The organism is Kitasatospora sp. CM 4170, assembly GCF_032110285.1.
Lineage (GTDB): Bacteria > Actinomycetota > Actinomycetes > Streptomycetales > Streptomycetaceae > Kitasatospora > Kitasatospora aburaviensis.
In genome coordinates this window covers 8416666-8530074 of sequence record NZ_CP134877.1, presented here as the reverse complement: position 1 = coordinate 8530074, position 113409 = coordinate 8416666, and the positions used below count along the sequence as shown (strand labels likewise).

Here is a 113409-nt window from a genome sequence, read left to right as displayed (position 1 = left end):
CTACATCTACAACAGCAGCGGCAAGTGCCTCGAAATCGAGAACTCCTCCACCAAGAACGGCGCCCCCGCCCAGCAGTGGACCTGCAACCGGCAGGCCGGCTCGAAGTGGTACCCCCATGCCCTGGGCGACGGCTGGTACAACTTCAAGAACGCCAGCGGCAAGTGCCTGGAGATCACCAACTCCTCGACCGGCAACGGCGCCAACGCCCAACAGTGGACCTGCAACCAGCAGGACGGCGCGAGGTGGCGGGTCGAGCGCGCGGCCGACGGCCACATCGTCATCAGGAACCACAGCGGCAAGGTCCTGGAGATCACCAACTCCTCGACCGGCAACGGCGCCAACGCCCAACAGTGGTCCTACAACGGCCAGTCCGGCGCCTGGTGGCACTGATCGACCGGGTACCGCCCGCCAAGGGGGCGGGCGGTACCGCACACCGCTGACCGGTCGGCCCCGGACGGATCGTCCGGGGCCGACCGGTCAGGAGTTCACCCGGCGCCGCTGCACCACGTCCTACCGCTCGGTTTCAAACTCGAACCTTCGCAAACCACCCTCCACGACGCCGACCGCTGCCACCTGTCGCCTTACCCTCCGCCAGCCCTGACGGGGTGCCTGCCAGCCGGCGTAGAGTCGCTTCGCTATCAGGTGATCTTCATCGAGGCGGAGCCGGGCGTCGCCGGAGAGCAGGACGCCGTCGGCCCCGGCCCGGCGCGCGGCCTCCCGGTCAGCCACCCTGACGCTCACACGGCGCGCGCCCGCAGCCGGAGATCGCCGGTAACCTACGGCGGGGGTCAGGACGCCCGGCGGCGTACCCACCAGACCGCCGCGGCGCAGGCGGCGATTCCCACCGCTGCCATCCAGCCCGACTCGGCAATCTGGAACGGCCAGTAGCGCTCGCCCGGCTGGTACACCTGGTGCACCGAGTAGCCGCCGTCCCGGACCAGCCGTTCCAACCCCCCGAAATCCTGCCCGAGCCGATAGAAGTCCCCATCCGGGAGCCGTCGGCCGGCCGGATCGGCGAACCACATACTGCCGACCCAACGCTGGTCCGCTGCCGGCTCCAGCAAGGAGTGCACGACCCCCTCCAGGGGAGGCAGGTAATGGAACCGCAGCGCCTCCCCGGCAAAGGAGCCCGCCACCGAGACGACCAGGCCGACCCCGACCGACACCACCGTCCGGCGCAGCACGGCGCCCGCCAGTGCCGCGACGCCGAACGCAAACAGCGCCCGGCCGACCAGCGAGGGCGCACTCTGCGCGAACACGGCCGGGCTGAACCGGCCCCACTGCCGCGCGGCCGGCTCGCTCCACCAGGCCAGCAGCAGCCCGAGCAACGCCGACCCGACGCCCAGCACCGCACCGGCCAGGGCCAGACCGGCCGCCGTCCAGCGGGCCCGGCCCGCTCCCTGGGTCCAGGCGAAGCGGAAGGTACCGTGCTCGAACTCCCTCGCCACCAGCGGGCCACCGGTGAAGGCGCCGAGCGCGCCGCCGAGGAACGGCAGCAGCGCCTCCCCCACCCGGATCGGCGTGCCGTACTCGTGCAGGAAGGCCTTCCAGACCCGGGCGCAGGCCTCGGCACCCGGATCGCAGCGCGCGGCGCCCGAGTCCTCGAAGCCCGCGTGGATGTACAGGCCTGTGGCCGCCAGCAACACGGCCGCGCCGGCGAGCACCCCCAACAGGGTCAGCAGGGCGGAGCGGTGGCGCAGCCAGGACGCCTGAAGGACGCCCGCCCGGCGCGCGGCGGAGGAAGCGGCGGCAACGGCGCTCACGACTGCAGCACCCTCTCGGCTCGACGTACGGCCCCGCTCGGGCCGGGGAGTGCGGATGCGGCGGGTTCGCGCAGGTAGGAGAGCACCAGCTCCTCCAAGCCGATGCGCTGCTGGCGCCAGCTGCCGCCGACCGGGGCGTCCGCGCCTCCGGTGCGCACCAACAGGTGCGACTGGACGCCGGCCCGGCGGTCGCGGACCACCGGGAGTCCGGCGGCGACCGCATCGGCCTCGGAAGTGGGGCCGGTGAGCATCCGGTGGCCGGCCAGCAGGTCGTCCACCTCGCCGCTGACCTGGACCCGGCCGCCGACCAGCACCACCAGGTAGTCGCAGGTCTGCTCCAGCTCGCCGACGGCGTGCGAGGAGAACAGCACCGACAGGCCGTCCTCGGCGACGGCGGTCAGCAGCACGGCCATGAAGTCGTGCCGGGCCAGCGGGTCGAGTGCGGCCAACGGCTCGTCCAGCAGAAGGAGTTCTGGGCGCTTGGCCAGGGCGAGGGCGAGTGAGACCTGCGCCTGCTGACCGCCGGAGAGGCGGCCGTAGCGACTGTCCAGCGGTATGCCGAGGCCGTCCAGATGGGTACGGGCCCGGGCCTCGTCCCAGCGCCGGTTCAGGCCGCGGCCGATCCGGAGCAACTCGGCGGCGGTGAGGCCGGGGTACAGCGCCGCGTTCTGCGCGACGAAACCGATCCGGTCCAGCGCCCGCGGAGATCCGGGGAGTTCACCGCCGAGCACACTCAGCATTCCCTCGGACGGGGCGGTCAGCCCGGCGGCCAGGTTGAGCAGGGTCGACTTGCCGGCGCCGTTCGGGCCCACCAGCGCCACCACGCGCCCGGCCGGGACGGCCAGATGGCAGTCCCGCAGCGCCCATGAGCGGCGGTAGCGCTTGCCCAACCCGCCGCAGTCGATCACCGTGTCCGGTGCCCTCACGCCACCACCCCGTCGTCCCCGCTCCGCAGGTCGCGCAGTGCGTCCTCGAACACCGCGACCATCCCCTCCTCGTCCAGCCCGACCGCCCGCGCGCTGCGCATCCAGTCGATCAACCCGCCTCGCAGCGCGGCCCGTTCGCGCAGCGGCACGACGCCCGCGGGCAGACCGCGGACGAACGTGCCCTGGCCGCGCCGGCCGACGGCGATCCCCCGGTGTTCCAGCTCGCGGTACGCCTTGAGCACGGTGTTGGGGTTGATCGCCAGCCCCGCGACCACCTCCCGCACCCGGGGCAGCTGGTCCCCTTCCTTCAACCACGCGAGCCGGAGCGCCTGCTCGACCTGATGCACCAGCTGAAGGTAGGTCGGGACACCGGAGGCCGGGTCCAGGCGGAACTCGATAGGGCAGGACGCCCGCTCTACTTTATCCACTTCCATAGTTAATGAGTTAAGTAGGATCGTGACCGATCGTCAACCCAAGAAGGGGCAAAGGGTCGCCTGGCCGCTCCACGGCGGAACGGGTTCAGGGGTTGTCCGAGCTCTTGGGAGGGTGGCCTGCACCACTGCTGAAGAACTGCCAGATCGTCAGCATGGCGACGACCTGCGCCACCAGGTAGGCGACCTGGACCGAGAACGCGCGCATCTGGTAGACCGAGAACAGCAGACCCACACGCGTCGGCCAGTACTGCCGCTCGCCGTGGAACGTGTCGATGTCCATCTGCAGGCTGGTCAGCGTCAGCACGAAGAGCATCAGCGATGCCGCCACGGCGGTGTTCCCGAGCGGCTGGTCGAGCAGGTGTCGGACCAGGATGTCGATCGCGACGGGCAGCGCGAACGCGATTCCCAGGGAGAGCGCCCGGGCCGGTCCACGACGTCCGGGCAGGAGCCGCCAGAGAACGCCCAGGGTGAACCCTGCTCCGGCCCACGTCACTTCCCATGCAAGAAACGACGTGACGACGCTCGGCAGGCCGAGATAGGTGTAGAGGGTCGTCACCCACGCGTCCCCCTTGATGAAGTCCTCCCACAGCATGACGCCGCTGGCAGGGATTCCGACGATGCCGGCCAGGGATGCGGCACGCCTACCGTTCTCCCACCAGGAGTCGTGCGGGCCGAAGCTCAGGGCAACGTCGACGGGCGTCACCTGCGGAGGGAAGGAGACGCTCCCGGCCTGGCCGGGATGCAACCACTGCAGCTCCTGGAGCTCACCTTCAAGATCATTCCTACTCTCTCCGGGCTCTCCCGAACCACCCCGATCCGCATGGTGCAACCGCGAATGAAGTTCTCGATATCGCCGCGCGAGGCCCATGACGCCGTCTCGGTCACTCTTTCGAAGCCTCGAACCGAGCCGGTCATCGCCCCCCGCCTCTTGGTTGAGCACCGCGTATCGCCGGCCGACCGCCAGGAGAAGTTGGATGACGACGATGTTGAGCACCAGCCACACGGATACGAGAACATCGCTTTCCGCATACCACCCCAGCCCGAGCGCAACGACCGTGGAGAAGAACAGCGCAATCGGAATCCTCTCCCGCCGCCCCGGCTCCAGCCAGGAGGGGGAGTCGCTCGGGCGGAACTTCAGGACGACTGCAATAGCGAGCCCGGTAAGCACCCACGCCCAATTGAAGTAGGCCCATGCCGGGACCAGTCGGGGCAGCCAGTCGAGGCCCCTCCCCAATGCCTGGAGGTGATCCGGACCATAGGACGGACTGAGCTTCTCATGGAGCCAGGACGCGCGCTGCCAATCGTGCTCCGTCGCCCACACGTAGCAACCGACGACAAGTACGGACACGGCAAGCAGCCTCAGCATCCAACGAGCCGGCGGGACGCCACCCGACGGGTTGGAGCGGCCTCTCAATGTCCGCGACACCCAGGCCGCAATGCCCACGAGCCACATCCAGAGTGCGACCGTCCCGACGAGGGTGATGGCCAGGAGCGCGGGTCCGTCGATCACGGCCGATCCGGAGAAGAGCTCCGCCGGCAGACCGAACAGCTCTGGTACGCCGACCACCAGAAGAGCCCCGGCGCCGGCCAATGAGATCGCCAGCCCTGTTCGAACCCCCGGCCTGGCCAGGAGCACCAGCACCCACCCCGTTCCGAGACACAGGAGGGAATCGCCCCTGCCATCTGCCAAGTCGCGCAGGCTGAGCCCCGACACCAGGAAGAGCAGGACGGCAACAGCCGCGCTGATACCACCCCAGTGCAGCAGCGTGCGGCCGGCCGAACTACCCGTCGGCGAGGTGGACTCAAGAACTGCTCGTCTTGCCGCGATCATTGCGAGCAGTGAAACGCCCAGCCACCATGCCAGACCTCCGACACTGCTGAGCTGCCGCCACGGTGGATCGGCGGCACTCGCCGCCACCTTCTGCTGCCATGGCGGCAACAGATACAACTCGACCGCGGGAGCCTGTGATCCGGCCGGAGTGAGCCACGCGAGGGTTTCGGAATCACTCTCGGACGGGGCGACACGCAGCCGCGTCACATCGATCCCATTGGGGTCCACCTCGACGCGTTTCCACCACGCCGACCGGAGGGCGCTGGGCCGCTCAAGGGTCACTCCCCAGTGCGCCCCGAGTGTCTCGATTCTCCAAGGCCCGACATAGTAGTAATCGCCTCTGTCGAGCCATGAATACGCCTCGTAGTAGACGGTGGTCGTACTTCCGGATGCCGTGACCTTCGGATGGCGCGGAATCCACTCGTCGTAGCGCGTCGTCTCGAACTCCCCCTCCTGTCGAATGAGGCACCGCATGGCCCGGCGGTATTCGTCCGATGCCACGCTCAACTTCAGATCGGCGGCGTACTTCCACGCCTGGGGGACCTCGATCGTCATCGCCGAGCGGGCCCGTACGTAGGTGAGATCCCGGTGGTCCAGCGCGATCGAGGTGGTGACCTGGGCCGTTGCCAGCTGCTGGACCTCGCACCGGTCCTCGTCGGCCGCCGCGGCCGGGCGCGCGAAACCGACGGACAGGAGTGCGACGAGAATCGCCAGGCATCCACACGCCTGCACGGAGAGGTACTTCACGAACCTGGGTATGACTCGCCCCCCAGTTCAGATCTTGCACGAACCAGACAGGATTCGGAGCGAAGTCTGCACCGGGCAGGACGAGGGTTGCCACCTCAACCGGAGGGTCGGGGCGCAAAGATCACCCACAAGGCCGCGTCCGGCCGAACCGTTCGTACCTCCGGGTCGGCAGCGCGGGGTGCACGCCTCACGTCGGCGCCATCATGTCGTCCGACGGCTGCAGCCCCGGCAGCAGCCAGTCCTGGAAGGGCGCGAGCACCGCGAGGGCCAGGAACACCACGCCCATGACGCGGGCGAGCTGCGGGCCCCGGTACCAGAGCTTCTCCAGGAAGATCAGCACCGCGAGCCCGGCCATCGCCGCGATGTTCATGGCGCCCAGCGGAATCAGGACCACCATCAGCGCCCAGCAGCAGCCCAGGCAGTACCCGCCGTGGTGCAGGCCCACCCGGAGGTCGCGGGCCGGCGGCCGGTAGGCCGCGTAGCGCATCAGCTGCGCCATCGGACTGCGGCAGTGCCGTAGGCAGATGTTCTTCAGCGGGCCCAGTTGGTACAGCCCGGCCAGCGCGAAGGCGGCCACGGCGATCCACGTCCCGACCTGCGGATCGCGCTCCACCGCACGTCCGGTGAGGGCCAGGCCACCGTACGCGAGCAGGCCGAAGGCCGCCCACACGAGCAGGTAGCCGGCGAGGAACTCGGTGGTGCGCAGCGCGCGCGTGGAGCCGCTGGACTGCCTGGCGATGCCCTTCGCCCAGGTCACCGCGACGGGGGCGACCGACGGCAGCATCATCGCCGCCATCATGGCGACCCAGAGCAGCAGGAACGCGGGCAGCGCCATCCCCATGGTGCCGGGCCCGATCCCCATGTCCAGGGCCTGGCCCACGGTGAGCACCCAGGCCAGCGCGGCGATCAGGACGATCAGCGACCAGGCGACGGCGAGGTCCCGGGCCGGTAGCAGGACGCCCTGCCGCAGCGGGCGGTCGTTGGCGATGGGGCCTTGAACGGTGTGCATGGTGCCCTCCTGCCGACCCCCTTCCAGCAGAGCACGGAACCGGTCCCGGCAACACCCCGCCCGCTGCCCGTGCGCGACCGTTCGCCGCCGGGGCCGGTGACCGGGAGCCCTTGGTGCTCCTGCGCCGGGAGCGCAGGATGGAAGGGAGAGGCGATGACCCGCCCCACCGGGTGCCGGGCACGGCCGGACGAGCGCGGCTCGTCGGGCCGGGGCCGCGGAGGCCCCGCTCCCCGGTTCGCCGGAGCGGGTCGGTGAGGAGTGCGCGCGATGACCGAGGCGGCGACGACCGTCCCTGCGTGGCGTGTCGCAGGCGACTGGTTCGATGTGTGCAAGTGCAACATTCCGTGCCCGTGCTCGTTCGCTCAGCCACCGACCTACGGTGACTGCGAAGGAGTCCTGGTCTGGCACATCCGCGAGGGCCACTACGGCGAGGTCCGGCTGGACGGCCTCAACGTGCTGATGCTGGGCTCCTTCGTCGGCAACGTGTGGGCCGAGCACTCGGACGCGTACGCCGCCGTGTTCCTCGACGAGCGTGCGGACGAGGGGCAGCTGGGCGCCCTCCAGATGATCTTCGGCGGGCAGGCCGGCAGCTGGCCCGCGCAGCTGGTCACCATGCTCGGGCCGGAGATGCGGGGCATGGACATCGCCCCGATCGAGGTCGAGTTCGCCGACGACCTCGCCACCTGGCGGGCCGCCGTCCCCGGCCGGGTCGAGGCCCGCGCCGAGGCGCTGACCGGCCCGACCACCCCGGACGGGGCGCGGGTGCAGTCCACCGGACTGCCCGGCTGTGAGACGGGCCCCGGCCAGCTCGCCACCTGGGGCCGGGCCACGACGGACCGGGCCGACGCCTTCGGCTTCACCTGGAACCGGGCGGGGCGCTCCAGCAAGACCATCACCTTCGACTGGTCCGGCCCCGACTGACGGGTCTCGGCCGATCCCGGGAGGTCCTGTCCCGCCCCGAACGGCCGGGGACGGGCCGGCGGTCGCCGCCGGCGGCCCGTCCCCGGCCGATCCACCGCCGCCCTCCTACCCCACGTGGACGCGGGGGCGGCGCGAGCGGTCGGGCTCGGCCTCGCGCAGCACCTCGCGGGTGACCGGTGCGACCTCGCCCTGCCCGAGCAGGAAGAACCGGAAGAACTGGGCGAACGGGCTGCCCTCGGTCCACTCGAAGTAGATGTGCGGCTGCTCCCCGGTGCGGTCGCGGATCGACAGCAGCAGCGCGGCGAGGGCGTTGGGGACGCTGGAGCTCTCCAGGGACAGCACGCGGTAGCGGCCGTGCAGCACCTCGCCGCGCACCGTCAGTGCCGCCTCGAACTCGGACGGGTCGCGGACGGTCACCTCGACGAAGACCAGGTCGTCCTCGGCCGGGATGTCGTTGTCCGCGCGGATCTGGCGCTTCTTCTCCTGGTACTCCGCGAGGTCGCGGCTGCTCGGCTCGTTGGCGATCAGGCGCAGCGGGCGGTGGGTGTAGTCGCGGATGAAACGCTCGGCGGCCTCGTCGAAGGTGACGTCGGTGACGCGCAGTTCGAAGGCCCGCCGCAGGCGGGAGAGCAGCGAGACGAGGATGATGCCGGCGATGAAGCAGGCCCCGATCTTCACGCCGTCGGGGCGTTCGGCGATGTTGATCGCGGTGGTGTAGAGGAAGACCGCGGCGATCACGGCGAAGCCGACGGTCCAGTTGCGCTCGCGGGCCTTGTGGGCGGCGATGGTCACCGCGATCGCGGCGGAGCTGATCAGCACCAGCACGCCGGTGGCGTACGCGCCGCCCTGGGCGTCCACGTCGGCGTCGAAGATCCAGGTGACCAGGAAGCCGATCAGGGTCAGCACGATCACCATCGGCCGCACGGCCCGGGCCCAGTGCGGGGCCATGCCGTAGCGGGGGAGGTAGCGGGGCAGCAGGTTGAGCATGCCCGCCATCGCGGAGGCGCCGGCGAACCAGAGGATCAGGATGGTGGAGAGGTCGTAGACGCTGCCGAAGGCGCTGCCGAGGTTCTCGTGGGCCAGGTACGCGAGCGCCCGGCCGTTGGCCTCGCCGCCGGGCCGGAACGCCTCCTCGGGGATCAGCAGGGTGGTGATGAAGCTGGTGGTGATCAGGAACGCGCTCATGATCAGCGCGGCCGTGGTGAGCAGCTTGCGCGTCCCGCGGATGCGTCCGGTGGGCTTCTCCTCGGTGTCGTCCGGGTCGCCCTCGACGTGCGGCATCACGGCGACGCCGGTCTCGAAGCCGGAGAGGCCGAGGGCCAGCTTGGGGAACACCACCAGGGCGACGCCGATCATCACGAACACGTTGCCGTGCTCGGCGGTCAGCGCGTCGGACCAGTCGGTCACCACGTGCGGGGCCTGGAGGACGTGCCAGAGGCCGTTCACCACGACGACGACGTTCAGTGCGAGATAGACGCCGACGAGCGCCACCGCCAGGCCCATCGCCTCGCTGAAGCCCTTCAGGAACACACCGCCGAGCAGGGCGACCAGCAGCAGCGTGATCAGCACCTGCTTGCCCGACAATGCGCTGCTCAGGTGCGGGTTCTCCACCAGGTGCGCGGTGGCGTCGGCCGCCGAGAGGGTGATGGTGATCATGAAGTCGGTCGCCGCGAAGCCCAGCAGGGCGAGGACGAACAGCTTGCCCTTCCAGAACGAGAGCAGCCGCTCCAGCATGGCGATCGAGCCTTCGCCGTGCGGGCTCTCCTTGGCCACCCGCCGGTAGACCGGCAGCGCGCCCGCCAGCGTGACGATCACCAGCACGATGGTCGCCACCGGGGAGAGCAGACCGGCCGCCAGGGCGGCGATGCCGGGCTGGTAGCCGAGGGTGGAGAAGTAGTCCAGACCGGTCAGGCACATCACCCGCCACCAGCGGGCGCCCTTGTGCTCGACCGGCGTCTGGGCGTGCGGGCCCGGGTGCTGCTTCGCCATGTCGGACAAGCCCTCCAGCAGCCACGCGCGGAATCTCCCGCCGCGCGCCGAAGGTATCGCCCCCGTGTCAGCCGAACTCACCCTGTGCTCCTGTCCGAAATCGTTCCCCGTGCGCCACCAGGCCCGATGGCAAGGCGACAGGGTACGCGAGCACCTGTTCGGCCCCACCGCCGGCACCGACCCGGCCGTCGGGCGGCCCGCGCGCCCGCCCGACGGCCCGCCCGCGCCGCAGGCGTCCCGGTCCGCGACGGCCGGAGCCGCCCTCGTCCGGAGCCACCCCCGTCGGGAGCCACCCCCGTCCGCCGCCGCCCTCGCCCGGCACCGTCTCGACCGGTGCCCGAGCCACCCGGCCGCCGCGGGCGACGGCGGCGTTTTGATCAATCGCGGTCGAGCCGGTTTGATGTGCCCGTGTTGAAGGATGCAGTAGTACTGATGACCGATCAGGGCGAGACCGAGGGGAGCCGGGCGGCGCTGGCGAAGGCCGTGCACCGCCTGACCGGGTCTGAGCCGATATGCCTGGACGCGCGGGACTTCACCCCGTCCGGTCCCGGCCGGGCGGAGATCGTGGCGGACCGGCTGGTCCTCGAAGCCGACGGCGTGCGGGTGGTGAACCCGGCCGCCGTCGTCGTCTACGAGATACCGCCGGCGGGCCGGCCGGCACTGGAGCCGCTCCAGGACGTGCTGGCCCGCTCCGGGGTGCCGTGCCTCGGCACCGGCGCCGGTGCCTGGCGTACCGCAAGCGACAAGGAGGCGATGGTGAAGGCGTTCGCGGCGGCCGGCGTCGCGCAGATGCCCTCGCTCTGCCTTCCGCCCGACGCCGGGGAGGCGGCGGCGCTGGACGCCTTCACCGAGCTGGGCGGCGACGTGTGGGCGCGCCCCGTGTCGGGGATGGGCGGCCAGGACGTCTTCCACGTCACCGACGAGGCCCTGCTCCGGCAGGCGGCCCGGCGCTACGCCGCCGAGGGGCAGCGCTGGCTGCTGACCAGCGACGCCCGCAACTTCAACCCGGACGGCCTGCGCCACCAGTACCGGGTGGTGGTGCTGCAGGGCCGGGTGATCTGGGTGGCCGAGCACATCCAGCCGGACTCCGACGCGCCCTGCAACGTCGCCCAGGGTGCCACCTCCACCCCGCTGGCCCCCGACGCCCTCCCCGGCCACCTCCACGAGCTGGCCGCCGCTGCCGCGGAGGCCGTCGGCCTGCCGTACGCCGGGCTCGACCTGGCCGCCGAGAGCGGCGGGGTCGTCTTCGAGATCAACGTCCACCCCGCCTTCGGCGCGCCCGGTGCGCTGGAGGGGCTGGCCGTCCCCTACGTCCAGGCCCACCTCGACCAAACCGCCGCGGCGTCCGCCGCCTGACCCCTCGCCCGCCGACCACGCCGGCCGGCACCGCCCGGCCGGCACCTGCAGCGAGCTGCGGATATCTGACGTCAAGTCAATTGGCGTCTGGCGGTGCAGCATTCGGGGCGACGCCGGGCGGGCGTCGCGATCCTCCCGAAGTTCCGCCCGCAATCTTGACGGTGCATGGACACGGCTCTACAACGTAGTCAGCTCCCCGATCCCCCCACCTCCGGGAGCAGCGAACGGTCGTCTTCTCGTCCCCCTCACCGAGGAAGAGGCTTCCCCCATGCGCTTTCGCCGCCACCTTGCCCTCACCGCCGCGGTCGCCGCACTCGCCCTGGGCGCGGTCCCCGCGTCCGCGACGGCCGGCCCCGCTGCCGCCACCCCGGTACTGACCACCGGGAGCGCGGGCGGAGCCGCGGTCGCCGCCGGCGACTCGCTCGCCGCGCCGCTCGCCGCAGGTACCCGCGCCACCTTCTACTCGACCGCGACCAGCACGACCGGCGTCACCTGCGCCGTATCCCAGCTCTCGGCCAAGGCGGTGAGCAACCCGGCGGCGCCCGGCGTCGCCACCGAGTCGCTGACCGGGCTGACCTTCGGGACGTGCACCAGCAACGTCACCGGTGTCACCTCCGTCCGGAGCCTGACCGTCGGCAACCTCCCCTACGGTCTCGCCGTCGACGACGCCCCCGGCCTCCCGGTCACCCTCACCGGCGGCGCCGCCGGGCCGATCCAGGCGACCGCCGTGCTCAACAGCTGGTTCGGCACCATCACCTGCACCTACCAGCTCAGCGGCGCGTTCACCGGCAACGCGGACAACGCGGCCCACAGCCTGGCCTTCCGCAACGAACACTTCGCCAAGAGCGGCGGCTCGGTCCTCTGCCCCGGTGACGGCTACTTCTCCGCCACCTACGGCCCGGTCACCGACACCTCCCAGCCCGGCAGCCCCGCGGTGTTCGTCAACTGAGCCGCTGAGCCGCGGAGTTCCCCGACCCTGAGCGCGCCGGTCCGGCGCTCTTCCCGGTCGCGACCGGCACCGTCGCCACCGGGGAGAGCACCGGGCCGGCCGCTGCACCGTCGGCGGCGGCCGGTCCGCGTCCCCGGGCAGGGCGCAGGGAGTGCAGGGCGCAGGGCGTACAGCACGCAAGGCGGGCAGGGCGCAGGGCAGGGCAGTCGCGTGCAGGCGGAGCCGAACCCTTACGGGTCTGTGACCGGGGCCCGATCGCCCTGGTCAGCGGTCGCCGCGCCGGGATAGATCTGGCTCCGTACACGCGCCACCATTGCCCACGGGAGCCCACGATGTCCGACACCCCGCGCCGCGCCGGCCGGTTCCTCCGCCCCGCGCTCGCAGCCGCGGCGGCACTCGTCCTGCTCGGTGCCGGACTCGGCCTCTACGTCTTCCAGCCCTGGAAGGCCTTCACCGACACCACCGTGGACGAGGCGCTGCCCGCCCCCGCGGCCGTCATGACCACCGCCCCGGGGCCTTCGGCCACCGCCGCGCCGGTTCCCGGCCCCGCCCCGGCGGCCACGTCCGCCCCGGCGGGGCCCGTCGACCTCGCCCGCGGCGGATTCCGGTCCGGCGAGCACACCACCACCGGCACCGCACGCCTCGTCCGCCTCGCCGACGGCTCCGCCGTACTGCGCCTGGAGGGCCTCGACACCTCGGAGGGCCCCGACGTCCGCGTCTACCTCTCGGCCCTGCCCGCCGACCGGTCCCGCCGGGACGACCTGGGCGACAAGCCCCTCGAACTCGGCAAGCTCAAGGGCAACCACGGCAACCAGAACTACGCCGTCCCCGCCGGCACCGACCTCACCGCCTTCCACAGCACCGTCATCTGGTGCCAGCGGTTCTCCGTCACCTTCGGAGCGGCCGATCTCGCCGCGGCCTGACGGGCTCTCGCACTGAACGACGCCCGGCTCGGCCGCCGCCCGCGGACGAGCCGGGCAGCCGTGCTCGCCGGGCAACCGTGCTCGCCGGACGGCCGGGTGGCCCGCCGGTGCCGCACGGCCCCCGGGAGCGTGCGGTGCGCGACCGGAGATGTGACGAAAGGCTGACGGCCCGGTCCCGCCCCTGGCGGCGGTCCGGTCGGGCCTGGTCGAATCGGGTCCGTGGACAGAACTGCGAAACACCCCGAGGGCACCCCGGTGGGCCGCCGGGTGGTGCTCGGCATGCTCGGGCTCGGCGTCGCGGGCGTCGCGGCCGGCCCGTACCTCCAGCGGGCCCAGGACGCCGTGGCCGGCAAGGACCCCACCGGCCTCACCGGGTTGCTCCCGGCCGGCGGCGGGTTCCGGTACTACTCCGTCGCCTCGTCGGTGCCGACCAGGGGCCCCGACGACTACACCCTGACCGTCGACGGGCTGGTGGAGCGCCCGGCGAGCCACCGCCTCGCCGACCTCCTGGCAATGCCGCAGAGCCGGCTCGTGCGGGACGTGCAGTGCGTGACGGGCTGGCGGGTACCGGCCACACCGTTCGAGGGTGTGCCGCTGGCGCACCTGCTGGACGCCGCAGGCGTACGGCCCGGCGCCGCAGCGGTGCGCTTCGGCTGCTTCGACGGCGAGTACACCGAGAGCCTCACCCTGGAGCAGGCCCGCCGCGCGGACGTCCTGGTCGCGCTGAAGCTCCAGGACGCCCCGATCTCGCACTCCCACGGCGGCCCGGTGCGGCTCTACGTCGCGCCCATGTACTTCTACAAGTCGGCCAAGTGGCTGTCCTCGATCACGGTCACCGACCGGGTCCGGCCGGGCTACTGGGAGCAGTACGGCTACGACGTCGATGCCTGGGTGGGCCGGTCGAACGGACGTGACGATGCCCCGACCGTCTGACCGCCTGCTCCGCTTCACCCGGGCCGAACGCCTGGTGCACCGCGCCACCGCCGCCCTGATGCTGACCTGCCTGGCCACCGCCGCCTGCCTCTACCTGCCGCCGCTGGCCGAACTGGTCGGGCGCCGGCGCCTGGTCGTCACCGTGCACGTATGGTGCGGCCTCGCGCTGCCGGTACCGCTGCTGCTCGGTCTCGCCTTCCGGGCGGTCCGGACGGACGTGTCCCGGCTGAGCCGCTTCACCGCCGCGGACCGGGCGTGGCTGCGCGCGGTGCGCACGAGGACACCCGACCGCCCTGCGGGGAAGTTCAACGCCGGGCAGAAGCTGTACGCGCAGTGGACCCTCGGGGCGATGCCGGTGACCATCGGTACCGGCCTGCTGATGTGGCTCACCCATCTCGCCCCGCCCTCGTGGCGGACCGGCGCGACCTTCGTCCACGACTGGATCGCCGCGGCCGTCCTGGTGGTGACCGCCGGGCACATCTGGATGGCGGTGCGCGATCCGGAGGCCCGGCGCGGCATGCGCACGGGGACGGTGGGACGCGCCTGGGCGCGGAGCGAGCACCCGCAGTGGGAGGCCGAGAGCGGGGGCGGGGCGTAGCGCCGTGCCGTTCGCGTCCGCGGACGGGGGTCAGAGCTTGGCGAGCGCCTGCGCCAGGTCCGACCAGAGGTCCTCCGGGTGCTCGACGCCCACCGCGACGCGGACGGTGCCGGGGCTGATGCCGGCGGCGGCCAGCGCGGCGTCGTCGAGCTGGCGGTGCGAGGTGCTGGCAGGGTGCAGGATCAGCGTCTGCACGCTGCCGAGCGAGGGCGCGAGCGCCGCGAGCCGCACCGACTCGGTGAAGGTGCGGGCCGCCTCCCGGCCGCCGGCCAGGTCGAAGGAGAGCACGCCGCCCTGGCCCTCGGGCAGCAGCCTGCGGGCGAGTTCGTGGTCCGGGTGCCCGGGCAGGCCCGGGTAGTGGACGGCCGAGACGGCCGGGTGGACGGCCAGCCGGTGGGCCAGGTCCAGCGCCGAGTCGCAGTGGCGGCGCATCCGCAGCGGCAGCGTCTGCAGACCCCGCAGGGTCAGCCAGGCCGCGTACGGATCGGCCGAGGCGCCCAGCTCGACGGCGTGGTGCCAGACCCTCCGGTGCAGTTCTGCGTCGGCGAAGACGGCGATGCCCGCCAGGACGTCGCCGTGCCCGCCGAGGTACTTGGTGGCGGAGTGGACGACGATGTCGGCGCCGTGCTCGATCGGCCGGCAGAGCAGCGGGGAGGCGAAGGTGTTGTCCACGACGCCGACCACCCCGGCCTCCCGGGCCACGGCGAGCAGGGCCGGCAGGTCGGTGACCCGGGTGGTCGGGTTGGAGACGGTCTCCAGGTGCAGCAGCCGGGTGTTCGGACGCAGCGCGGCCCGCACCTCGGCGGGGTCGTCGCCGCCGACGTGGGTGACCTGCACGCCCCAGCGGTCGGCGAGGTCCGCGAGCATCGCGAAGGTGCCACCGTAGAGGCTCCGTTGGGCGATCACGTGGTCGCCGGAGCGCAGCAGGGCGAGCAGGACGGTGTTGATCGCGGCCATGCCGGAGGCGGTCGCGAGGGCGCCCGCCCCGCCCTCCAGCCCGGCGACGGCGTTCTCCAGTGAGCGGACGGTCGGGTTGCCGTGCCGGTTGTAGAGGAAGGCCCCGTCCGGGCCGCCGAACGCGTCCACCAGGGAGGCGGAGTCCTCGAAGGCGAACAGGTGGCCCTGGTACAGCGGCACACCGAGCGGGCGGCTTCCGGTGACCTCCACGACGGGCGGGTGGACGGCCCGGCTCTCGCGGCGCAGCGTGCCGTCGAGGTTGCGGTGGGCGTCCGGGCCGGGGCGCCGGTCGTCGGCGGGGTCGCGGTGGTGGCCGGGGGCGGGGGCGCGGTGGTCGCGGTCGAAGTCGTTCATGCCGTCCATCCTCGGGCGGCCACGGGAGCACCGACCAGGGCCAATTCCGATCAGGTGGCCTGGGACAGCTCGGACGGACCGGGCCACCGCCACTCCTGACGGACGGGCTCAGGCGTGGTTGTTCCGGTGCCGCAGACCCGGAGAGCCGACCATGCGGCACAAGGGATGGAGGGCTCAGCGCCGGCCGTCGTCTGTCAGCGTCGGCCACCCTCGGATGGCCCGGACGGCCCCGCGGTCTCATGCCACGCAGCTGGAGCAGCAGAGGACATCGCCCGACCGACTTCCGGTGGCTGAGCGTGGCGACTCCGGCCTCGCCGGACACCCACAGCAGCCACCTCCCCGCCCAGAGGCAAAGATCCACCACGGGAGAGACAATCAAGCCGTGAGCTTTTGGCGCAGATTCACGAGAGCCGGCAGGGAAACAACCCCGGAAGGGGTCGAAAACCTCTGCAGCGACCAGAGGGAAGAGTTAGCTTCCAGGCGGCCATACGAATGCTGCAGATGATGGACGCCAGCCTCACAAATCTGCGAAACCGAGCGAGCGGCCTGCTGTCAATCGCCACGCTGATTACATCATTCTCCACCACTCTCGGCTTCATCAGCAATGACGGCTCCAGGAGCTGGCTTCTCATCACCTTGACCACCTTACTGATAGCAACACCGCTAATCATTGGCGCACTTGCCATACTCATCCCGAAGCCCAGGATCTGGTACTTCTGCCCCAGCGGCAAGGAATTCTTGCAATCCCCTTACAGCGAGAGCGCAGCCCAAGTGAAGGGAGCCATCACACGGAAGATGATCAGGAAGGCCGATGGGAACCGGGCGATCCTGTTCAAGCTGTCTCGATACTACAGAGCCGGGCTCCATCTCCTCTTAGTCGAGGTTGCCCTAGTGGTATGGATATCCGTCCTGCCTAAATGACCCGAACCCTCGGAGGGGTTCAATGAGCGATCAAGGCGAATGGCCCAGCGCCAACCCCGACGAGCCATCGGGTCCGCCTCCAGGCCCTCAATCCAAACCGAGGCACGACGCTCGGGACCGTTTAAGCAACGTTGGAGGAAGTCAATACAACTACGCGCCGTCCGAGTCGGAAAGGCGAGCTCTGGAAAGGCGAGCCGCAGCCGAATTGGAAAGGCGATCTACGGGGCGACTTCGGCGCGCATCCAGGGCTTGGAAGATCAAGATCCTCAAGATGGCCAGGAAGGGAAACGAGAATGAACAGCCCTGACAACTGCCTGCGACACCCTCCCGACCAGGCTCCACCCAGCGGCTCCGACCCCGCTCTGGCCCCCCTGCCGCTCCGGGTCTACGCCCACCTCATGCCGAACAGCCAGGACCGCGCCCGGAAGGCCGTCGACCGGCTGTTCCTACCCGGCGAGCCGACCTACTGACGGCCCCACCAACGCGACACCGCCCCACCCGCGGAGAACCCGCTGCCGGCCTGTACGCTCCCGCCCGTGAAGGATCTTCGGGTGGGAGCGTCCACCGTTGCAGGCGGACTGGTCTTCGGCACACTCATCGCCATCGGTGGCTGGTGGGCCCTCGACGGCGGGATCTACGGCTGCACCTTCGCGGATGCGGCGCTGCAAGACCCTATGGCCTCCCAGGTCCGGGAGCTCGCCACCCCGCCAGGATCACTGGCCAATGGCGAGTCGGTCACCGGCTGCGACGACGACGACCACTTCGCGTACTTCGCCCAGGGGTACACCGCGCCCGCCCAGCGGGCTGACATAGTCGCTCACTACCGGGCGGCCGCCGCCCGCAACGGCTGGCATCCGGCACCGCCCGCGCCGGACGAGCCCGCCTGGCGCCAAGACCCGACCGGCGAACGGCTCGGCCTCTGCTTCACCAAGCAGGTCAACGGCACCACCTCCCATCTCGCCGTGTCCTGGACGTCTCGCGGATACAGGGCGGAGGCCCGGGCGAGCCATAGCGGCGACTCCTGGTGTCCGTGAGCGTGGCACCGGGCGCCGGCAGAAGTTCGCCCGCCGGCGTGTAGGCCGACCTCGTAACGGACAGCCAGGACCGTGCCCCGACGGGCGTCGGCCGCCCCGGGGGCGAACCGACCGGCCGACGGCCAGCGACGGCCCGGCGCCAATGCACAAGCCCCCTCCGGCGCAGATCCCGCAGGTAGGGGGCTGTTCATCGTCTCCCCGGACCATGTTCTCCGGGACCTGACGTTCGGTCACTCCTCCGTGAAGACCAGGTCCTCCGCCGGGTGGACGAGCCGCAGGGTCTGACCGTCCGTGATCTCCAGGATGTGGTGCAGGCCGCGGATCTCCTTGCCGGTTCCGTGGATCTTGAAAACGTCGTTGGCCCCGGCGAGGAAGGCCGGGAAGCCGTCCAGCGCGTTGCTGCCGAGGTCCAGGTAGTCCTTGAGCCTCCGGAACAGCTTGGGGAGGATCACCACGTCCTTGGTGATCGAGTCCATGCAGGTGACCTTCGCGCCGTTGACCGTCGCGTCGACCGCCCAGAGGCCGTTCGCGGGCGGCGCGGCGGCCTGCACCTGGTGGACCAGGTCGATCAGGGAGCGGCGGAGGTCTGACGGGAAGCCGGTGTAGAAGGTCGCGTAGGCGAGCCCCTTCTCCAGCAGGTGGTGGTTGGCGGTCTTCGCCAGCAGCTCCTCGTCGACGTTGATCTCGTACCCGCTGGGCCCCGGGGGCGTGCCGCGGCCGACCAGCGCCACGCAGCGGCCCTTGCTGTCGCCGCCCTGGGTGAGGATGTAGCCGGGCACGCGGTCGGGCGTGACGCTGACGGTCTGGTCGTCGTGGCGCACGATGTCCCGGAAGCCGAGCCAGGTGAGCAGCTCGTCGGCGGCGGCGCGGGCGTAGGTCGGCGGCTGGCTCTCGTCGTGGTCGTTGGCGCCGGGATAATGGGTCTCCAGCGTGTCGATGGCCTCCAGCCGGACGTTGATGTGGCCGTCGGCCTTGGGACGGAGCGGGCGGCCGCCCTCGACGAGCTTCCACTCGCCGACGTAGTCCGGGATGAACGCGACGGTGTCGCCGTCCGGCTTGGCGGTGGCGGAGACGTGGAACGAACCCTTGATCAGCAGCATCGGCATGGCGGTTCCCTGATGGCTTGTGGGCTTGGGGGGCCTGTGGCCGGCGGCGACGTGTCCGTACCGTCGCGCGCGGTGCACACTGCCGTGAATATTCGTACACGGTGCACCCGGCCGCAACCGCGCACGGTGCAGGGCGGATCGGCGGCGCACGAGCAGGCAGGGGCGGGGGCCGCGCATCGAAGGGCGGATCGCGCCGTTCGGGTCAGAGGCCTCCGGCCGGCAGCAGCACCACCCGGGACTCGTCGAACGGCTCCCAGCGGGCCGGTCGCCCGCTCCGGGCCACCCGCAGACGGCACCAACGCGTGCCCGCGGCGTCCCGCCACCAGGCGCTGATCCGTCCGAGCGCCCAGTCGCCGTCGGCGAAGTGCACCTCGACCGGCTGGTACACCCACTCGACGTCCGCCGCCACGATCGCGCCCACCGGGCCCGGGCCGCCGGCGCCGCTTCCGCCGCCGGGCACCGGGCCGCGTCCGCTCTCCACCACGGTTCCGCCTCCGTTCCGGTTCCGGCCACCGCTCCGCCGTCGGGGTGGCCGCGCAGCCGGACGAACGGCACACCGCGCCGACTCTACAACGCTGTAGAGGACGGCGTGGCGGAACCCGCGCACCCCTCGCCGGGGCCTGCTCCGCGTCCGGCATGGGCAGCCGGCCGGGAGCGGTCGGCGGGGGCGTCCCGGGGAGGCCGGACCGCCGGGCCCAGGGACGCCCTGCGTGCGGAAACGGCTGCTCCCCCACCGGTCGTCCGGCAGGGGAGCAACGTCAGCCGATCCGAGCGATCAGAGCGATCGGGGCGATCGGAGCGGGTCAGGACGTCCCGGTCGGCCGCCGCCGGTCGGCCGCCCGGGCGCGGCGACGCTGCCGGACGGCCAGCGGGACGGCGAGCGCGAGCGCCGCGGCCTCCGGAGCGGGCAGCTCCTCCACCGGGACGGCGCCGCCGGGCACCCCCGCCCCGCCGGCCCCCGCACGCTGGTCCAGGGCCTTCTGGTCGAAGGTGTCCGGAACCGGGAGCGTGGCCCAGTGCGTCACCGGCCAGGCCACGACGAAGGCGCGGCCGATCACGTTGTCCACGGGGACGAAGCCGCCGCCGGGCTCGTTGACGTGGTAGCGGGAGTCGCGGGAGTTGTTGCGGTGGTCGCCCATCACCCAGATCCGGTCCTTGGGCACCTTCACCGTGCCGACCGGCGCATCCCCGCACGGCGTCGCCCCGGGGAAGAGGTACGGCTCGTCGAGCGCCACGCCGTTCACCTTCACCGGGCTGCCGCTGTTGCACTCGACGGTGTCGCCGCCGACCGCGATCACCCGCTTGATCAGGTCCTTCTCATCGTCCGACGGCATCAGACCGATCACGCTCAGCCCCTTCCTGATGCTCCCGAGGAAGGAGTCGTCGGTCGTGTGGGGCGCACCCTCCAGCCAACCGCCCGGGTCCTTGAAGACGACCACCTCGCCGCGCTCCGGCTCGGCGCCGAACCACGGCGTCAGCTTGTCGACCAGCACCCGGTCGCCCTTCTCCAGGGTGTGCTGCATCGAGCCCGACGGGATCGAGAAGGCCTGGACGAAGAAGGTCTTGATGCCCAGTGAGAGCAGCAGGGCGACGACCACCAGGATCGGCAGCTCCTGCCAGAACGGGCGCTTGCGCCGCGCCGGGCGGCCGCCACCGTCCGTCGACGCCCCGGAGGGTGACTCGGTGCGTGACTCGGAGGGTGACTCCGCGGGTGGCTCCGTGCCGGTGCCCGGGTCGCCCGCGGCGACGGCGAGGACCGGTCCGCCCGACCCGCCCTGGTCCGCCGGCGGCACGGCCGGGCCGGTCTCCCCTGCTCCGCCGGTCTCCCCGGTGTTGTCGACGCTCATTCCTCGGCCCCCTCCGAACGGCCCGGTGGGGCCCGACGCGGAACCCCCCGTTGTCAGCTAACGAACGGAGGTTCCCGGCTTCGCCCGGACGTGGATGCGCTCGCCCTGTGCCCCGAACAGGCTGAGGAACTCTACGGCCTGCGTGCCCGCGTTGCCGAACGCGTGCGGGATCCGGGTGTCGAATTCGGCCGCCTCACCGGCCGTCAGGACGAGGTCCTGCGAACCGAGCAGCAGCCGCAGCCGCCCCGCCAGGACGTACACCCACTCGTGCCCCTCGTGGACCTTCGGCTCCAGCTCGGGACCGGCCCGGAACCCGGGGGGCATGATCTGCTTGTAGGCGTGCAGCCCGCCGAAGTGACGGGTGAGCGGCACGAAGGTCTGGCCGCCGCGGGTGAACGGACGCGAGTGGACCCGCGGGTCGCCGGTGGCCGGCGCGCCCACCAGCTCGTCCAGCGGCACCCGGTACTCCCGGGCCAGCGGCAGCAGCAGCTCCAGGGTGGGCCTGCGCAGGCCGGACTCCAGGCGCGAGAGCGTGCTGAGCGAGATCCCGGTCGCCTCGCTCACCCCGGCCAGCGTGGCACCGCGCTCGCGCCGCAGGGCGCGCAGCCGCGGGCCGACGGACTCCAGCACGCCGGCCAGCTCGTCGCTGAGGGCTCCGCCGTCACCCGGCTCCGCCCCCTCGGAGGAGGCCGGAGCGGCGGGATCCGGGGCAGCCCCCTTGCGGCGGGCGCGGTGGGTCCGGTGGGCGTGGTCGTCGTGCGAGGCGTTGGCCATGCCTCCTATCTGCCGCTGTGACAGGCCGTTTTGTCAATCCGGCCGCGGTGGACGGCCTGCGGCCCGGTGCAGCTCCGCGCAAGGCCGTGGAGGGGCGTCGGGGTCAGTGACGAGGTGGTGATACGGCCCCGACGTCCGGGCGATCCTGGCCACGGGCGCGGCCACGGCGCGGTGCCGTTCCCGGAGTCACCCCGGTCGCACCGGACGACTCGGCCGAGCTGCGTGCACTGGTCCCGCGGACGTCCGTCGAGCGGCACTGGCTAGGGTGCCGTCATGCGAGTCGAACTGACCAGGGACAGCGTCGCGATGGGTGACGACGTGTGGGCTCCCCACGCCGAGGCGCGGGAGGTGCCGGACGACGCCTCGGTGAAGGATGTTCTCGACGCGGTCCGCGGCGGCGGCTACCTCGCGTCGATCGCGGGTGGCCGGGCCACCTGGATCGCCGAGACCGCCGACGGGACCGCGCTCGCGGTGGTGGCCCAGCAGTGGCCCACGGCCAGACTGCTGGCCGCGGGCGAGGGGCCGATCGCCGGGCTGGCGGACGGTGAGGGCGTGGTGCGGCTGCACTTCGTGTACCGGGTGCAGACCGACCCGGAGGCCGAGCACCGCCGGCTCGCCGCCGACCCTGGCGGCCGCCGGGCACGGTAGCCCCGCCGGGCCGGGCCAGCGGGGACCGCCGGGGTCGGTCCGACGGGCGCTCAGTCGTCCTGCGTGAAGCGGGGGTCGCCGGGGAAGAGCGCGCTCAGAGCGGGGAGACGCCGCGCGGCCTCCGCCTCGTCCCGCACGGCCCAGCGCACCCCCCTCGGAGGCGCCTCCGGCGCAACGGGACGGCTCTCCTCGGCCTCGACGGCGTCGAGGAACGCGTCGGAGACCTCGTCCTCGTCCAGTTCGTCGGCCGCCACCCCGTCGCCGCCGGTCAACCGCGCGAAGGCACTCTCCGCCACGTAGTCCAGCTCCTCCCACTCCGGCCACTCCTCCGTCTCGCACCAGTCGGAGCGGGGCCGGCCCGCCAGGCTCCGGATCTCCGGCAGCTCGGCGAGCGAGTCCGGATCACCGAGGGCCCGCTCGAAGGCCGCTCGACCGCAACCGGCCAACCAGAGCCGGAAGTAGAAGAAGCCGTCGTCCGAACACCAGCCGCCCTGGATCCGGTCCGCCGCCGCCCAGAGCTCCCAGGTGTAGGCGTCGTCGACAGCCTCCTCCAGGCGGACCTGGAAGCGCACGACATCGGCGAGCGGCCGCCGCGACAGCTCTTCCTCCAGCCAGGTGAGACGCTCCTCCCGGGTGTCCGCCGCGCGACGGCACTGCTCGACGACGTCCCAGAATGCATCGGTGTCCATGGCGCAACACCCTGCCACGGGCCACCGACATCGCCGCCGTAGACGCCGGAAGGCTACTGGCCGCAGCCTCCCTCCGGTACCCCACCGATCCAGACCGGGAAGCAGCCGTGGTGGTAGATCTCCATCGCCGTGTCGAGCCAGTCCGTGAAGATGACGGCCCACAGGGCGACGCCGAGGCCGAGCAGTCCGCCGAAGGCGGCCGCCGCCGCCACCAGGCTCAGGAGGAGGCGCAGCCTGCCGCCGCCCCGTTCCTCCGACACATCACGCCGCCCCACGGATGCCCCCCCTCGCCGTCCCCAGGTCCACCGAGCATCCCCGCCGGGCGCACCGCGCACCAGCCAACAGACGTGTAGTGAGGCCGAGTTGTGATGTCCAGGCGGAGGGGCCGCCGGGCGTGGGCCGCCGGGTCTCGGAGGGTGGTTCGAGAGCCGGTGACCGCATGACCATTCAGCCCCTGCTTGATGCGCTCGACATCCAGGAGGCCGCCGCCCAGGCCCTGGCCGGCGGCCTCCGCACACAGATCGACGAACTGCAGGCCCGACTGCGGGTCCTCACCGAGGACGACGCCGGCAGCTTCGCCAGGAGGCGGTAGCCGGCCGAACCGCGCGATCAGCAGCCCCGCTTCAGTCTCACCAGGGAAGAGACACCAACCCAGGAGCCGCCCGCCGGAACAAACGCTCGGGGCCTCTGCGAGCCATCAGGTGTTGTCCGGCCACGTCAGACAGCGGGCGAAGTGCACCCATGCGGCCACGACCGCGAGCATGGCGACAAGGCCGCCGAGCGTCATGACCGTGGACGGGGAGGTCCGGTCCACGATGGCACCACCGGCCACCGCGCCGAGTGAGATCGTCATCTGGAAGGAGGCAGTGAACAGCACCGACGCTGCCTCGGGCGCGTCGGGGGCTGCCTTGGCGAACCACGTCTGGGAGGAGACGGGGACGGCGCCATAGGCAACGCCCCAGACGATCAACAGGGCGACGGCGCCGATCTGCCAGCGCCCCAGGACCGGCAACAGCAAGGTGACGGTTGCGATCATGCCGGCGGCGAGACCGAAGGTGGCTCGGGGGTAGCGGGTGACCACCGCTCCGCCCAGGAAGTTGCCGACGATTCCTGCGGCACCGTAGACCAACAGGAAGACAGTAATCAGTTGCGAGCCGGCGTCGGTGACTTGCTCCAGGAACGGGCCGACGTAGGTATAGGCCCCGAAGTGCGCCAGCACGACCAGAAAGGTCAACAGCAGCGCGAAACGCGCGTTGACACTCTTGAACATGCCTCGCAGCACACTCGGACGGGTCGTCCGGTTGGGCGGCAGCGACGGCATGACCAGGAGCAGCATGGCCAGTACACCGACTGTGAGGGCACCCATGACGACGAAGGCCGTGCGCCAGCCGCCCAAGTCCCCGATGAACGTGCCGGCCGGTACACCGAGCACGGAGCCCAGCGGTACTGCGGAGAAGATCACCGACGTGGCGCGGCCGACCGACGCCGCGGGCACCAGACGCTCGGCCAGTCCGGCGCCGATCGACCAGAAGCCCCCGATGACGATGCCGACGATGACACGGGAGACCAGGACCAGCCAGTAGTCGGGTGCCGCAGCGGCCAGGAAGTTCGCCACGGCCAACAGGAGCATGAACACGCACAGCATCAGACGGCGGTCGATGTGTGCGGTCGCCACGGTGACCACGGGTGCGGAGATGGCCGCAAGAAGTCCGGGCATGGTGATCATCAGCCCGGCCATCCCGTCGGAGACGGCGAAGTTGGAGCCGATCGTGGTGAGCAGGCCGATCGGCAGGATCTCGGTCGTGACGATCGAGAAGATTCCCAGCGTGACCGAACTCACGGCCAGCCACCCGATCAGGGGAGAGCGAGTCGGTAAGCCGACTTCGCCGGAGTGACACGCGGTGGTATTTGTCGAAGCCATGAATTCCGTCCCGTGAAGCGCCTGCGTTTGCCTGATCAGTTCAACAGGCCCCGCGCAGTGCGGACTGGCAGGTCTGCGACATCAACCTTGTGACGCGAGGGTGATGTCGCAGATCCGCTGAATCGCTCTGCCGCATGGCTCCCCGCCAGGGGCTTCGGTACCGAGAAGGCGGTTCACAGGTGGATGTCCGTTTCCGTCGCACCACAAGTCGACGACAGAACCCCTCAAAGACTCACGAACCGCCCTCTCAGAGCCAGTCGCGCCGTTTGAAGATCAGGTAGAGGCTGGTGCAGACGAGGGCCATCAGACCGATCGCGAACGGGTACCCGAAGGCCCAGTGCAGCTCGGGCATGGTGTCGAAGTTCATGCCGTACACGGTGCCGATCAGCGTCGGCGCGAAGAGGATGGCCGCCCAGGAGGAGATCTTCTTGATCTCGTCGTTCTGCGCGTGTCCGGCCTCCGCGAGCTGCTTCATCTCCTCGTTCTGCCGCTGCGACACCAGCGTCGCGTTGACGGTGAGGATGTTCTGCAGCATCTGCCGGAACCCGTCCACCCGCTCGGCGGCGTACGTGGCGTGGTCGGCCACGTCGCGCAGGTAGCGCTGGAGCTCGTCGTCGGTGCCGTACTTGCCGAAGCCGGCTTCCAGGCTCTTCATGATCTCCAGCAGCGGCCGGGTGGCCCGCTGGAACTCGATGACCTCGCGGGAGAGTTCGTAGATGCGCCGGGACACGTGCGGGTCGCCGCCGAAGACCTCGGTCTCGATCTCGTCGATGTCGTGCTGCAGGCCCGCGATCACCGGGGCGTAGCCGTCGACCACGGCGTCCAGCACCGCGTACAGCACGGCCTCGGGGCCGAGCGCGAGCAGCTCCGGGTCGGCCTCCAGGCGGCGGCGGACGGCGGAGAGGTCGGGCGCCTGCGAGTGGCGCACGGTCAGGACGAAGTCCGGGCCGACGAAGAGGTGGATCTCGCCGAAGTCGACCTCCTCCACGTCGTCCAGGTAGCGGGCGGCACGCAGCACCACGAAGAGGGTGTCGCCGTAGCGCTCCAGCTTGGGCCGCTGGTGGGCGACGATGGCGTCCTCGACGGCCAGCTCGTGCAGGTTGAACCGCTCGGCGGCCTCCAGGAGCTGGGACTCGGCCGGCCGGAACAGCCCGATCCAGGCCATCGTGCCGGGCTTGCCCGGCAGTTCCCGGTAGATGTCCGACAGGCTGGACGGCGTCTCGATCCGGCGGCCGTCGTGGTAGACGGCCGCGTCCACCAGCGAGCGCTCCAGCGTGACCGGCTCGCCGGGCTGGTCGGGCCGCGGGTCCATCGAGTGCTCGGGCGCCGGCGCGGCCTCGCCGGACCGGGTGATGGCGGCGTGACGGGTAAACGGGAGCCTGCTCGCGCGCACGGCGCGCACACGCCAGTCGGACATGGCGGGGTACCTCCACGGTTCGGTGGCCGCCGCTCCCGGGGACGGGTAGGGGTCGCCGGGGCTGGGCGGGCGGGAGGCGCCCGGCCTGCCTCCACCGCGCACGGCGCCCGGCCGCACGACGCCCGCCCACCGGGGTCAGCGGCGGGCGGTGCGGCGGCAGGGGGTGGGAGCGGTACGGGAGGAGGGGTGCCGGGTGCCGGGAGATGAGGGGGACGTCCTGGGGCGGGGCCGACTTCGGCCCGGACTACTGGAATCCACAGCTCTCACCTCCTCACCGCCGGGGCGCCCGCACAGCGGGTCGCCGTAACCGGGCATCAGGAGGATCCGCACCGATTGGCCGCGGGCGTACACGTCCGCGGGAGTCGGGCGGGCACCCCTGATCTCGTCAGAGCTTTGGCACGCCACGGCGTAGCACCCGACGGGTGCAGCCACTTGGGGTCACCCCTTAGGCCGGGGAGACCTGTCCTGAACCTGGGCGTCTCTCGACGTCGTGGGGTCAGTGGCCTGTGTCCGTGGCGACGCCTCACCGAACGAGGTGCCTTCACAACCGCACCAAGTGTAGTACCCGCGCACGGGTCCTTCCGACCGGGGCCCCGCCGTGCAGGCCCTGACCAGGGGCTCCGCGGACCGTTGGCCGGCCGGAGCGGTGGGCTCCGCCTGTCCCGGGCCGGTCCTCAAGCCCCCGGCTGCCGGGCGACGCCAGGGGTTCGAGGACCGACCGCAGGTCCGAGGTGTGCGGCGGCGTACGGGACGGCCACCGTCTCCAGGCCTCCTACGGAGCCGAACACCGGGTGGACGTTGGCCTCGAACACCACCCCGCCGTTCTCCGCCGCGAGATCGACGCCGGCCAGCGGAAGGCCGAGGGACTTCGTCGCCGCCACGGCCAGCTCGGCCAGCCCGCCCGGCAGCTCCCCGTCCTCCAGCAGGGTCGAGACGGCGCCCCGGCACTCGTTGCACGGGGCGTCGGGGTTCGCCTGCACGTGTTCGACCGTGCGCACGACCCGTCCGTCCAGGACGACCACCCGGTACTGGTGGCGCCGGCCGTCCGGGGTGAAGTTCGCGGCGTCCCTGGCGATCAGCCAGTCGGTGCCCGCCTCGGCGTAGTGCCGGGCGGCGGCGGCCAGTTGGGCGCGGGTGGTGACGTGGAAGACGTCGCTGCCGCCCATCCCGACGGTCGGCCGGGCCCAGACGTCCCCGCCGAGGCGGTCGACGGCCTCGGCCGCCGCCTCCGGGGTCGGCCGGGAGAGCGTGACGGTGGGCATGTGCGGGATGCCGTCGCGGACGAACCGCTCGATCGTGAGGTCCTTCTCGGTGGCCGTCCGCCAGGCCTCCGCGTCCGTGCCGAGCGAGCGGGCGCCGTGGTCGCGCAGCAGCCGCTGGAACGCCTCGAAGTCGCGGCGGCGGTGCGGCGGGACTTCGTAGACGAGCACGGCCTCCGCCGTCACGGCGATCCCCTCGGCGGGCACCTCCAGGCGCAGGGCGCCGCCCGCCCCGCCGACGCCGGGGCCCTCGGCGCGAGGGCCATCGGGGCGAGGGCCATCGGGGCGAGAGCCATCGGCGCGAGGGCTCCCGGCGCCGGGAGTCCCGGTTCCGGTGATCCGGCCGGTGCCGCCGGTCATGTAGTGCCGCGCGTCGACCAGCACGGGTGATCTGCCGGTGAGCGCCCGCACGGCGGTGGCGAGGACCTCCCGGCTGCCCTCGGTCGAGCTGTGGTCGGTCATCACTACGAGCTCGCTGCGCGCCATGCCGCCATGGAACGGCGGCCCGCCGGGCGCGGCAAGACCGCGTCTTGCGCCGGTCGCCGTCCGGGTGGCCGAAAGCGGTCGGGTCGACCGGCCGGGTCCGGGCCCGGCCGGCGAACGCCGCCACGGCCCGCTCTAGGCCGGCTTGCGCGCCTCGATAAGGTGACGGTAGGAGTGGGCCACGAACGGGCCCTCCGCCCGGATCTGCGCGTCCAGCTCGCGCAGCCGGTCGCGGTAGGCGTCGACGGTGAAGCCGGGGAGCATCCAGATCACCTTCCGGAGGATCTAGCGGAAGTGGCGTTTCCGCCCAGCTCAGGGGCTTGATCGACCATCCGGAGTCAGCAGAAGGTCAGCAAGACTCCCGGAGGTTCCGACCAGCATGGCGACCGCAGGCCTCACCCGTGGCATGGGCAGCTTCGTCAAGGAGTGCGAGCACCCCGAGTCCCGCTGGAGCAAGTGCCCGCACGAGTACAAGATCAGGTACCGCAACGCGGCGGGGCGCCGGACGGAGGAGTCGGGCTTCGCCACTCAGGACAAGGCCAAGGCCCGTCTCGCCGAGGTGTACCACGCGCGGAAGAACTCCCCGCAGAACCAGCGCAAGGCCGAGCGCCTCCAGAAGTACGGGGGGATGAACTTCTCCGACCACGTCGCCGAGTGGCTCAAGGGTCAGCGGGACCTGGGCCCGGCCTCGCTGCGGAACCTCGATTTGTCCTCTCCGGCGGACCTCACGAGGCCGGCGGCGGCACCGGGCTCCGGCTCTTCAGCATGGAACCGTCCGGGGCCTGGCGTACCAGCCAGGCCCCGGACGATGTGACCGTCCCGGCGGGGTGGGGGTGGGTCAGGAGAGCAGACCGTTGTAGTCCGGCAGCTTGAAGGTGCGCTCGGCGTGGCCGCCGCCCAGGTCCGTCCAGTTGTTGCCGATGCTGGCGATGATCGTGTAGCCCTCGTTCTCGATCTCCGCCCGCTCGTCCGTCTTGTACTGCTGCACCGACTTGAAGAGGTCGCACAGGTCGCGCCCGTGCAGCTCGTCCACGGTGTAGCCCGCCTTCTCCAGGCTGTACCGGGTGACGGGGGCGATGAAGTCCACGCGTGCGGTGACGAAGATGACCGCGACCCCGCGCGCGTGGGCGTACCGCGCCAGCTCCACCACCGGCGAGATGCCCGGCATCGTGAGCGGGTGGAAGTGCGTGGCGAGGGTGGTGTTGTCGATGTCGAAGACGATCGCGGGGGTCTCGTCCGTCGGCTCGGCCGTGCGCTGCTCGACGTAGGCGCGGGCGGGCGCGATCGCGCCGGCGACGTCGGCCAGCCACTGCTGCTCGGTCACCGTGCCGCCACTGCTCGCCGCGGTGGCGGTCGGGGCCGCCGCGACCGCGGGGGTGGCGAGACCTGCGGTGATCGCGGCGGTCAGGGTCGCGGCGACGACGAGCTTTGCCTTGGTGCTCATATCTGGAACTCGGCTTTCAACGTGCTGGATGGATGGTCGGTCAGGTGGTCGGTGTGGGGCTCGAAGGCGTGTTGCGGTACGAGCCCGCCGCAAGGGGCCATTCGCGGTGGTAGAGCATGAAGGGCACGTCCTTCTCGAACAGCGGGGTGCCGAGGACGGCGATCCGCGCGAGCACGGCCCCGTCCACGTCGAGCCCGCCGTAGAGGCCACCGCTGCCGTCGACGCCCGGATGCACGCCACCGCTGTCGACTGCGACCGTGACGGTGCCCTGCACCTGGGCCCGCAGGTACGGCCTGACGGTGGCCTTCACGCCGAGCGCGTCGTACAGGGCGACCGACCCCTCGGCGACCAGGGCACTGCGCACGTCGGCGGAGCCGGTGAAGGTGGCCCTGACCGGGGTGACGGTGGTGTTGACCGGGTCGGTGGCGCTGTGCCAGCCGGCCGCCTTGGTGTACTCGGCGTGGATCGCCCAGTTCCCGTCCACGGCCTGCGCGACGTCGACGCTGACGGTGCCGTCGGCGCTGACCTCGGCGTAGACCGTCAGCCTGAGGGTGATCACGACCGGCAGCACGCCGACCGTCACCGTGGGGGTGGCGGTAAGGGTTGCGAGCGGGATCCTGACCGGTCCGGTGGAGCCGGTGAGGCCGGCGGTGAGGTGCCAGTCGGCGTGCGCGCCCAGGTCGAACCCGACCTTGGCCTCCTCGGGAGCGAGGACGCCGCGGGAACCGTGATAGGAGAAGACGACGCTCGGGTCGAGTTCGAGCGAGCCCGTCAACGAGGCCTTGGAGCCGGCGGGCAGCGGGACGGTGTCGTTCGCGTCCAGCCTCAGCGCGGCCGAGGCCGCGCCGCTGCCCCCGTCGGACTTCGGGACGTAGGAGACCTTGAGGTCCTTGACCCTGGGTGTGACCTGGATCTTGTGCGGATCCAGTGCCGCCTTGATGTTCGCCCAGGTCTGGCCGAGCAGCTCGGAGATGGTGGCCGGGCGGGTGTCGACCTGCACCTTCCCGGCCCCGGCCGGCTTGACGGCCGTGATCGCCAGCAGCGCGCCCTCCGGTGCGGCGGCCGACGGCGGGCTGTCGATCAGCCGGCCGGTCTGCACTGCGGCGGTGGCTGCGGCGGTCGCGGATGGAGTCGGAGCGCCCTTGCCCTCGTTGGCGACGACGGCGAGCACGGCCTTGCCGGTCTGCCGGTCGTACGAGGTCAGTTCGAGGTCCGCCGCCCCGGCTGCAACGGTCGGCGTCCCGGACGGGGACGGGGCGGCCGCCGTCGGGGCCCCGGAAGCGATCGGGGCGGCCGACCGGGTGCCCGACGGAACGGCCACCGGGGTGGCCGACGAAGCGACGGGCGACGGAGTGGCGGACGGCGCTCGGTCGGCGGCCGGGGCCACCAGGGTCACCGGCGGGTTGGCGCCGGGAGCCGGGGGCGCCGGCGGGTTCCCGTCGACCGGAACCGGAGCGGCCTGAACGGCGGCGCCGTGGTCGGCGGGCTGGGCTGTCGGGCTCGTCGGGTCGCAGGCACTGAGTGCGAGCACCACGGAGACGACGAGTGCCGGCAGCGCGAGGGTGCGCATGGACATGCGGAGGGTCACCTTCGGCGTAAGGCGGGCAGGGAGGCCGCCGCCATGCGATCAACAGAATGTCAAGGGCATGCCAGGCGACGGGTTGGCAAGATCCACCGCAGGGGAATCCCGGGTGGCTACCGGCACATCGGAGGGTCACGTGGGATGCGGCCGAAGTCCGCCGTCGGCCGGGCCGCGAAGGCGATTGCCTTCGAAGCCCTCGGCCTGGCGCCACAGGGAGACGCCAGGCGTCATCCACGGGCACCCCTAAAACTAGAACCAGTAGTTTTGCCTGGACGAGAACGTACACTAGTCCGCGGCAAGAGCCACTACCCGGGGGTAACCGCCACCAGACGAGAGGACCACCAGATGGGCAGGCCGCCACGGCCACTGCTGACCCGGGACGGGATCATGCGGGCCGCCCTCGCACTGGTCGACGAGGAGGGCGCCGCCGCGCTTTCGACCACCCGCGTCGCGGCCCGGCTGGGCGTGAAGGGGCCTTCGCTCTACAACTACGTCTCCAGCCGCGACGAGATCATCGCCGGAGTCAGCGACCTCATCGTCGCCGAGATGGACCTCGACCCGGCCGTCCAGCCGTGGACCGCCGCCCTGGACGCCTGGGCCCGCTCCTACCGCTCCGCCCTCGCCCGCCACCCGAACATGGTGCCGCTGCTCGCCTCCCGGCCGACCCGGTCCGTCGCCGCCCTCCAGGCCTACGCCTGCGCGTTCGCCATGCTGCGGAAGGCCGGCTGGCCCGAGGACCACGTACTCCCGGTGGTCCAGTCCATCGAGTACCTGCTGATCGGCTCCGCGCTCCACCTCAACCACCCGCACGACACGGCCTGGGCCGACGAGGAGCTCCCGCCCGGACTCGAACCGCTGCGCAACGCCCCGGCCGACTTCCGCGAGCAGGCCTTCGAGACCGGCCTCACCGCACTGATCCGCAGCTTCCAGGAGACCTTGGACAACCTCCAGGCCCAGCACGACGGCTGACACACCGGACGACGTCGACGCCGAGTCGGCGGTGTGGCCCCGGACGACGGCTGCGCCCCGCTGCCGGGAAAGGGCAGCGGGGCGCGACCGGCGGTAGGCGGCGGTGCTTCGGATTCAGCCCTTGCCTCCGCCTGCCGTCAGATCAGTGCGCCGAAGTTCGGAAGCCTCGAAGCGCTGGCGTGGCAGGAAGGCGACGGCCAGCGGGACGACCGGGACCAGGGATCCCGTGACCAGGTCGGTCCCGGGTCCGGCCCTGGAGACTCGAACACGCGCGGTGACGAACCGGCCGGCACAGGACGTCCGACGACCGCGCCCCGGCTCCGCGCCCGTCACACCCTGACGGGCGCGGAGCCGTACGGGTGTCCGGTCCACGGTGTGACCGGTGCGTTCCCGGTTCCGAGGTGCTGACATCGGGTGGTGATCGCGCGGGTGCGCCTTCACTGTGCGGGTGGACGAGGGAGCGGCTGCTCGGCCCAGATGGTCTTGCCGGTGCCGGTGTGCCGCGTGCCCCACCGCTCGGTGAGCTGGGCGACCATCATCAGGCCGCGTCCGCCCTCGTCGAAGATGCGGGCGCGACGCGCGTGCGGTGCGGTACTGCTGGCGTCGGCGACCTCGCAGATCAGCGTCCGGTCCTTGATGAGCCGCAACTGGATGGGCACGGCGCCGTAGCGGATCGCGTTGGTCACCAGCTCGCTCACGGTGAGTTCGGTGACGAAGGCCAGCTCGTCCAGCTCCCACGCCTGGAGCTGCGCGGTCGTCCAGGCACGGACATCGGCGACGACGGCCGGATCGGCTGGCAGGTCCCAGCAGACGACGTGGCCGGTGTCCAGGGCGTGGGTGCGGGCGATGAGCAGCGCAACGTCGTCGGCCGGCGGCTCGTCGAGCAGCGCCTTCAGGACGGTGTCACAGAGGGTGTCGAGGTCGAGGGCGGCGTCGAACGGGGAGACAGAGCCGACGAGAGCCGTGCTCAGGGCGTTCAGGCCGGCGTCGATGTCGCGACCGAGGGCTTCGATCAGGCCGTCGGTGTACAGCGCGAGGAGGCTTCCCGCGGGAAGCTCGGTTTCGACGGACTCGAACGGCAGCCCGCCCAGTCCCAGTGGCGGGCCGCTCGGCAGTTCGAGGAAGTCCACGGTTCCGTCGGGGGTCACCAGCGCGGGCCAGGGGTGGCCGGCGCTGGCGAGCGAGCACCTGCGGGAGATGGGGTCGTAGACGGCGTACAAGCAGGTGGCGCCGAGTTCTCCGGGTGGTGCGTCCGCGCACTCCTGCCCCGTGCCGAGCCGGACGACGAGGTCGTCCAGGTGCGCGAGCAGCTCGTCCGGGGCCAGATCGACGTCGGCGAGGGTGCGTACGGCCGTGCGCAGGCGCCCCATGGCGGCGGAAGCGTGGATGCCGTGGCCGACGACGTCGCCGACGACCAGGGCGACCCGGGCTCCGGAGAGCGGGATCACGTCGAACCAGTCACCGCCGACACCGGCCTTCGAACCTGCCGGCAGGTAGCGGCCCGCGACGTCGACGGCGGCCTGCTCGGGAATCTCCTGTGGCAGCAGGCTGTGCTGGAGGGTGAGAGCGGTGGTGCGCTCGCGGGTGTAGCGGCGGGCGTTGTCGATGCAGACCGCTGCGCGTGCCGCCAGTTCCTCGGCGATCTCCAGGTCGTCCTGCCTGTAGGGCGTGGCGGACGCGGCCAGACGGGCGAACAGGACGACGCCGAGGTTCACGCCACGGGCCTGCAGCGGAACGGTGAGCAGCGAGTGCGGGCGGTGTCGGCGTATCCACGCCGCCCGCTCGGGGTCGTGGGCAAGCCAGTGGGCGATCTCGGGGTCGGTGATCCGGTGGGCGGCGCTGCGGCCACTGGCCAGGCAGCGGGCATGCGGCGAGGACTCCGGATAGCGGGACGGCTCGCCGACCGTGACGGCGCCCGGCACGGCGGAGCGAACGGCGACCCGGCGCAGAACCAGGCGTCCGCCGGTACGGATCGGTGCCGGATCATCCCCTTGCAGCACGGCGTCGAGCAGATCCACCGAGACGAAGTCCGCACAGGCGGGCACGGCCACGTCGGCCAGCTCCTGGGCGGTGCGGGCCACATCGAGGCTGCTGCCGATGCGTCTGCTGGCCTCATCGAGCAGCGCCAGACTTCTGCGGGCCGCCTCCTGCTCGGAGAAGTCGAGCACGGTCTGCTGCACAGCGTGCACCAGCCCCGCCGGGTCCTTGAGCGGGGCGAGGTGGACGATCCAGGCGTGCGGGAAGGCCTCTCCCGGCACCTGGACGCGGTTCTCGATCTGCTCCGGCCGGCCTGTCGCCGCCACTCGCTCGACACTGCGCTGCGGAACCTCGAACACGGGGTCCGGCAAGTGCTCGGTGATCCGAAGCCCGCGGAGCTCGCCCTCCGTGGCGTCGAGCTGCTGCACCATTGCCGCGTTGACGCGCAGGAACCTGCCCTCGGTGTCGTAGATCGCCTGGGCGAACGGGGACTGGTCGAACGCCCAGTGGACCAGCGGGTCGCTGTCGCGGTCGCCCCCCTGCCCCAGTGGGGCGGCCTCGAACAGCCAACTGACCCGTCCGTCACCAGCGGGCAACGGGCGCACACACAGTCGGCAGTCCACCGGGCCTCCGTCGCGGTGGCGCAGAACCACCGGGCCGACCCATTGGTCCTGCCCTGCCAGCCGCTCGCGAGCCGACTGCGGAAGGGGAGCCGCGAGCAGATCCGCTGCAGGCCGGCCCGCAGCGTCGGACGCGGAGTACCCGAGCAGCCGCTGTGCGCCGGGGCTCCATCCCGTGAGCATTCCGTCCGGAGTCGCGATCGCCGTGGCCACAGCCGTGAGGGAGGAGCCGCTGGGCCGGCTTTCGCCCGCTGCTGGTGTGTCCATGGCGATCATCTCGCTTCGCGCGTCCGTTGATTCAAGGATTCCTCGGGCGCGGCGCAAGTTCACTTCGGGCCGCACGGGCAGGCCGTCCACGGCCGCCGCCACGGCAGGCCCCCGGAGCGCGCCGCGGAGTCGACTCCCCGCCTTCGGCGCGTGCGCAGACGAGGATCGCGGCAGGACAGAGCTGGGACGCTACAGGGTGGTCATGCGGTGGCTCGGCGCCGCATCGACGATCTGCCAGCCCGAGGCTTTCGCAGTTCGGCAGGGGGATGTACCGGCCGGCCTCGCCTCGCCGCAGTTACGAGACGGCACCGAAGTGGCCGCCTCGTCGTCCCCCGCGGTGTAGGGGTCGCGCCATCACGGAAGCCGGCTCGGCCCGGGCGGCATCGACAGCCCGGCCGCACATGCGGGAGCCTCACGGCGCGGCATCGTCACTCGCACGGGCGCTTGCGGTCCTCGGCCAGTGATTCCGCCGCCGTGCGGCCGAGCTCGCCGAAGAACTCCGCCAGAGCCTGCGGCACCTCGGGGCGCAGGCGGTAGTAGGTGAAGCGGCCGTGCGGTTCCGGCTCCACGATGCCGGCCTCGCGCAGCACCCGCAGATGATTGGACAGCGCGGTCTGCCGCGCGCCCGTCTCCTCGATCAGGTGGTTGGTGCACAGGGCCGCCTGCGCCAGCAGCATCACGATGCGCAGGCGCAGGGGTTCACCGAGCACTCGGATGAGGTCGCCCTGGGTCAGCGTCGCCTTGTCGCCACTTGATGTCAGCATGCCTCGATTATCACACATCACTCCAAGGTGATACCACCCTTGCGTGATATCACTGTGCCGTGATACGTTTTGGTCATGCCGGTCGCCACCCCCCGGGGAATCGGCCGGACGCCCGCCGCAGGGCCCCGCAGCGGCGCAGACCTGCCCGCAGCAGCCGGGCGGTCGGATCCGACGCCGCGAGCCCCCGGTGGAGAGAACCGTCACCGCAGCCTCGCGACCTATCAGGAGGCAATCGCCTTGAGTACCCCCATTCGTGACGTGATCATCATCGGTTCCGGCCCGGCCGGCTACACGGCTGCGCTCTATACCGCCCGTGCCTCCCTCAAGCCGCTGGTCTTCGAGGGCGCCGTCACCGCCGGCGGTGCGCTGATGAACACCACCGAGGTGGAGAACTTCCCCGGCTTCCGGGACGGCATCATGGGCCCCGAGCTGATGGACAACATGCGGGCCCAGGCCGAGCGGTTCGGCGCCGAGCTGGTCCCGGACGACATCGTCGCGGTCGACCTCACCGGCGACGTCAAGACCGTCACCGACTCCGAGGGCAACGTCCACAAGGCCCGCGCCGTGATCGTCACCACCGGCTCCCAGCACCGCAAGCTCGGCCTGCCGAACGAGGACAAGCTCTCCGGCCGCGGCGTCTCCTGGTGCGCCACCTGCGACGGCTTCTTCTTCCGCGACCAGGACATCGCCGTGGTCGGCGGCGGCGACACCGCCCTGGAGGAGGCGACCTTCCTCTCCCGCTTCGCCCGCAGCGTCACGATCATCCACCGCCGGGACACCCTGCGCGCCTCCAAGGCGATGCAGGAGCGCGCCTTCGCCGACCCGAAGATCCGCTTCGAGTGGGACAGCGCGGTCGAGGCGATCCACGGCGACCCGAAGCTGACCGGCGTCACCCTGTGCACGGTGCCGAAGGACGGGGGCACCACCGGCGACACCCGCGAGCTGGCCGTCACCGGCCTGTTCATCGCGATCGGCCACGACCCGCGCACCGAGCTCTTCAAGGGCCAGCTGGAGCTCGACGCCGAGGGCTACCTCAAGGTCGACGCCCCCTCCACCCGGACCAACGTCCCGGGCGTCTTCGGCGCCGGCGACGTCGTCGACCATACCTACCGCCAGGCCATCACCGCCGCCGGCACCGGCGCCGCCGCCGCGCTGGACGCCGAGCGCCACCTCGCCGCGCTGGACGACCTGGAGGGCAAGGCCATCGCCCTCGTCGGCGCCACCGCCTGACCGAACACCAAACCACTCACCCCGGACCACCCGACTCATCCGGGTCACCAACAGATCGAGGAGATCCCCCATGCCCGGCACCACCATCACCGCGACCGACAGCAACTTCGAGGAGCTCGTGTTCCAGAGCGACAAGCCCGTCCTGGTCGACTTCTGGGCCACCTGGTGCCCCCCGTGCCGGATGATCGCCCCCACCCTCGACCAGATCGCCGCCGAGCACGGCGACCGCCTGACGGTCGTGAAGGTCGACATCGACAAGAACCCCGCCCTCGCCACCCAGTACGGGATCATGTCCATCCCGACCCTGAAGGTCTTCACCGGCGGCAAGGCCGTCAAGACCATCGTCGGCGCCCTGCCCAAGGACCAGCTCAAGCGGAACCTCGCCGACTTCATCGGCTGACCGCCCCGCGCGACAAGCAGGAACCCCGGAGAGGACATGAGGGCGAGGATGCGCATCGAGATCTGGGCGGACGTGGTCTGTCCCTGGGCGTACATCGGCAAACGCCGGCTGGAGACGGCGCTCGCCAGTCCGGCAATGTCCGCCCGGGACATCGAGGTCGTCTGGCGCCCGTACCTGATCGACCCGACCGCCCCGGCTGAGGCCGTCCCGATGGAGCCGGCCCCGCGCGACCCGATGGTCGACGACGCCGCAGGTCGATGCGCCGTCGACGCGCCGACCACGGTGAGCCCGGGGACGGCTGACGACGGGGTGCCCGTCTCACGAATCGCAGCCGCAGAAGGGCTGGGGCCGAACTGGGGCGCAGCCTGGCGATCCAGCAGCCACGACGCCCACCGCCTCCTCGCCCTCGCCCACGAGCACGGCGGCAGCACACTGCAGGACACCGTGACCGAGCACCTGATGCGGGCGCATTTCGTCGAGGGGCAGGACATCAGTGCGCGCGACACGCTCCGGACCCTTGCGATCACCGCCGGATTCGCCGAAGCCAGCGCGCTGCTCGACACCGACGCAGCCGACCGCACCGTCCGGGAGCTCCGCCTGATCGGCAAGGCCCGGGGTATCAGGACCTCCCCGACGATCGTCGTCGGAGACCGGGCCCTGGCCGGCGCCCAACCACCCGACGTCATCGCCGACTTCCTCGCCACCGCGAGCCCCGCACGGGACGCGCCCGAGGAGGTCGGGCGCCTGCGGTACGCCGAATCCCTCCTGGACCTACGCGACCCGCTCGGAGCGCTCACCCTGCTCCGACCGCTGCTCGATGAACACGGCGACGACCTCAACGTCCGACGCCTCGCCGCCCGCGCGTACTTCACCTCCGCCCAGCTCGGCCGCGCCCTGGAAGCCCTGGAACAACTGGTCGAGGACCTGCCGGACGACTCCTACCTCCGGCTCATGCTCGGCCGCACCCTCCAGCGCCTGGACCTGCACGAACAGGCCGCTCCGCACCTGAAGATCGCTGCCGCCATGACACCGGAGTTCGCCTGACCGGCGGCCGCTCCGACACCGGCACCCACGACTGCCAAGTCACAGCACCGGCACCCGCACCCGCACCCGCACCCGCACCCGCACCCGCACCCGCACCCGCACCCGCAAGGACACCGCACCATGACCAGCCCCCGCCCCGCCACCATGCCTGCCGTCGGATACCTCACCAACCTGTCCGTCGAGGACCCCGAGAGTCTGCTCGACCTCGAACTCCCCGTCCCCCAGCCCGGACCGCGCGACCTCCTGGTCCGGGTCGAGGCCATCGCGGTCAATCTGGTGCGACGACATCCGTGTGGCGGGGCCTGTCTTGACCGCCCCGCCCCGCACCTTCCCGTCAGGCTCAGTCGAGCTCTGAGACCGCCGCACCGAGGGTGCCCCGCAGCCACTGCTCGACCTCGCCGACGTGCACCGTCGCCCAGGCCTGGGCGAGGTCGGGCTGTCGGGCGGCGACGGCCTCGTAGATCGCCCGGTGCTGCTGCCAGGCCCGCGCCACGGCGCCCTCCTCCACCCGGCCGCGCCACAGCCGGGCGCGCGCGGTCGGAGCGGAGAGGCCCTCGATGAGGGAGCAGAGCACGGCGTTGCCCGAGCCCGCCGCCAGCCTGCGGTGGAACTCCATGTCGTTCTCGATCAGCGACTCCAGCGAGGTGTCACCGTCGAGCCGGTCCAGCAGTTCACCGAGTGCGGCGATGTCCTCGTCCGGCATCACCCGGGCGGCCATCGCGGCTGCAGCCGGTTCCAGGATCCGCCGGACCTCCAGGAACTGCAGCACCGTGTCGTCCTGCTGGAGGTCGACGACGAACGACAGCGCGTCAACCAGCAGCTCTGGCTCCAGGCTGGTCACGTACGTGCCGTCGCCCTGCCGTACGTCGAGCACCCGGATCAGCGAGAGCGCCTTGACCGCCTCGCGCAGGGAGTTGCGGGACAGACCCAGGCGTTCGGCCAGATCGGGCTCGCGCGGGAGCCGGGAGCCCGGGCGGAGCTCACCGCTGACGATCATGGCCTTGATCTTCTCGATCGCCTCGTCGGTGACAGGCACGCGCGCTCGCCTCTCTCGTGACCGTGTTCGGGTCTGTGCAGGATAGGTCATACCCGGGAGGGCCGCCTGAGGCCGTAGACACGGACCGCGCTGTCGTGGAACAGCACGTCCTTCTCGGACGGACTCAGTCGGTCGGTGAGGCGGTCGGAGAGGTCGACGACCTCGTCGTAGCCGGCTTCGAGCGTGCAGACCGGCCAATCCGAACCGAACAGCAGGCGGTGCGGTCCGAAGGCGTCGAGCACGGTGTCGGCGTAGGGGGCGAGATCCGCAGGCGCCCAGGCTCCCGGGGCGGCCTCGGTGACCATGCCGGAGAGCTTGCACACCGTGTTGGGCAGGGCGGCCAGGCGGCGTACGTGGGCGGCCCAGAGGTCGAGGGTGCCGGTGGCGATCGGGGGCTTGCCGAGGTGGTCGAGGACGAAGGTCAGTCCGGTGTTGCCGGCGGCCGCGATGACGGCGGCGGGCAGCTGGTGAGGCTTGACGACCAGCTCGTAGACGAGGCCCGCCCGCGCGACGGCGAGAAGCCCTCGGAGGACGTCCTGACGCAGCAGCCAGTTGGGGTCGGGCTCCTCCTGGACCTGGTGGCGGATTCCCACCAGCCGCTCCCCGCCCGGGTGTTCACGCAAGGCAGCGATCCGGTCGGCGACATCGGGCGCTGTCAGATCGGTCCAGCCGACGACCCCGGCCACCAGGTCGCTGCCGGCCGCGAGGGCAAGCAGTTCCGGGGTCTCTTCGGGGACGCAGACGGTCTGGACCACGACCGTCCCCACGACGCCGGCCGCACGGGCCTCGACCGCCAGGTCCGCGACGGTGAAGGAGCGGGCGAGCGGGGCGAGGGCCTCGCCGGTGATCCACGGCTGGGGGCGTACGGCGAGGTCCCAGACGTGGTGGTGGGCGTCGATGATCGGGCGGGTGCTCACAGCTGCCACAGCACCGGCAACACGGTGTCGGCCTCGTACTCCTCGATCCGGTCCTCGCGGACGCGGGTGTGCAGGGCGGTCCTCATGGGTGCTGCTCCGATTGGGTGGGGTCGACGATGACGACGTCGAGGGTGCGGGGGCCGTGGACGCCTTCGACCCGGTCGAGCTCGATGTCGCTGGTGGCGGACGGGCCGGAGACGAAGGTCAGCGGCCGGGTCGGGTCGAGGCGGGCGATGGCGTCCGGGACGTCGGCAGCGATCTGCTCGGCTCGGATGACGCACAGGTGGTAGTCGGGTACGAGGGTGAGCGCGCGGCGGCCCTGGCCGGGGCCCGCGTCGAGGACGATCGTGCCGGTGACGGCGATGCCGGCGGCGGCCAGCGTGATCGCCCCGTCCAGTGCGTCGAGGGCGGGGACGTCCAGAGGCTCCGGGTGCCATTCCCAGGGGCCGGGCGGCAGCACTTCGACGGGGAAGGCGCCCGGCAGTGCCAGGCGTTCGACCCCGCGCGCGGCGAGTGCGGCGGCGATGGCACCGTGCAGGCCCTCCCGGTCGGTGCGGGTGACGGTGGCGCGATAGTCGGCGACGCGCTCGGCGAAGAGCGCCACCCGGTCTTGCCCGGGCTCCAGGTGCGACCGGCGGTACTCCCGGGGTACTGGCACGTCCTCCGGGTCCTCTGCGGGCGGGACGTCGGCGAGGGCGGCGCGGATGCGGCCGAGGACGGTCTCGCGGCTGGTCACCGCTCCCCTTCCTTGTTCTTGCGCCACCACGTACGGAACGACTCGGCAGGCGGCGCGGGGGTGTCCCGGGTGTCGGACCAGCCGTGCAACGGGCCGGGAATCCGGCCGATCCGCCCTCGCCGGGCGAGGGCCCGCCCGCCGAGGCTCGCTGCCTTCTGGGCAGCGGCGAGCAGGTACGGGGAGTCGAGGACGGTCGCGGCGGCCTTCATCGCGACCGCCTCGGCGGTGGGAAGGCGTTTGGCGGACCGCTCGGCCTCGACGGCCTCGGCCCGCAGATGGGCGAGCACGTCCGGAATGTCGATCTTCACGGGGCAGGCGTCGTAGCAGGCCCCGCAGAGAGTGGAGGCGAAGGGCAGGCTTGCCGCACTGCTCTTGATGTCACTGCCGACCCCGACGAGCTGCGGGGTGAGGACGGCGCCGATCGGCCCTGGGTAGACCGAGCCGTAGGCGTGGCCGCCGGTGCGTTCGAAGACCGGGCAGACGTTGAGGCAGGCGGAGCAGCGGATGCAGGCGAGGGCCTGGCGGCCGACGGTGTCGGCGAGGGTGTCGGTGCGGCCGTTGTCGAGCAGGACGAGGTGGAAGGCCTTGGGCCCGTCGCCGTCGGTGGTGCCGGTCCAGCTGGAGGTGTAGGGGTTCATCCGCTCGCCGGTGGAGGAGCGGGGCAGCAGTTGCAGGAACACTTCCAGGTCGGTCCAGGTCGGGACCACCTTCTCGATGCCCATGACGGTGATCAGGGTCCGCGGCAGGGTGAGGCACATCCGCCCGTTCCCCTCGGACTCCACCACGACGACCGTGCCGGTGTCCGCGACCGCGAAGTTGGCGCCGGAGACGGCGACCTTCGCGGTGAGGAACTTCTCGCGCAGGTGGCGGCGGGCCGCCTCGGCGAGTTCGGCGGTTTCGTCGCTCAGGCCCTCGGGGGCGGGCTGTCCCCACTCCCCCATCCGGGAGGCGAACAGGTCGCGGATCTCGGTGCGGTTCCGGTGGATCGCGGGGACGAGGATGTGGGAGGGCCGGTCGTCGCCCAACTGCACGATCAGCTCGGCGAGATCGGTCTCGTAGGCGGTGATCCCGGCCCCGGCGAGGTGCTCGTTGAGGCCGATCTCCTGGGTCGCCATGGACTTGACCTTCACCACCTCCGTCTCGCCGGTGGCCCGGACCAGCTCGGTGACGATCCGATTGGCCTCGGCCGCCTCGGCGGCCCAGTGCACGGTGCCACCCGCCGCGGTCACGGACTGCTCCAACTGCAGGAGGTAGCGGTCGAGATGGCGCGCGGTGCGTTGCTTGATCGCGGCGGCCGATTCGCGCAGCGCCTCCCAGTCGTCCAGCTCCGTGGCGGCGGCGAGGCGCTTGTCGCGGATGGTGCCGGTGGCGCGCTTCAGGTTGGCCCGCAGCCGGCTGTTCTTGAGTGCCTCGCGGGCGGCGTCGGGGAAGGCCGGCGAGCCTAGCCAGACGACGCCGCGCTCGGTGTTCGCGCTCACCGCACGGCTCCTTCGGTGATTCCCTCGGTGGCGGCGAGGATCTCGGCCAGGTGCACGGTCCGTACGGTGCTGCCCTGGCGGGACAGTCCGCCTCCGATGTGCAGCAGGCAGGAGTTGTCGGCCGCGCACAGCACCTCTGCGCCGCTGTCCAGGACTCCCTGCGTCTTGTCGGCGAGCATCGCGGCGGAGGTGGCGGCGTTCTTGACGGCGAAGGTGCCGCCGAAGCCGCAGCAGGACTCGGCGGCGGGAAGGTCGACCAGGTCGAGATCCTCGACCGCGCGCAGCAGCCGCAGCGGCCGGTCGCCGAGCCGCAGTCCGCGCAACGAGTGGCAGGTCGGGTGGTAGGCGACCTTGTGCGGGAATCGGGCGCCGACGTCCGTCACCCCGAGGACCTCGGTGAGGAACTCGGTGAACTCGTGCACCCTGGGCGCCACTTCGGCCACCTGAAGCTGAAGCTCCGGGCTTCCGTGCTGCGCGGCGAGGACGGGGTGGCTGTCACGGATCATGCCGGCGCAGGACGCGGAGGGGGTGACCACCGCGTCGTACTCGGCGAAGGTGCGGGCGAAGCGCGACACCAGGGGGACGGCTTCTGGGCGGTAGCCGGTGTTGAAGTGCATCTGCCCGCAGCAGGTCTGCTCCTGCGGGAACTCGACCGCGTGGCCGAGCCGCTCCAGGACGGTCACCACGGCCCGGCCCGTACCGGGGAACATCGTGTCGTTGAAGCAGGTGATGAACAGGGCGATCCGCATCTACTCCGCCTTCCCGGGGGTCGGGACGCCTTCGGGGAGCAGCCCGCGCCCCTTCAGGTCCACCCACAGCGCTTCGGGGACACGGCGGTTGAGCATCACGGCGGCGTCCCGCACCTCCGTGGCGCTGCGGGCTCCGACCAGAACGCTCGCGACGGCCGGGTGCCCGAACGGGAAGCGCAGCGCGGCGGCACGCAGCGGCACGCCGTGCCGCTCGCACACCTCCTTCAACTGCAGGGCCCGGTTGAGAAGTTCGGTTGGGGCGACGGTGTAGTCGAAGGTGGCACCGGGCTTCGGGTCGGCGAGCAGGCCGGAGTTGAAGACCCCGCCGACCACTACCCCGACGCCGCGCTCGGCGGCCAGCGGAAGCAGCTCGGCGAGGCCGTGCTGGTCGAGCAGGCTGTACCGGCCGGCCAGCAGGACGGCGTCGATGTCCGTCTCGCGGACGAATCGGACGAGCAGGTCGGCCTGGTTCATTCCGACGCCGATCGCGCCGAGGACGCCCTCGGCGCGCAGGCGTTCCAGCTCCGGGTACGCCTCGGCCACGGCCTGGTCGGCATGATCGTCGGGATCGTGGAGATAGGCGATGTCGATCCGGTCGAGGCCGAGCCGGTTCAGGCTCTCCTCGATCGACCGGCGCACGCCCTCGGCGCTGAAGTCCCAGCGTCGACCATGGGTTGCGGGGACGGCGAAGCCGTCGGCGAGGTCGTCGCCCTGGGCTCCCGGGGTCGGCTCCAGGAGGCGACCGACCTTGGTGGAGACGGTGAACTCGTTCCTCGGGAAGCCCTGGAGTGCGTCGCCGAGCCGCCGCTCGGACAGGCCGAGGCCGTAGTGCGGCGCGGTGTCGAAGTAGCGGACGCCCGCCTCCCAGGCGGCGACGACGGCCGCCTCCGCCTGGTCGCCGCTCACTTCGGTGAACAGGTTGCCGATCCCCGCCGCGCCGAAGGCGAGTTCGCTCACCCGGACAGGACTGCGCCCGAGACGGTTGTGACGCAGGCTCACGGCTTGGGCTCCGGCTCGGGCTCGGGTCGCATCCGCAGGCCGGCCATGCCGCCGTCGACCGCGAGGGCGGTCCCGGTGGTGCCGGCTGCAGCCGGGGAGGCGAGGTAGGCGATGGCTGCGGCCACCTCCTCGGCCGTGACCAGCCGGCCGGTGGGCTGCCGGCCGTTGAGTGCGGCGCGCTCGGCGGCCGGGTCGTCGGCGGCGTCCAGTAGCCGACCGACCCACGGGGTGTCGACCGTGCCGGGGTTGACGCAGTTGACGCGGATGCCCTCGCGGACGTGGTCGGCGGCCATGGCCAGGGTGAGCGCCAGAACCGCGCCCTTGCTGGCCGAGTACAGCGCCCGCTGAGGCAGGCCGGCGGTCGCGGCGATCGAGCAGGTGTTGACCACCACGGCGTGCGAGGAGTGACGCAGGTGGGGCAGGGCGGCCCGCGTGGTGCGGACGATGCCGAGGACGTTGACGTCCAGCACGCGGTGCCACTGCTCGTCCGGGTTGTCCTCGACCGTACCGGCCGCGCCGATGCCGGCGTTGTTGACCAGGATGTCGATGCCGCCGAGCGCCTCGGCCGCGTCCGCGACGGCCAGGCGGACGGAGCGGTCGTCGCTGACGTCGGCGGTGAAGCCGCGCAGCGGGGCGGGGGCGCCACTCGGGTCCAGGTCGAGAACGGCGACGTCCGCACCGCGCTCGGCGAGCAGGTGGGCCGTGGCCAGGCCGATGCCGGAGGCACCGCCGGTGACCAGGGCGGTCAGACCGCACAGGTCGGTGGTCATGCGCGCTCCTTCGTCCCCGTGGCGGCCAGGTCCGCGGCCCAGAACGCGCCGTCGGGGTAGCGGTAGGTGTCGATGGCCGCCCGGTGCATGGTGGCGGAGAACCCGGGCGCGGTCGGCGTCCGGTAGCGACCACCGTGGATCCGAGCCGGGTCGACGAAGTGCTCGTGCAGGTGGTCGGCGAATTCGATCGCACGGCCCTCGGTGCTTCCGGAGAGGGCGACGAAGTCGAACATCGACAGGTGCTGGACCAGCTCGCACAGGCCCACGCCGCCCGCGTGCGGGCAGACCGGCACGCCGAACTTTGCGGCGAGCAGCAGCACTGCGAGATTCTCGTTGACGCCACCGACGCGGGTCGCGTCCAACTGGAGGAAGTCGATCGCCTCGGCCTGGAGCAGCTGCTTGAAGACGATCCGGTTCTGCACGTGCTCGCCGGTGGCGACCTTGATGGGATGGACCCCGCTGCGGATGGCGGCGTGGCCGAGGATGTCGTCCGGGCTGGTGGGCTCCTCGATCCAGTACGGGTCGAACTCCGCGAGCGCCTTCGTCCACTCGATCGCCTCGGCGATGTCCCAGCGCTGGTTGGCGTCGATCGCGATCCGGATGTCCGGCCCGACGGTTTCGCGGGCGGTGCGGCAGCGGCGGATGTCGTCGGCCAGGTCCGCACCGACCTTGAGCTTGATCTGGGTGAAGCCGTCGGCCACCGCCTCCCGGGCGAGGCGGACGAGCTTCTCGTCGGAGTAGCCGAGCCACCCCGGTCCGGTCGTGTAGGCCGGGTAGCCGCGCAGCAGCAGCCGGGACGCACGATCGGCGGCGCCCTCCTTGCCCTGGCGCAGCAGTTCCAGCGCCTCGCCGGGGGTGAGCGCGTCGCCGATGTGACGGAAGTCGATCTGGGAGACCAGCCACGCGGGGTCGGCGTCGGCGAGCAATTGCCACAGCGGCTTGCCTTCGCGCTTGGCCGCCAGGTCCCAGACGGCGTTGACGACGGCGCCGATGGCCATGTGCATCACGCCCTTCTCCGGGCCGAGCCACCGCAGCTGGCTGTCGCCGGTCAGGTCGCGGTACAGCGATCCCGGATCCGCGCACAACTCGGCGACCGGCCGGCCGACGACGTGGTCGCGCAGCGCGTCGATGGCCGCGACCTGGACGTCGTTGCCGCGCCCGATGGTGAAGGTGAAGCCGTGGCCCTCGTGGCCACCCGCCGAGGTGCGCAGCACGACGTAGGCGGCGGAGTAGTCGGGATCGGGGTTCATCGCATCCGACCCGTCCAGTTCCCGCGAGGTGGGGAAGCGGATGTCGTAGGTGTCAACGGCGGCGATCCGCGTGGTGGTCACAGACACGTTGATGCCTTTCACGCGTTGACGAAGGTCTGGCGCTGGGCGCCGAGGCCGTCGATGAACAGCTCGACGGTGTCGCCCTCGCGCAGGTAGGGGGTGCCGGGCAGGCCGAGGGCGACGCCGGCCGGGGTGCCGGTGTTGATGACGTCGCCGGGGCGCAGCACCATGTACTGACTCAGGTACCAGACCAGGTGGGCGACGTCGAAGATCATGTTCTTGGTGTCGCCGTCCTGCCGCACCTCGCCGTTGACGGCGAGCCGCAGACCCAGCGCCTGGGGTTCCGCGATCTCGTCCTGCGTCACCAGCCAGGGGCCCAGCGGGTTGAAGGTCTCGCAGGACTTGCCGAGGTCCCACTGGGCGGAGTACTCGAGCTGGAACTCGCGCTCCGAGACGTCGTTGCTGATCGCGTAGCCGGCGATGTGCGCGGCCGCCTCGGCCGGGCTCGCCAGGTAACGGGCCTCGCGCCCGATCACGACCGCGAGCTCGACCTCCCAGTCGGTCTTCACCGACCCGCGCGGGATCAGTACCCGGTCGTACGGCCCCACCACCGTGGACGGGTCCTTCATGAACACCACCGGGCGTTCGGGAACGGCGGTGCCGGTCTCCTCCGCGTGGTCACGGTAGTTGAGCCCGACACACACCACCTTCCCGGGCCGCGCAACCGGAGCACCCACGCGCAGGCCCTCGGCCTCCATCACGGGCAACGCCCCGTCCGCGAGAGCCGCCCGCACCCGCTCGACCCCGCCCGACGCCAGGAACGCTCCGTCGATCTCCTCGGTCACCGCCGACAGCGCGTACGTCCGGCCGTCCTCGGCGAGTACGACCGGGGTCTCCGCCCCGGCTGCGCCGATCCGCATCAGCTTCATGTCCACCTCCTGTCGAGGCGCGCCGACTCGACCACCGACGAGCACAGACATCGGATGAATCGGAGCGCGCCCATGACCATACGGTCCAGCACCCCCCAGCACAAGAGAGCCATCCGGTGTCCGATAACACGAGTAATCGAACGGAGGGTAAGCCTGCGGGCCTTGCTCGGGATCTGACGCAATCCTATGATTCACAGTAGTCAGTCATCCGATGTTTACCTAGAGGAGGCCGTGATCGTCAAGGACCGTACTGCACTGGCCGGTGCCCGCCTGGTCCTGCCCGGCGGCGTCGTCGAGGACCACCGCATCGCCGTCGAGGGCGAGCGCATCGCCCGCCTCGGCGGCGGCGCCGAACCCGGCGACCTCGACCTGACCGGGTACACCGTCGTCCCCGGCTTCGTCGACCTGCACGTCCACGGCGGCGGCGGCTCCTCCTACACCTCCGGCATCGCCGAAGAGGCCGTGGAGGTCGCCCGCACCCACCTCGAACACGGCACCACCACCACTGTCGCCTCCACCGTCACCGGCGAGATCGACGACCTCACCCGCCAGGCCGCCGTACTCTCCGAACTCGTCGAGGACGGCGTGCTGGCCGGCATCCACTTCGAAGGCCCGTTCATCTCCCATCATCGCTGCGGCGCACACCGCCCCGACCTGCTCCGTGACCCCGACCCGGCCCTCGTCCGCAAGCTGGTCGACTCCGCCCGCGGCCACGCCAGGATGGTCACCCTCGCGCCCGAACTGCCCGGTGGACTCGCCTCGGTGCGGATGCTCGCCGACCTCGGAGTGATCGCCGCCGTCGGCCACACCGACTCCGACTACGCCACCACCCTCGAAGCCATCGACGCCGGCGCCACCGTCGCCACCCACCTCTTCAATGCCATGCCCGGCATCGCCCACCGTGCCCCCGGCCCCATCGTCGCCCTCCTCGAAGACGAGCGCGTCACCGTCGAGCTGATCAACGACGGCGTCCACCTGCACCCCTCCGTCCTCGGCCTCGCCTACGGCACCGCCGGCCCCTCCCGGGTCGCCCTGATCACCGACGCCATGGGCGCCGCCGGCATGCGCGACGGCCGCTACCCGCTCGGCCCCCTCCAGGTCGAGGTCAGGGACGGCGTCGCCATGCTCACCGACGGCAGCTCCATCGCCGGATCCACCCTCACCATGGACCGGACCTTCAAACGCTCCGTGACGGTCAGCGGACTGACGCTCCAGCAGGCCGTCGAGTCGCTGTCCGCCGTCCCCGCCCGGCTGCTCGGCCTCGCCGACCGGGTCGGCACCCTGGAGACCGGAAAGCTCGCCGACCTCGTGGTGGTCGACTCCGACACGTACGACCTGGTCGCCGTCATGCGCCGGGGCCGGTGGGTGCGTGGCGCCGAGAGGTTCCCCACCGTCACACCCGCCTGAACAACGGCCGCGGCTGCCCGTCCCCCGGCGGGGAAGGGCAGCCGTTCCGTGTCTTGCCCTGCGAAAGGGCGGGCACCGCTCAGGGAGCGGTAGCCGCCCCGTCAACCAGGTGGGGCACGGTCAGAATCCCCAGCAGGCGCGCCACCTCCTCCGACACGGCATCCCGGCCGTCACCCAGGTAGGCCCGGGTGTCGACCAGGGCGGCGTCGGCCGCGAGGCGGACGCGGACGGCCGTGGTGAAGGCCTTGTTGAGGTGGGTCGCAATGTTGATCTTCGTCATGCCGTGGGCGACCGCCGCCGCCAGGGTGTCGTCCGACGCCCCGGAGGAGCCGTGCAGCACCAGCGGCACCGGGACTGTCGTACGCAGCGCGGCGATCAGGTCCAGGTCGAGGCTCGCCGTGCGCGTGAGCATGGCGTGCGAGGTGCCGACGGCGACGGCCAGCGCGTCGACCCCGGTGCGTGCGGTGAACCCGGCCGCCTCTGCCGGGTCGGTCCTGGCCCCCGGGGCGTGGACCCCGTCCTTCCCGCCGACCTCGCCGAGCTCGGCCTCCACCCAGACACCCGCCGCGTGGCACAACCGCACCACGTCGACCGTGGCCCGCACGTTCTCCTCGTACGGCAGCACCGACGCGTCGAACATCACCGACCCGAAGCCCAGCCGGACCGCTTCCTCCACCAGTGCCCGCTCGGTGGCATGGTCGAGGTGGACGGCCACCGGCACACCTGCCGCCCGGGCCACCGCCAACGCCGCGGTGCCGATCGGGGCCAGGCCGCCGTGATAGCGCACGGCGTTCTCGCTGATCTGCAGGATCACCGGTACCCCGGCGGCCTCGGCACCGGTGACGATGGCCTCGGCGTGCTCAAGCTGGATGACGTTGAACGCGCCGACGCCGAACCCGCCTCCGGCTGCGGGCGCGACGATCTCTCCGGTTCCGACCAGCGGCATGGTTCTCCTTGAGGTTGCGCCGGGTCGAGGTCCTCGATCCGGACGAGGTTGAGCAGGTGCTGATAGACGTCCGGGTCGAAGCGGCCGGCCTGCGGGGCCAGCACCGTGGCAGCGGACAGGGCGGCGGCGCGGCGCAGCCGGTCGGGCCATGGCGCGCCGTCGGCCAGGCCGAGAGCGAGGGCGGCGACCGCCGAGTCACCAGCGCCGGTCGGATTGCCGGCCAGGGCCTCGGCCGGGCGAGCCCTCCAGCAGCCCTGGGCCGTGAGGGCGAGCAGGCCGTCCGGGCCGAGCGAGGCCACCACCGCCTCCGCGCCGGCGGCGCGCAGACGTTCGGCACCCTCGACCGGGTTCCGGGTGCCGGTCGCGGCGGCCAGTTCGGCCGCGTTGGGCTTCACCACGGCCGGGCGGGCAGGCAGCGCGGCGAGCAACGCCGGGCCGTCCGCGTCCAGCACGGCCGGGACGCCGTGGGAACGCGCCCGCTCGACGAGGCTCCGGTACGCGCCGATCGGGAGTCCGGGCGGCAGGCTCCCGGACAGCACGGCGACCGAGGCGCCGGGCAGCAGGTGTTCGTAGTGGGCGAGGAAGCGCTGCCACTCCCGCGGTGAGACCTCGGGCCCGGGTTCCAGGAGCATGGTGGTGTCCCGGTCGTCCGCCACGGCCACGGTCCGACGGGTCTCCCCCGTCACCTGGACCAGTTCGTCCGGCAGGCCGGCCCGGGCGAGGTCCGCCCGCACGGCCCGGCCTGCCGCGCCGCCCACCAGGCCGGTGACGGTCGCGGTGTGCCCGAGGGCGGCCAGGACCCGGGCGACGTTGACGCCCTTTCCGCCCGCCTGCTGGGTGACGGTCACCCGGTTGCTGGCGTGGAGATGCAGCTCGGACAGCCGGTAGGTGGTGTCCAGGGCCGCGTTCAGCGTGACGGTCAGGATCACCGGCCGCCACCGTCCAGCAGGTCCTGCGCGAGCAGGGCCGCCCCCAGGCAGCCCGCGCGGTGGCCCAGTTCTGCGGGCACCAGGGTCGGTGCCGGGCGGAACGCGAGTCGTTCGGCGACCGCCGTCCGTAGCGGATGCAGGAACGCTTCGCCGGCCTTCGCCAGGCCTCCGCCGATCACCAGACGGTCCAGGTCGACCAGCACCGTCAGAGCGGCCAGGCCGTCCGCCAACGCCTCGACCGCTTCGCTCCAGATCCGGTCGGCCAGACGGTCGCCCGCTTCGGCTCTGGTCCGGACGTCCTTTGTGCTCAGCCCGGTCTCCCCTGCGGCCCTGGCGTAGCGGCGGGCGATCGCCGACGCCGAGGCCAGCGTCTCCACGCAGCCCCGGTTGCCGCAGACGCACGGCTCCCCGCCGGGGCGCACCACCAGATGTCCCAGCTCGCCCGCGAATCCCCGGTCCCCCGTGAACGGGCGACCACCGAGCACCAGCGCGGCAGCGACACCGGTACCGACCGGGACGAAGGCGAAGTCGGCGCAGCCCCGTCCGGCCCCGAGGCGACTCTCCGCGAGGCCACCGGCCCGGACGTCGTGTCCGAACGCCACCGGGAGGTCCAGGTGCTCGGCGACCCAGCGGCGCACCGGAGTGTCGCGCCAGCCGAGGTTGGCGGCGAGGACGGCGGTGCCGCTCGCCTCGTCCACCAGCCCGGGCACGACGATGCCGGCGGCCTGCGGCTTCGCCCCCCGGCGGACGGCGCGGGCCACCAACTCGTCCGCGCACCGCAGCACCGTGTCGATCACGGCGCTCGGGCCGTGCTCAGCACGGGTGTACCACTCGTCGGCCTCGACGACATCGCCGCCGTCGACCACCGAGCCCTTGATGTGTGTGCCGCCGACGTCGAGCGCGATGACGCTCACGATGCCGACTCCCTTGCCTGCGGGAGAGGCGAACGGGTCACGGCTGCTCCAGGACGATGGAGCGGGTCAGGTTGCGCGGCTGGTCGGGGTCGAGGCCCCGGCCGGAGGCGAGCTCGACCGCCAGGCGCTGCGCCCGGATCAGGTCGGCCAAGGGGTCGAGGTCGGACACGGAGACGTGCGCACCGGTCGCCTCGACCTGCTGAACGAGGCCTGTCGGCGGCGCGCCGAAGAACCACACCACGCTTCCGGGGCCGCTGACGCTGATCGGCCCGTGCCGGTACTCCATCGCCGGGTAGGACTCGGTCCACGACGACGACGCCTCCCGCACCTTGAGTGCCGCCTCGCTGGCCACGCCGCTGGTCCACCTCGTACCCAGGAAGGTGAACTGCTTGGCGCCGAGGGCCCCTTCGGGCAGCGGGGCGGTCAGCGCCCGGCTCGCCTGCTCGGGCAGGTCCTGCGGCGCGGCGCCCAGGTGCGCACGCAGCAGGACGAGGGCGGTGGTCGCGAACCTGGTCTGCACGACCGACTTCTCGTCCGCGAACTCCAGCGGCACCACGTGGCGCGCCGCCGCGCCGACCGGGGTGGCCGGGTCGCCGGTGATCGCCACCGTCTCGGTGCAGCGGGAGCGCGCAAGCGCGTCCAGCACCTCGGTCGTCGTACCGGAACGGGTGAGGGCGACGACCCGGTCGTACCGCCGGGCCGCAGGGAACTCGGAGGCCGCGAACGCGTCGGTCTCCCCCAGTCCGAGGGTTTCGCGCAGCGCCGCGTAGGCCTGGGCGATGTACAGGCTGGTCCCGCAGCCGACGATTGCGACGCGCTCGCCGGGCTCGGGCAGGTGCTTCGGAGTCAGGTCGAGGGCACGCTGCCAGCACTCGGGCTGGCTGGCGATCTCCTCGTCGACGTGAGCCATGGGAATCCTCCTGGGTGGTCGTGCAGGTTCGTGTGGAACGGGGCAGGGTGAGGCCCGGGACGGGCACGGGCCCGATGCCGGGTCGTTCCCCCGGGCGGGCCCTGGGCCGAGTCGTCGGCCGCTGCTCCGGCGGCGGGCCGGTGTCCGAGTCACCGGGGCGGCGGCTGGGCCGCAGCCGGCTTCGGCCCGCTTGGTCGACAGGCCGTTGATCAGATCGGACGGGCCGTCCCGGGCCACCAAGAGCACCGATGGCGGCCGGCAACACGGTCGTTGCGCCGACGGGCGACTCCTCGCGAAGGCACGAGAAGCCACGCAAGCGGTTCGCCGGCCAAAGGCGAGGCGCTGGACGACTGGACGATACGGGCTGATTGACCGGTAAATCAAGTAGCCTCGAAGACCGACCTTCTGACTGATGCTCTGATCATTCGACTCGACTCCGAGAGCATGCTCTCGCACCACTCCTAGACCGGGACACGCCCGGTCTTGACGATCTTGCAGCCGCGGGCCTAGCTTGGACGACCAATCAGTTGACCGGTAAATTCGAAGGAACGACTCATGGTGACGATGCAGGACGTGGCCGAACGCGCCGGGGTCACGAAGCAGACCGTGTCCAACGTCATCAGGGGCAGGGGAGCCGTGAGCCCGGCGACCGCGGCGCGGGTGCGCGCCGTTGTCGAGGAGCTGGGGTACACCCCCAACCTGGTGGCCCGCTCCCTGGCCACCGGCGCCACCAGGACGGTGGGCCTGTTCGTCCCCACCGTGGCGGGATCCTTCTACGCCTCCATCGTCGAGGAGGTCGAGGACGTCCTCGACGAGAACGGCTACCACCTACTGCTGTGCACCACCCGCCTCGACGGCGGGCGCGCCAAGCGGCACCTGGCCGGTCTCACCAGCCGCTCGGTCGACGCGCTGCTGATCGCCGGCGACCGGGACCTGATCGACCACCTGCCGCTGCTGGCCGAGGCCTCCTTCCCGGTCGCCCTGTGCGCCTGGGAGACCGATGCCCCCGACCGCTTCCCGATGGTCACCATCGACTACGAGCGGGCCGGCTACCTGGCCGGGCGCCACCTGCGCGAACTCGGCCACGAACGCGTCACCGTCCTCGCCAGCCCCGACCACGCCCCGCGGGTCGCGGGCTTCCGGCGCGCCTTCGCCGCCGACGGCCTGACCGTCCCCGACACCGCCGTCCACCTCGCGCCCGCGCCCACCCCCGCCGGCGGCTTCGCGGCCGCGACCGCTGCGCTGGCCGCCGACCCCGGCACCACCGCACTGTTCGCCACCCACGACGTCCTCGCCCTCGGCGCCCTGGAAGCCGCCCGGGCCGCGGGCCGCTCCGTCCCGCACGACCTGTCGATCGTCGGCCACGACGACAACCCGGAGGTCGGGGCCTCCCGACCGGCGCTCACCAGCGTCGCCATTCCCAAGCGAGAGATGGCCCGTGAGGCGATCGAACTGCTGCTGCGCGCCGTCACCAGGTCAGGCGCCCCGGCCAACTCGATCCAGCTGCTTCGCCCCGAGCTGGTCGTCCGGGACAGCACCGGCCCGGTCGGAGCCCGCGACTGAGTATCGCGAGCGATCCACCCGGTGGATCTCGTCCGGAGCGCGTGGCGGCCCCTCCGGCAAGGTGGTGTCCGGAGGGGCCGCCACGGTCACGGGGTCAGTTGACGGACCATTGCTGCAACGGCGAGTTGGTGTCGGCCTGCTGGGTCACGAGGGCGCCGTTGGCCGTCGAGGCGGTGGTGAGCAGGAGTCCACTCCCGGCCGAGATGACGGTGTAGGAGCCGTTGGCCAGCAGCTTGACGTTCCACCGCTGATTGCTGCTCCCGCTGCACGGCCATTGGACCACTGCGGCGCCGGCGGCGGTGGATCCGCCGCTGACGTCGGCGCACATGTGGGACAGGCCGTTGACGAGCTCGTAGGAGCCGTCCGGCTGCCGGACGAACTGCCACAGCTGGTTGCTGCTGCCGCCGGCGGTCCAGGTGATCATCTGGTTCCCGGGCTCCGTACTGCCGTCGGCATCGTCGAGTGCCTTGCCGCCGGTGACCAGTGAATGGCTCCCGCTGAAGGCGGGGGTGACCGTCCAGGTGAGGGTCACCGAGCTGTTCGCGGTACCGGACGAGGCCGTGAGGACGACGTTGGAGATCCCACCGGTGGTGGGGGTACCGGAGATCAGGCCGGAGGGGCCGATCGACAGTCCGGCGGGCAGGCCGGTCGCCGAGAAGGTCAGCGGCCTACCCGCGTTGTCGGTGGCGGTCAGCGGCAGGGACACCGCGGTGCCGGCGGTGGCCGACTGGTTGCCGGGGTTGTTGAGGACGACCGTCTCGGGGGCGGTGCCGGTCTGGGTGAAGGTCAGGGTCTGCTCGACAGCGGCGCGCCCGCCGCCGACCGTGCTTCCGCTGGTGTCGGTCCAGGTCCGGCCGGGCGTGGTCTCGGCCAGGCGCCCGGAGGTGCCGGACATGCCGATCACCAGGCCGCTGTAGCGGTTGACCAACCGGAAGGTGCCCGGATTCGCGGTACTGGGGACGATCCACCACTGCTGCCCGACCGTCGCGCCGCCGCTACCGGCCGCGGTGACGGTGGGAAGCGCGCCCCAGGCGCGGCCCGCGGAGGCGGCCGAGTTGACGCCCAGCAGCCGGCCGCTGGAGGAGTTGACGACCTGGTAGGAGCCGTCGCCGTTGGCCAGGAAGATCCACGACCTCAGGGCGGAGTTGCCCCCGGAGGCCACCGAGGTGGTCGCCGAGCTGCCGGAGACCTGAGCCAGGACGCGGCCGTTCCCGCTGCTGATCCGGTAGGTCTTGGTGAGATCGAGCGGCGCGGCGGGTGCGGTCGAGTCCACAGTGACGTTGGCGTACTCGCCGGCCGAGGACGCGCAGGCGATCGAGCAGTAGGACCGGAAGGTCCTGCCGACGATCGTGGAGTCGGTGTGGTTCACGTTGTCCAGGAACCAGCGGTACCAGGAACCGGACGTGTAGCTGCCGGAGTCACCGGCCAGGGTCCACTTCTGGGTGGCGAGGTCGTCGGTGACGTAGAAGCGCTGCGGTGCCGTGCCGGAGACGACCTCGGGCTCGCCGATGTACTTGCCCAGGTGGGCGTCGTAGGCGATGTTCATGATGAACAGGTCGGACTTGGCCGGGAGTTGGCCTGCCGCCACCTGCTGGTCCACGGTGCCGGTGTTGGCCGGGTCGTAGTCGTCGGCAACCGGGGTCCAGCCGTTGGGGTTGGCCGTGGTGGCCGGCACCATGTTGCTCTCCCGGCCTCCAACGCCGGGCTGCGACCAGGTGCCGTTGTACCACTTCTGCCAGGTGCCGGCCGCCATCTTCCCCGAGATCGGGGCCCTGGCGACGTGTGCCAGACCGCCGTTGCCGCCGCCCACCCCACCCTTGGGAATGATCCGGGAGCCGTAGTAGACGTAGAAGTACCCGGAGGCGGTGTCGACGAACAGCCGCGGGTCGCCGTCGCCGTAGTCGTACGTCTGGTTGGGGAATGCGGTGGTGTCACCGCGGGTCGTGCTGTAGGGCGAGGTGAGCGCGTGGTCCTTGATGGTCCAGGTCCGGCCCTGGTCGGTGGAGACGGCGTAGTCGATCGAGTCGTAGTGCAAGCCGTCGTTGAACGGCTGCGGGGTGAACTCGTTGTGGACCAGGCCGTACCAGTGGCCGGTGTCGGGGTCGACCCAGGTCCCGACGAGGTCGCAGAAGTTCTTCTGGGAGTAGCCGGAGCCGGCGGGTGCGGCGGTGGCCTGCAGGCCGGTGGGGCTGTTGTTGCACCGCCAGGTGGTGTCGTTGTTCCGGTCCTTGCCGTTGGCCGGGTTGACTGCGTCGCTGATCGGCGACCTGGTGGCGGATTCGAGGTCGGCGCCGGAGTAGAACTCCCAGTTCCGCGGCTCGGTCGCGCCGTACAGGGCGACGGACTGCTGGAACCAGAACGTCCCGTCCTTGTCGATGTACGTGGCGGCCGGGGTGTCGGTGGGGTGGGCGTAGGAGCCGGTCGATCCGACGGAGACCGTGTAGGTCGGGCCGGAAATGGCAGCCGTCGCGGGGGTGGCCACCAGTGCGGTGCCGCCGACGGCGGTGAGGGCGGTGGCGAGCAGTGCGACGGCGACTCTTCGTCGAGGAGCTGACACTGATTCTCCTGTGAGGGGTGGGGGGCGAGGTGCGCGTTCCACGCACCTCGGATGGCCGGCCCCCTGGAGTGGGGTCCAGGGGGCCGGATCTCAGCCTTCCGACATGCGGAAGTCGTAGTGGGGTGGTACGGGTCGGCCCGGGTGGACGGCCAGCCAGAGGGTGTCGAGCGAGACCTCGCCCTCGCGCATGTTGTCGACCCGGATCCCCTCGGCCAGCAGTTCCCTGACGTGGTCGTCGTCGCCGAGGGCGTGTGCGGCCTTGGCCTCGGCCAGTCGGATCCGGCCGTTGCCGCGGACCGCGGCGGGCAGCGGCTCGATGACGGCGAGGACGTCCTTCGGGCGGTCGGCCCGCAGGAGCGCGTCGAGCACCTCGGTGGTCAACTCCCGCAGGTCGGGGCGGAGGATGTGTGCCTCGGCCATCAGGTCCGCGGCTTCGTGCGGCGTGTCGGCCAGGAAGGCCAGCCCTCGGAGGACCCACGGTGACCTCTGCTCGGCGAGCGAGCGCCGCCACGCCTGGCGTGCCGCGTCGGGTTCCCCGTCCGCGAGCCGGATCAGGCCCAGGTGGTAGAGGGCGTGCCAGTCGCTCGCGCTCTCCTCCAGCAGCGCGCGCCACCGTGCTCCGGTGACGGGGGCGGCCGGCGGATCGCTGATCGGCAGGATGCCGGTTGCGAGCAGTTGCCGCCAGGGCTTCTGGTCGACGCCGGGCGCACCGAACGGCAGCAGGGGCGACGGGGTCAATCTGCCCGCCTCGATCTCCAGGGCCGCCCATCCGCACCCCTGCGCCAGGACCTGCTCCGGCTCGCCGAACTCGCCGGCCAGGGCCAGCGCGCGGTCCAGCTGCTCGGCCGGGACGAGCAGGTCCAGGGCGTCGGCGGCGGCCGACCGGGCCTCGCCCCAGGGCCCGTGCACGGCCGAGGGATCGGCTTCGAGCATCCCGTAGGCCTCGACCCAGGACCAGTTCGCACCGGCGGGCATGGGGAGGTGCTCCAGCTGGGTGCGGGCGAGTCCGGCCTGGATCTCCAGGTAGGCGGAGTCGGGACCGGAGAGCCACTCCTGCCAGTGCTTCCCGCCGGTGCCCGTGCCCCAGCAGAACAGCTTGCGGCCGCGCAGTCGGTCGGTGGACGTCTGGACGAGGCCGGTGCCGGTCTCGTCCAGGGCCGCGATCCAGCGGCGCTCGCCGACGGGGACGTCGAGGAAGTAGTCGGCGGCCCGGACGGCCCGGCCGGGGTAGCTGCGGTCCTCGCCCTCGACGGCCGGGAAGGGGACGTGCTTCAGGTCGCTGACGTAGTCGCAGTGGAAGGCGTGGTCGGCCGGGGCGAGCACCCGTACGTCTGCTGCCTCCGGTACGGCGATGTTCGACCACCAGTAGACCGGGGTCTCCTCGGCCGACGGGTTGTGGATGCCCACGTGGACGTACAGTACCGGCGAGCCGGCGGGGAGCCAGGTGTCCATCCGCAGGACCAGGCCGCGCAGGCGCTCGAAGGCGTACATCCGCAGCACCGGGGTGCCGTCCGGGGCGCTCGCACGCACCGCGTGCAGCGGTTCGCAGGTCAGCGGCCAGTGGCCGGTGGTGCCGAGGTTCCACTCCACACCGCCGGCCAGCCAGGCGTCGCGCAGCGCGAGGTTGGCCGGCTGCAGGATCCGGTTGCGGTGGAGCAGTTCACGGCCGGTCGGCCGGTGGACCAGCGACCAGAGGCGGCCGCCGTACCCGGGCAGGAACGTGGCGGTGAGGACGTCGTTCTCCAGCACCACGGTGGGCAGTTCACGCTCCGCACGGGTGCGGCCGTAGGCGTCCTGCCGGGTGTAGGGCAGCAGCGAGTGCGGCGCTCCGTAGGCGAGGTTGCGACGCATCTCGTCGTCGATGCCGACGCCGTCCGCGGTGTACGGGGAGATGCCGTGCAGGACGGGCAGGGTGCCCGCCGGGTCGGCGGCCCCCTCGATCCGCAGGACGTCGGTACGCAGTGTCGAGGTCATTTGCCGATTCCCACGGTCATGCCCTGGATGATCCGCGTTCCCAACCAGGAGAAGAGCGCGATCATCGGGGCGAGGATGATGCAGACTCCGGCGAACATCGTGCCGTAGTCCATTCCGTTGAGCTGCGCGGCGGCGACGAACTGGGAGAGTGCCACCGGCAGGGTGATCTGGTCCTGGCTGTGCGTCAGGACCAGGGCGAACAGCGTCTCGTTCCAGGAGCTGATGAACTGCAGCAGGAACGCGGTGATCAGCCCGCCACGGGCGACCGGGAGCACGATCTGCACGAAGGTGCGGAAGGGCCCGGCGCCGTCCAGGGCGGCCGCCTCCTCCAGCACCGTCGGGATCCCGCTGAAGAATCCCGTCAGCATGAAGACGGTGAAGGGCATCGCCAGGCCGATGTAGACCAGGACCAGGCCGAACCGGGTGTCCGTCAGATTCGTTTGGGCCAGGCCCACGAACAGTGGCACCACCAGCACCTGACCGGGCACGCCGAGCCCCATGGCGAAGGACACCGTCAGCGCGGAGGAGACGCGCGAGCGGCGGCGCGCCAGCGCGTAGGCGCAGGGTGCGGCGATGGCGACGGCGAGGAGGGAGGAGACCACCGCGACGACGACGCTGTTGAGCGCCGCGGGCCCGAAACCGCCGTCCTCGAACGCCCTGGCGTAGTTGTCGAACCGGGGCGGCGCCGGCACCGCGAACGCCTGCTTGAGGATGTCCGAGCTGCCGCGCAGCGACGTCATCGCGATCCAGAGGATCAGCAGGAGGTCCGCCACCACGACGCACCAGACGAGCGCCGTGGCGATCAGTCTCACCGGGCCGGCCGACCCGCGTTGGGTTTGCACGAGCTGTGACCTTTCTCAGTACTCGATGGGCTCGCGGCGCATCAGCCGGCGCAGGACGAGCGTCACCACGGTGACCATCAGCAGGCTGACGATCGCGGCTGCCGTGGCCATCCCGAGCCTCGGCGTCGTGGCCTGGGGGAACGCCTCCGCGTACACGTACATGGCGGTGTTCCAGCTGTCGGCCGGCGGGTAGGAGCTGCTGGTTCCGCCGAACAGCAGGATCAGCTCGAAGATCTTCACCGAGCTGACCGTCCACAGCACCGCGCACACCGAGACGACGTCCCACGCGCAGGGCAGGGTCACGTGGCGGAAGCGCTGGAATGCGTTCGCGCCGTCGAGTTCGGCCGCCTCGTACAGGTACTGCGGGATCTGGTCGACGGCGGCCATGATGATGGAGGTGTAGTAGCCGGTCGCCGTCCAGATCAGCGTGGACAGGATCATGGGCAGCAGGTTGTCCGTCGACAGCCACTTCGGCGGCGTGGTGACCCCGAAGAAGTGCAACGCCTGGTTGACGGGGCCGGTCGGCGAGAACAGGAAGCCCGCCGCGATGCCGAAGACCATGCCGTTGACCAGGCACGGGAAGAACAGCACGGACCTGGCGAACAGCCTGGCCTTCATCTCGCGCAGCACCAGGGTCAGTGCGAAGCTGATGGCGAAGGTGGCCGCGCCGCCGATGAACATCAGCTTCAGGGTGTTGACCAGGGCGGTCCGGAAGAACGGATCCTGGAAGAGCAGTTGGTAGTTGCGCAGTCCGCGCCACTGCATCGACCCCATGCCGTCCCACTTGTAGAGGCTGGTCCAGATCGCGTAGCCGACCGGGGCGAGGAACAGCACACCGTAGGTGAGGAGAGCGGGGGCGGTGAACGGCCAGAACATCCGGCGCTGCCGGGACCGTGGACCGGCGCCGCGGCGGCCCGAGGCCCGCGCGGCCCCCCGGACCGGGTCCGCCCGGGGGCTGTCATGGAGCAGAGTGGGCACGGCTCAGCCCTGGGTCTTCCAGTAGGAGACCTGGTCGGCCTTGCACTTCGCGACGAACTGCTCCGCGCCGGTCTTGCCGTGCCACAGGTCCAGGTAGTTCTTGTCGAGGACCTTCGGCGACCAGTCGCCGGCCACGCCGTCGAAGGCCAGCCGGACGGTCGCGCTGCCCAGCGCCTTCTGGGCGTCGGCGAGTTCGGCCGGGGCCGGGATGTCCTCGCGCGGGGTGATGTTGAGCGCGGTGGTCGCAATGCCGGAGAGCTGCTTCTTCTGCAGGAAGAAGGCGATGAACTTCTCGGCCGCCTCCGCGTGCTTGGCCTTCTTCGGGATCGAGAAGCCGAACAGCGCGGCGTCCGGGCTCTTCACGCCGGGCAGCAGGATCGAGCCGAACTTCCAGCCGGCGGGGACCTGCTTGGCGACCTCGGAGGTGACCCAGCTGCCGTTCATGTAGAACGCCGCCTTGCCGGAAGCCCAGTTGGTCTCCTGCGCCGGGAACTTGGTCGCGTCGTAGCCCGGGATGATGTAGCCGCCCTTGACCAGCTGCTCGACCCGCTGCGCCGCCTTCAGCACCGCGGGGTCGTCCCATGCCGCGCCGGACTTGTCCGCGGCGAGCTTGCTGACGTCGATGCCGCCCGCGTTCAGCAGGTAGTCGAGGTACAGGCCGTTGGTCCAGGGGTCCTCGCCCTCGGAGGCGATGCAGGGCTTGCTCTTGGCCTTGAGCGTGTCGCAGACCTTGAGCAGGCCCGCCCAGTCGGCGGGGGCGCCGGGGAGCGCGGCGGCCATGTCCGGGTCGGCAGCGTTGTAGTAGAGGCCGGTGGTGGCGACCTCGTAGGGGATGACGTAGTGGTTGGACCCGGCCGGGTCCTTCGGCAGCATGTCGAAGTACTTGGCCGGGATGACCTGGGAGACCGGGACGTTCTCGCCGGGGACCTGCATGGACAGCACGGAGGACAGATCGCGGGCCTGGCCCGCCGAGGCGACGGCACCGAAGATCGCGTCGTTGGCCTGGTCCCACAGGTCGGGCGCCTGGTTCGCGGCGATCGCCGGGCCGATCTTCTTCGAGACGTCGCGGCCGGCCCAGTTGACGTCGACCTTGATGCCGGTCGAGGCGGTGAAGTCGGCGATCGCGGCCTTCAGCACCTGGGCCTGCGGTTCCTCGGCCCGCCACATCGACCAGTAGGTGAAGCTCGTCCCGGCCTTGCCGTCGCCGCCGCTGCCGCACGCGCTGACCCCGAGGGCGAGTGCCGTGGCGGCTGCGGCTCCGACGACGCGGGTGACGGCGGGCATGGTGGATCTACGCATGGGGGTGTCCTCTCGGAGGCGCGACGGCCGCGCGGACTCGGGGCAACGTCGGGGGCAGCGAGGCGCCGGACCCGGACCCGCTGGATGGTTGGGAACCGTATAGCCCACTTGACCGGTAAAACAAGGGACCTTGCAATATTCGTGGACCGACCGCGGGATCGCGCGGACGCCGACCCCGAGGCGCAGTTCACGGCCAGGCACGATGGCTTGACTCCCCGCGGGCTTGCGTCCTACGTTCGAGTAGTCATGATTGACCGGTCAAATTCTGGGGCACTGATGGTGACGATGCAGGACGTGGCCGAACGGGCCGGCGTCACGAAGCAGACGGTCTCGAACGTCATCAGCGGCCGGGTGGCGGTACGTCCCGCAACCGCAGCCCGGGTTCGGGCCGCGATCGAGGAGCTCGGGTACACGCCCAACCTGGTGGCCCGGTCACTGGCCACCGGCAGCACCAAGACGGTGGGGCTGTTCGTGCCCACCGTGGCCGGGGCGTTCTACGCCGATGTCGTCGAGGCCGTCGAGGACGTTCTGGAGGAGCACGGCTACCACCTGTTGCTGTGCACCACCCGTCTGGACGGTGAGCGCGCCCGTCGGCACCTCGCCGGTCTCACCAGCCGCTCGGTCGACGCACTGCTGATCGCCGGGGACCGTGACCTGATCGGCCACCTGCCGCTGCTGGCCGACGCCCGGTTCCCGGTCGCACTGTGCGCCTGGGAGAGCGACGCGCCGGGTGCCTTCCCGGTGGTCACCATCGACTACGAGCACGCGGGCTTCCTGGCCGGACGCCACCTGCGCGATCTCGGTCACGAGCGGGTGGCCGTCCTGGCCAGCCCCGACCACGGCCCCCGCCTGGCGGGGTTCCGGCGGGCCTTCGCCGCCGACGGCCTGGCCGTTCCCGACCGTGCCGTCCACACGGCGACCGAACCGACCATCGCGGGCGGCTTCGCCGCAGCGAACGCGGCGTTCGCCGCCGACCCCGGACTGACCGCGATCTTCGCCACCCACGACATCCTCGCCCTCGGCGCCCTGGAGGCGGCGCGGCTCACGGGCCGCTCCGTGCCGAGCGACCTGTCCATCGTCGGCCACGACGACAACCCCGAGGTCCGGCTCGCGCGGCCGGCGCTCACCAGCGTCGCCATCCCCAAGCGGGAGATGGCCCGCCTGGCGATCGAGCTGCTGCTGCGCGCCGTCGCCAAGTCGGGTACCCCGGTCAACTCGCTCCAGCTGCTGCGGCCCGAGCTGGTCGTCCGGGACAGCACGTGCCCGCCCGGCACGCCCACGACCTGAACCGTCGCGCCTCCCCACGGCGCGGCATCCGTTCGCTCCGAAAGGACACCTCAGTTGTCGATCGACCGTGCCTCCGTCCCGGACCGCCTGTGGTACCGGCAGCCGGCAGCCTCCTTCCTTGAGGCGCTGCCCCTGGGCAACGGACGTCTCGGCGCCATGTTCCACGGCGGCAGGGGCGACGGGCACGCGGGAGAGACCGTCCACCTCAACGCCGACACGCTGTGGTCCGGCGGCCCCGGTCCACACGACCGCGCAGGCTCGGCCGCCCACCTGAAGCCGCTGCGCGCGGCCGTCCTCGACGATCGTGACTACGCCGCCGCGGAGGAACTGGCCCGGCGCATGCAGGGCCCCTACCTGGAGGCCTACCAGCCGCTCGCCACCCTCGATCTGACCTTCGACGACAGCCGGGCGGACGAGTACGTGCGCTCGCTCGACCTGGACAGCGCGATCCACCGGGTCGTCCACCGGACCGGTGAGGCGGTGATCGTCCGCGAGTCCTTCCTGTCGGCACCGGCGGGCGTACTGGTCACCCGGATCACCTCCACCGGAGGCGGGCCGATCGACCTCACCGCGCGGCTGGGCACGCCGCACCCGAACGCCCGATGCACCGGCACGGTCCTGGGCGTGTCCGTGCTCTCGGGACGGGCACCCGCACACGTCGCCTTCGGCGAAGACAATCCCACCCACTACAGCCCCGACGAGGGCATGGGCTTCGCAGCCGGACTTCTCGTGCTCGCCACCGGCGGCGAGCTCGGCTACGCCGACGGCGCGGTGACGGTCACCGGAGCGGACGAGGTGCTCCTGCTCCTGACGGCCGAAACCGGCTACCGCGGGTACGCCGAACCACCCGTCGGTCCGGAGGACGGACCGATCGCCCACGTACACCAGGTGTTGGACACCGCCGCGGCCCAGCCCTACGAGCAGCTGCTCGCCGAGCACCTCGCCGACCACCGGCAGCTGTACCGCACTGCGGCACTGCGCCTGGGCCACGACGGGACCGCAGTCGGCCTGCCCACGGACGCACGGCTCGCCGCGGTGCGGGCCGGCCAGGACGACCCGGGTCTCGCGGCCCTCCTGTTCGCCTACGGCCGTTACCTGCTGATCGCCTCCTCCCGGCCCGGCACCCAGCCAGCCAATCTGCAGGGGATCTGGAACACCGACGTCGCCCCGCCGTGGAACTCCAACTGGACGACCAACATCAACCTGCAGATGAACTACTGGCACGCCGAGACCACCGGCCTCACCTCGTGCCACGAACCGCTCTTCGACCTGATCGCGGACCTCGCGGAGACCGGCGCCCACACGGCGGCCACCTACTACGGCACCCGCGGCTGGACGGTCCATCACAACGTCGACCTGTGGCGCAGCACCAGCCCGGTGTCCGGTTCGCCGGTCTGGGCGAACTGGCCCATGGCGGGCGTCTGGCTGTGCGCGCACCTTTGGGAGCGCCACCTCTTCGACGGCGACCGCGTCTTTCTGGCCGAACGCGCCTACCCGCTGATGCGGGGTGCAGCCCGGTTCCTGCTCGACTTCCTCACCGAGGACGGTGAACGCCGGCTGGTCACCTGCCCGTCCACTTCGCCCGAACACCATTTCCGGCTGCCGAACGGCGATCTGGTCGCGGTGTCGGCCGGCGCCACCATGGACCACTGGCTCGCCGCCGAACTCCTCGCCAACACCGCGACGGCGGCGCGCCTCCTGGATGTCGACCACGCCTTCGCCGACGCCCTCGACGCGGCACGCGCCCGTCTGCGCCCGCCGCGGGTCGACGACCGGGGACGCCTTCTCGAATGGTGGGAGGACCTCCCCGAGGAGGACCCCGGCCACCGGCACCTGTCCCACCTCTACGGCCTGTACCCGGGCAGCGCCGTCGACCCGCTCACCGCACCCGCACTCGTCGAACCGGCACGGCTGGCCCTCACCCGCCGGCTGGAGCACGGCGGCGGAAGCACCGGCTGGAGCCGGGCCTGGGTCTGCGCACTCGCCGCCCGTCTGGGCGACGCGGACCTCGCCCACGACAGCGTCAGCGCGATGCTGTCGGAGTTCACCGCGCCCAACCTCCTCGGCCTGCACCCGCCGGACGTCTTCCAGATCGACGGGAACTTCGGGATCACGGCCGCGATCACCGAGATGCTGGTGCAGAGCCAGAACGGGATCCTGCGCCTGCTGCCCGCACTGCCGTCGGCCTGGCCCACCGGCTCGGTCACGGGTCTTCGCGCCAGGGGTGGCGTCGGCGTCGGCCTCGCGTGGGACGGAGGTCGTCTGGTCGAAGCCGATCTGGCAGTGACCCGCACCCGCACCCTCATCCTTCAACTACCGGCCGGCACCGCAAGCCTGGCCGTGACCGACCACAGCCGAGCCCCCGTCGATGCCAAGGTCGTCCAGGCCGCGCCCGGCCCCCGGCTGATCGTCAAGGCCCAGGCGGGTACGACGTACCGCCTGTCCGCCGTCCGCTGACAGCCGCGGCCCTCGGCCGCCTCCACTGCAGCCTCGCTCCAGTTCGCCGCACCAGGAGTACAGAAGCATGAACAAGACCACCACCAAGCTCGCCGACGGCCGCGAGCTGCTCTACTACGACACGGACGACACCTCGGTCCGCGACGTGCTCGACCCGCGCCCGCTCGAACCGGCCATCGCCCTGTCCGAGATCCGGCGCGACCCGTCCACCGGCGACTGGGTCACCATCGCCGCCCACCGCCAGGGCCGCACCTACCACCCGCCGGCCGACCAGTGCCCGCTGTGCCCGTCCCGCGACGGGCGGGCCGGCGAGATCCCGGCCGACGCCTACGAGGTCGCGGTGTTCGAGAACCGCTTCCCCTCACTGGCGTTCGACGCCGCCGCCCACGTCGGCCGCTCCGACGCCCCACTCCGCACCAGCGCGCCCGCCGCCGGCCGGTGCGAGGTGGTCTGCTTCACCTCCGACCACGAGGCGAGCTTCGCCGACCTCACCCCGGAGCAGACCCGTCTGGTCCTGGACGCCTGGACCGACCGCACCGCCGAACTCGCCGCCCGCCCGGGCATCCAGCAGGTCTTCTGCTTCGAGAACCGCGGCGCCGAGATCGGAGTCACCCTCGCCCACCCGCACGGCCAGATCTACGCCTTCCCGTTCATCACCCCTCGCACCGAGCGCATGATCACCACGGCGGCCGAGCACCGCGCCCGTACCGGCGGCAACCTCTTCGAGGACCTGCTGGCCGCGGAACGCGCCGACGGGAACCGGGTCGTCCTGACCGGCGAGCACTGGACCGCCTTCGTCCCCTTCGCCGCCCGCTGGCCGTACGAAGTCCACCTCCACCCGCACCGCCGGGTACCCGACCTGACCCGGCTCGACGAGGCCGAGCGAGCAGAGTTTCCCGGCCTCTACCTGGAACTCCTCCGCCGCTTCGACCGGCTGTTCGACGCCGGCCCCACCCCGTACATCGCGGCCTGGCACCAGGCACCCGTCGGCGGCGGACACGAACTCGCCCTGCACCTGGAGCTGTTCACCATCCGTCGCACCGCCGACAAGATCAAGTACCTGGCCGGCGTCGAGTCCGGCATGGACGCCTTCGTCAACGACGTGGCCCCGGAAGCGGCCGCCGAGCGTCTGCGCGAGGTCGCCACCCGTGGCTGAGCACACGTCCTCCCACGTGAGACATCCGGATGACCACGTGGCCCACCACTTCCAGTCCCTCTTCGGCGCCCCGCCCGAAGGAGTCTGGGCGGCGCCCGGCCGGATCAACCTGATCGGCGAGCACACCGACTACAACGACGGCCTCGTACTTCCGCTCGCCATCCCCCAACACACCGCGGTCGCGATCCGACGCCGATCCGACGACCTCCTGCGCCTGCACAGCCGGCAGGTCGGCGGCCCGCCCGTCGAGCTGCGGGTCACCGACCTGGTACCCGGCAGTGTCGGCTGCTGGGCCAAGTACCCCGCAGCCGTCGTGTGGGCCCTGCGCGAGGACGCACACCCGGTCGGCGGCGCGGACCTGTACGTCGACAGCGACGTGCCCGCCGGCGCGGGACTGTCCTCCTCCGCGGCACTCGAATGCGCGGTCGCCACCGCCTGCAACGACCTCCACGGCCTCGGGCTCTCCAGGACGGAGCTGGCACTGGCGGCGCAGCGCGCCGAGAACGAGTTCGTCGGTGTCCCCTGCGGCGTCATGGACCAGATGGCCAGTATGTCCTGCACCCCGGATGCCGCGCTCCTCCTCGACACCCGGAACCTCGGCTACCGGCATGTCCCGCTGGCACTCGACGGGCTCCGGCTGCTGGTGATCGACACCAGGGTCAAGCACGACCTGGCCGACGGCACGTACGCCAAGCTCCGCGCCGGCTGCGAGCGGGCCGCCGGACTGCTCGGAATTCCCGCGCTACGGGACCTCCATCCGGGCGGGCTGGCCACGGCACTCGACCAGTTGCCGGCCGAACTCCGTCCCCTGGTGCGGCACGTGGTCACCGAGAACGCCCGCGTCGAACAGGCCGTAGCCCTGCTGAACGCCGGGGACCCGGCCGGGCTCGGCCCGATCCTCACCGCCGGACACGCCTCACTACGCGACGACTACCGGGTCTCCTGCCCCGAGACCGACCTCGCCGCCGACGCCGCCGAGGCAGCCGGCGCACTCGGCGCCCGCATGACCGGCGGCGGCTTCGGCGGATCCGTGATCGCGCTGGTCCCGGAAGCCGCCGTCGACACCGTCCGCGATGCCGTCACCACCGCCTTCCGGCACGCCCGCCACCGTGCACCACGCACCTTCACCGCCACCGCCTCCGCCGGTGCCCGACGGTGCACCCGGGAATCTGCGTCGGGTGCGGGAGGCGTGCTCCCGGGCGCAGCAGGGCTGTAGCGGGCTGTAGCTACAGCGGAACGTGCGGGGAGTACGACGCGGGGGCACCGAGCTCACCCCCGGGGTCACGCCCAGTCCGGAGGGGCGGCTGTAGGTTGGCTGCCCGCCGCCGCCCGACCGGCCGCGTTCCCCTCCCCCTCAGCCTTCAGGAGGCCCGCCATGTCCGCACTCCCAGGTTCTTCCGCCGGCGCCCGCCCCGGCGCGAACCCGGCCGACGCCACAGCCGTGTGGCAGGTGATCACCACCATGTACGAGGCCTACGCGGCCGGGGACCGCTCGCGGATCGACTCCTGTCTCGACCCGGAGGCCACTGTCTGGGACTCCGGAACCGCCGAGCTGCTCTTCGGAAAGCCGGACCTGGACCGGGTACGGGAAGCCCGCCCGGCTGCGGACGAGGGGCCGGTGGAGACCGGGCTGGAGCCGTTCGGGCAGGTGGTGGACGTCTTCGGCGACACCGCGGTGCTGCGCTTCTGGCTTCGGGTGGACTTCGCGCCCGAACCGGGCGCCGGCGAACTGTGCCCCGAGCTGGTCCGCAACACCGCCGTCCTGCGGCGTGACGAGGGCGCCGCGTGGCGCATCGTCCACCTGCACGAGGACGTCCAGCAGCCGGGCGGGGTTCCAGTCGGAGATCACTGAACCGGGCGCGGCGCACTGTGGAGGTCCACCATCAGTGCGCCGCGCACACCTCGTCCCGGAGGCCCCGGGCTAGCGTCCTCGGCGATCCCTTGAAGAAGCCGGGAGGCGGCATGACGTATCGGGTGGCCATGGACATCGGTGGGACGTTCACCGATGTCGTCGCCTATGACGAGGACAGCGGTACCTTCTTCGCGGCCAAGGCGCCGACGACGCCGGGAGACCTGGCCGAGGGGGTCTTCGCATCGCTGGGCCGGGCGGTGGACTCGCCCGGCGACATCTCCTTCTTCGTGCACGGCACGACGCAGGGCCTCAACGCCCTGCTGGAGCGCAAGGGCGCCCGCGTGCTGCTGCTCGCGTCGGCCGGCATGCGGGACGTCTACCACATCGCCCGGGGCAACCGGGACCGGATGTTCGACCTGCACTACCGCAAGCCGAAGCCGCTGGTCGACCGCTGCGACACGGTGGAGGCGGGCGGCCGCCTGGACTGGCGCGGCACCGAGCTCGAACCGCTCGACGAGGAGGCCGTGCGGGCCGCCGCCCGGCGCGCCAGGGACGAGGGCTTCGCCGCGGTCGCCGTCTCGTTCCTCTTCTCGTTCGTCAACCCGGAGCACGAACTGCTGGCGGCGAAGATCCTGGAGCAGGAGCTCGGCGAGGACGTCGTCGTGGTGCTCTCCCACCAGGTGGCCGGTGAGTGGCGCGAGTACGAGCGGACGTCCTCGGCCGTCCTGGAGGCCTACACCGGTCCGGTCGTGCGCCGGTACCTGAGCCGGATCGAGGGGCGGTTCGCCGAGCACGGCCTGACCGTCCCGGTCCAGGTGATGCAGTCCTCCGGCGGCATCGTGAACGCCGCGCACGCCCGCCGCCACCCGCTCCAGACGCTGCTGTCCGGGCCGGTCGGCGGCACCATGGGCGGGGCCGCGGCTGCGGCTCTGCTGGGCCGGCCCAACGCGATCTGCGTGGACATGGGCGGCACCTCCTTCGACGTCTCGCTGGTCCTCGACGGGCGCCCCGACGTCTCCAACGAGGGGTCGGCGGACGGCTTTCCGGTCCTCATGCCGCTGGTCAACCTGCACACCATCGGCGCCGGCGGTGGCTCCCTGGCCTACGCGGAGGCCGGCGGGCTGCGCGTCGGCCCGGAGTCGGCGGGCGCCGTGCCCGGCCCCGCCTGCTACGGCCGCGGCGGCACCCGGGCGACCGTCACCGACGCCAACGCGGTGCTCGGCCGGGTCGATCCGGAGTGGTTCGCCGGCGGCCACATGACGCTCGACGTGGTCGCGGCCCGGCAGGCCGTCGGCACCCTCGCCGGCGAACTCGGCCTGGACCCGGTGGAACTGGCGGGCGGCATCTGCGATGTCGCGAACGCCAAGATGGCCCAGGCGATCCGCACCCTCACCGTCGAACACGGCCTGGAGCCGAGGGAGTTCGTCCTGCTGGCCTTCGGCGGGGCGGGGCCGATGCACGCCGTCGAGATCGCCCGTGAGCTCGGCATCCGTGAGGTCGTCGTACCGCGCTTCCCCGGCGCGTTCTCCGCCTGGGGCATGCTCGGCACGGAGGTCCGTCGTGACCTGACCCGGCAGTTCTTCACCTCGGGCGCCGACCTCGACGGCGAGGCCATGGCCCACGCGCTGGCCGCTCTGGAGGACGAGGCACTGGCCGAACTCGCCGAGCAGGGCGTCCCCGTGGAGCGGCGGCGGGTCGAGCACGTCGCCGACATGCGGTACGCGGGCCAGGACTACACCCTCGCCGTGCCCCTGCTGTCCGCTGCCGAGCCGGCCGCCGACGACTTCCTCGCCACCGCCGCCGCGCGCTTCGCCCAACTGCACGAGCGCCGCTACGGGCACGCCACGCCCGAGGCGCCCGTCGAGTTCGTCACCCTGCGCAGCACCGCGCTCGGGGCGCTGCCCGAGATCGCGGCCGTGCCGTACACCGCCGACGAGGACGCCGCCGACACCGCGGCGCGGCGTCAGGTCGTCTTCGGCGGCCGGCCGTACGACACCGCGGTCCTGCGCCGTGAGCGGCTGGCGCCGGGACGGCGCGTCGACGGCCCCGCTGTCATCGTGGAGGCCACCTCCACCACCGTCGTCCCGCCCGACTCGTCGGTCACCGTCGACGAGAACGGCTTCCTCGTCATCGAGGTCGGAATCAAGGTTGGAGCTACGGCATGACCGACGCCGGCACCCGGGCCCTCGACCCGGTCACCACCGAGATCATCCGCTGCGCGCTGCTGCAGGCCGCGGAGGACATGAACACCACGCTCATCCGGTCGTCCTACACGCCCACCATCTACGAGGCGAAGGACTGCGCCGTCGCGCTGCTGGACCGGGACCACAACGTGCTCGGCCAGTCCTCGGGCCTGCCGATCTTCCTGGGCAACCTGGAGGTGTGCACCCGGGCCACCGAGGAGATGTACGGCGCGGAGGTCTGGCAGCCCGGTGACGTCTGGGTCCTCAACGACTCGTACATCGGCGGCACCCACCTCAACGACGTCACCGTGTACGCCCCGATCTTCGCCGAGGACACCGCCGACGGCGGCGAACTCATCGGCTTCGCCGCCTCGCGGGCGCACTGGATCGACATGGGCTCCAAGGACCCCGGCGGTTCGATGGACTCCACGTCCATCTACCAGGAGGGCCTGCGGATGGGTCCACTGAAGATCTATCAGGACGGCGAGCCCTGCGAGCAGGCGCACGCGCTGATCGCCCGCAACGTCCGCTTCCCGCAGCCGACGCTCGGCGACATGCGTGCCCAGGTCGCCTGCGCCCGCACCGGCGCCCGGCGGTTCGCCGAGATCGTCCGCCGCTGGGGCCTGGAGACCGTCCTCGCCGCGCGGGATGCGATCTTCACCCAGACCGAGCGGCTGGAGCGCGAGCAGATCGCCGCCATCCCGGACGGCGTCTACACGGCGACCGGCCACCTGGACAACGACGGCATCGACCTCGCCACCCCGCTGCACGTCACCGTGCGGGTGGAGATCGCCGGCGACCGGATGACGATGGACGTCACCGACTGCGCCGACCAGGCGACCGGCCCGGTCAACTGCGGTGCGGCCCAGACCGTCGCCGCCTGCCGGGTCGGCTACAAGCTGCTGGTCAGCGGCGACGTCCCGCTCAACGGGGGATCGTTCAAGCCGCTAGACGTCCTCACCCGGCCGGGCTCGATGCTGGCCGCCGTCGAACCGGCGGCCTGTCAGTACTACTACTCCCACCTCGGGCTGGTCATCGACCTGGTCGTCAAGGCGCTCGCGCCCGCGGTGCCCGCCCGGGCGGCCGCCGCCAGCTACGGCGACTCGATGATCGTGCAGTTCACCGGGACCGACCCGCGCAACGGCAGGCTCTTCGTGTCCCAGGAGGCCACCGTCGGCGGGTGGGGGGCCTGGCAGACCGACGACGGCGAGTCCTGCCTGATCAACAACGTCAACGGCTCCCTGCGGGACATGCCCGTCGAGGTGTTGGAGACCCTCTTCCCGGTGCGCGTCACCGAGTACGCCGTCCGCCCCGACTCCGGCGGCGCGGGCCGCACCCGCGGCGGCAACGGCGTGGTGCGCGAGTACCGCTTCGAGGCCGACCAGAACCTGTCGCTGTGGTGGGAGCGTTCGGTCACCCCCGCCTGGGGTGTCTTCGGCGGCGGCGAGGGCGCACCGCCCCGGGTCGTCCTCAACCCCGGCCGGGCCGACGAGCGCGAACTGCTCAAGGTCAATGCGCTGGCGGTGCGCGAGGGCGACGTGCTGCGCTGTGAGAGCGGCGGAGGCGGCGGGTACGGCCCGGTCTCCGAACGCCCCGCCGAGGCCGTACGCGAGGACCTCCGGCAGGGCCTGCTCACCCGCGAACGAGCGGCGGCCGCCTACGGCGTCGACGCCTGACGGACTGCCCTGCCACCCCTGATCCGGGGCCCGGTTGCCGACTCCCCCCACTCGGCGGCCGGGCCCCTTCCCGTAGTGGCTTCCCTCAGGACTCCGCGAGCAGGACGCGGCAGGCCAGGTGCAACGACAGTCGCTGCGCCGGGTCCTCCGGGTCGAAGCCGAGCGCGCGAACGCGCTCCATCCGGGCCGCCACCGTGTTCCGGTGCACGCCCAGAACCTCGGCCGCCGCCGAGGGGGCGGCTCCCTGATCCAGGACCACGGCCAGCGTGCGCAGGAGGGTGCCGTCCCGGTCCGCGTGCAGCAGCGGCCCGAGCACGACCTCGGCGGGCCGCCGTAGCGTGTCGGTGGGGAGCGCGGAGAGCAGCTGGGCCGGCCCCATGCGGTCGGCGCGGACCACGGAGCCGGGTACGGCGGCGACCGCCGCGGCGGCCCGGGCATCGGCGAGTGCCGCGCCGAGCGTGTCGGGGCCGTCCGCCGGGCCTGCCACTCCCCCCGCGACCGGCAGGTAGGCCGCCATGGCCGAGACGGCCGAGGTCAGTTGCGCCTCGGCCGTCCGCAGCCAGACTTCCGGGCCCGCGTCCGGCTTGTCGGCCGCCGCGGAGCGCCAGGACACCCAACAATCCTCGGATGCGACGAGTGGCCCGCCGATACCGTGCCTGGCCCAGAGCGCACGCAACGCCGGTCCCGGCTCCGACGCGGTCCCGGCCTCCGCGGCGGGCCGCAGGGCGAAGGCGATCAGCGGACCGGACAGGGCCCAGCCGAGCGCCGCCGCCTCGGTGCGGGTCCGGGCGTCAGCCTCCTCGTCGCTGCTGGCGGCGCCCGTCAACCGATGCAGCAACAACTCACTGCTACGGCCCAGTTGCTCCTCGGCCAGGCGTCGAGTGGCGGACCATGCCGTCAGCTGCGCCACCGCCAGCCGCAGCACCGCCGCGACCGTCGTCGCCCAACCCACCGTCCTCGAACGGGAGTCGGCGACGAGCACCGCCAGCGGCCGCCCGTCGGGCCCCGGTACCTCCACACGCACGGCGTCCGCCGCATCCAGTACGGCCCGCCGCCCCGTCAGCAGCCCGCCGACCGGGTCGGTGAGCGCCACCGACGTCGCGGGCAGCACCGCGTGCAGCGCCGCCAGCACACGGTCGGCATGCGCTCCCGCGTCGGCCAGGCGCTGCGCGGCCTGGGCCAGCAGCGCGGTGCGCCCGGCATCGGGCCGGGACACCGCGGCGGCGATCCGTACCGCGCCCTCCAACGCGTCCTCGCCGATCAGCAGCAGCGGCACCCCGAGCCTGTCCGCGAGGGCCCCCGGCGGATGCGCGGCCACCGCCGCCCCGGGCACGACGACGCAGGCGGCCGCGTGCTCCCACGCCTTGCGCAGGGCCATCTCTACCGTCCAGCCGGCCCGGGCGAGCGCGTCGGTGAGGACCACCGCCGTATGGGGGCGAAGGTCGTCGAGGTCCTCGCGCCGGTCCACGATCCGCACGTCCAGGACCTCGGCGTCGCGCCCGGCCTCACCGAAGAGGCGCACGCCGGGCAGCGGGCCGTACTGGACCAGCTCGGCCACCGTCATCGGCGCCGGCAGGTCGGAACGTCTCACCATGGCGCCGTCTCCCGTCCTCGGCTCTCGTCGTCCGCGTCGGGGCCCAGCAGGATGAGTCCGCCGGCCGCGGCCAGCCGGCGGCCCTGTTCCGAGTGCCAGGCGGGTGCGGCCGGGATCACGACGATTTCGACCTCGGTGCCCGCCACGGCGCGTTCGACGTCCAGCACGCGCTGGTCCGCCACCGAGAGCATCAGGATCTGGTCGGGCGCCGCTGCGACCGGCGCGCCGTCGGCGAGGACCAGCAGCACCTCGTTGTGCGCCTCCAACCGGAATCGCCGGTGCAGACCCTCGGTCTCGGAGACGACCACACTGGTGGGCCGTGACGGAAGGCCCGCCCTCTCGACGGTGTCCGGCCCGTGCGATGCGGGATGCTCCACGGCGGTGATGCGCCCGGTGCCCAGGCGGCGGGGCCGCGGCTGCCAGGGCGCGAACGGGTCGCTCTGCGCGCGCCCCGCCGCCAGGGCCCGGCTCACCGTGCCGGGTACGGCGGCCGCCCCCAACCGCTCACCGTCCATGGCGTAGCAGGCGGCGACCGCCCAACCGCCTGCCGCCAGGACCAGCGGCCGGACCAGTTCCTCCACACGGCTGACGGCGGCCTCCACGACGACCACGTCCCCGGCCGGCGTGGCCACCGCGACCGGGGCGACGTCGATCCCCGCGATGGTGAACGTCGTCTGCTCCAGCAGCGGGAGCACGCGCCCGCAGCCGTCGCCGTCCACCAGGGGCAGGCCGCACGCCGCCGCCGTCACCACGGAGAGCAGGGCGTTCTCGGCCGCGGTGTTGAGCGCGACCACGGCGTCCGCCGCCCGCCCCAGGTGCCGTTCCAGCGCCTGGACGGCCCGGCGCGGCTCGGCTCCCGTGGGCAGGTGTTCGGCGAGTGCGGCCGAGGATCCGAGCAGGCTGACGGTGACGCACAGCTGTTCGGCGCCCAGAGCCGCGGTGTCGAGCAGCGGGACCGGCCCGTGCTCGGCGATCGCGGCTCGGGCCCAGTCGAGACTTGCCCGGTGCGAGGACCGCTCGGCCCCGGCGGCGAGCACCAGCGCCCCCTTCGCGAGTTCCTCCAAGCGTGCGAGGTCCAGCACGACCGTCAGGTCACGCTCCCGGGTCATGACGGCAGCCCCGTCGGCCGGCCGAGCGCGCGAGCACGCAGACGGTGGACGCCCTCGGGGAGGTACGAGACCGGGGTGTGAACGGCGAAGGCGAGGCGGGCGGTGGCCGGGACGGCACCCGCGGCGACCACCCGGGCCATGGCCTGGTCACCGGCGATGCCGAGGAACCGGTCGAGTGCGGCACGGCTGCCGGCAACGGCCACCTGGTCGACCTCGACGGCGATCTCGGAGCAGGCGGCCCCGTACGCGGCGGCCGCGACGGCGGTCGCCGGATCCGGAGTGCGGACCGGGACCAGCCGGGGCTCCCCGCCGGCCGCGAGCAGCACGGCTCCGGGCGTGCGCCGCTGGACTCCGGCGGCCAGGGCCGCGACCTCCTCGGCACCGGCCTGGGACCCGTCACCGCGCGCCAGGATGTCGGCGCGGATCCGGTCCAGGTCCAGGTCGACACCGCCGAGGCCGGGGCCGGCGTCGGAGCGTTCCGCTTCTCCGTCGGTCACGCTCACGCACCGGATCTCCTCCGCGCCGACGTCGACGACGACCGCACGCGCGGCCCCGGCCGCGAGTGCCGCGCCGCGCACCGCGCTCGCGGTGGTGGAGGCCGTGGCGAGGACCGGATAGCGGCGGAAGTAGGAGGCGGAGACCAGTCCGCCGGTGTTGCGGGCCAGGAACAGCGGCGCCCGGACACCGCCGGCGCGCAGGGCCCGATCGGCGGTGTCGTTCAGGCGCGCGGCCCACGGCCGCAGAGCGGCGTTGAGGACCGCGGTGTTCTCGCGCTCGCGCAGCCCCGACCGCCCGAGCTCGTGCGACAGCGTGATCTCCGCCCCGGGCACGGTGTCGGCGATGGCTTCGGCAGCGGACAGCTCCGGCTCGGGGCGGGTGAGTGCACCGGCCGCCGAGACCGCGAACGCCGTGACGCCCTCGGCGGCGGCCTGCCGCGCGAAGTCCACGACACCCGCCCGGTCGAGCGGGGCGAGCAGTCGGCCGGTCAGCGCGGATCCACCGCCGACGACCCGACGGAGCGGGCCGACCGCGCGGACGGCCCGCTCGGGCCAGCCTGCGAGCGGCCCGAGCGAGGGGTGACAGGGCGGGGAGATCCGCAGGGTGGCGACCGGCCGCAGCCGCAGCGGCCCGCGCTCCAGGTCGGTGGTGAGGGCCACGGCATCCACCTCGCCCGCCCTGCCCACGGGCAGCGCGGCGAGCACCGCGCGCAGGCAGTCCCCGATGCCGGGGACGCTGCCCACCACCGCCCGTGCCACCGTCTGCCCACCGGGCGCGACCAGCACGGCGACGGTGGTGGCGCGTCCCACGTCCACTCCCAGTCTCACCTGCATGATCCTGTCACTGTCTGTCCCGGTATGTCACTCCAGCTCGCGACCCTCGGTCTCCGGCAGGGGTACCGCCACGACCAGCGCCACCACCAGGAACGCGGTGATGAACAGCACCGTGGACTCGAACCCGGTCGCCCGCGCCAACAGGTAGCCGACCACCGACGGAGCGACCGAAGTGGAAAGCAGCTGAGCCGCGGTGGCCCAGGAGTAGCCGGTGCCGCGCAACGCGGTCGGGTAGAACTCGCCGTTCCAGGTGTTCCAGACGCCCCACGCACCGAGGCTGAAGAACGACAGCGCGAAGTTGGCGAGGTACAGCTCGGTGAGGCTTCCCGAGTAGGCGAACGCCACCCCGCTGACCGCGGCGGCCCCCACGTACGGCAGGAACACCTTCTTCCGGCCGAAGCGACCGGTCAGGTACGACGCCGAGACATAGCCGGGGATCATGAACAGTGCACTCAGTGCCACGAAGCCCAGGCTGCTGGACATGCTCAGCCCCTTCTCCTGCAGCAACGTGGGCAGCCAGGTCTGCAGACCCCAGTAACCCCAGTTGAAGGCGAAGTTCACGACCAGCATGAGGACGGTGATCCGCAGCAGCCGACCGCGCAGCAGCGCCAGGGGGTTGCCGGCCCGCTCGGGCTCGACGACGGCGAACACCGTACCCTCCGGAACCTCGACCCCGAGGCCGAGCAGCACCTCCCGGGCTTCGGCGTGCCGCCCCCGGCCCGCCAGCCAGTAGGGCGACTCCGGCACCCAGGCCCGGATCGCGAACACCCACAGGCCCGCCAGCGCGCTGGCGATCGCCACGACGTGCCAGCCCGTCCCGGACAGCGCCTGCGTGACCCCCACCGCGGCGAGCACACCGACCGGCCAGCCGATCGACAGGTACACCGCGGCTCGCCCGCGGATCCCGGACGGCAGGAGCTCCATGAAGTACGGGAAGGTGATCGTGTAGATCCCGGCGAGGGCGATCCCGGAGAGCACCCGGCCGGCCATCAGCGTGGCGAAGTTCGGCGAGAACGCGCTGGCCAGCGCCACCACGCCGTACGAGCCGAGGCTCCACAGGCACACGGCCCGCCGCCCGATCCGGTCGGCGACCGGCCCCCAGACCAGGGAGCCGGGGATCATGCCCAGGGCCACGGCCGAGAGGACCCACCCGATCCGCCCCTCGTCGATCGCGAGGGCGTCGCCGAGGTCGGCGGAGACGTAGACCAGCGCGAGCTGCTCCCACGACTCGACGACGAAGGCCATGAACAGGGCGAGGGCGATCATCACGTGCGCCCGCCCGAACGGCATCCGTTCGAAGAAGGCGCCCACGGGCTGCGCACCGCCGACCCCGTCCGGGACCTCGGCGACTCCGGACTCTACTGAGACTGCGCTCATCGGCTGCCCTCCTGGCACTGGTACCGACAGACACACCATCGGACACGGTGTGGCGATGTGAATGCGGGCACCCTAAACAGGTCACCACGCCGGCACCCGTGCTCCGGGCACATATCAGGGGGCCGCGAGTATGCCGGGAGCACTGGTTGCGGAGACGGCGCCGTGACGGGAACGCGGCGCCCTGGACAGGAAGCCGTCGCACTGCGCTGTCGAGCCGCGACCGCCGTCGGGTCCCCCCGAGGCGACCTGCAGGGCGGTGTTCGACGCACCGGCCCCGAGGCCGAGCACGAAGTACAGGCTGAGGCCGTTCGACAGCCGGCCGGGCCGCCGGCCGGGCACGTAGGCGGCCGGTCCCGCGACGACGACGGTCACCGTGGACGCGGCGACCACCAGCAGGGCCGAGTTGGCGGAGGCGGGTCCGAAGCCGCCCTCGTTACAGGCCGCCGACCAGCTCTCGAAGTGGAGCGTGCCGGGCTCGGTCCCTACAGGTTCGGTCGTGAGCCGGACGCGAGGCTTCAGTTCAAGCTGTCGGAAGTGCATGCGCGGGTGAAGCAACAGCGGTTGCCCGGCCTCGGTCGGGCACCTGGGCGGCGCGGCCGATGGACCCGGGCATGTGGTGGCGGTAGATCTTGAAGGTGACGTCGATGCTCTTGTGGCCCATCCACTCGGCGACGTCGGTGATGGGAATGCTGTGGCTGAGGCAGTTCGAGGCCAAGAAGTGGCGCAGGCCGTAGATCCTCACACCACCGGGGATGTCGACGACGTCGATCGCCTACTCAGGATCCTCTTGATCCGCAGCGCGGCGCGGCGCGGACGGCGTACCGAGGTCGTCGGTCCAGACGGCCGGCAGCCGGGCCTCGACGAGCACCCGGCCGTCGCCCGCAGGGGGAAGCTGGACGACCTGCAGCTCGGCCGCGGTGATCTCGTCCCCGTCGTGCCCGGGCCGCACTTCGACGCACAGGTGGTAGTCACGTGACTCGCCGTCCGCGACATCGATTGCGTACTCGACGGCGCCGGGACCGACGTGGTACCCACGGCCCGACAGGTCCTCCACCGATGGTGAGACCTGCTTGAGGAAGCGAACGCGGCCGCCGTCGGACGTGGTGACCCGCAGGGCGAGATCACGGACGACGGCCTGGCGTGTCCGCTCGACGATCGCCGCCAACTCCTCGGGAAGACTCGGCTTCGCCGTGGGTGATGCGGGCGCGGGGACGATGTTCACGGTGCCGCTCAGCGCCGAGGTGATCGACCGGATCTGCGCCACCGACCAGTTGGTGCCGATGCCACGGCCGTGACAGGCGAAACGACCGGCACAGGAGGTCAGCGTGGCGGCCAGCTCGTCGCCGCTCTCCGCCTCGGCCTCGGTGTCGGTCAGCATGATCGCGGTACGCACCGCGTCCGCGTGACCGGCGAACAGCCGGTCGGCGAGCCGGATCCACCGGCCGAATGCCGCCGCCTCCACGGACTCCAGCCCGGCCAGTGCCGCCCGCGCCTCGGCCTTGGCGGTCGCGGTCGCCCGGACCAGCCGCTGGGTGGGCGGGTAGAGCATCCGCGCGTACTCCGCCCCTGCGACGACGGCGAAGGAGACTTCGTCGTCCAGGCCGTCGATGGTCGCCGCGACCGTCGTCCTGACCGCGTCGAAGTCCGCGTCGGGCAGCTCCTTGGAGAGACCGAGCAGGAAGACGAGCGCGCGGGGCACGACCGTCACCGGATCGCCCGGCGCCGCGCCCGCGCCCACCACCGTGACGATCGTGTTGAGCTCGGTGGCGCCCGGAGCGAGGAACTCGTTGTGGTACAGCTCCAGGCCCAGCGCCGGAGCGACTCCGGGCCCTCGGACCGCCGGGTCGGACCGGCCGCGGCCCACGTTCCTGAGGCGCTCCGCGACGGCTCCGGCGTCGGCGGGGCGATCCGCCGGGTCCTTGCCGAGCAGCACCGAGACGAGGTGGTCGAGATCCTCGGGGATGCCCGGCCGGAGCGAGCCGGGGCGCGGGGGCGGGGTCTGGATGTGATGCGCCATCAACGCCCAGAGGCCACCCTCCGTCACGAACGGCGGCCTTCCCGTGAGGAGGGCGAAGAGCACACAACCCAGGGCGTAGAGGTCGGCCCGCCCGTCGACCCGCGCGCTCCGCCACTGCTCGGGTGCCATGTAGTCGGGCGTCCCCATGAGGCTGCCCTCCCGGGTGAGACCGGAGTCGCCTTGGAGGAATCCCGCGAGCCCGAAGTCGCACACCTTGATCCGGTCGCCGGCGAGCAGCATCAGGTTGGCCGGCTTGACGTCCCGGTGGACGATGCCCGTCCCGTGGGCGTAGGCCAGGGCGTCGGCGACCTGGACTGCCAGGTCCACGGCCTGCTGAACGGGCAGTCCGGAGGGCTGCTCCCGAAGCACCCCCGCGAGGTTGCGCCCCTTGATCAGCTCCATGACCAGGTGGAGCTGTCCGTCCTGTTCACCGCTGTCGAAGATCTGGGCGATACCCGGATGCTGGAGCCGCGCGGTGACCTTGGCCTCACGGCGGAACCTGTCCAGGGCGCTGCCCCCGGCGGCCGGATGTGCGGTGAGGAACTTGATGGCGACCTTGCGGTCCAGTCTCGGGTCGTGGGCCTGCCAGACCTCGCCCATGCCACCGCGCCCGAGCGGCACCTCCAGCCTGTACCGGCCGGCGATCCGCATCCCCGGAACGTTCACAGCCCCCCGCAGTCCGTCGGACGCCGTCGTCTCCAAGGCCGTCCCCCAGCCCCTGATCGTTCGGCATCCTACCGACCCTCTCCTCGCCGGCCCTCGGACTTCTTGGTCCGCCACCCAGGCTCCACAGGGGAACGCACGAAGTCGGGTCACTTGGGGACGGACGACCCGAAGCTGCGGATCGTCTTGGCTGCGGACACGGAGAAGGATGGGCTGCTGATTGGGCAGGCGGTCGAAGAGCAGTGACGCATGGGGGAAGGGCAGCCGGAGCTCGGTACTAGACCGCACCTTGATCACAACCAATACGCACCGTCATGCTCGACAGCACCACCGCCCGCGCCCTCAAGGAACACCTCGCCCAGCAGGCCAAGGAACGGCTCGCTGCCAGCCTGGTCTGGCAGAACGAGGCCGACTTCCTCTACACCAACCCCGACGGCTCCCGCCTGCACCCGAACACCATCACGACCTACTTCGCCCGCCTCGTGGAGTCCTCCGGGCTACCGCCCATCCGTCTTCACGACCAGCGCCACTGCGCGGCAAGCCTCGCGCTCGCAGCGGGCATGGAGATGAAGGAGATCCAGGCCATGCTCGGCCATCGGGAGATGGGCACGACGGCCGACATCTACGTCTCCCTGCTCCCCGATCAGCAACAGGCGTCAGCCGAGGCGGTGGCGGACCTGATCGCGACGCACCGACGGCGTGCGTAGCGCCACCGACCGCATCGGTATCGTCATCAACTGACCAACGAACAAGGCCGGGTCCGACGCACAGCGTGCATCGGACCCGGCCTTCTTGGTAGCGGGGACAGGATTTGAACCTGCGACCTCTGGGTTATGAGCCCAGCGAGCTACCGAGCTGCTCCACCCCGCGTCGGAAACACCGACCATACGGCACTGAGGGCAGCAGCGGAAATCCATTACCTCGCGCCTTGAGCCGCAAGAGGTGCGGCCTGTCCGAGAAGCCGGCGCGTGGGCCGGCTCGACACAACTCAGGTCAAGATTCGGCAAAGTCGCGGGATGGTTGGCGCCCTGCCCGGTCTCCCTGGTCAGCAACGGCAGGCCAGGTTCCCCTCGAAGCGCCTGTGGACTTTCGGTGCCGCACCGAACCGTTCGTCAGCAGAAAGGCCGCGCTCAGTGGCAACCCACCGTCTCAGCAAGAAGCGCCGCCGCGTCATCGCGGAAATGCTCTCCCTCGGCCTGGCGGGAGGCGGAGCCGCCTACATGCTCGTCCCCACCGCGATGGCGGGCAGCGCCCCGAACGCGTACACGTCCTACTCGTTCCCCTCAGGAACGCCCGGCATCCTGCACGACGTCACCTGGGCGACGACTCCCCAGCTGGACCCCGGCCTTCACCACCGGATGACCGCCGGTGCGCGTACAGCGCCGCCGCATACCTCTGTTCTACGGCGGCTTGGTCGGCGAGCTGCTCGCTCTGCCCGCGCTCCTGAGGGGCCAGTGGCTGCGCATCCTCGCGGTCATGGATGTCGCCCACAGCCCTCTACTCAGAGGTGCTGCTGACCGCGCCCCCACCGAGGCGCCGGACCGGCTCGACACCGCAACCGACCTGCCGGGCGGTTGACGGCTCCCACGGCACTCCCCACTCACCGCAGGCCAAGGCGGCCACCCCGCGGTTGCCCGAGGCCCTCCCCTTGGCGGTTCGACCACGCCGCTGTCCGCCACCCACGAAAGCTGTATCCCTTCGACGTCACCGACGACGTGGCGTGACAGCCCGGCCGCGTAGGAGCCGGACCCGCATCGGCAACGACTCACACCTGGGAGCCATCCATGCTTGATCAACAGCCGGCACCACGCCACTTCCCGCAACGCCGGCCCGTCCATAGCCATCGACAGCGCCGGCACCCTCATCGCCGCCATCAACATCGACTACTGACGCGGGGCGACGTGGTGGCCGGGCTGGTGGCCGTTCCAGGCGATCCGTGGTGGGAGGTACGGGTGCTGCACGGGAAGCTCTACCCGGCTCGGGCGCGCCGAGTGTGACCCACCGGCTCAGTGCCTCGCCCCGGCGCCTGGCCCGTCCTGCCTTGCCAGCCCTCCTTCCACCGCCCTCGGCCGTACCGTTCGGGTTCGCGGCGTCACCGCCCTGACCTGCGGCTTCACCCCGCCGGATCCTCCAGAGCCCCCAAATTACGCGGAACGCGGAACGCGGGACGGCGGTCCGGCATCGATTGCGTGAGAACAAGTGCAGGGACCCGATTGCGCCTCCGGAGCGATCCCGGCGCCTTCTTCGATCTTGCTCCCGGATTGGGTCGTTCGTGAGAGCAACTCCAGACTCTGGACCCTTCGTCCAATCTGGACGTATAGTCCAGGACATGAAGAGTGTCGAGGAGAGCACAGACCATCGGATCCGGATGTGGGGGCCCGTGGGTCAGGCCGTCGCGCTGCTGCTCGGCCCGTATGCCGAGGTGGTGCTGCACGACCCCGACACCGACCGGATCCTGGCGATCTGGAATCCGATGACCTCCCGCGGCCCAGGCGACCCTTCGCTGCTGGGCGAGCTGGACGCGCTGGATCCATCCGCGCGGGACGTGTTCGGCCCGTACGAAAAGCTGCTCGCGGACGGCCGGCGGCTGTCGTCGGTGAGCGCCGTCCTGCGTGAGCCGGACGGGAAGGCCACCGCGGTGCTGTGCGTCAACCTCGACCGCACGCCGCTGGAACAGGCCGCAGCCGTGCTGTCCGCGTTCGGCGCCCCGACGACGACCCGGCCGGAGCCACTGTTCGAGCAGGACTGGAACGAGCGCGTCCAGCACATCATCGGCGCGTACGTGCGCGAGTGCGGCCGCCCCGTCGAGCGACTGACCCGCGCCGACCGCCTGGCCGTCCTCGCCCGGCTGGAGGAGGCCAAGATCTTCGCCGTGCGCCGCGCCACCCCCGTCGTCGCCGCCGCCCTGCGGGTCTCCCGATCCACCCTCTACGGCCTGCTGGCCGAACTCCGAACCCCGAGCACCGAGGACCACACGCCATGACCCGTCTGCCCGACTTCCGCCTGGAAACCTACTTCTCCCGCTGGGAGTTCACCGCGCGCCACCACCTGACCGCCTCCGACGTGCAGACCATGACGCTTGGCGGGCTGCTCGGCCTGGCCGACGACGGGGACCGCGCCGCGTTCGAGAACCTGTCGCTGGGCTACACCGAGACCTACGGCGACCCGGCCCTGCGCGAGGCGATCGCCGGAATGTACGAGCGGGCGGACGCTGCCGACGTGATCTGCTTCGCCGGCGCCGAGGAGGCCCTCTACCTGGCGATGAACGTCCTGCTGGGCGCGGACGACCACGCGGTCGTGGTGACCCCGAACTACCAGGCGGCCGAGACCGTGCCGCTCGCCCTGTGCGAGGTCACCGGTGTCGCCCTGGACCCCGACCGCGACTGGGCCCTGGACCTCGACGCGGTGAAGGCGGCGATCCGCCCGAACACCCGGGTCGTCTCGGTGAACTTCCCGAACAACCCCACCGGCAAGGTCATCAGCGCCGCCGACTTCACCGAGCTGGCACGGCTGTGCGACGAACGCGGCGTCCACCTGTTCAGCGACGAGGTCTACCGCGGCCTGGAACGCGATCCGGCTCACACCCTGCCGCAGGCCGCCGACCTGTCCGAGCGCGCCCTGTCGCTGAACGTCACCTCCAAGTCGCTCGGCCTGCCGGGCCTGCGGATCGGCTGGATCACCTGCCGCGACCGCGAGCTGCTGTCCCGGCTGGAGCGGGCCAAGCACTACACCACCATCTGCAACTCCGCCCCCAGCGAGGTCCTGGCCCGCATCGCCCTCAAGGCCCGCGCCACGATCCTGGACCGCAACCGGGCACTCATCGCGGCCAACCTGCCGCTCTTCGACGCCTTCTTCACCGAGTTCGCCGACCTCTTCGACTGGCGGGCCCCGGACGGCGGCTGCGTCGCCTACCCCCGCTACCTCGGCCCGGACGGGGTGGAGGAGTTCTGCACCCGCCTGGTGGAGGAAGCCGGCGTCCTGCTGCTGCCCGCCAGCATCTACCGCACCGAGCTCACCCCCACCCCCACCGACCGCTTCCGCATCGGCGTCGGCCGCGCCAACCCCGAAGAGGGCCTGGCCGCCTTCGCCCAGTGGCTGCGAGCGAACCGATGACCCCGCCCGTCTTCGACACCGCCGCGATCGTACGCGCCACCACCCCGGAGATGGTCCTCACCGCCGTCCGCGACACGCTGATCGCCCACGCCCACGGCCGCACCACCGTGCCGCCACCGCTGCACCTGCAGTTCCCCGACGCCGACGGCGACTGCCACGTCAAGGCCGGCTGGGTCACCGACACGCCCGACTTCACCGTCAAGATCGCCACTGGCTTCTACCGCAACCCCACCGCCGGCCTGCCCACCAACCACGGCCTGGTCTGCGTCGTCAGCGCCCGAACCGGCCAGATCCGCGCGATCCTCGACGACCAGGGCCTGCTCACCGCCTGGCGCACCGCCGCCGCCGGCGCCCTGGCAACCCACGCCATGGCCCGGCCCGACGCCGCCACCCTGGCCGTGTTCGGCACCGGGGAACAGGCCCGCCTTCAGGTCGAATGGCTGGCCCGGCTCCGCCCGATCGACACGGTGCTCGTCCACGGCCGCAGCCTGGACAAGACCGGGGCGCTGTGCAAGGAGTTCAACACCCTCGGGCTCCACGCCCGGCCCGCCCTGGCCGACGAGGCGGCCGCAGCCGACATGGTCATCACCACCACACCCGCCACCGTCCCGGTCCTACAGGCCGGTCACGTCCGCGCGGGCGCGCACGTCACCGGCATCGGCACCGACATGCCCCACAAGAGCGAACTCCCGCCAGGACTCTTCGCCCGTGCGGCACTGATCGCCACCGACGACCACCAACAGTGTCTGGACCACGGCGACTTCGGCCACGCCGTGCGCGCCGGGTCCACCACCGACACCAGCGACACGCCCGTCGGCCTCCTGCTCGAAAGGCCCATCGAACGCCCGGACGGTGCAATCACGGTCGCCGACCTCACCGGAGTCGGCGCACTCGACGCGGCAGTCGCCTCGGCCGTCCTGCGCGAGCTGGCCCCGTAGACGCCCCGTGACCGTTTGGCCGGCGAGGCGGTGAACGGGCAGCGCGGCCTTTTGCCCATCCCACGCTGCTGGCCTACCGCTGCCCAGCGGTTCCCCCAGCGGCTGGCGACCTCGGCTCGCCCACCCGGGGGTGGCGCGGTCCACCAGCGGGCCTTGTACAACTGCGTGCCAGCCAACTGCCGGGCGCCCTCGGGCCGGTGGAAGGTGAGGGTGGAGGTGCACCAGGTGCAGGGCCCAACGTGGTCGGGGTTGACGGTGAGCAGGCGGCCGGTGACGGGTTCGTCGCCCACGCTCTTGATCCCCCGGGCCGAGCCCTCCGGGGTCAGCCCCACGGCTTCGAAGCGGTCGAAGCTCGGGTCGAAGCGCCACAGGTGCTCACCGGTGGCGACCCAGAACGTTCCTGGTGCGGCCCGGACGGGTGCCAGGTCGTGCCCACCGCTCTCCGGCAGAGGGACACTGCGCTCGGCGATGAGGGACGGTGCACCGGACGTGCCGCCGACCCGGAGGGCCAGCAGCGTGTCGTCACCGAGCACCCAGAGCAGTCCGGTTCCCTCGTCCCACTGCACGCCGTGAGCGCCGCCGAGCGGCAGCTCGGCATGGACGGTACTGCGAGACCCCAACGACGCCGCGTACAGCCGCACCCAGCCACCGGTGCTGGCGACCACGGCGACGTTGCCGTCCGGGAGGAGTTCCGCACTGTGGGGGTTGGCGGAGGTGCCGAGGTCCGTGGCCCAGACCGGCGTGCCGGTCGCCGCGTCCACCACCGCTGCCAGGCCACCCGAGGTGGTGACCGATCGCCGGCGGGCAGATCCCCCGGGGGGGGCGACTCCGCCCAGCGTGTCGCGTGCTGTCGCCCCCCGGCCGGTACCGGACCCGGACACCCTCCCAGGCTGCTACAGCTTCGCGATCCGCACGATGCCGGGGAGGACGGAACAGGAGGCGGCCGCCGTCCCCGGCCAGCCCGTCCAGCCCGTCCAGCCCGTCCAGCCCGTCCAGCCCGCCGCCTACCCGCGCACACACTGCCGTGACCGACTCCCCGCCGTGTGGGGCAGCCTCCGGTCTGTCAGCCAGCACGACACCGCCTCCGGCTCCTGGGCCGTGACCTCCATCGCACGGCCGCATGCTCGATTACAGGGGGCGGCAGTGGCCGGCACGGCGGCGGAGCCCAGACTCTCTCCGAACGAGAGGGCGCGGCCCCTGCCGTCGGACACAGCCCTATGGGCGGGCTGCCTCTTGTGGCCACGGCATTTACCTGATGAGTCATCAGACATAGTCAGCAAAAGGTCAGCCCGGGTACGAGCAAACCCTGTCCAACAAACACAGATGTGAGACGCGATCGCTCTCGGCACCCCCACTGGGGGGAGGCCCCCGGCTGGAGACCCATGAGTCCCATCGCGCTGGCTGCAGCCGGCTGCCCAGCACCTGCCGAAGAGCTCTCGACGCGCGACTGTACGGGACATCCCTCCAGTTCAGAGCACTTTTCGAGCCGCCTTCCGGATGAAGCGGTGCTGGCAGGGGCGGCCGGCCGTTCCGTATAGTGCGGACACCGGATGAGTCGATCTACTTGCGCGCCTCGATCAGGTGGCGGGAGGAATAGGCCACGAACGGGCCCTCCGCACGGATCCGGGCGTCGAGCTCGCGCAGCCTGTCCCGATAAGCGTCGACGGTGAAGCCGGGGACCATCCAGATCACCTTCCGGAGGAAGTAGACCACCGCCCCGATGTCGAAGAACTCGATCCGCAGCCGCTCGGACCGCAGGTCGACCACCTCCAACCCCGCCGCCTGCGCGTCCGCGCTCTCCCGGTCGGGGTTGCGGCCCTTGCGCGCCTCCGCCTGCGGGCCGAGGAAGAACTCGACCAGCTCGAACACCGACGCCGGCCCCACGTGCTGCGCGAAGTACGTGCCGCCGGGCCGGAGCACCCGGGCGATCTCCGCCCACCAGACCGTCGCCGGGTGCCGGCTGGTCACCAGGTCGAACGCCTCGTCGGCGAACGGCAGCGGCGGCTCGTCCGGATCCGCGACCACGACCGCCCCCAGCGGGTGGAGCAGCTCGGTCGCGCGCGCGACGTTCGGCGGCCAGGACTCGGTGGCGACCATCGCCGGCGGGAACGGCCGGGCCCCGGCCAACACCTCGCCGCCGCCCGTCTGCACGTCGAGTGCCGCCGAGGCCGACGCGAGCCGCTCCCCCAGCAACCGCTGGTACCCCCAGGACGGCCGGGCCTCCGTCGCCCGGCCGTCCAGCCAGGAGAAGTCCCAGCCGTCGACGGACACCGACTCGGCCTCGGCGATCAGATCTTCGAAGGTTCGCGACATGTCCGTATGATCCCGTCGCCTCCTCGTTCCGGCCAACCGGATTTAGCGGCGCGCGGCGCCTCCGACGGGCTCCGCGGCCGGCCGGCACACCCGCCCGGCCCGCCACGCCTTCCGGCGTCGCGTGCGACACGCCCGCCGCAACGCCCTCCGTAGCCGTGCAGGACCGCCCGCTCCCGCCTAGGCTCGCTGGGATGAGGCGACTCGACGCGGTGGACCGGGCCCTGTTCGACCGGGTGGCGCTCTCACGCCTGCGCGGTACCAACCCGTGGCTGCGCGGCCTGAGCCACGCCGCCGACCACGGGAAGCTCTGGTTCGGGACGGCGGCGGTGCTCGGCGCCGTCGGCGGCCGGACCGGCCGCCGGGCGGCGCTGCGCGGCGTCGGATCACTGGCGCTCGCCTCGGCCGCCGCGAACATCGCCGCCAAGCAGCTGAGCCGGCGGCCGCGCCCCGGCCTCGACCTGGTACCCGACGTACGGCGGCTGCTGCGCCAGCCGGTGACCACATCCTTCCCCTCCGGGCACTCCGCCTCGGCGGCCGCCTTCGTCACCGGCGTCGCCATCGAGTCGCCGCTCCTGGGCGCCGCGCTGGCACCGGTGGCCGCGGCCGTCGGCGCCTCCCGGGTCTACACCGGCGCCCACTTCCCCGGCGACGTGCTGGCCGGGTTCACGCTCGGCGCTGCGGCCGCCGCCCTGACCGTGCGGTGGTGGCCGCGGTCGAACGACACTCCACCGCCCGCCGGACCGCCGCCGCGCACCGCTCCGGCGCTGCCGGACGGCGCGGGCCTGTCCGTGGTGGTGAACAGCGGCTCCGGCAACGGGGCCCTGCTCGCGGCCGACCCGGAGGAGACCGTCGCCGAGCTGCGCGCCCTGCTGCCGCACGCGGACGTGCGGCTCTGCGGTCCGGAGGACGACCTGCTCGCGCTGCTCGCCGAGGCCGCCGACCGGGCGGCCCGGGCCGACGGGGCGCTCGGGGTCTGCGGCGGCGACGGCAGCGTCAACCTGGCCGCCTCCCTCGCCGCCGAGCGCGGGCTGCCGCTCGCGGTCTTCCCCGGCGGCACGCTCAACCACTTCGCGCTGGACCTCGGCATCGAGTCGCCGGCGGACACCGCGGCGGCCGTGGTGGCGGGCTCCGCCTGCGGGGTCGATCTCGGACTCGCCACCGACGACACCGCGCGCCGGGTCTTCCTCAACACCTTCAGCCTCGGCGTCTACCCCGAACTGGTCCGGGTGCGGGAGTCGTTGGAGGGCCGCCTGGGCAAGTGGCCGGCCCTGGCGGTGGCGGTCGCCCGGTCGCTGGCCTCCGCCGAGCCGGTCACCGTCCGGGCCGGGGGCCGTGACCGGTGTCTCTGGCTGCTGTTCGCGGGCAACGGCGCCTACGACCCGCCCGGCTTCGCCCCGACCCGCCGGACCGGCCTGGCCGACGGGCTGCTGGACGTCCGGGTCGTCGACGGCGGCCGCCCCTTCGCCCGCACCCGGCTGGCGGCCGCCGTCCTGTCCGGCACCATGGCGCGCTCACGCGTCTACCACGCGGCCCGGCTCAGGGCGCTCGACCTCGACTCCCTGGGCGACGCCGACCGGATCGCCGTCGACGGGGAGAGCCTGCCGGCCGCGGGGGCCCTCCGACTGGCCAAGGCCCCCAACGCCCTGACGGTCTACCGGCCTTCGGCCGACTGAACCGAGGCCGGTCCGGAGCGTGTGCGCGGTGGGCCGGCAGCGCTGCCGGCCCACCGCGCACACCGTCACCCGTCGGCGCCGCCGCTCGCGCAGGCGACGTGCAACACGGCGTCGCACTGCTCCAGGATCGCGGCGTCGAGCGGGAAGTACCCCTGCTCCGGCCTGACGTCCGTGCGGACCAGGGGTGCGGGTCCGTCGAACGCGGCGAAGGCCTCGCTAAGCCGGTTCCCGTCGAGGAGGGCGCATCCGTCGGTCGCCACCTGCTGCAGCACGTCCTCGTAGGTGTTCGCCGGGGGCGCGTCCAGCCCGATCGTGGTGCTCGAACCGAGGCTGGTGGCGATGAACGCGTACTGGTCGCCGACCAGCGCGCCGGTGACGGCGCCGGCGCTGAACCAGCCGACGTCCATGCCGCCCATGTCCATCCTGCTGGGGTTCCGCTGGAGGTGGCAGTTGTGGGCGAACACCAGGGTCGGGCCGCGGTGCTGCTCGCGGGCGCGGATGTCCACCAGGTTCTCGGACATCAGGGTGTCGCGGACGGCGGTCAGCCGTGACAGGCGCCGGTCGGCCGGCGCGATCTCGGCGAGCTGGGAGTGGTAGCGCAGCAGCCCGAGCGCGGCCCGGCCGTGCAGCTCGGCGAGCTGCCAGGCGGCCGGGGAGGACGCCGCGACCAGCTGCGGCAGCCGGGCGTACAGGGTGATCAGCAGGTCGTCGGCGACCGCCCGCAGGGCCAGCGCGTCCGGCGAGGCACCGATGGACCTCCCGATCTCCAGTACCGCCGCCGAGTTGCTCCAGCGCTCGTCGTCGCCGAGGAGCCGGTCGAGGCGCCCGTCGAGGTCGGCTTGGCCGTGGAGGAAGGCGTCGGGGCCGAGGTGGTCGGCCAGGAAGCCGTGGAGGTGCTTCAGGTAGCGGCGGGGGCTGGGGGCGCTGAGCGTCTCCAGCGGCGCGTCGAAGCCGTGGAACGCCACCTGCTCGTCCGTCGGGCGTCCGTCGTTGTGCTCGCGCAGCCAGGCGACGAGCTCGCGGTTGGCCTCCAGCCGGCCGAAGCCGTGGCTGAAGCCCTCGGCCATGACCTGGTCGAGCGTCCCGGCCCCGCCGCGGACGAACGCGTCGACCTCCAGTGCGGCGATCCGGTCGGACTCCACCGCGATCGATCGGAACCCGTGCTCGACCAGCACCTTGAGGATGCGGTTGCGCAGATGGCCGAAGGCCGGCTCCAGGTGGGTCGGCTCGCCGAGCGCCAGCAGCGCCGGCGGCGGGTCCAGCGCCGCGAGGAGCGAGGACAGCGCGGCGGCCGGCCCGCGGCCGCCGTCGAGGGCGAACGATCCGTGAACGGCTTCGGTTGCGGAATGGGTCGAAGTCATGACTTCGACCGTATCGTTGAACCAACGGTGTAAAGTCGAGCGCTTTCGACGGGCGATGGACAGGGCACGGACTCACATGAACCTTCAAACCGGGGTTCGGAGCGGGGGCGGGCGGTACCGCCCGGTGGACCTCGCCCGGGAGCACGGGATCTCCACCCAGGCGGTGCGCAACTACGAGCGGGACGGCGTGCTGCCGCCGGCCGGGCGCACCCCCAGCGGCTACCGCAGCTACTCGGCCGTACACGTCCGCGCCCTCCGCGCGTACCTGGCGCTCGTCCCCGCACACGGCTACGCCGCCGCCGGCGAGATCATGCGCGCGGCCAACGGCGGCGAGTTGGACGCCGCCCTGGCCGCGGTCGACCGCAGCCACGCCCAACTGATGCGCGACCGCGAGACGTTGGACGCCGTCGAGGCGGCCGTCGACGCGCTCGGCCGCGCCGCGACCGGGGGCGCACCTGCCGCCGGTCCGCTCGGAGTCGCCGCCCCGGACCGCCCCTTCTCGGTCGGCCAACTCGCGCACCGCCTCGGCCTCGCTCCCGCGACCCTGCGGAAGTGGGAACGGGCCGGGATCCTCGCCCCTCGGCGCGACCCGCAGACCCGCCACCGCCACTACTCCGCGGGCGACGTCCGCGACGCCCAACTCGCCCACCTGCTCCGGCGCGGCGGCTTTCCGCTGGCCCACATCGCCACGGTGCTGCACCAGGTCCGCGGCGCCGGCGGGCCCGAGGCGCTCGCCCTCTCGCTCGGCGACTGGCGCCGACGGCTCACCGACCGCGGACGCGCCATGCTGACGGCCGCCGGAGAACTCGCCGAGTACCTGCGGGCCCAGGAGACCGCGCGGCCCGGAGGCGTTCGGACCTCGGTGTGAACCCTCCCCGCCGTCCCGTGTCCGGACTGCGGGACGGTCCCTCACTCACCCCGCGCGGTGAGCCGTCCGGCGGCGTCGAGTCGTGCGAGGCGGTCGTGTTCCCGGTCGGCCCACTGCCGCACCCGGTCGGGGTCGAGCGGGGTGCCGTGGCCGACGTGGAGGGCGGTGGGGTCGAGGGCGAGCATCCGGCGGAGGCTGGCGAGGTTCTGCCGGGGGTCGTCGTGGAAGGGCGGGTTGGCGGGCCTGCCGGGGATCAGGCCCATGAAGGAGTTGGCGATCAGGTCACCGGCGACGAGGTCGCCGTCGTCGGTGAGGACCGAGACCGAACCGGCGGTGTGGCCGGGGGTGGGCATGATGCGCGCCGCGAGCCCGAAGTCCTCCAGGCTCGTCTCACCGCGGATCAGCACGGCCGGTTCGAAGGGTTCGGCCCGGGCGTGGAGCTTCTTGTTCCGGTCCATGAAGCGGCCCATCGGGCCGGTGGGCAGGTACGGTTCGCGGACCCGGCCGGAGCGGTACGGTCCGAGGTCGGCGATGTGGCCGGCGACGGGTGCGCCGGTGAGCCGGTGCAGTTCGGCGGCGGAGCCGAAGTGGTCGATGTGGCCGTGGGTGATGACGATCAACGAGACGTCGGCGGGGTCGACGCCGTGCGCGGTGATCTGCTCGTGGATCCTCCGGCCGCTGCCGGGGGTTCCGGCGTCGACGATGACCGGCCGTCGGCCGAGCAGGAGGTAGGCGTTGATGGTGTGCCGACCCATGACCGGGATCGGGACGACCTTGGTGCGGGACATGGCTCTCCTTCGGAGGGTGCTGGTCGATGCCCGCGCCGTGCGGGCACGGCGAAGCCCGGCCGGTGCGCGGACGCCGGCCACCGGCCGGTGGTGCGGGTGGTGTGGGTGGTGTAGGTGGTGTAGGTCGTGTGGGTCGTGCAGGTCGTGTGGGTGATGCGGGTCAGAAGCGGCGGCGGTATTCGGCCGGGGTGGTGCCCAGCCGCCGCCGGAAGACGCGGTGCAGCGTCTCCACGGAGCCGAGGCCGCTGGCGGCGGCGACCTCGGGCAGGCTCCGGTCGCCGTCCTCCAGCAGTCGCCGGGCGGCCTCCAGCCTGGCCGCCTCCACGTAGGCGGCCGGTGTCGTGGAGGTCCGCTGCTGGAACAGCCGGGTGAAGTGGCGCACGCTCAGGTGCGTGCGCGCCGCGAGGACTTCGAGGGAGAGGTCCTCGGTGAGGTGTTCGGCGATCCACATCCGCAGCTCGTCGAGCCGGTCGTCCGAGGAGCCCTGCACGGACAGCGGCACGCTGAACTGGCTCTGCCCACCGGAACGTTTGACGTACATCACCATCATCCGGGCCGTCGCGAGCGCGAGCTCCTGCCCGTGGTCCTCGGCGACCATGGCCAGCGTCATGTCCATCCCTGAGGTGACGCCGGCACACGTCCACACCTGCCCGTCCCGGACGAAGATCGGATCGGCGTCGACCCGGACGCTTGGGTGATCGGCGGCCAGCCGGCCTGCGGTGAGCCAGTGCGTGGTCGCCGGCCGGCCGTCGAGCAGCCCGGCGGCGGCCAGCAGGTGCGCCCCCGCACAGATCGACCCGATCCGCCGGGCCCGGGGCGCCGCGCGCCGCAGCCAGCGGGTGACCTCGTGGTCGATCACCGGCTCGACGCCGTCGCCGACCAGCTCGATCGCCCCCGAGACCAGCAGGGTGTCCATACGGCCGTGCGCGTCGTCGAGGGTCAGGTCCGCCATCAGCCGGACGCCGCTGGAGGTGGCCACCGGGCCGCCGTCGGCCGTCGCGATCTGCACGAGGTAGCCGGGCCGGTCCTCTCCGGCGACCCGGGAGGCGACGGAGAACACCTCGGCCGGCCCGGTGACGTCCAGCAGCTCGACGCCGGGGAAGGCGACGATCACGACGCGGTGCGGTGGGGGCATGCCCCGATCATTCCGCCCGGCCGGACATGGCCGCAATGACCAGGATCTGTCACATCAGGCCATCGCGAACGGTGTCCGGGCCGGCGCCGGCGCCGGCGAGCCCCGGGAAGCCGGACCGATCGGCGCCCCGCGCAGCCGGATCACCGGCACCCGCATCAGCGCAGCAGCGCCGGGGCGAGTTCGCGCCACTCGCGGTCCGGGAGTCCGGCCGGGTCGGCGGTGAGGACCTGGATGCAGACGTGGTCGGCGCCGGCGTCCAGGTGGTCGCGGACCCGGCGGCGGATCGCCTCGGCATCGCCGTACGCGACGATCGCGTCCACCAGGCGGCGGCTCGGGCCGCCCGTGAGGTCCGCGTCGCCGAAACCGAGCCGACGGACGTTGGCCTCCTGGTGCGGTGCCGAGGCGACGTAGCCGGCCACGTGGGCGGTGGCCAGTTCCCGGGCACGGGCGGAGTCGGTGTCCAGGACCACGGCCTGCTCGACCCCGAGGAACGCACCCGGGCCCATCAGGGCACGGGCCCGGACGGTGTGCTCGACCGGGACGAAGTACGGGTGCGCACCCCAGGTGCGTTCGGCGGCCAGGCGCAGCATCTTCGGGCCGAGCGCGGCGAGCACGCGCCGGGGCGCCGGGTCTGGCCGCGGGCTGTGGGCGGGGACGGCGTCCATCGCATCCAGGTAGGCGGTCATGGTGGCGACCGCCCGGCCGCGGGCGGGCATCGGGTAGCCGTCGAGCTCGCGCACGGTGTCGTCGACGCGGTGACCGCCGAGGCCGAGCAGGTAGCGGCCGGGGAACGCCTCCCCGAGGGTACGGGTCGCGGTGGCCGCGGCGATCGGGTCGCGGAAGGCGATGTTGGCGATTCCGGAGGCGACGGTGATGTGCCGGGTCGCGGACAGCAACAGCCAGGCCTGGCCCGCCGTTTCCCGGCCGAACGCCTCGCCGAACCAGATCGCCCCGTACCCCGCCTCCTCGACTTCGGCGGCGACCTCCCGGACCCGCCCGGCCGGCTGGCCGTCGAAGGCGAAGGTCCAGATCCCCACCCGGCCCGGGCCGTCGCCTGCGTCGGCCTTCGTCGGTGCTTCTGTCATGACTGCTGGTGCTCCTCGGTGGTCGTCGCCGTCATCCGCGGGGTCGTCAGAATCGTTCTCGGGCACGGGCGGTGCCCGTGCACGGGCATGGGACGACCCCGCGAGCGGCTAACCGGAGAGGTTCTCCGGTTCGCTGCGCCCTACAATACGGAGAACCTCTCCGATTCACCATCGATCCCGAGGAAGCCCACCGATGACCCCGGCCCCCGCCCGCCGCACGGACGCCCGCCCCGCAGACGCCCGGCGCACCGATGCCCGGCGCAACCGTGAGCGGCTGCTCGCCGCCGCCCAGGAGGTGTTCGCCGAGACCGGGGCGGAGGCCTCGCTCAACGAGATCGCCCGGCGAGCCGGCGTCGGTCCGGGCACCCTCTACCGCCACTTCCCCACCCGGGCCGCCCTGTTGGCCGCAGTGCTGCGCGAGCGCGTCGAACGGCTCTGCGCGCGCGCCGGCGAACTCGTCACCTCCCGGCCAGCCGACCGGGCACTCGTCGAATGGCTCGGCGCCTTCCTCACCCACGCCCGCACCCACCAGGGCCTCGCCGGCGCGCTACTGCTGGAGGCCTCGGACGAACTCGGCGCCGACTGTCACCGGCTCATCGAGGACGCCGCCGCCGAAGTCCTCACCCACGCGCAGCGCGAGGGCACGGCCCGCCCGGACCTGACGCCCGGCGACCTGCTCCAACTCGCCCTCGGCGTCGCCCTCACCACCACCGGCGCCGAACCCGAGGACGACGCCCGCGCCGAACGCCTGCTCGCCCTCGTCCTGGACGCCGTCCTCACCCCGCGCGCCCACCACCGGCCCGACGGCAACTCCGGGGCGTGAGCGCCACCGCAGGCCGGACGCGCCCCACCACCGCTCTCCGGCCCGAGTGACGACCTGCCCCACTACCGTGGCCCGGAGACGGCCGGCGCGGCGGGCGCGCCGAGGACCGGCGGGCGACCTCGGGCGTCAGCTTCTCGCCCGATAGGGCGGGAATCGCGCCGGGTCGGTGAAGTCCTGGTCCGCGTCGGGCCAGCGGCGACGCAGCAGAGCGGCGATGCGGTGGGTCCAGGTGGTGAGGTGCGGCAGGGCGTTGTGGATGGCTGCGGTTCGTGCAGCGGCCTCCAGGGTGGCGATGAGCTGGGGGCGGCTGGGGTCGCCCGGTGAGCGGGTGTCCAGTACGGCGAAGCGCTGGAGACGGATCAGCGCCCAGGACGTGCAGGCGGCAGCGAGCCCGTGTCCGTACCGCCGGTCGTCCTCCGCTTCCGGGATGCCGCGGACCAGGGCGTGGCGGTAGTGGTCGGCCAGTCCGGTGGCGGTCGGCTCGCCGACCGTCATCCACGCCGGGCCGGGGACGTACAGACACACGGCGTCGGTCAGCGCGTGGGTGTAGCCGGCGTATTCGAAGTCGATGAGGCGCGCATCGGCCGGGCGGCAGGGGTGGAGGAGGATGTTGTTGGCTTCCGAGTCTCCGTTGCTGAGGGCGAGAAACGGTCCGGGGTGGTGCAGTTCGTCCAGTACCGCGGTGAGTTCGTGCTCGGCCCGGCCGTCGAGAGGTGCACCGAGTTCCGCGGCGTGGCGGATCGCGGTGTCCCGGAGCGGGGCGAGTCGTCCGGCCGTGTCGGCTGCGGGATCGACCGGTCCCAGCCGGGCTCGGCGGGCGTAGTAGAGCGGGGCCCGGCCCGCAGTGGCCGCGCTCAGCTCACCACGGGCCCGGGCGAAGGCGGCCAGCCCTTCGCCGTGGGCTGCCGCCCCGTCGCGTCGGAGCAGATGGTCCAGGGCGATGCGCGGCGCGAGGTCTTCGAGGACGAGGAACCTGGCCGCTGTGTCGGCGGCGATGACGCGAGGGGTGAGGCCGACCTCGACGTCCTCGCTCAGGAACTGGAGCGCCGCCAGCTCCGTGCGCAGCCGCCATGCAGCGGTACGGTTCCGGTCCCGGCCGGTCCGGATCCACTTGACGACTACCGAGCGCGGAGCGGCCGTACCGCGTAGCCGGACACGGGCAACCGCCCAGGGCTCCAGCAGCTCCCGGTCGACGACGGTCACCGGTGAGGAGTAGCGATCGGCCAGGAGGTTCTGCAGGGCGACGGCGGCCGGGAACGTCGCGCCGGAAGCGGGCATCCACCCACCGTACGGCGTGAACACCCCGTCCGTGGGAGAAGTCGGGACCACGGACGGCCTTCGCGACAGCGCGAACTGCCGTTGCCCGTCCCGGCTGCCGAGCAGCAGGGCGCTCCGGCCGGGGAGGCCGCCGTCGTGGCCCCGGGTCGCCGGTCAGCCGAGCGGGGTGATCTCTGTCGGGCCGTAGCAGGCGGCGGTCTCCCCCGTGATCAGCGCCCAGTAGCGGTCGCCGAACGACCAGTGCCACCACTCCGTGGGGTAGTTCACCAGGCCCGCCGCGACCAGCACGGTGCCCAGCAGCCTCCGGTTGGCCCGCGCCTCCTCGCTGATGTCGGCGGCATGGGTGTAGCAGGCTCCCTCGCTCTCCTCCGGGTCCGCGTTCATCCGTGTGCCCAGGTCCAGTTCACGCCCGCCGGCATCGGCCAGGGTGACGTCGACGGCCGCGCCGGCGCTGTGCGGAGCGATGCCGGGCGGTGACACGTACCGGCTCGCAGCTGTGTGGATCTGACCTGCGGGCCACTCCGGGTGAAGGGCCCGAAGCTGATCCGCGTACTCCTCGAAGTACTCCTGCTGCAGGGAAGGGGGCCGGTACCCCTCGACGAACAGCAGCCGCACGTCCTGCGGAAGCATCGCCTGGGCCTTGAGCAGCCGTTCCAGCACACCTTCCCGCAGGTACGCGAAGGCGTCCGCCGGGTCCTGCTGACGTGCATCGACCAGTAACGCCCCGCCCGCGCGGACGTCCACGAGACGTTCACCGCACTCCGCAACGGGTATGGCGGCGACCTTCGGATCCGACATCAACACGATCTCACTCATGGTGCGATCATCCCGTTCGGCGCCGCTGCCGGGAAGTCGTTCGAGGTCGTCCGACGTCACCGGCACGGCATCAGAAACCGGGCGGGGCGGGGCCGATGGGCCGAACGAAAGAGACCGGGGCCGGCGCGATCACGCGCCGGCCCCGGTCCGGTAGTAGCGGGGACAGGATTTGAACCTGCGACCTCTGGGTTATGAGCCCAGCGAGCTACCGAGCTGCTCCACCCCGCGTCGGTGAGACCACTCTAGGCGACAACCCCGCCGAACGCGAAATCGATTCCCTCCGGCCGAGTCGGCCCCACGGACGGCAGCACCACGGCGGGCGGCCGTCCCGGGGTCTCGCCATCCGCGACACCGCGCCGGTACCTTGTCGCGAAGACCTCATGCACATGCAGGAATCCCGGTCCCCCAGGGCCCGGGAGGACGTCAAGGTGCCACGACGGACTCCCGGCGTGGCGCAGTCGAATACCCGCAGTTGGGACTGTTGATGGCCGCGCCCCGCCCGTACGACCTCGTCCTGTTCGGTGCCACCGGGTTCACCGGCCGGCTCACCGCCGAGTACCTGGCCCGGTCCGCGCCCGAGGGCTGCCGCTGGGCACTCGCCGGGCGGGACGAGCGCAGGCTCGCCGCCGTCCGGACGGAGCTGGCGCGGATCGACCCGCGCTGCGCCGAACTCCCGCTGCTGGTCGCGGACGCCGCGGACCGCGCGGCGCTGCGCGACGTGGCCGCCTCGGCCCGGGTCGTGGTGTCCACGGTCGGCCCGTACCTGCGGCACGGCGAGCCGCTGGTGGCGGCCTGCGCGGACAACGGCACCGACTACGTGGACCTCACCGGCGAGCCGGAGTTCGTCGACCGGATGTACGTCAGGCACCACGAGCGGGCGGTGGCCACCGGGGCGCGGCTGGTGCACGCCTGCGGCTTCGACTCGGTGCCGCACGACCTCGGTGTGCTGTTCACCGTAGAGGAGCTGCTGCGCCGCGGCGGCCCGGCGCCCCGGGTCTCGGTCGAGGGCTTCGTCCGCGCAGGCGGCACCATCTCCGGCGGCACCTTCGCCTCGGCGATGACGGCCTTCTCCCGGCCGCGGGCGATGGCGCAGGCCGCCCGGGCGCGCCGCGCGGTCGAGCCCCGGCCGAAGGGACGGCTGGTGCGCACCCCGGTCGGCCGGCCGCACCGGTCGCGGGCGGCCCGGGCCTGGGCGGTTCCGATGCCCGCGATCGACCCGCAGGTGGTGTCCCGCTCGGCCGCCGCCCTGGACGAGTACGGCCCGGACTTCGGCTACACGCACTACGCGGCGGTGCGGCGGCTGCCGATCGCCCTCGGCGGTGTCGCCGCGGTGGCGGCGCTCGCCCTCGCCGCCCAGCTGCCGATGCTGCGCCGGGCGCTGGGGCGGCTACGCAAGCCCGGCGAGGGGCCGAGTGCGGAGCAGCGGGCGCGGTCCTGGTTCGCGGTCCGGTTCGTGGCGCGGGCGCAGGGCGGGCGGACGGTCCTCACCGAGGTGTCCGGCGGTGATCCCGGCTACCAGGAGACCGCGAAGATGCTGGCCGAGTCGGCGCTCTGCCTCGCCTACGACGACCTCCCGCCCGTTGCGGGGCAGCTGACCACGGCGGTGGCGATGGGCCGGCCGCTGATCGACCGGCTGGTCGCGGCGGGCATCTCCTTCCGGGTGCTGGACGCCCCGCCGACGACCTCCCCCGGCCGGTGACCGCCACCGCCCGGGGTGGCGGCCGGTGACGGCCCCCCCGGGTGCCCGGGTGCCCGGCTGCCGGGTCAACCGGGTCGGCCGGGTCAGCCGGTGAGGGCTTCGGCGAGCTGGTCACGGGAGGTGACGCCGAGTTTGGGGAAGGCCCGGTAGAGGTGGTGCCCCACGGTGCGGGGGCTGAGGAAGAGCTGGGTGGCGATCTCGCGGTTGCTGTGGCCCGCCGCGGCCAGCCGGACCACTTCCCGTTCCTGCGGAGTGAGCCGGCCGAGCGGCGCGCCGGTGGCGCTGGTGGAGTCGATCACCTCACCGGTGCCGCGGAGTTCGGCGCGGGCGCGTTCCGCCCAGGGCCGGGCGCCGGCCTTCTCGAAGGCTTCCAGGGCCTCCCGCAGGAGGCGCCGCGCGTCGGAGCGGCGGCGACGACGGCGCAGCCACTCGCCGTACAGCAGGCGGGTCCGGGCGAGCTCCAGGCCGCCGCCGGCGCGCTCCCCGTGGGCGACGGCCGCGGTGAAGGCCTCCTCGGCCTGCTCGTCCCCACAGGTGAGGGCCCGGCAGCGGGCCGCCAGCGCGAGGGCCGCCGGGCCGCCGCACTGGTCGGCCCACCGCTGGACGCGCTCGGCGGTCGCGGGGCGTGCCGTGCCCGCGCGGGCCGCGGCCTCCACCAGGTCGGGCAGCGCGAAGGCGAGGAGCACCGGTGGTCCGTCCGGGTGCCGGTCGGCCGCATCGAGGTGGACGAGGGCGGGTTCCGCGTCGCCCGCGCCCAGGTGGACGAGGGCGAGGGCGCGGTGGGCGTGGGCCGCGGCGGTGCCCAGCCGGTGCCCGTGGGCGTGGGCGAGCGCGGCCTCGGCCAGCTCGCGGCAGCGCGGACCGTCGCCCTCGACGGCCGCGCAGGTGGCGAGCGTTGCCCGCAGGTAGCAGGCCCGGTGGTCCAGGCCCGCGTACCCAGCGATGCGCAGGCCCTCCTCGGCGGCGCGGGCGGCCGGCTGGAGCGCGCCGATCGCGAGGTGCGTCTCGGCGAGCAGGTGCAGGCAGGTCGCCTGCCAGCCGAGCAGGCCGCGGGAGCGGCAGTGGGCGAGCAGCAGTTCGGCGAGCTCACGGGCGGTCACGTGGTCGGCGAGCGCGTGCACGGCGTGGGCGGCCAGGAAGCGCTCGCTGAACAGCGCGCCGGGGTCACGCGCCGTCGCCTCGAACCGCTCCGGCGCGACCGGCTCGCCGCCGTAGACGGCCGCCAGGGCGGCGAGGGTGCCGTGGCGGCCCGGCGGTCGGGCCGGCACCCGGGCGCGGACGCGCTCGACGAGGTCCGGATCGCCCGCCGACTGGGCGGCGTGGAACGCCTCGATCAGGATCGCGGGTGCGGCGTCCTCCACCCCCACGAGGACCTCGACCGCGCGGACCGCGGAGCCGGCGTTGAGTTCCAGTGCGGCCCGCACCCGGGCCAGTTCGGCCCCCTGCACCCCGTCGCCCGAGCCCAGCTCCCCGGCGAACGAGCCGCGCTCCCCGTCACCCGAGTCCGGCGCGCCGCCGCCGCCCGCGCCGGACGGCCCGCCGCGGCGCAGCAACGCCTCGACGCGCTGGAACTGGCCGGCGTCGGCCGCGGCCTGGGCGGCCGCGACCAGGCGGCGCCGGCGTTCGGCCGGATCGGGGCTCAGCTGGGCCGCTCGCTCATGGGCGGCCGACGCGCTCGCCATGCCCTGGCGGCCGCTTGCCCGTTCGGCGGCGCGGTCGAGCTCCCGGGCCACCTCCTCGTCCGGGCCGGTGGCGGCCGCCGCGCGGTGCCAGGCCCGGCGGTCCGCGTGTTCCTCGCCGACCAGCACGTCCGCCAGGGCCAGGTGGGCGCCGATCCGGCGGGCCAGGGTGGCGCTGCGACAGGCGGCGGCACGCACCAGCGGATGACGGAACGTCAGAACGGTCCCGTCGAGACGTATCAGACCGGCGGTCTCGGCGGGTTCCAGCGCGGCCGGTGAGACCTGGGCGGCGGCCAGGACGACGCCCAGGTCGCCCGTGTCGTCTGCGGCGGCGACGAGCAGCGCCGACCGGGTCTCGTCCGGCAGCAGGCCGATCCGGGCGCCGAACGCCGCCGTCACCCGGCTGGAGGGCGTCGGATCCCCCGGGGTGGCGGGCAGCGGGCCGAGCAGCCCCGCCCGCTGCTCCGCGCTGAGTGCTCGGGGCAGTTCGATGAGGGCCAGCGGGTTGCCGCGCGCCTCGGCAGCGACCCGCTCCCGTACGTGCGGGGGCAGGTGCGTCCCCGCGTGTTCGGTGAGCAGCACGGCGGCGGGCGCCCGGTCCAGGGCGTCGAGCCGCAGTTCCGGCAGGCCGAGCGGGATCGGCTCGCGCACCGCGAAGACCATCACCACGCCTTCGGAGTCCAGCCGGCGGGCGGCGAACGTCAGGGCGTCCAGGGACTCCCGGTCCACCCACTGGGCATCGTCGACGAGGCAGAGCACGGGGTCCTCGCCGGCGTACTCCGACAGCAGCGTCAGCACGCCGAGGCCGGTCAGGAAGCGGTCCTGGCCGGTGGGCGCGGCCAGCCCGAAGGCCGCTCGCAGCGCGTCGGCCTGCGGCTCGGGCAGCACGCCGAGCCGGTCGAGCGCGGGGCGCAGCAGCTGGTGCAGGGCGGCGAACGGAAGCTCGGTCTCCGATTCGATGCCGGTGGTCCGCAGGACCCGGGCCGCTCCCGCGTCGGCCGCGAGGTGCTCCAGCAGCGCCGTCTTGCCTATGCCGGCCTCGCCGTGGACGACCAACGCGCCGCTGGTGCCCTCCGCCGCCCGCAGGAGAAGACTTCTGAGCTGGCCTTCTTCAGTGGCCCGACCGTAGAGCATCCGCGGAGTCTACCGAGGTCGGTGTACGGCATCGGACGTCGCGTTAGGTCATGGTGACCGATTCGCGCGCGGCGGTGGCACGCCTACCGTCGTACTCGTTCGACCGGCACCGCCGGCGTCGACCACCGGAACAGGGAGAAGACTTGATGTTCAGTATCGAAACGGCCCGGCTGCGACTGCGCCCGTACACCCCCGAGGTCGCCGAGCAGGTCGTCGCCGGCGTCCGCCCGGACAACGGCTGGAGCCCCGGCTTCCCGCGGGAGGACGACCGGGACGTCGCGCGGATGTTCCTCGCCGCGCCGCAGGGCGAGCCGCTGTTCTCGCCGTTGCTGATCGAGCTGCTCAGCAACGACCTGGTGATCGGCGGCATCGGGTTCTTCGGCCCGCCCGACGAGGCGGGAGCCGTCGGGCTGGGGTACGGCGTCGCCCCTGAGGTCGAGGGCCGCGGTTACGCCACCGAGGCGCTGCTGGCCCTGCTGCACCAGGGGTTCGCCGACGGGCGGGTGCGGCGGGCGCTCGCCGACACCGCCCACGACAACGCCGCCTCGCAGCGGGTGCTGGAGAAGGCCGGGCTGCACCGGATCTCCTCCGACGACCGCCTCCACTACTACGTCCTCGAAGGAGGCGGCCCGACCGGCTCGCTTCGGTAGGACTCCCCCCTTGCAGGCGCAGGGCAGGGTTGCCGGGCCCGTGCCGTCGGGGCACCGTTCCCGGAATATCAATGATCACGGGGAGGCCCGTTCGTGCATGATGACGGCATGAACCGCAGCGACCAGCGCTTCCACGTCATCGTGCTGTCGAACTTCGCGAAGGGCTTCGACAAGTACGCGTTCGCCTACGGCAAGGCGGGGATCCCGGAGAGCACCTACCCCGACCGGTTCCACCTGCTGACCCGTGCGGAGCTGGGTATCGGCATCGGCAAGGCGCGACGCCTGCTGGACCGGCTGGCCATTCCGGGCGACCGGCTGCTGGTGCTGGAGACCACGGTGGACCCCGACAAGCTGGTGCCCAACACGTCGACCGGCCTCGGCATGGAATGGCACGAGGCTCGCATCCGGTTGTCGGCGGTCCACGAACTAGACCACGTGGGCGGGGAGTCCACCCTGCGCCCGACCACCGTCGAGGACGCGATGGCGGCCTCGCTGCAGCTGCACGGATCGGCACTGCGTCACTACGCCGACATGCGACCGCGCTCGGTCTCGGTTCTGCCGGTCGCCTCCGCCTGCCAGGCGCGGTGTTCGTTCTGCTTCTCCTCGGCGTCGATCTCCAGCGACCAGGCGCCGGCACGGGTCCCGTGGGACGCGGTCGCCCACTGGCTGGAGCGCGCCCGCACGGCGGGTGCCGAGCGTGCAGTGATCACCGGCGGCGGGGAGCCCACGCTCATACCGTTCGACCAGCAGCTGCGGCTGGTCTCCGCCTGCGCGGCGGCCTTCCCGAAGGTCGTCCTGATCACCAACGCGCACACCCTGGCGAAGGGCCGACACGCCGACCGGGCCGGCCGGCTGGCGGACCTGAGCGCCGCGGGCCTGAACGTGCTGGCGGTCTCCCGGCACCATCAGGACGACGCCGTCAGCGAGAGGCTGATGATGCTGAACACGCCCGTGAACTCCGTGGTCGACACCTGGCGCACGGAACGCGACCGCTGGCCGGGCCTGCGGATGAGGCTGATCTGCGTGCTCCAGCGCGGCGGCGTGGCCGACGCGGCCGGCGTCGCCGACTACCTCTCGTGGGCCGCGGCGCTCGGCGTCGAGGAGGTCTGCTTCAAGGAGCTCTACGTCTCCACCAGCACCGAGTCGCTCTACTTCGACCGCGCGGCCAACGTCTGGAGCCGGGAGCACCAGGTTTCGCTGTCCGTGGTCACCCGGTTCGCCGAGCAGCACGGCTTCGAACCGGCGAGCCGCCTGCCCTGGGGCGCGCCGGTCTACCGCGGCAGCTGGGACGGCCGGCCGATGCGGATCGCCGCCTACACCGAGCCCAGCCTGCTCTGGGAACGCACCAACGGGATCGCCCGCAGCTGGAACGTCCTGGCCGACGGACGCTGCTACGCCTCGCTGGAGGACCGGGCCAGCGAGATCGTGCCGGAAGGGGCGGCGGCATGAGGTTCGACGAGTTCCAGGAGTTCCGGCAGCGGCAACTCGGTGCTTCCCCCCTGCTTCTGGACGCCGCGGAGACCAATGTGTACCGGGCGCTCGCACCGGCGCGCCCGGAACCGCCGACCGATCTGAGCACGGTGCACCGGTGCGATCTCGCCCGGGCCTGGCTGCGGCGCTTCGAGCTGCCGGAGGACTGGTCCCGCCACGCCATGGTCTGCCGGGGAGTCCGGCACGGGCTCGGCGTGGTGTTCCACTGGCTGCGCGAGGTGCAGGCGCGGCTGTGGTTGCCCGGCGACGTCTATCCGGTGTACTTCGAGCTGGCTCGCGCCGCGGGCCTGACGCCCGGGTCCTACCCGACGCTGCCGGCGCCGGTCCTGCCCGGGGCGCCGGCGGCGGACCGGCCCGAGTACCTGCTGCTCGCCAACCCCAGCAAGCCGCTCGGCCGGTACCTGTCCGATGCCGAGTGTGCCGCGGTGGTTGCGTGGCTGGAGGAATCACCGCGCCGCCGCCTGCTGATCGACTGCGTCTACGACCTGGGAGCCCCGTTCGCCGCCGGGACACGGCGGCTGCTGGACACCGGTCGTGCGGTCCTGCTGCATTCGGTCACCAAGGGGTGGCTGTGGCCGCGCACGTTCGGCGTGGTCCTGCTGGGTCCGGCACGGGCGGCCGGCGTGGCCGGGCCGGGCGAGCCGGGCGACCTGACCGACCCAGCTGGCCTGGCCGACCTGGCCGACCTGGCCGAGGCGTTCCGGGCGGATCCGCCGGCGCCGGCACAGCTGAGGCTCGCCGACCGCCTCCTGACCGAGCACAGCGACGTGCCCCGGCAGGTCGTCGACGAACTGGCCGCACGGGCCGGGCGGTTGTTCGAACGGTTGCCGGACGAGGTGCTCGGGGCGATTCCCGCCGCGAGCCGGACGTGTCCCGGCAACTACTTCTTCCCGGTCGACATCCCGGCGGAGACACTCCGGCGCGAACACGGCGTGCTCGCCGTACCCGTCGGCGTGTTCGGCGAGAGCAGCTGGTCCGGCTCCGTCCTCACCAGCCTGGCCGCCACCTTCGGCCCGCCGCCGACGGTGGCGCGATGAGCCGCTGATGGGGCCGGCCGGACACGCCGATGCGGACCGGAGCTCGCCGGGGCGCCCACCGACATCCGCGGCCCCGCGCCCCGGTCCACCCGCCGGCTACCGGACCCCACCGGCCACCAGGCCGTCCAGCTCGTCGGCGTCGACGTTGAGCGTCACCCCGCCGTACGTTTCGTCGGCGCCGCCCCGGTACTGATGGATGCGGCGGCCGGTCCACAGGTCGTCGGGCAGCCCAGCCTGCCCGGTGGTCGTGGCGTGCCCGTCCCAGCGGGCGTACCAGATCGCGTCGGGCATCGGGGCACGCCCGGCCCGGGCGGCGGCGACGAGGTCGGCGATGCCGGAGCTCATGCTGGAGTAGAAGCCCGACCGGTACCCGGCCGCCTGAAGCGCCCGGGTCCAGCCCACGGTGAAGTCGACCACCGCCCGGCTGCACACCGCGTCGCCCGCCGGATACGCCTCCATGTCGAGGTACACCGGGCTGCCCGGCCCCAGCCCCAGCGCCTGCAGCGCCGCCGCCGCCTCGTCCGCCTCCTGTCCGCCCTGCTCCTCGGCCCGGGCCGGGTCGATCCGCAGCGGCTTGTCCTCCCGCTCGGCGCAGGGTGCCTGGAGCCCGACGTGCGTGGGCACCAGCCGCCACCCCATCGCCCGGACCGTGCCCACCCACTGGGGCGTCAACCGGGTCTGCGCGCAGGCGCGCTGACTGCCGCTGCTGTAGATGTTCACCGCACCGTACGGCGAGGAGACACGCCAGGCAACCATGGCCTCCACGGGCGGGGCAGAGCAGGCGTCGAACCCGGCCCCGGTGAACCGGTACTCCGGCAGTCCGTCGGCAGGACCGTCCGGCGGCACGGCAAAGGGCGAAGGAAGGGCGACCGACGACACCGCCGCCGGAACGGCAGCCGGATCCCACCCACCGAGCGCGCTCGCCTGGGCCGTACCCGGGAGCATCACCAGCGCAACCGTCAGGAACGCGGTCCGAGAGAGAAGGTGCATCCCCCTGTCCTAGCCGTCCACCCACGGGTCTCCCCCGCCATCGCGCCGACGCGCCGCGTCCGTTCACCCGGAATCACCACACCTCCGGCCCGCCGCACTCGCCGCTCTGCCGCGCTCCGGCCACCCGGTCAGGCTTGTCCCACCGGAGTCGGACGGGAGCCCGCCAGGTCGGCTTCCGCTTCGGAGATGGATCAGCCCCCGCGCGCGGGCCCGGCTCCCCGACCGCCCGCGCCCTTCCCGGCGCGGGCGGCCGGTGCGCCGACGGCCGGCAGGGCCCCGAATTGCCTCCGGTCACGGCGTCGGTCCTGGACAATCAGGTCATGCGTATACGAGAAGTTCGCACCGAGGACCTGCCGCTGCTCCAGGACGTCGAGAGGGCGGCCGGGCGGTACTTCCACGACATCGGCATGCCCGAGATCGCGGACGACGAGCCGCTGCCGCTCGACGAGCTCGCCCGGTACCAACGGGCAGGGCTGGCCTGGGTGGCCGTCAGCGAGGGCGACGTTCCGGTGGCCTACCTCATCGCCGACCACGTCGACGGGAACCTGCACGTCGAACAGGTCTCGGTGCACCCTGACAGTGCGCGCCGAGGCATCGGACGGTCGCTGCTGGACCATCTCGCCGAACGGGCGGCGACCCACGGCATCCCGGCCCTGACCCTCACCACGTTCGCCGACGTGCCGTGGAACGCCCCCTACTACGCACGCTGCGGCTTCCGTCCGCTGGACGACGGCCTGCTCGGCCCGGACCAACTGGACATCCGTGCAAGGGAAGCAGCCCACGGCCTGGACAGGTGGCCACGGCTCTTCATGCGCCGACCCGTGTGACAGCGGCCTCGCGCTCGTGAACACCACGAGGCCGACCCGTCTCCGCCGACCCGGCCGGCCCGCCTACCCCAGGAGGGCGGTGACCGCCGAGACGAAGCGGTCGGCGTCGTCGAGCCACGGGAAGTGGCCGGCACCGGGCTGGACGACCAGTTCGGCGTCCGGGTAGAGACCGGCGAGCTCGGCGACGGCGCTCGGCGGGGCCGACAGGTCGACCTCACCGGCGAGGACCAGGACCGGCGCGGCGAGCGTAGCGAGTGCGGCCCGGGTGGCCTGCGGGTCGAAGGCGCCCTCGGAGCCGTGGACGGCCGCGGCCTCGTCGTTGCGCAGCTCGTCCCCGGCCGCGGCGTGCGCCCGGGACGTCTCGTCCCAACGGCCGTATGTGAACGGCGAGATGGCCGCCCAGTCGGTCGGCGTCGCCCGGCCGGCCACGATCGCCTCCAGGGCTGCGAACGCCTCCGGGAACCACGGCTCCTCCTTGCGGAGCAGCGCCGTCTGCAGCCTGGTGTCCCCGGTGATCGTGACTCCGACGGCGAACACGCTCGGCGTGATCAGGACGAGCCTGGCGACGTGTTCGGGGTATCGCTCCGCGTAGCGGGCCGCCAGGTTGGCGCCGGCGGAGTGCGCGAGGAGGTCGATCCGCTCCAGGCCGAGGTGCTCGCGCAGCGCCTCGACGTCCTCCACCAGCCGGTCGCACCGGTAGCTCGCGGTGTCCGCGGGCACCGCCGACCGGCCCGTCCCGCGGTGGTCCAGCATGATCACCTGACGGTGGGCGGGCAGGCCGCCGAGGTCACCGAGGTAGCGGGAGTCGGACATCGGCCCGCCGGGCAGGCAGACCAACGGGGCTCCGTCACCGAAGACGTGGTAGGCCAGTTCGGTGCCGTCGTGGGCGAGGAAGGTGGGCATGGCGGCGACCATCTCACCCGTCGTCCGCGCAGGTCAACCGCGTTGATCAAGGCTCGCTCGGCGCCTGAAGGCGAACCGGGCGACCGCTTCCACGCCGGGGCGGTCAGCGCGCGGGCGTGTCGTCGTACTCCTGGCGGGCCTGTTCGACGCGGTCGAGGTTGGCGGCCGACCACTCCACCAGGCTGGCGAACAGCGGCGCCAGGCTGCGGCCGAGCTCGGTGATCTCGTACTCGACCCGCGGCGGCACCTCGGCGTGGTACGTCCGCCGCACCAGGCCGTCGCGCTCCAGCTGGCGCAGCCGCTGGGTGAGCACCTTGGGGGTGATCGCGGCGACCCGGCGCTGCAGCTCCACGTACCGCTGGCGGCCGTGCTCGTTCAGCGTCCAGAGGATCGGGGTGGTCCAGCGGCTGAAGACCAGGTCCACCACCGGGCCGATCGGACAGGCCCGGCCCGGGTCCGTCGATCCGTCGGCCGTCGCCCAGTCCGCCTCACCCACAGCGCTCCCCCTCCCGAGCCGGGTCACTTTCCTCTAGGTACCTACTGTACGCAGGCTGTTAGCGTCTCCCTGTCGCCGCGCACGGGAGCCCCCGAGGCGACATCAACTCTCCTTGTTCACAGGTGAGTTCAAGAGATTTCGACGGAGAGAACGGGACAACTGTGATGATCGTGGTGACGGGTGCGACGGGCAATGTCGGGCGGCCGCTGGTGCAGGCCCTCGCGGCGGCGGGTGAGCAGGTGACGGCGGTCTCGCGGCGGCCTTCGGACGCTTCGCTGCCGGTGGGTGTGCGACATCACCGCGCCGACCTGACGGACGCCGGGAGCCTGCGGCCGGCCCTGGACGGCGCCGAGGCGCTGTTCCTCCTCCTCTCCGGCGAGGTGCTGGCAGGTGCGGACGGTCGGAGCGCGCACGCACTGCTCGACGCGGCCAAGGCGGCGGGGGTGCGCCGGGTGGTGCTGCTCTCCTCCCAGGTCTCCGGGACGCGGCCCGGGTCCGTCTCGCACGCACCGCTGGTGGCGTACGAGGAGGCGGTCCGGGAGTCCGGGCTCGACTGGACGATCCTGCGGCCGAGCGGCTTCCACTCCAACGCCTTCGCCTGGGCGGAGCCGGTCCGGACCCGACGGACCGTGCCGGCGCCGTTCGGCGACGTGGCCCTGCCCACCGTGGACCCGGAGGACCTGGCCGCGGTGGCCGCCACCGTCCTGCGCGACGGACGCGCGCACGCCGGCCGGACGTACGTGCTGACCGGCCCCGCGCCGGTCTCCCCGCGCGAGCAGGCGGACGCCCTCGGGGCCGCGCTCGGCGAGCCCGTGCACTTCGTGGAGCTCGGCCGGGAGGCCGCCCGGGCGCACCTGCTGCAGTTCATGCCGGAGCCGGTCGCCGAGGGCACCCTCGACGTCCTCGGCGAGCCGACCGACGAGGAGCGGCTGGTCGGTCCGGACGTGGAGCAGCTGCTCGGCCGGCCGGCCGGCACCTTCGCCGACTGGGCGCGCCGCAACGCCCCGGCCTTCCGGTAGACCACCGGACGTCGCCCGGCCGACGGAGGCTCGTGGGCGGGACCGGCCCGGGCCGGTCCCGCCTCGGCCGCGAGGCACTCAGGTCTCGCGCTCCGGGCGGTAGTCCGCCTCCGCTATGCCGAAGGTCCAGGCCACGCCGGCCCGGGCGGTGCGGGTGCTCGGCGGGACGCGCAGCCAGTAGGTGCGGAACGTGCCGTCCGGCTCGGCCGTGGAGTTGACCACCTCCACCATCACCACCGGTTCGTCGTCCGGGAGTTGGATCCGCCACAGCACGCCGGTCTGGTCGCGGTGGAGCGGTTCGGCGCCGGAGTCCGCGAGGTAGCGCTCGTAACCGTAGTGCTCCAGCAGGACGCGGCGCAGCTCGGCGTTCTCCTCGGTCCGGATCCGTTCGGCGGTCACCTCGCCCAGGCCGGCCAGGAATTCGGCGGGCACGGGCATGCCCCGCCAGGCGTGCAGGGCGAAGCCGTCGGCGAACTCCAGGGCCGGGCCGTCGGCGCGGTCCAGCCGGCCGGCCTCGTCGCGGTGCAGCGCTACCGGACGTTCGCTGACCAGGGCCACGCCCTCGTACGGCCACCACCAGCCGGCGCCGCGGGCGACGCCGGCGATCGCGGCCAGGCCGGCGGTTGCGGTGTCCGGGCCGGCGGTCGAGGCAACCGGGCCGGCGGTCGAGGCGTCCGGGCCGGTCGCGGTGTCCGGGCCGGTCGCGATGGCAGCCGGTTCGCCGAGCGGGACGCCCGCGGCCTCGAACGCGGCGAACCACGGTGCGTCGTGCTGGCCCCGGACGCCGTCCAGCAGGGCGAGCCGGGCGGCGGTCCGGCGCTCGCGGGCCTCGGCGACCTCCTCCTGCCCGCTTCGCTCCCGGTCCGGCTCGGGGGCGAGCTCGTCGAGCACGGCGTCGCGGATCCGGTCGGCCAGCGCATTGCCGACCGGGCCGAGCTCACCACCGGTGAGGGCCCAGAGCTCCGACCATCCGGCCGCGCCGACCCGTTCGACCGCCTGCCGCCGGGCCTCCTCCCAGGGCGCGGTGCGGACCGCCTCGCGCACGCTCACCGCGCCGGCCGTACGCAGCTCCAGCGCCGCCCGGGCCGCCGCGGCCGGGGAACCGAACCACCGGATGTCCGCGGGCTCGGCCACCCCGGCCGCGCGGTAGGCGGCCCGCACCGCGCGCTCGACCGCGGCCCGGTCGGCCGTCCCGGTGGCCGCCGCGTTCGCCCGCCAGCGCGCCGCCGCCTCGGCGGGCAGTACCGCCTGATCCGTCACCATCACCTGCTCCGATCCCGGCCGGGGCACTCCGCCCGGCCGTCCGACTCCTGTGTCCCGTTCCGTACGCGGCCACCGCCGGCCGCGTGGCCGCCTCGGCCTCCGTCGCCACCGCGGCGCGCGCCCGACGCCCGGCGCGCAGGCGGCTACCCCGACCGGTGGCCGCCCCCCCCGGCGACCGACCCGCCCGGTGGCCGATCCGTCAGTCCGCGACCATCCGCACCGCGCCCGGCACGTACTCGCGCTGGCGGACCACCCGGTACCAGCCCTTGGGCAGCGGTATCGCCGCGTGCTCCTCGTGCACCACCCGGCCGCCCTCGGGCAGGTGCAGCCAGACCGCACCGAACGGACCGGCCTCCCGACGCAGCTGCCCCGGGCCGACCACGGCGTGCGCGTGGCCGGTCACCTCGCCCAGGGCCAGCACCAGCCGGCCCCGCACGTCCCTCGGCTGCCCGGGCAGGTCGGCCACCCTCGGCGGCACCGCCGCCTCCTCCACCGGCACGATCAGCACATCACCCTGGCGGTACATCAGCCCTCCCACACCGATCCGACCGGACGCCGGATCTCCCACGTCGGAACGTAGGCCGAGGGTCTGACAACGCGCCCGGAATGCGCCCCCGCCGCCGGATTGTCCGACCCGCCTGGTAGACATCTGTTCGGTCCCGACCCCGGAGGAGCAGCGCATGACGGTCAACGAGCACATCCAGCAGTTCCACGGCCTGCCGGTCTTCGACCTCTACGAGGCGGTCGTGCAGGACGGCGAGCTGCCCGACGCGGCGTCGGTCGCGTGGAAGGTCGGCATCGAGTTCGACTCGTCGTGGACGTTCGTGGAGCTCTGGGAGCACTTCACCGAGAAGGTGGACACCGCGCGGGTCACCGCGGTGGTGGTCGGCGAGTGGTCGCACGACGGGCCGGAGAGCTTCGCCGAGCCGCTGGCGGCCGTCCTCGCCTCGGCCGACCGGCTGCCGGGGCTGCGCGGCCTGTTCATCGGCGACATCACGTACGAGGAGAACGAGATCTCCTGGATCGACATGGTCGACGTCACGCCGGTGCTCACCACGTTCCCGCTGCTCCGGGAGCTGGTGGTGCGCGGCGCGTCCGGGCAGACGGTCGAGGGCGAGGGCATCGGGGTGCAGCCGGTGCGGCACGAGCACCTGCGCGCGCTGCGCTTCGAGTCGGGCGGCCTGCCGGCCCAGGTGCTGCGGGCCGTGGCGAGCAGCGATCTCCCGGCGCTGGAGCGCCTGGAGTTCTGGCTCGGTGTGGCGGGCTACGGCGGTGACGCCACCCTGGACGACCTGGCGCCGTTCCTGGACGGCTCGCGGTTCCCGGCGCTGCGCCACCTCGGCCTGCAGGACAGCGAGATGCAGGACGAGATCGCCGCCGCCGTCGCCCAGGCCCCGGTCGTGGCCCGGCTGGAGTCGCTCAACCTCTCCATGGGCGTCCTCACCGACCAGGGCGCGGCCGCCCTGCTGGAGGGCCAGCCGCTCACCCACCTGCGGGCGCTCGACCTGCACCACCACTTCCTGACCGAGGCGATGCAGGAGCGGGTGCGCCAGGCCCTGCCCGGCGTGGCGGTCGACCTCTCCGTGCCCGGCAAGCCGGACGACAGGTGGCGGTACGTCGCCGTGGCCGAGTAGCCGACGCCGCCGCGCGGCCGGGCCGCAGACCCGGACCCGACCGCCTACGCCCCTGCCCCCGCACCCCAGCAAGCACCAGCGCCGCCAGGAGAAACCATGGCCGTCTCCCGCCACATCGAAGAGTTCCACGGGCTGCCCGTGTTCGCGTTCTACGCCGATCCCGGCGACCGGCGCGAGCTGCCCGCCGCCGACGCGGTCGCCTGGCGGATCTCGGTGGACTACGGCGCCGGCACCGAGTTCGAGGACTCCTGGCGTGCGTTCCACGCCGCCGTCGACCCGTCCGCGGTGAAGGCGCTGGTCATCGGCCCCTGGTGGGCCGAGGACTACGAGCCCGTCACCGCCACGCTCGCCGCTCTCGTCCGCGATGCCGCACTGTTCCCGGCCCTCGAAGCGCTCTTCGTCGCCGACGTGACGTTCGACGAGTGCGAGATCTCCTGGCTGGAGATGGCCGACGTCACCGCGCTGCCGACGGCCTTCCCGCAGCTCGCCGAACTCGTGGTGCGCGGCGGCACCGGCCTGGCCCTCACCCCGTTCCGGCACGACCGGCTGAGGGTCCTGCGGTTCGAGGCGGGCGGCCTGCCGAGCTCGGTGGTGGAGGCGGTGACGGCGTCCGAGCTGTCCGCACTGGAGCGGCTCGACCTCTGGCTCGGCGTCGACGAGTACGGCGGCGACGCCGGCCTCGGCGACCTCGCCCCCGTCCTCGACGGGGCCCGCTTCCCGGCGCTGCGCCACCTCGGCCTGGCCAACAGCGAGATCCAGGACGAGATCGCCGCCGCCGTCGCCCAGGCCCCGGTCGTGGCCCGGCTGGAGTCCCTGAACCTCTCCATGGGCGTCCTCAGCGACGAGGGCGCCGCCGCCCTGCTGGAGGGCCAGCCGCTCACCCACCTGCGGGCGCTCGACCTGCACCACCACTACCTCACCGAGGCGATGCAGGAACGACTGCGCCAGGCCCTGCCGGGCGTGGAGCTCGACCTCTCCGACGCCGAGCACGAGGACGACCCGGAGGACCGCTATGTCGCGGTCGCCGAGTAACCGGCCGGCGGTGCTGGGCAATCCCGGCCACCGGCGGGTGACGCTGTTCGCCGCCGCGGCCCGGGCCGCCGGCCTGCCCGAACCGGCCGTAGTGCCGTGGATCGACGTCCTGCGCGGCACGTTCCACGTGCCCGAGGGCAGCCTGCTGCGGATCGACTCCCCGGGTGAGGACGAGGCCGTGGACGCGTTGCTGCGCCGACCGGTCCTCGGTGCCGGCTACGCGCCGACCAGGGTCGAGGGCGGGGCGGCCTGGTACGCGGGGGTCGTCGCGGCCCTCCGCGCGGTGGCCCGGGTGCCGGGCGTCCGCCTGCTCGGCGATCCGGAGGAGATCGCCGTGATGTTCGACAAGCGCCGCGCCCACGACCGGCTGG

The 113409-nt window shown here is 72.5% G+C and carries 101 protein-coding genes, 2 tRNA genes, 2 pseudogenes and 1 riboswitch (2 of these 106 cut by a window edge); of the genes and pseudogenes, 42 read left to right on the top strand and 63 right to left on the bottom strand.

The window, feature by feature from the left end:
- On the top strand, positions 1 to 391 hold the 3' portion of the coding sequence (locus RMN57_RS35625; protein ID WP_313767434.1) for an RICIN domain-containing protein. 206 nt of this gene lie to the left of the window's left edge; 391 of the gene's 597 nt are visible here — the last part of the coding sequence; the start codon falls outside the window, past its left edge; the stop codon is at positions 389 to 391.
- Positions 392 to 789: 398 nt separating this feature from the next.
- On the opposite strand, the gene RMN57_RS35620 is transcribed toward RMN57_RS35625, so the two are convergent.
- From RMN57_RS35620 to RMN57_RS35600, 5 genes are all read right to left on the bottom strand, one after another.
- Positions 790 to 1764: a hypothetical protein gene (locus RMN57_RS35620; protein ID WP_313767433.1), complete on the bottom strand. Its 975-nt coding sequence runs from the start codon at positions 1762 to 1764 to the stop codon at positions 790 to 792.
- Positions 1761 to 2690: an ABC transporter ATP-binding protein gene (locus tag RMN57_RS35615; RefSeq protein ID WP_313767432.1), complete on the bottom strand. Its 930-nt coding sequence runs from the start codon at positions 2688 to 2690 to the stop codon at positions 1761 to 1763. Before RMN57_RS35615 ends, RMN57_RS35620 begins: the two co-directional genes overlap by 4 nt.
- A complete protein-coding gene (locus RMN57_RS35610) occupies positions 2687 to 3124 on the bottom strand; it encodes a GntR family transcriptional regulator (protein ID WP_313767431.1) in 438 nt (145 codons plus the stop codon). Before RMN57_RS35610 ends, RMN57_RS35615 begins: the two co-directional genes overlap by 4 nt.
- Before the next feature lie 85 nt (positions 3125 to 3209).
- A complete protein-coding gene (locus tag RMN57_RS35605; RefSeq protein WP_313767430.1) occupies positions 3210 to 5702 on the bottom strand; it encodes a DUF6185 family protein in 2493 nt (830 codons plus the stop codon).
- 187 nt (positions 5703 to 5889) lie between these two features.
- Positions 5890 to 6711 (bottom strand): DUF2182 domain-containing protein, encoded by an 822-nt coding sequence (locus tag RMN57_RS35600; protein WP_313767429.1) that lies wholly within the window; start codon positions 6709 to 6711, stop codon positions 5890 to 5892.
- Positions 6712 to 6978: 267 nt separating this feature from the next.
- On the opposite strand from RMN57_RS35600, the gene RMN57_RS35595 reads away from it, so the two are divergent.
- A complete protein-coding gene (locus RMN57_RS35595; protein WP_313767428.1) occupies positions 6979 to 7632 on the top strand; it encodes a DUF1326 domain-containing protein in 654 nt (217 codons plus the stop codon).
- A 105-nt stretch (positions 7633 to 7737) separates the two neighbouring features.
- On the opposite strand, the gene RMN57_RS35590 is transcribed toward RMN57_RS35595, so the two are convergent.
- Positions 7738 to 9621: an amino acid transporter gene (locus RMN57_RS35590; protein ID WP_313767427.1), complete on the bottom strand. Its 1884-nt coding sequence runs from the start codon at positions 9619 to 9621 to the stop codon at positions 7738 to 7740.
- Between the two features lie 432 nt (positions 9622 to 10053).
- Here RMN57_RS35590 and RMN57_RS35585 point away from each other — a divergent pair, with 432 nt between their 5' ends.
- The 5 genes from RMN57_RS35585 (at position 10054) to RMN57_RS35565 (ending at position 14380) form a co-directional block, all read left to right on the top strand.
- Positions 10054 to 10977: an alpha-L-glutamate ligase gene (locus RMN57_RS35585; protein ID WP_313767426.1), complete on the top strand. Its 924-nt coding sequence runs from the start codon at positions 10054 to 10056 to the stop codon at positions 10975 to 10977.
- Between the two features lie 268 nt (positions 10978 to 11245).
- Positions 11246 to 11926, top strand: a complete 681-nt coding sequence (locus tag RMN57_RS35580) for a Tat pathway signal sequence domain protein (RefSeq protein ID WP_313767425.1) — start codon at positions 11246 to 11248, stop codon at positions 11924 to 11926.
- 332 nt (positions 11927 to 12258) lie between these two features.
- Positions 12259 to 12849 (top strand): DM13 domain-containing protein, encoded by a 591-nt coding sequence (locus RMN57_RS35575; protein ID WP_313767424.1) that lies wholly within the window; start codon positions 12259 to 12261, stop codon positions 12847 to 12849.
- 279 nt (positions 12850 to 13128) lie between these two features.
- Positions 13129 to 13782 carry a molybdopterin-dependent oxidoreductase gene (locus RMN57_RS35570; protein ID WP_313768071.1) on the top strand — a complete coding sequence of 218 codons (654 nt, stop codon included), beginning with the start codon at positions 13129 to 13131 and terminating at the stop codon, positions 13780 to 13782.
- Positions 13766 to 14380, top strand: coding sequence for a cytochrome b/b6 domain-containing protein (locus RMN57_RS35565; protein ID WP_313767423.1), 615 nt, complete (start codon positions 13766 to 13768; stop codon positions 14378 to 14380). Before RMN57_RS35570 ends, RMN57_RS35565 begins: the two co-directional genes overlap by 17 nt.
- Positions 14381 to 14410: 30 nt before the next feature.
- On the opposite strand, the gene RMN57_RS35560 is transcribed toward RMN57_RS35565, so the two are convergent.
- A complete protein-coding gene (locus RMN57_RS35560; protein WP_313767422.1) occupies positions 14411 to 15691 on the bottom strand; it encodes an aminotransferase class I/II-fold pyridoxal phosphate-dependent enzyme in 1281 nt (426 codons plus the stop codon).
- A gap of 501 nt (positions 15692 to 16192) precedes the next feature.
- Between RMN57_RS35560 and RMN57_RS35555 the strand changes: the two genes are divergently transcribed.
- From RMN57_RS35555 to RMN57_RS35545, 3 genes are all read left to right on the top strand, one after another.
- Complete coding sequence (locus RMN57_RS35555) at positions 16193 to 16612, top strand: hypothetical protein (protein WP_313767421.1); 420 nt, start codon at positions 16193 to 16195, stop codon at positions 16610 to 16612.
- 293 nt (positions 16613 to 16905) lie between these two features.
- Complete coding sequence (locus tag RMN57_RS35550; RefSeq protein WP_313767420.1) at positions 16906 to 17082, top strand: hypothetical protein; 177 nt, start codon at positions 16906 to 16908, stop codon at positions 17080 to 17082.
- Between the two features lie 66 nt (positions 17083 to 17148).
- The gene (locus RMN57_RS35545) at positions 17149 to 17646 is read left to right on the top strand and encodes a hypothetical protein (protein ID WP_313767419.1); all 498 of its coding nucleotides are present in this window, start codon (positions 17149 to 17151) and stop codon (positions 17644 to 17646) included.
- Between the two features lie 230 nt (positions 17647 to 17876).
- Here the strand turns inward: RMN57_RS35545 and RMN57_RS35540 are convergent, their stop codons facing one another.
- From RMN57_RS35540 to RMN57_RS35525, 4 genes are all read right to left on the bottom strand, one after another.
- Positions 17877 to 18752: a nuclease gene (locus tag RMN57_RS35540; protein WP_313767418.1), complete on the bottom strand. Its 876-nt coding sequence runs from the start codon at positions 18750 to 18752 to the stop codon at positions 17877 to 17879.
- A 202-nt stretch (positions 18753 to 18954) separates the two neighbouring features.
- Positions 18955 to 19236, bottom strand: coding sequence for a hypothetical protein (locus RMN57_RS35535; RefSeq protein WP_313767417.1), 282 nt, complete (start codon positions 19234 to 19236; stop codon positions 18955 to 18957).
- Between the two features lie 319 nt (positions 19237 to 19555).
- Complete coding sequence (lepB, locus tag RMN57_RS35530; RefSeq protein WP_313767416.1) at positions 19556 to 20599, bottom strand: signal peptidase I; 1044 nt, start codon at positions 20597 to 20599, stop codon at positions 19556 to 19558.
- Positions 20600 to 20656: 57 nt separating this feature from the next.
- Positions 20657 to 21373: a helix-turn-helix transcriptional regulator gene (locus RMN57_RS35525; protein WP_313767415.1), complete on the bottom strand. Its 717-nt coding sequence runs from the start codon at positions 21371 to 21373 to the stop codon at positions 20657 to 20659.
- Between the two features lie 273 nt (positions 21374 to 21646).
- Here RMN57_RS35525 and RMN57_RS35520 point away from each other — a divergent pair, with 273 nt between their 5' ends.
- Entirely contained in the window at positions 21647 to 22021 is a 375-nt protein-coding gene (locus tag RMN57_RS35520; RefSeq protein WP_313767414.1) for a hypothetical protein, read from the top strand.
- Positions 22022 to 22071: 50 nt separating this feature from the next.
- Here RMN57_RS35520 and RMN57_RS35515 read toward each other — a convergent pair whose 3' ends face one another.
- Together RMN57_RS35515 and RMN57_RS35510 are read right to left on the bottom strand one after the other, a co-directional pair.
- A complete protein-coding gene (locus tag RMN57_RS35515; RefSeq protein WP_313767413.1) occupies positions 22072 to 22710 on the bottom strand; it encodes a DUF4240 domain-containing protein in 639 nt (212 codons plus the stop codon).
- A 53-nt stretch (positions 22711 to 22763) separates the two neighbouring features.
- On the bottom strand, positions 22764 to 22970 hold the full coding sequence (locus RMN57_RS35510; RefSeq protein WP_313767412.1) for a hypothetical protein: 207 nt from the start codon (positions 22968 to 22970) through the stop codon (positions 22764 to 22766).
- 179 nt (positions 22971 to 23149) lie between these two features.
- On the opposite strand from RMN57_RS35510, the gene RMN57_RS35505 reads away from it, so the two are divergent.
- The gene (locus tag RMN57_RS35505) at positions 23150 to 23302 is read left to right on the top strand and encodes a hypothetical protein (RefSeq protein ID WP_313767411.1); all 153 of its coding nucleotides are present in this window, start codon (positions 23150 to 23152) and stop codon (positions 23300 to 23302) included.
- A gap of 105 nt (positions 23303 to 23407) precedes the next feature.
- On the opposite strand, the gene RMN57_RS35500 is transcribed toward RMN57_RS35505, so the two are convergent.
- The 4 genes and pseudogenes from RMN57_RS35500 to RMN57_RS35485 form a co-directional block, all read right to left on the bottom strand.
- The gene (locus RMN57_RS35500) at positions 23408 to 24631 is read right to left on the bottom strand and encodes an MFS transporter (RefSeq protein WP_313767410.1); all 1224 of its coding nucleotides are present in this window, start codon (positions 24629 to 24631) and stop codon (positions 23408 to 23410) included.
- A gap of 247 nt (positions 24632 to 24878) precedes the next feature.
- Positions 24879 to 26048 (bottom strand): magnesium and cobalt transport protein CorA, encoded by a 1170-nt coding sequence (locus RMN57_RS35495; RefSeq protein WP_313767409.1) that lies wholly within the window; start codon positions 26046 to 26048, stop codon positions 24879 to 24881.
- A 370-nt stretch (positions 26049 to 26418) separates the two neighbouring features.
- Positions 26419 to 26590, bottom strand: a riboswitch (M-box (ykoK) riboswitch).
- A 132-nt stretch (positions 26591 to 26722) separates the two neighbouring features.
- On the bottom strand, positions 26723 to 27793 hold the full coding sequence (locus tag RMN57_RS35490) for an alpha-L-glutamate ligase (RefSeq protein ID WP_313767408.1): 1071 nt from the start codon (positions 27791 to 27793) through the stop codon (positions 26723 to 26725).
- A 132-nt stretch (positions 27794 to 27925) separates the two neighbouring features.
- Positions 27926 to 28072: pseudogene (locus tag RMN57_RS35485) on the bottom strand (SAM-dependent methyltransferase); the annotation flags it as partial.
- Positions 28073 to 28169: 97 nt separating this feature from the next.
- Here RMN57_RS35485 and RMN57_RS35480 point away from each other — a divergent pair.
- The gene (locus tag RMN57_RS35480) at positions 28170 to 28604 is read left to right on the top strand and encodes a hypothetical protein (RefSeq protein ID WP_313767407.1); all 435 of its coding nucleotides are present in this window, start codon (positions 28170 to 28172) and stop codon (positions 28602 to 28604) included.
- Between the two features lie 24 nt (positions 28605 to 28628).
- Here RMN57_RS35480 and RMN57_RS35475 read toward each other — a convergent pair whose 3' ends face one another.
- Positions 28629 to 29234 carry an HAD family acid phosphatase gene (locus tag RMN57_RS35475; RefSeq protein ID WP_313767406.1) on the bottom strand — a complete coding sequence of 202 codons (606 nt, stop codon included), beginning with the start codon at positions 29232 to 29234 and terminating at the stop codon, positions 28629 to 28631.
- 40 nt (positions 29235 to 29274) lie between these two features.
- Positions 29275 to 30810 (bottom strand): hypothetical protein, encoded by a 1536-nt coding sequence (locus RMN57_RS35470; protein ID WP_313767405.1) that lies wholly within the window; start codon positions 30808 to 30810, stop codon positions 29275 to 29277.
- Positions 30811 to 31161: 351 nt separating this feature from the next.
- On the opposite strand from RMN57_RS35470, the gene RMN57_RS35465 reads away from it, so the two are divergent.
- Positions 31162 to 31785, top strand: coding sequence for a TetR/AcrR family transcriptional regulator C-terminal domain-containing protein (locus tag RMN57_RS35465; RefSeq protein WP_313767404.1), 624 nt, complete (start codon positions 31162 to 31164; stop codon positions 31783 to 31785).
- 437 nt (positions 31786 to 32222) lie between these two features.
- On the opposite strand, the gene RMN57_RS35460 is transcribed toward RMN57_RS35465, so the two are convergent.
- Entirely contained in the window at positions 32223 to 34649 is a 2427-nt protein-coding gene (locus tag RMN57_RS35460) for a SpoIIE family protein phosphatase (RefSeq protein WP_313767403.1), read from the bottom strand.
- 428 nt (positions 34650 to 35077) lie between these two features.
- Positions 35078 to 35413 carry a metalloregulator ArsR/SmtB family transcription factor gene (locus RMN57_RS35455; RefSeq protein WP_313767402.1) on the bottom strand — a complete coding sequence of 112 codons (336 nt, stop codon included), beginning with the start codon at positions 35411 to 35413 and terminating at the stop codon, positions 35078 to 35080.
- A 237-nt stretch (positions 35414 to 35650) separates the two neighbouring features.
- Here RMN57_RS35455 and trxB point away from each other — a divergent pair, with 237 nt between their 5' ends.
- The 3 genes from trxB to RMN57_RS35440 all read left to right on the top strand — a co-directional run bounded on the left by trxB (position 35651) and on the right by RMN57_RS35440 (position 38087).
- Positions 35651 to 36643 carry a thioredoxin-disulfide reductase gene (gene trxB / locus RMN57_RS35450; protein ID WP_313767401.1) on the top strand — a complete coding sequence of 331 codons (993 nt, stop codon included), beginning with the start codon at positions 35651 to 35653 and terminating at the stop codon, positions 36641 to 36643.
- Between the two features lie 70 nt (positions 36644 to 36713).
- Positions 36714 to 37043, top strand: coding sequence for a thioredoxin (trxA, locus tag RMN57_RS35445; protein WP_313767400.1), 330 nt, complete (start codon positions 36714 to 36716; stop codon positions 37041 to 37043).
- A gap of 48 nt (positions 37044 to 37091) precedes the next feature.
- Positions 37092 to 38087: a DsbA family protein gene (locus RMN57_RS35440; RefSeq protein WP_313767399.1), complete on the top strand. Its 996-nt coding sequence runs from the start codon at positions 37092 to 37094 to the stop codon at positions 38085 to 38087.
- Between the two features lie 39 nt (positions 38088 to 38126).
- Here the strand turns inward: RMN57_RS35440 and RMN57_RS35435 are convergent, their stop codons facing one another.
- The 10 genes from RMN57_RS35435 to RMN57_RS35390 all read right to left on the bottom strand — a co-directional run bounded on the left by RMN57_RS35435 (position 38127) and on the right by RMN57_RS35390 (position 46972).
- Positions 38127 to 38375 carry a hypothetical protein gene (locus tag RMN57_RS35435; protein WP_313767398.1) on the bottom strand — a complete coding sequence of 83 codons (249 nt, stop codon included), beginning with the start codon at positions 38373 to 38375 and terminating at the stop codon, positions 38127 to 38129.
- Positions 38376 to 38427: 52 nt separating this feature from the next.
- On the bottom strand, positions 38428 to 39123 hold the full coding sequence (locus RMN57_RS35430) for a FadR/GntR family transcriptional regulator (RefSeq protein ID WP_313767397.1): 696 nt from the start codon (positions 39121 to 39123) through the stop codon (positions 38428 to 38430).
- Positions 39124 to 39170: 47 nt separating this feature from the next.
- On the bottom strand, positions 39171 to 40040 hold the full coding sequence (locus RMN57_RS35425) for an amidohydrolase family protein (protein ID WP_313767396.1): 870 nt from the start codon (positions 40038 to 40040) through the stop codon (positions 39171 to 39173).
- Between the two features lie 82 nt (positions 40041 to 40122).
- Positions 40123 to 40776, bottom strand: a complete 654-nt coding sequence (locus tag RMN57_RS35420; protein WP_313767395.1) for an LUD domain-containing protein — start codon at positions 40774 to 40776, stop codon at positions 40123 to 40125.
- Positions 40773 to 42254 (bottom strand): lactate utilization protein B, encoded by a 1482-nt coding sequence (locus RMN57_RS35415; protein WP_313767394.1) that lies wholly within the window; start codon positions 42252 to 42254, stop codon positions 40773 to 40775. Before RMN57_RS35415 ends, RMN57_RS35420 begins: the two co-directional genes overlap by 4 nt.
- On the bottom strand, positions 42251 to 43003 hold the full coding sequence (locus RMN57_RS35410; RefSeq protein ID WP_313767393.1) for a (Fe-S)-binding protein: 753 nt from the start codon (positions 43001 to 43003) through the stop codon (positions 42251 to 42253). Before RMN57_RS35410 ends, RMN57_RS35415 begins: the two co-directional genes overlap by 4 nt.
- Positions 43004 to 43960 carry an aldo/keto reductase gene (locus RMN57_RS35405; protein ID WP_313767392.1) on the bottom strand — a complete coding sequence of 319 codons (957 nt, stop codon included), beginning with the start codon at positions 43958 to 43960 and terminating at the stop codon, positions 43004 to 43006. It abuts the gene before it with no gap.
- A 38-nt stretch (positions 43961 to 43998) separates the two neighbouring features.
- Positions 43999 to 44772, bottom strand: coding sequence for an SDR family oxidoreductase (locus RMN57_RS35400; protein WP_313767391.1), 774 nt, complete (start codon positions 44770 to 44772; stop codon positions 43999 to 44001).
- Positions 44769 to 46109 carry an L-fuconate dehydratase gene (locus RMN57_RS35395; RefSeq protein ID WP_313767390.1) on the bottom strand — a complete coding sequence of 447 codons (1341 nt, stop codon included), beginning with the start codon at positions 46107 to 46109 and terminating at the stop codon, positions 44769 to 44771. Before RMN57_RS35395 ends, RMN57_RS35400 begins: the two co-directional genes overlap by 4 nt.
- Positions 46110 to 46120: 11 nt before the next feature.
- The gene (locus RMN57_RS35390; protein WP_313767389.1) at positions 46121 to 46972 is read right to left on the bottom strand and encodes a fumarylacetoacetate hydrolase family protein; all 852 of its coding nucleotides are present in this window, start codon (positions 46970 to 46972) and stop codon (positions 46121 to 46123) included.
- A gap of 234 nt (positions 46973 to 47206) precedes the next feature.
- On the opposite strand from RMN57_RS35390, the gene nagA reads away from it, so the two are divergent.
- The gene (gene nagA, locus RMN57_RS35385; protein ID WP_313768070.1) at positions 47207 to 48379 is read left to right on the top strand and encodes an N-acetylglucosamine-6-phosphate deacetylase; all 1173 of its coding nucleotides are present in this window, start codon (positions 47207 to 47209) and stop codon (positions 48377 to 48379) included.
- Between the two features lie 79 nt (positions 48380 to 48458).
- Here nagA and RMN57_RS35380 read toward each other — a convergent pair whose 3' ends face one another.
- From RMN57_RS35380 to RMN57_RS35365, 4 genes are read right to left on the bottom strand one after another with little or no spacing between them, the layout of a single operon-like run.
- Entirely contained in the window at positions 48459 to 49301 is an 843-nt protein-coding gene (locus RMN57_RS35380) for a class II fructose-bisphosphate aldolase (protein WP_313768069.1), read from the bottom strand.
- Positions 49190 to 50254: a 1-phosphofructokinase family hexose kinase gene (locus RMN57_RS35375; protein WP_313767388.1), complete on the bottom strand. Its 1065-nt coding sequence runs from the start codon at positions 50252 to 50254 to the stop codon at positions 49190 to 49192. Before RMN57_RS35375 ends, RMN57_RS35380 begins: the two co-directional genes overlap by 112 nt.
- Positions 50251 to 51168: an ROK family protein gene (locus tag RMN57_RS35370; RefSeq protein ID WP_313767387.1), complete on the bottom strand. Its 918-nt coding sequence runs from the start codon at positions 51166 to 51168 to the stop codon at positions 50251 to 50253. The genes RMN57_RS35375 and RMN57_RS35370 overlap by 4 nt, the downstream gene beginning before the upstream one ends.
- 37 nt (positions 51169 to 51205) lie before the next feature.
- On the bottom strand, positions 51206 to 52078 hold the full coding sequence (locus RMN57_RS35365; protein WP_313767386.1) for an SIS domain-containing protein: 873 nt from the start codon (positions 52076 to 52078) through the stop codon (positions 51206 to 51208).
- A gap of 555 nt (positions 52079 to 52633) precedes the next feature.
- On the opposite strand from RMN57_RS35365, the gene RMN57_RS35360 reads away from it, so the two are divergent.
- Positions 52634 to 53641, top strand: coding sequence for a LacI family DNA-binding transcriptional regulator (locus RMN57_RS35360; RefSeq protein WP_313767385.1), 1008 nt, complete (start codon positions 52634 to 52636; stop codon positions 53639 to 53641).
- A gap of 94 nt (positions 53642 to 53735) precedes the next feature.
- On the opposite strand, the gene RMN57_RS35355 is transcribed toward RMN57_RS35360, so the two are convergent.
- From RMN57_RS35355 to RMN57_RS35335, 5 genes are all read right to left on the bottom strand, one after another.
- A complete protein-coding gene (locus RMN57_RS35355; protein ID WP_313767384.1) occupies positions 53736 to 56198 on the bottom strand; it encodes an RICIN domain-containing protein in 2463 nt (820 codons plus the stop codon).
- Between the two features lie 90 nt (positions 56199 to 56288).
- The gene (locus RMN57_RS35350; protein ID WP_313767383.1) at positions 56289 to 58172 is read right to left on the bottom strand and encodes a DUF5107 domain-containing protein; all 1884 of its coding nucleotides are present in this window, start codon (positions 58170 to 58172) and stop codon (positions 56289 to 56291) included.
- Positions 58169 to 59014: a carbohydrate ABC transporter permease gene (locus tag RMN57_RS35345; RefSeq protein WP_313767382.1), complete on the bottom strand. Its 846-nt coding sequence runs from the start codon at positions 59012 to 59014 to the stop codon at positions 58169 to 58171. Before RMN57_RS35345 ends, RMN57_RS35350 begins: the two co-directional genes overlap by 4 nt.
- 15 nt (positions 59015 to 59029) lie before the next feature.
- Positions 59030 to 59890, bottom strand: a complete 861-nt coding sequence (locus RMN57_RS35340; protein WP_313767381.1) for a sugar ABC transporter permease — start codon at positions 59888 to 59890, stop codon at positions 59030 to 59032.
- A gap of 105 nt (positions 59891 to 59995) precedes the next feature.
- Entirely contained in the window at positions 59996 to 61291 is a 1296-nt protein-coding gene (locus RMN57_RS35335; RefSeq protein WP_313767380.1) for an extracellular solute-binding protein, read from the bottom strand.
- Positions 61292 to 61567: 276 nt separating this feature from the next.
- Here RMN57_RS35335 and RMN57_RS35330 point away from each other — a divergent pair, with 276 nt between their 5' ends.
- The 7 genes from RMN57_RS35330 to RMN57_RS35300 all read left to right on the top strand — a co-directional run bounded on the left by RMN57_RS35330 (position 61568) and on the right by RMN57_RS35300 (position 71902).
- Positions 61568 to 62578, top strand: coding sequence for a LacI family DNA-binding transcriptional regulator (locus RMN57_RS35330; RefSeq protein WP_313767379.1), 1011 nt, complete (start codon positions 61568 to 61570; stop codon positions 62576 to 62578).
- A gap of 54 nt (positions 62579 to 62632) precedes the next feature.
- On the top strand, positions 62633 to 65035 hold the full coding sequence (locus tag RMN57_RS35325) for a glycoside hydrolase family 95 protein (RefSeq protein WP_313767378.1): 2403 nt from the start codon (positions 62633 to 62635) through the stop codon (positions 65033 to 65035).
- A gap of 67 nt (positions 65036 to 65102) precedes the next feature.
- Positions 65103 to 66191, top strand: coding sequence for a galactose-1-phosphate uridylyltransferase (gene galT, locus RMN57_RS35320; protein WP_313767377.1), 1089 nt, complete (start codon positions 65103 to 65105; stop codon positions 66189 to 66191).
- On the top strand, positions 66184 to 67407 hold the full coding sequence (gene galK / locus RMN57_RS35315) for a galactokinase (protein ID WP_313767376.1): 1224 nt from the start codon (positions 66184 to 66186) through the stop codon (positions 67405 to 67407). The genes galT and galK overlap by 8 nt, the downstream gene beginning before the upstream one ends.
- Before the next feature lie 159 nt (positions 67408 to 67566).
- Entirely contained in the window at positions 67567 to 68043 is a 477-nt protein-coding gene (locus RMN57_RS35310; RefSeq protein ID WP_313767375.1) for a nuclear transport factor 2 family protein, read from the top strand.
- A 110-nt stretch (positions 68044 to 68153) separates the two neighbouring features.
- Positions 68154 to 70208 carry a hydantoinase/oxoprolinase family protein gene (locus RMN57_RS35305; protein ID WP_313767374.1) on the top strand — a complete coding sequence of 685 codons (2055 nt, stop codon included), beginning with the start codon at positions 68154 to 68156 and terminating at the stop codon, positions 70206 to 70208.
- Positions 70205 to 71902 carry a hydantoinase B/oxoprolinase family protein gene (locus RMN57_RS35300; protein ID WP_313767373.1) on the top strand — a complete coding sequence of 566 codons (1698 nt, stop codon included), beginning with the start codon at positions 70205 to 70207 and terminating at the stop codon, positions 71900 to 71902. Before RMN57_RS35305 ends, RMN57_RS35300 begins: the two co-directional genes overlap by 4 nt.
- A gap of 85 nt (positions 71903 to 71987) precedes the next feature.
- Here RMN57_RS35300 and RMN57_RS35295 read toward each other — a convergent pair whose 3' ends face one another.
- The 7 genes from RMN57_RS35295 to RMN57_RS35265 all read right to left on the bottom strand — a co-directional run bounded on the left by RMN57_RS35295 (position 71988) and on the right by RMN57_RS35265 (position 79981).
- On the bottom strand, positions 71988 to 73496 hold the full coding sequence (locus RMN57_RS35295; RefSeq protein ID WP_313767372.1) for a helix-turn-helix domain-containing protein: 1509 nt from the start codon (positions 73494 to 73496) through the stop codon (positions 71988 to 71990).
- Positions 73490 to 74605, bottom strand: coding sequence for a DUF917 domain-containing protein (locus RMN57_RS35290; protein ID WP_313767371.1), 1116 nt, complete (start codon positions 74603 to 74605; stop codon positions 73490 to 73492). Before RMN57_RS35290 ends, RMN57_RS35295 begins: the two co-directional genes overlap by 7 nt.
- On the bottom strand, positions 74602 to 75930 hold the full coding sequence (locus tag RMN57_RS35285) for a hydantoinase/oxoprolinase family protein (protein ID WP_313767370.1): 1329 nt from the start codon (positions 75928 to 75930) through the stop codon (positions 74602 to 74604). Before RMN57_RS35285 ends, RMN57_RS35290 begins: the two co-directional genes overlap by 4 nt.
- Before the next feature lie 33 nt (positions 75931 to 75963).
- The gene (locus RMN57_RS35280; RefSeq protein ID WP_313767369.1) at positions 75964 to 77313 is read right to left on the bottom strand and encodes an MFS transporter; all 1350 of its coding nucleotides are present in this window, start codon (positions 77311 to 77313) and stop codon (positions 75964 to 75966) included.
- A 114-nt stretch (positions 77314 to 77427) separates the two neighbouring features.
- A complete protein-coding gene (locus RMN57_RS35275; protein ID WP_313767368.1) occupies positions 77428 to 77853 on the bottom strand; it encodes a hypothetical protein in 426 nt (141 codons plus the stop codon).
- Positions 77834 to 78055, bottom strand: a complete 222-nt coding sequence (locus RMN57_RS35270) for a tyrosine-type recombinase/integrase (RefSeq protein WP_380234504.1) — start codon at positions 78053 to 78055, stop codon at positions 77834 to 77836. Before RMN57_RS35270 ends, RMN57_RS35275 begins: the two co-directional genes overlap by 20 nt.
- A 30-nt stretch (positions 78056 to 78085) precedes the next feature.
- Positions 78086 to 79981, bottom strand: coding sequence for a serine/threonine-protein kinase (locus RMN57_RS35265; RefSeq protein WP_313767367.1), 1896 nt, complete (start codon positions 79979 to 79981; stop codon positions 78086 to 78088).
- Between the two features lie 326 nt (positions 79982 to 80307).
- Here RMN57_RS35265 and RMN57_RS35260 point away from each other — a divergent pair, with 326 nt between their 5' ends.
- Positions 80308 to 80700, top strand: coding sequence for a tyrosine-type recombinase/integrase (locus RMN57_RS35260; RefSeq protein ID WP_313767366.1), 393 nt, complete (start codon positions 80308 to 80310; stop codon positions 80698 to 80700).
- Positions 80701 to 80786: 86 nt separating this feature from the next.
- Here RMN57_RS35260 and RMN57_RS35255 read toward each other — a convergent pair.
- Positions 80787 to 80863: transfer RNA gene (locus tag RMN57_RS35255), tRNA-Met, on the bottom strand.
- 1459 nt (positions 80864 to 82322) lie between these two features.
- Between RMN57_RS35255 and RMN57_RS35250 the strand changes: the two genes are divergently transcribed.
- From RMN57_RS35250 to RMN57_RS35240, 3 genes are read left to right on the top strand one after another with little or no spacing between them, the layout of a single operon-like run.
- Positions 82323 to 82976 carry a PAS domain-containing protein gene (locus RMN57_RS35250; RefSeq protein WP_313767365.1) on the top strand — a complete coding sequence of 218 codons (654 nt, stop codon included), beginning with the start codon at positions 82323 to 82325 and terminating at the stop codon, positions 82974 to 82976.
- Positions 82973 to 84106 carry a pyridoxal phosphate-dependent aminotransferase gene (locus RMN57_RS35245; protein WP_313767364.1) on the top strand — a complete coding sequence of 378 codons (1134 nt, stop codon included), beginning with the start codon at positions 82973 to 82975 and terminating at the stop codon, positions 84104 to 84106. The genes RMN57_RS35250 and RMN57_RS35245 overlap by 4 nt, the downstream gene beginning before the upstream one ends.
- Positions 84103 to 85044, top strand: coding sequence for an ornithine cyclodeaminase family protein (locus RMN57_RS35240; protein WP_313767363.1), 942 nt, complete (start codon positions 84103 to 84105; stop codon positions 85042 to 85044). The genes RMN57_RS35245 and RMN57_RS35240 overlap by 4 nt, the downstream gene beginning before the upstream one ends.
- Positions 85045 to 85196: 152 nt before the next feature.
- On the opposite strand, the pseudogene RMN57_RS37160 reads toward RMN57_RS35240, so the two are convergent.
- Together RMN57_RS37160 and RMN57_RS35235 are read right to left on the bottom strand one after the other, a co-directional pair.
- Positions 85197 to 85925 (bottom strand): annotated as a pseudogene (locus tag RMN57_RS37160) (DUF6528 family protein); the annotation flags it as partial.
- A gap of 679 nt (positions 85926 to 86604) precedes the next feature.
- Positions 86605 to 87357 carry a class I SAM-dependent methyltransferase gene (locus RMN57_RS35235; protein ID WP_313767362.1) on the bottom strand — a complete coding sequence of 251 codons (753 nt, stop codon included), beginning with the start codon at positions 87355 to 87357 and terminating at the stop codon, positions 86605 to 86607.
- Between the two features lie 191 nt (positions 87358 to 87548).
- Between RMN57_RS35235 and RMN57_RS35230 the strand changes: the two genes are divergently transcribed.
- Positions 87549 to 89030 (top strand): phosphatase PAP2 family protein, encoded by a 1482-nt coding sequence (locus RMN57_RS35230; RefSeq protein WP_313767361.1) that lies wholly within the window; start codon positions 87549 to 87551, stop codon positions 89028 to 89030.
- 65 nt (positions 89031 to 89095) lie between these two features.
- Here RMN57_RS35230 and RMN57_RS35225 read toward each other — a convergent pair whose 3' ends face one another.
- Complete coding sequence (locus tag RMN57_RS35225; protein ID WP_313767360.1) at positions 89096 to 90391, bottom strand: erythromycin esterase family protein; 1296 nt, start codon at positions 90389 to 90391, stop codon at positions 89096 to 89098.
- A 76-nt stretch (positions 90392 to 90467) separates the two neighbouring features.
- On the opposite strand from RMN57_RS35225, the gene RMN57_RS35220 reads away from it, so the two are divergent.
- On the top strand, positions 90468 to 91259 hold the full coding sequence (locus RMN57_RS35220) for a TioE family transcriptional regulator (RefSeq protein WP_313767359.1): 792 nt from the start codon (positions 90468 to 90470) through the stop codon (positions 91257 to 91259).
- 41 nt (positions 91260 to 91300) lie between these two features.
- Here RMN57_RS35220 and RMN57_RS35215 read toward each other — a convergent pair whose 3' ends face one another.
- The 3 genes from RMN57_RS35215 to RMN57_RS35205 all read right to left on the bottom strand — a co-directional run bounded on the left by RMN57_RS35215 (position 91301) and on the right by RMN57_RS35205 (position 94267).
- Positions 91301 to 92047, bottom strand: a complete 747-nt coding sequence (locus tag RMN57_RS35215; RefSeq protein ID WP_313767358.1) for an MBL fold metallo-hydrolase — start codon at positions 92045 to 92047, stop codon at positions 91301 to 91303.
- 160 nt (positions 92048 to 92207) lie between these two features.
- Positions 92208 to 93182, bottom strand: coding sequence for a DJ-1/PfpI family protein (locus RMN57_RS35210; protein WP_313767357.1), 975 nt, complete (start codon positions 93180 to 93182; stop codon positions 92208 to 92210).
- Positions 93183 to 93337: 155 nt separating this feature from the next.
- Positions 93338 to 94267, bottom strand: coding sequence for a TIGR03620 family F420-dependent LLM class oxidoreductase (locus RMN57_RS35205; RefSeq protein ID WP_313767356.1), 930 nt, complete (start codon positions 94265 to 94267; stop codon positions 93338 to 93340).
- Between the two features lie 193 nt (positions 94268 to 94460).
- Here RMN57_RS35205 and RMN57_RS35200 point away from each other — a divergent pair, with 193 nt between their 5' ends.
- Complete coding sequence (locus RMN57_RS35200) at positions 94461 to 95090, top strand: helix-turn-helix domain-containing protein (RefSeq protein ID WP_313767355.1); 630 nt, start codon at positions 94461 to 94463, stop codon at positions 95088 to 95090.
- 126 nt (positions 95091 to 95216) lie between these two features.
- Here the strand turns inward: RMN57_RS35200 and RMN57_RS35195 are convergent, their stop codons facing one another.
- The 3 genes from RMN57_RS35195 to RMN57_RS35185 all read right to left on the bottom strand — a co-directional run bounded on the left by RMN57_RS35195 (position 95217) and on the right by RMN57_RS35185 (position 97412).
- The gene (locus RMN57_RS35195; protein ID WP_313767354.1) at positions 95217 to 96368 is read right to left on the bottom strand and encodes a phosphotransferase; all 1152 of its coding nucleotides are present in this window, start codon (positions 96366 to 96368) and stop codon (positions 95217 to 95219) included.
- Positions 96369 to 96521: 153 nt separating this feature from the next.
- Positions 96522 to 97184, bottom strand: coding sequence for a M15 family metallopeptidase (locus RMN57_RS35190; protein WP_313767353.1), 663 nt, complete (start codon positions 97182 to 97184; stop codon positions 96522 to 96524).
- A gap of 154 nt (positions 97185 to 97338) precedes the next feature.
- A tRNA-Met gene (locus RMN57_RS35185) sits at positions 97339 to 97412 on the bottom strand.
- 256 nt (positions 97413 to 97668) lie between these two features.
- On the opposite strand from RMN57_RS35185, the gene RMN57_RS35180 reads away from it, so the two are divergent.
- Positions 97669 to 98883, top strand: a complete 1215-nt coding sequence (locus RMN57_RS35180) for a saccharopine dehydrogenase NADP-binding domain-containing protein (protein WP_313767352.1) — start codon at positions 97669 to 97671, stop codon at positions 98881 to 98883.
- Positions 98884 to 98966: 83 nt separating this feature from the next.
- On the opposite strand, the gene RMN57_RS35175 is transcribed toward RMN57_RS35180, so the two are convergent.
- Positions 98967 to 101696 (bottom strand): AAA family ATPase, encoded by a 2730-nt coding sequence (locus RMN57_RS35175; protein ID WP_313767351.1) that lies wholly within the window; start codon positions 101694 to 101696, stop codon positions 98967 to 98969.
- Between the two features lie 146 nt (positions 101697 to 101842).
- On the opposite strand from RMN57_RS35175, the gene RMN57_RS35170 reads away from it, so the two are divergent.
- From RMN57_RS35170 to RMN57_RS35160, 3 genes are all read left to right on the top strand, one after another.
- Positions 101843 to 102346, top strand: a complete 504-nt coding sequence (locus RMN57_RS35170; RefSeq protein WP_313767350.1) for a GNAT family N-acetyltransferase — start codon at positions 101843 to 101845, stop codon at positions 102344 to 102346.
- Between the two features lie 108 nt (positions 102347 to 102454).
- A complete protein-coding gene (locus RMN57_RS35165) occupies positions 102455 to 103795 on the top strand; it encodes a radical SAM protein (RefSeq protein ID WP_313767349.1) in 1341 nt (446 codons plus the stop codon).
- On the top strand, positions 103792 to 104874 hold the full coding sequence (locus RMN57_RS35160; protein ID WP_313767348.1) for an aminotransferase class I/II-fold pyridoxal phosphate-dependent enzyme: 1083 nt from the start codon (positions 103792 to 103794) through the stop codon (positions 104872 to 104874). Before RMN57_RS35165 ends, RMN57_RS35160 begins: the two co-directional genes overlap by 4 nt.
- Positions 104875 to 104970: 96 nt before the next feature.
- On the opposite strand, the gene RMN57_RS35155 is transcribed toward RMN57_RS35160, so the two are convergent.
- A complete protein-coding gene (locus RMN57_RS35155) occupies positions 104971 to 105630 on the bottom strand; it encodes a DUF1906 domain-containing protein (RefSeq protein WP_313767347.1) in 660 nt (219 codons plus the stop codon).
- A gap of 554 nt (positions 105631 to 106184) precedes the next feature.
- On the opposite strand from RMN57_RS35155, the gene RMN57_RS35150 reads away from it, so the two are divergent.
- Positions 106185 to 106691, top strand: coding sequence for a GNAT family N-acetyltransferase (locus tag RMN57_RS35150; RefSeq protein WP_313767346.1), 507 nt, complete (start codon positions 106185 to 106187; stop codon positions 106689 to 106691).
- Between the two features lie 63 nt (positions 106692 to 106754).
- On the opposite strand, the gene RMN57_RS35145 is transcribed toward RMN57_RS35150, so the two are convergent.
- Both RMN57_RS35145 and RMN57_RS35140 read right to left on the bottom strand, forming a co-directional pair.
- A complete protein-coding gene (locus RMN57_RS35145; protein WP_313767345.1) occupies positions 106755 to 107594 on the bottom strand; it encodes an alpha/beta hydrolase in 840 nt (279 codons plus the stop codon).
- A 103-nt stretch (positions 107595 to 107697) separates the two neighbouring features.
- On the bottom strand, positions 107698 to 108090 hold the full coding sequence (locus RMN57_RS35140; RefSeq protein ID WP_313767344.1) for a helix-turn-helix domain-containing protein: 393 nt from the start codon (positions 108088 to 108090) through the stop codon (positions 107698 to 107700).
- 164 nt (positions 108091 to 108254) lie between these two features.
- Between RMN57_RS35140 and RMN57_RS35135 the strand changes: the two genes are divergently transcribed.
- Entirely contained in the window at positions 108255 to 109109 is an 855-nt protein-coding gene (locus RMN57_RS35135) for an NAD(P)H-binding protein (RefSeq protein WP_313767343.1), read from the top strand.
- Between the two features lie 78 nt (positions 109110 to 109187).
- Here RMN57_RS35135 and RMN57_RS35130 read toward each other — a convergent pair whose 3' ends face one another.
- Positions 109188 to 110372 (bottom strand): DUF6745 domain-containing protein, encoded by a 1185-nt coding sequence (locus RMN57_RS35130; protein ID WP_313767342.1) that lies wholly within the window; start codon positions 110370 to 110372, stop codon positions 109188 to 109190.
- A gap of 199 nt (positions 110373 to 110571) precedes the next feature.
- Positions 110572 to 110898, bottom strand: a complete 327-nt coding sequence (locus RMN57_RS35125; protein ID WP_313767341.1) for a hypothetical protein — start codon at positions 110896 to 110898, stop codon at positions 110572 to 110574.
- A 154-nt stretch (positions 110899 to 111052) separates the two neighbouring features.
- Here RMN57_RS35125 and RMN57_RS35120 point away from each other — a divergent pair, with 154 nt between their 5' ends.
- The 3 genes from RMN57_RS35120 to RMN57_RS35110 form a co-directional block, all read left to right on the top strand.
- Positions 111053 to 112006: an STM4015 family protein gene (locus RMN57_RS35120; RefSeq protein WP_313767340.1), complete on the top strand. Its 954-nt coding sequence runs from the start codon at positions 111053 to 111055 to the stop codon at positions 112004 to 112006.
- Between the two features lie 96 nt (positions 112007 to 112102).
- Positions 112103 to 113038, top strand: a complete 936-nt coding sequence (locus RMN57_RS35115) for an STM4015 family protein (RefSeq protein ID WP_313767339.1) — start codon at positions 112103 to 112105, stop codon at positions 113036 to 113038.
- Positions 113019 to 113409, top strand: the 5' end (the start) of a protein-coding gene (locus tag RMN57_RS35110; protein WP_313767338.1) for an STM4014 family protein. It continues 752 nt past the right edge of the window; the window shows 391 of its 1143 coding nt (coding positions 1–391); it begins with the start codon at positions 113019 to 113021; the stop codon falls past the right edge of the window. Before RMN57_RS35115 ends, RMN57_RS35110 begins: the two co-directional genes overlap by 20 nt.

Coding starts and splice junctions, on each gene's coding strand:
- RMN57_RS35610 (WP_313767431.1), bottom strand. CDS start 3,124: ATGGAAGTGGATAAAGTAGAGCGGGCGTCCTGCCCTATCGAGTTCCGC.
- RMN57_RS35600 (WP_313767429.1), bottom strand. CDS start 6,711: ATGCACACCGTTCAAGGCCCCATCGCCAACGACCGCCCGCTGCGGCAG.
- RMN57_RS35595 (WP_313767428.1), top strand. CDS start 6,979: ATGACCGAGGCGGCGACGACCGTCCCTGCGTGGCGTGTCGCAGGCGAC.
- RMN57_RS35590 (WP_313767427.1), bottom strand. CDS start 9,621: ATGGCGAAGCAGCACCCGGGCCCGCACGCCCAGACGCCGGTCGAGCAC.
- RMN57_RS35585 (WP_313767426.1), top strand. CDS start 10,054: ATGACCGATCAGGGCGAGACCGAGGGGAGCCGGGCGGCGCTGGCGAAG.
- RMN57_RS35580 (WP_313767425.1), top strand. CDS start 11,246: ATGCGCTTTCGCCGCCACCTTGCCCTCACCGCCGCGGTCGCCGCACTC.
- RMN57_RS35575 (WP_313767424.1), top strand. CDS start 12,259: ATGTCCGACACCCCGCGCCGCGCCGGCCGGTTCCTCCGCCCCGCGCTC.
- RMN57_RS35570 (WP_313768071.1), top strand. CDS start 13,129: ATGCTCGGGCTCGGCGTCGCGGGCGTCGCGGCCGGCCCGTACCTCCAG.
- RMN57_RS35565 (WP_313767423.1), top strand. CDS start 13,766: ATGCCCCGACCGTCTGACCGCCTGCTCCGCTTCACCCGGGCCGAACGC.
- RMN57_RS35560 (WP_313767422.1), bottom strand. CDS start 15,691: ATGAACGACTTCGACCGCGACCACCGCGCCCCCGCCCCCGGCCACCAC.
- RMN57_RS35555 (WP_313767421.1), top strand. CDS start 16,193: ATGATGGACGCCAGCCTCACAAATCTGCGAAACCGAGCGAGCGGCCTG.
- RMN57_RS35550 (WP_313767420.1), top strand. CDS start 16,906: ATGAACAGCCCTGACAACTGCCTGCGACACCCTCCCGACCAGGCTCCA.
- RMN57_RS35540 (WP_313767418.1), bottom strand. CDS start 18,752: ATGCCGATGCTGCTGATCAAGGGTTCGTTCCACGTCTCCGCCACCGCC.
- lepB (WP_313767416.1), bottom strand. CDS start 20,599: ATGAGCGTCGACAACACCGGGGAGACCGGCGGAGCAGGGGAGACCGGC.
- RMN57_RS35525 (WP_313767415.1), bottom strand. CDS start 21,373: ATGGCCAACGCCTCGCACGACGACCACGCCCACCGGACCCACCGCGCC.
- RMN57_RS35520 (WP_313767414.1), top strand. CDS start 21,647: ATGCGAGTCGAACTGACCAGGGACAGCGTCGCGATGGGTGACGACGTG.
- RMN57_RS35515 (WP_313767413.1), bottom strand. CDS start 22,710: ATGGACACCGATGCATTCTGGGACGTCGTCGAGCAGTGCCGTCGCGCG.
- RMN57_RS35505 (WP_313767411.1), top strand. CDS start 23,150: ATGACCATTCAGCCCCTGCTTGATGCGCTCGACATCCAGGAGGCCGCC.
- RMN57_RS35500 (WP_313767410.1), bottom strand. CDS start 24,631: ATGGCTTCGACAAATACCACCGCGTGTCACTCCGGCGAAGTCGGCTTA.
- RMN57_RS35495 (WP_313767409.1), bottom strand. CDS start 26,048: ATGTCCGACTGGCGTGTGCGCGCCGTGCGCGCGAGCAGGCTCCCGTTT.
- RMN57_RS35490 (WP_313767408.1), bottom strand. CDS start 27,793: ATGGCGCGCAGCGAGCTCGTAGTGATGACCGACCACAGCTCGACCGAG.
- RMN57_RS35480 (WP_313767407.1), top strand. CDS start 28,170: ATGGCGACCGCAGGCCTCACCCGTGGCATGGGCAGCTTCGTCAAGGAG.
- RMN57_RS35475 (WP_313767406.1), bottom strand. CDS start 29,234: ATGAGCACCAAGGCAAAGCTCGTCGTCGCCGCGACCCTGACCGCCGCG.
- RMN57_RS35470 (WP_313767405.1), bottom strand. CDS start 30,810: ATGTCCATGCGCACCCTCGCGCTGCCGGCACTCGTCGTCTCCGTGGTG.
- RMN57_RS35465 (WP_313767404.1), top strand. CDS start 31,162: ATGGGCAGGCCGCCACGGCCACTGCTGACCCGGGACGGGATCATGCGG.
- RMN57_RS35460 (WP_313767403.1), bottom strand. CDS start 34,649: ATGGACACACCAGCAGCGGGCGAAAGCCGGCCCAGCGGCTCCTCCCTC.
- RMN57_RS35455 (WP_313767402.1), bottom strand. CDS start 35,413: ATGCTGACATCAAGTGGCGACAAGGCGACGCTGACCCAGGGCGACCTC.
- trxA (WP_313767400.1), top strand. CDS start 36,714: ATGCCCGGCACCACCATCACCGCGACCGACAGCAACTTCGAGGAGCTC.
- RMN57_RS35440 (WP_313767399.1), top strand. CDS start 37,092: ATGCGCATCGAGATCTGGGCGGACGTGGTCTGTCCCTGGGCGTACATC.
- RMN57_RS35435 (WP_313767398.1), bottom strand. CDS start 38,375: ATGTCGTCGCACCAGATTGACCGCGATGGCCTCGACCCGGACCAGGAG.
- RMN57_RS35410 (WP_313767393.1), bottom strand. CDS start 43,003: ATGCGGATCGCCCTGTTCATCACCTGCTTCAACGACACGATGTTCCCC.
- RMN57_RS35400 (WP_313767391.1), bottom strand. CDS start 44,772: ATGACCACCGACCTGTGCGGTCTGACCGCCCTGGTCACCGGCGGTGCC.
- RMN57_RS35390 (WP_313767389.1), bottom strand. CDS start 46,972: ATGAAGCTGATGCGGATCGGCGCAGCCGGGGCGGAGACCCCGGTCGTA.
- RMN57_RS35365 (WP_313767386.1), bottom strand. CDS start 52,078: ATGGCTCACGTCGACGAGGAGATCGCCAGCCAGCCCGAGTGCTGGCAG.
- RMN57_RS35360 (WP_313767385.1), top strand. CDS start 52,634: ATGGTGACGATGCAGGACGTGGCCGAACGCGCCGGGGTCACGAAGCAG.
- RMN57_RS35350 (WP_313767383.1), bottom strand. CDS start 58,172: ATGACCTCGACACTGCGTACCGACGTCCTGCGGATCGAGGGGGCCGCC.
- RMN57_RS35340 (WP_313767381.1), bottom strand. CDS start 59,890: ATGTTCTGGCCGTTCACCGCCCCCGCTCTCCTCACCTACGGTGTGCTG.
- RMN57_RS35335 (WP_313767380.1), bottom strand. CDS start 61,291: ATGCGTAGATCCACCATGCCCGCCGTCACCCGCGTCGTCGGAGCCGCA.
- RMN57_RS35330 (WP_313767379.1), top strand. CDS start 61,568: ATGGTGACGATGCAGGACGTGGCCGAACGGGCCGGCGTCACGAAGCAG.
- galT (WP_313767377.1), top strand. CDS start 65,103: ATGAACAAGACCACCACCAAGCTCGCCGACGGCCGCGAGCTGCTCTAC.
- RMN57_RS35310 (WP_313767375.1), top strand. CDS start 67,567: ATGTCCGCACTCCCAGGTTCTTCCGCCGGCGCCCGCCCCGGCGCGAAC.
- RMN57_RS35305 (WP_313767374.1), top strand. CDS start 68,154: ATGACGTATCGGGTGGCCATGGACATCGGTGGGACGTTCACCGATGTC.
- RMN57_RS35300 (WP_313767373.1), top strand. CDS start 70,205: ATGACCGACGCCGGCACCCGGGCCCTCGACCCGGTCACCACCGAGATC.
- RMN57_RS35295 (WP_313767372.1), bottom strand. CDS start 73,496: ATGGTGAGACGTTCCGACCTGCCGGCGCCGATGACGGTGGCCGAGCTG.
- RMN57_RS35290 (WP_313767371.1), bottom strand. CDS start 74,605: ATGACCCGGGAGCGTGACCTGACGGTCGTGCTGGACCTCGCACGCTTG.
- RMN57_RS35280 (WP_313767369.1), bottom strand. CDS start 77,313: ATGAGCGCAGTCTCAGTAGAGTCCGGAGTCGCCGAGGTCCCGGACGGG.
- RMN57_RS35275 (WP_313767368.1), bottom strand. CDS start 77,853: ATGCACTTCCGACAGCTTGAACTGAAGCCTCGCGTCCGGCTCACGACC.
- RMN57_RS35265 (WP_313767367.1), bottom strand. CDS start 79,981: ATGCGGATCGCCGGCCGGTACAGGCTGGAGGTGCCGCTCGGGCGCGGT.
- RMN57_RS35260 (WP_313767366.1), top strand. CDS start 80,308: ATGCTCGACAGCACCACCGCCCGCGCCCTCAAGGAACACCTCGCCCAG.
- RMN57_RS35250 (WP_313767365.1), top strand. CDS start 82,323: ATGAAGAGTGTCGAGGAGAGCACAGACCATCGGATCCGGATGTGGGGG.
- RMN57_RS35245 (WP_313767364.1), top strand. CDS start 82,973: ATGACCCGTCTGCCCGACTTCCGCCTGGAAACCTACTTCTCCCGCTGG.
- RMN57_RS35240 (WP_313767363.1), top strand. CDS start 84,103: ATGACCCCGCCCGTCTTCGACACCGCCGCGATCGTACGCGCCACCACC.
- RMN57_RS35235 (WP_313767362.1), bottom strand. CDS start 87,357: ATGTCGCGAACCTTCGAAGATCTGATCGCCGAGGCCGAGTCGGTGTCC.
- RMN57_RS35230 (WP_313767361.1), top strand. CDS start 87,549: ATGAGGCGACTCGACGCGGTGGACCGGGCCCTGTTCGACCGGGTGGCG.
- RMN57_RS35225 (WP_313767360.1), bottom strand. CDS start 90,391: ATGACTTCGACCCATTCCGCAACCGAAGCCGTTCACGGATCGTTCGCC.
- RMN57_RS35220 (WP_313767359.1), top strand. CDS start 90,468: ATGAACCTTCAAACCGGGGTTCGGAGCGGGGGCGGGCGGTACCGCCCG.
- RMN57_RS35215 (WP_313767358.1), bottom strand. CDS start 92,047: ATGTCCCGCACCAAGGTCGTCCCGATCCCGGTCATGGGTCGGCACACC.
- RMN57_RS35210 (WP_313767357.1), bottom strand. CDS start 93,182: ATGCCCCCACCGCACCGCGTCGTGATCGTCGCCTTCCCCGGCGTCGAG.
- RMN57_RS35205 (WP_313767356.1), bottom strand. CDS start 94,267: ATGACAGAAGCACCGACGAAGGCCGACGCAGGCGACGGCCCGGGCCGG.
- RMN57_RS35200 (WP_313767355.1), top strand. CDS start 94,461: ATGACCCCGGCCCCCGCCCGCCGCACGGACGCCCGCCCCGCAGACGCC.
- RMN57_RS35195 (WP_313767354.1), bottom strand. CDS start 96,368: ATGCCCGCTTCCGGCGCGACGTTCCCGGCCGCCGTCGCCCTGCAGAAC.
- RMN57_RS35190 (WP_313767353.1), bottom strand. CDS start 97,184: ATGAGTGAGATCGTGTTGATGTCGGATCCGAAGGTCGCCGCCATACCC.
- RMN57_RS35180 (WP_313767352.1), top strand. CDS start 97,669: ATGGCCGCGCCCCGCCCGTACGACCTCGTCCTGTTCGGTGCCACCGGG.
- RMN57_RS35175 (WP_313767351.1), bottom strand. CDS start 101,696: ATGCTCTACGGTCGGGCCACTGAAGAAGGCCAGCTCAGAAGTCTTCTC.
- RMN57_RS35170 (WP_313767350.1), top strand. CDS start 101,843: ATGTTCAGTATCGAAACGGCCCGGCTGCGACTGCGCCCGTACACCCCC.
- RMN57_RS35165 (WP_313767349.1), top strand. CDS start 102,455: ATGAACCGCAGCGACCAGCGCTTCCACGTCATCGTGCTGTCGAACTTC.
- RMN57_RS35160 (WP_313767348.1), top strand. CDS start 103,792: ATGAGGTTCGACGAGTTCCAGGAGTTCCGGCAGCGGCAACTCGGTGCT.
- RMN57_RS35155 (WP_313767347.1), bottom strand. CDS start 105,630: ATGGTTGCCTGGCGTGTCTCCTCGCCGTACGGTGCGGTGAACATCTAC.
- RMN57_RS35150 (WP_313767346.1), top strand. CDS start 106,185: ATGCGTATACGAGAAGTTCGCACCGAGGACCTGCCGCTGCTCCAGGAC.
- RMN57_RS35145 (WP_313767345.1), bottom strand. CDS start 107,594: ATGCCCACCTTCCTCGCCCACGACGGCACCGAACTGGCCTACCACGTC.
- RMN57_RS35135 (WP_313767343.1), top strand. CDS start 108,255: ATGATCGTGGTGACGGGTGCGACGGGCAATGTCGGGCGGCCGCTGGTG.
- RMN57_RS35130 (WP_313767342.1), bottom strand. CDS start 110,372: ATGGTGACGGATCAGGCGGTACTGCCCGCCGAGGCGGCGGCGCGCTGG.
- RMN57_RS35125 (WP_313767341.1), bottom strand. CDS start 110,898: ATGTACCGCCAGGGTGATGTGCTGATCGTGCCGGTGGAGGAGGCGGCG.
- RMN57_RS35120 (WP_313767340.1), top strand. CDS start 111,053: ATGACGGTCAACGAGCACATCCAGCAGTTCCACGGCCTGCCGGTCTTC.
- RMN57_RS35115 (WP_313767339.1), top strand. CDS start 112,103: ATGGCCGTCTCCCGCCACATCGAAGAGTTCCACGGGCTGCCCGTGTTC.